The 112,856-nt window shown below is 56.1% G+C and carries 117 protein-coding genes, 1 tRNA gene, 2 pseudogenes and 1 riboswitch (2 of these 121 running past the window's edge); of the genes and pseudogenes, 54 read left to right on the plus strand and 66 right to left on the minus strand.

Annotated features, from left to right (window positions below):
* The 6 genes from gss to LJA86_RS13390 form a co-directional block, all read right to left on the minus strand.
* Positions 1-1,482 carry the 5' portion of a bifunctional glutathionylspermidine amidase/synthase gene (gene gss, locus LJA86_RS13365; RefSeq protein ID WP_223539560.1) on the minus strand. Its footprint begins 381 nt before the window's first position, so the window shows 1,482 of its 1,863 coding nt (coding positions 1-1,482); it begins with the start codon at positions 1,480-1,482; its stop codon lies off the left edge, out of view.
* A 182-nt stretch (positions 1,483-1,664) separates the two neighbouring features.
* Positions 1,665-2,642, minus strand: a complete 978-nt coding sequence (locus LJA86_RS13370; RefSeq protein ID WP_229226299.1) for an ABC transporter ATP-binding protein — start codon at positions 2,640-2,642, stop codon at positions 1,665-1,667.
* Entirely contained in the window at positions 2,639-3,616 is a 978-nt protein-coding gene (locus LJA86_RS13375; RefSeq protein WP_196365299.1) for an ABC transporter ATP-binding protein, read from the minus strand. Before LJA86_RS13375 ends, LJA86_RS13370 begins: the two co-directional genes overlap by 4 nt.
* Entirely contained in the window at positions 3,609-4,454 is an 846-nt protein-coding gene (locus tag LJA86_RS13380; RefSeq protein WP_021242100.1) for an ABC transporter permease, read from the minus strand. Before LJA86_RS13380 ends, LJA86_RS13375 begins: the two co-directional genes overlap by 8 nt.
* A gap of 5 nt (positions 4,455-4,459) precedes the next feature.
* Positions 4,460-5,413, minus strand: a complete 954-nt coding sequence (locus LJA86_RS13385) for an ABC transporter permease (RefSeq protein ID WP_080347320.1) — start codon at positions 5,411-5,413, stop codon at positions 4,460-4,462.
* 45 nt (positions 5,414-5,458) lie between these two features.
* The gene (locus LJA86_RS13390; protein WP_229226300.1) at positions 5,459-7,048 is read right to left on the minus strand and encodes an ABC transporter substrate-binding protein; all 1,590 of its coding nucleotides are present in this window, start codon (positions 7,046-7,048) and stop codon (positions 5,459-5,461) included.
* Positions 7,049-7,293: 245 nt separating this feature from the next.
* Here LJA86_RS13390 and yghU point away from each other — a divergent pair, with 245 nt between their 5' ends.
* The 4 genes from yghU (at position 7,294) to LJA86_RS13410 (ending at position 9,515) form a co-directional block, all read left to right on the plus strand.
* Entirely contained in the window at positions 7,294-8,160 is an 867-nt protein-coding gene (yghU, locus tag LJA86_RS13395; RefSeq protein ID WP_023615831.1) for a glutathione-dependent disulfide-bond oxidoreductase, read from the plus strand.
* 158 nt (positions 8,161-8,318) lie between these two features.
* Positions 8,319-8,651, plus strand: coding sequence for a glycine zipper domain-containing protein (locus LJA86_RS13400; RefSeq protein WP_045909953.1), 333 nt, complete (start codon positions 8,319-8,321; stop codon positions 8,649-8,651).
* 192 nt (positions 8,652-8,843) lie between these two features.
* A complete protein-coding gene (locus tag LJA86_RS13405) occupies positions 8,844-9,176 on the plus strand; it encodes a type II toxin-antitoxin system RelE/ParE family toxin (protein ID WP_229226301.1) in 333 nt (110 codons plus the stop codon).
* 12 nt (positions 9,177-9,188) lie between these two features.
* Positions 9,189-9,515, plus strand: a complete 327-nt coding sequence (locus LJA86_RS13410) for a DNA-binding protein (protein WP_196346562.1) — start codon at positions 9,189-9,191, stop codon at positions 9,513-9,515.
* Positions 9,516-9,559: 44 nt separating this feature from the next.
* Here LJA86_RS13410 and LJA86_RS13415 read toward each other — a convergent pair whose 3' ends face one another.
* From LJA86_RS13415 to LJA86_RS13425, 3 genes are all read right to left on the minus strand, one after another.
* Positions 9,560-9,832, minus strand: a complete 273-nt coding sequence (locus LJA86_RS13415; protein WP_048029031.1) for a hypothetical protein — start codon at positions 9,830-9,832, stop codon at positions 9,560-9,562.
* Positions 9,833-10,035: 203 nt separating this feature from the next.
* Complete coding sequence (locus LJA86_RS13420) at positions 10,036-10,290, minus strand: hypothetical protein (protein WP_048029030.1); 255 nt, start codon at positions 10,288-10,290, stop codon at positions 10,036-10,038.
* Positions 10,291-10,415: 125 nt separating this feature from the next.
* The gene (locus LJA86_RS13425) at positions 10,416-11,963 is read right to left on the minus strand and encodes a methyl-accepting chemotaxis protein (protein ID WP_229226302.1); all 1,548 of its coding nucleotides are present in this window, start codon (positions 11,961-11,963) and stop codon (positions 10,416-10,418) included.
* A gap of 550 nt (positions 11,964-12,513) precedes the next feature.
* Here LJA86_RS13425 and LJA86_RS13430 point away from each other — a divergent pair.
* Entirely contained in the window at positions 12,514-14,979 is a 2,466-nt protein-coding gene (locus LJA86_RS13430) for an autotransporter domain-containing protein (RefSeq protein WP_229226303.1), read from the plus strand.
* 181 nt (positions 14,980-15,160) lie between these two features.
* The gene (locus LJA86_RS13435) at positions 15,161-16,201 is read left to right on the plus strand and encodes an aldo/keto reductase (RefSeq protein ID WP_126534065.1); all 1,041 of its coding nucleotides are present in this window, start codon (positions 15,161-15,163) and stop codon (positions 16,199-16,201) included.
* Positions 16,202-16,253: 52 nt separating this feature from the next.
* On the opposite strand, the gene LJA86_RS13440 is transcribed toward LJA86_RS13435, so the two are convergent.
* Both LJA86_RS13440 and LJA86_RS13445 read right to left on the minus strand, forming a co-directional pair.
* On the minus strand, positions 16,254-16,742 hold the full coding sequence (locus LJA86_RS13440) for a TIGR00645 family protein (protein ID WP_008499805.1): 489 nt from the start codon (positions 16,740-16,742) through the stop codon (positions 16,254-16,256).
* Between the two features lie 82 nt (positions 16,743-16,824).
* A complete protein-coding gene (locus tag LJA86_RS13445) occupies positions 16,825-17,328 on the minus strand; it encodes an ESA_00282 family adhesion-associated protein (protein ID WP_045909961.1) in 504 nt (167 codons plus the stop codon).
* A 103-nt stretch (positions 17,329-17,431) separates the two neighbouring features.
* On the opposite strand from LJA86_RS13445, the gene LJA86_RS13450 reads away from it, so the two are divergent.
* Both LJA86_RS13450 and LJA86_RS13455 read left to right on the plus strand, forming a co-directional pair.
* Positions 17,432-17,836 (plus strand): hypothetical protein, encoded by a 405-nt coding sequence (locus LJA86_RS13450; protein WP_008499807.1) that lies wholly within the window; start codon positions 17,432-17,434, stop codon positions 17,834-17,836.
* A 1-nt stretch (position 17,837) separates the two neighbouring features.
* Entirely contained in the window at positions 17,838-18,284 is a 447-nt protein-coding gene (locus LJA86_RS13455; RefSeq protein ID WP_045909962.1) for a hypothetical protein, read from the plus strand.
* Here the strand turns inward: LJA86_RS13455 and LJA86_RS13460 are convergent.
* From LJA86_RS13460 to exbB, 3 genes are all read right to left on the minus strand, one after another.
* On the minus strand, positions 18,281-19,732 hold the full coding sequence (locus LJA86_RS13460) for a methyl-accepting chemotaxis protein (RefSeq protein ID WP_229226304.1): 1,452 nt from the start codon (positions 19,730-19,732) through the stop codon (positions 18,281-18,283). The two genes, LJA86_RS13455 and LJA86_RS13460, sit on opposite strands and share 4 nt — an antisense overlap.
* A 274-nt stretch (positions 19,733-20,006) precedes the next feature.
* The gene (gene exbD, locus LJA86_RS13465) at positions 20,007-20,432 is read right to left on the minus strand and encodes a TonB system transport protein ExbD (protein WP_045909964.1); all 426 of its coding nucleotides are present in this window, start codon (positions 20,430-20,432) and stop codon (positions 20,007-20,009) included.
* A 4-nt stretch (positions 20,433-20,436) separates the two neighbouring features.
* Complete coding sequence (exbB, locus tag LJA86_RS13470; RefSeq protein WP_021242115.1) at positions 20,437-21,168, minus strand: tol-pal system-associated acyl-CoA thioesterase; 732 nt, start codon at positions 21,166-21,168, stop codon at positions 20,437-20,439.
* A gap of 251 nt (positions 21,169-21,419) precedes the next feature.
* Here exbB and metC point away from each other — a divergent pair, with 251 nt between their 5' ends.
* Together metC and yghB are read left to right on the plus strand one after the other, a co-directional pair.
* Positions 21,420-22,607, plus strand: a complete 1,188-nt coding sequence (gene metC / locus LJA86_RS13475) for a cystathionine beta-lyase (RefSeq protein WP_045909965.1) — start codon at positions 21,420-21,422, stop codon at positions 22,605-22,607.
* A 143-nt stretch (positions 22,608-22,750) separates the two neighbouring features.
* Positions 22,751-23,410 (plus strand): DedA family general envelope maintenance protein YghB, encoded by a 660-nt coding sequence (yghB, locus tag LJA86_RS13480; protein WP_024906512.1) that lies wholly within the window; start codon positions 22,751-22,753, stop codon positions 23,408-23,410.
* A gap of 48 nt (positions 23,411-23,458) precedes the next feature.
* Here the strand turns inward: yghB and LJA86_RS13485 are convergent, their stop codons facing one another.
* Complete coding sequence (locus tag LJA86_RS13485; protein ID WP_045909966.1) at positions 23,459-24,358, minus strand: AraC family transcriptional regulator; 900 nt, start codon at positions 24,356-24,358, stop codon at positions 23,459-23,461.
* Between the two features lie 194 nt (positions 24,359-24,552).
* On the opposite strand from LJA86_RS13485, the gene yqhD reads away from it, so the two are divergent.
* Together yqhD and dkgA are read left to right on the plus strand one after the other, a co-directional pair.
* Complete coding sequence (yqhD, locus tag LJA86_RS13490) at positions 24,553-25,716, plus strand: alcohol dehydrogenase (RefSeq protein WP_024906510.1); 1,164 nt, start codon at positions 24,553-24,555, stop codon at positions 25,714-25,716.
* 105 nt (positions 25,717-25,821) lie between these two features.
* Entirely contained in the window at positions 25,822-26,649 is an 828-nt protein-coding gene (gene dkgA, locus LJA86_RS13495; RefSeq protein WP_045909968.1) for a 2,5-didehydrogluconate reductase DkgA, read from the plus strand.
* Between the two features lie 41 nt (positions 26,650-26,690).
* Here dkgA and LJA86_RS13500 read toward each other — a convergent pair whose 3' ends face one another.
* The 6 genes from LJA86_RS13500 to LJA86_RS13525 form a co-directional block, all read right to left on the minus strand.
* A complete protein-coding gene (locus LJA86_RS13500) occupies positions 26,691-27,092 on the minus strand; it encodes a carboxypeptidase-like regulatory domain-containing protein (RefSeq protein WP_045909969.1) in 402 nt (133 codons plus the stop codon).
* Positions 27,093-27,207: 115 nt separating this feature from the next.
* Positions 27,208-29,382, minus strand: coding sequence for a YgiQ family radical SAM protein (locus LJA86_RS13505; protein ID WP_045909970.1), 2,175 nt, complete (start codon positions 29,380-29,382; stop codon positions 27,208-27,210).
* Between the two features lie 151 nt (positions 29,383-29,533).
* Positions 29,534-30,946: a cell division protein FtsP gene (gene ftsP / locus LJA86_RS13510; RefSeq protein ID WP_045909971.1), complete on the minus strand. Its 1,413-nt coding sequence runs from the start codon at positions 30,944-30,946 to the stop codon at positions 29,534-29,536.
* 58 nt (positions 30,947-31,004) lie between these two features.
* Positions 31,005-31,742 carry a 1-acylglycerol-3-phosphate O-acyltransferase gene (plsC, locus tag LJA86_RS13515; protein WP_024906505.1) on the minus strand — a complete coding sequence of 246 codons (738 nt, stop codon included), beginning with the start codon at positions 31,740-31,742 and terminating at the stop codon, positions 31,005-31,007.
* A 163-nt stretch (positions 31,743-31,905) separates the two neighbouring features.
* A complete protein-coding gene (gene parC / locus LJA86_RS13520) occupies positions 31,906-34,164 on the minus strand; it encodes a DNA topoisomerase IV subunit A (protein WP_045909972.1) in 2,259 nt (752 codons plus the stop codon).
* Between the two features lie 118 nt (positions 34,165-34,282).
* A complete protein-coding gene (locus LJA86_RS13525) occupies positions 34,283-34,684 on the minus strand; it encodes a YgiW/YdeI family stress tolerance OB fold protein (protein WP_045334456.1) in 402 nt (133 codons plus the stop codon).
* A 138-nt stretch (positions 34,685-34,822) separates the two neighbouring features.
* On the opposite strand from LJA86_RS13525, the gene qseB reads away from it, so the two are divergent.
* The 4 genes from qseB (at position 34,823) to LJA86_RS13545 (ending at position 37,861) form a co-directional block, all read left to right on the plus strand.
* Entirely contained in the window at positions 34,823-35,482 is a 660-nt protein-coding gene (gene qseB / locus LJA86_RS13530) for a quorum sensing response regulator transcription factor QseB (RefSeq protein WP_023326078.1), read from the plus strand.
* Positions 35,479-36,828: a quorum sensing histidine kinase QseC gene (gene qseC, locus LJA86_RS13535; protein ID WP_229226305.1), complete on the plus strand. Its 1,350-nt coding sequence runs from the start codon at positions 35,479-35,481 to the stop codon at positions 36,826-36,828. Before qseB ends, qseC begins: the two co-directional genes overlap by 4 nt.
* A 105-nt stretch (positions 36,829-36,933) precedes the next feature.
* Positions 36,934-37,515: an NAD(P)H-dependent oxidoreductase gene (locus tag LJA86_RS13540; protein WP_024906501.1), complete on the plus strand. Its 582-nt coding sequence runs from the start codon at positions 36,934-36,936 to the stop codon at positions 37,513-37,515.
* Positions 37,516-37,546: 31 nt separating this feature from the next.
* The gene (locus tag LJA86_RS13545) at positions 37,547-37,861 is read left to right on the plus strand and encodes a putative quinol monooxygenase (RefSeq protein ID WP_008502984.1); all 315 of its coding nucleotides are present in this window, start codon (positions 37,547-37,549) and stop codon (positions 37,859-37,861) included.
* 96 nt (positions 37,862-37,957) lie between these two features.
* Here LJA86_RS13545 and LJA86_RS13550 read toward each other — a convergent pair whose 3' ends face one another.
* The 5 genes from LJA86_RS13550 to LJA86_RS13570 are packed head-to-tail and all read right to left on the minus strand — an operon-like array spanning position 37,958 to position 42,631.
* Positions 37,958-38,845: a MurR/RpiR family transcriptional regulator gene (locus LJA86_RS13550; RefSeq protein ID WP_039025548.1), complete on the minus strand. Its 888-nt coding sequence runs from the start codon at positions 38,843-38,845 to the stop codon at positions 37,958-37,960.
* Positions 38,842-39,792, minus strand: coding sequence for an iron-siderophore ABC transporter substrate-binding protein (locus LJA86_RS13555; protein ID WP_229226306.1), 951 nt, complete (start codon positions 39,790-39,792; stop codon positions 38,842-38,844). The genes LJA86_RS13550 and LJA86_RS13555 overlap by 4 nt, the downstream gene beginning before the upstream one ends.
* Positions 39,793-39,801: 9 nt before the next feature.
* Positions 39,802-40,842 carry a FecCD family ABC transporter permease gene (locus LJA86_RS13560; protein ID WP_196346554.1) on the minus strand — a complete coding sequence of 347 codons (1,041 nt, stop codon included), beginning with the start codon at positions 40,840-40,842 and terminating at the stop codon, positions 39,802-39,804.
* Entirely contained in the window at positions 40,839-41,822 is a 984-nt protein-coding gene (locus tag LJA86_RS13565; protein ID WP_229226307.1) for a FecCD family ABC transporter permease, read from the minus strand. The genes LJA86_RS13560 and LJA86_RS13565 overlap by 4 nt, the downstream gene beginning before the upstream one ends.
* Positions 41,819-42,631, minus strand: coding sequence for an ABC transporter ATP-binding protein (locus tag LJA86_RS13570; RefSeq protein ID WP_069720042.1), 813 nt, complete (start codon positions 42,629-42,631; stop codon positions 41,819-41,821). Before LJA86_RS13570 ends, LJA86_RS13565 begins: the two co-directional genes overlap by 4 nt.
* 382 nt (positions 42,632-43,013) lie before the next feature.
* On the opposite strand from LJA86_RS13570, the gene LJA86_RS13575 reads away from it, so the two are divergent.
* On the plus strand, positions 43,014-45,155 hold the full coding sequence (locus LJA86_RS13575) for a TonB-dependent siderophore receptor (RefSeq protein WP_229226308.1): 2,142 nt from the start codon (positions 43,014-43,016) through the stop codon (positions 45,153-45,155).
* A gap of 129 nt (positions 45,156-45,284) precedes the next feature.
* Here the strand turns inward: LJA86_RS13575 and parE are convergent, their stop codons facing one another.
* From parE to nudF, 5 genes are read right to left on the minus strand one after another with little or no spacing between them, the layout of a single operon-like run.
* Complete coding sequence (parE, locus tag LJA86_RS13580; protein ID WP_014833290.1) at positions 45,285-47,177, minus strand: DNA topoisomerase IV subunit B; 1,893 nt, start codon at positions 47,175-47,177, stop codon at positions 45,285-45,287.
* Positions 47,178-47,205: 28 nt separating this feature from the next.
* A complete protein-coding gene (gene yqiA / locus LJA86_RS13585; RefSeq protein WP_008502976.1) occupies positions 47,206-47,787 on the minus strand; it encodes an esterase YqiA in 582 nt (193 codons plus the stop codon).
* The gene (cpdA, locus tag LJA86_RS13590) at positions 47,787-48,614 is read right to left on the minus strand and encodes a 3',5'-cyclic-AMP phosphodiesterase (RefSeq protein ID WP_045909978.1); all 828 of its coding nucleotides are present in this window, start codon (positions 48,612-48,614) and stop codon (positions 47,787-47,789) included. The genes yqiA and cpdA overlap by 1 nt, the downstream gene beginning before the upstream one ends.
* A gap of 27 nt (positions 48,615-48,641) precedes the next feature.
* Positions 48,642-49,064 carry a DUF1249 family protein gene (locus LJA86_RS13595; RefSeq protein ID WP_003862516.1) on the minus strand — a complete coding sequence of 141 codons (423 nt, stop codon included), beginning with the start codon at positions 49,062-49,064 and terminating at the stop codon, positions 48,642-48,644.
* Complete coding sequence (gene nudF, locus LJA86_RS13600; RefSeq protein WP_024906492.1) at positions 49,061-49,693, minus strand: ADP-ribose diphosphatase; 633 nt, start codon at positions 49,691-49,693, stop codon at positions 49,061-49,063. Before nudF ends, LJA86_RS13595 begins: the two co-directional genes overlap by 4 nt.
* Positions 49,694-49,897: 204 nt before the next feature.
* On the opposite strand from nudF, the gene tolC reads away from it, so the two are divergent.
* From tolC to LJA86_RS13615, 3 genes are all read left to right on the plus strand, one after another.
* Positions 49,898-51,376 (plus strand): outer membrane channel protein TolC, encoded by a 1,479-nt coding sequence (tolC, locus tag LJA86_RS13605; RefSeq protein WP_045909979.1) that lies wholly within the window; start codon positions 49,898-49,900, stop codon positions 51,374-51,376.
* Between the two features lie 194 nt (positions 51,377-51,570).
* The gene (locus tag LJA86_RS13610; protein WP_229226309.1) at positions 51,571-52,245 is read left to right on the plus strand and encodes a DUF1190 family protein; all 675 of its coding nucleotides are present in this window, start codon (positions 51,571-51,573) and stop codon (positions 52,243-52,245) included.
* Between the two features lie 2 nt (positions 52,246-52,247).
* Complete coding sequence (locus LJA86_RS13615; protein WP_048224912.1) at positions 52,248-53,408, plus strand: glutathionylspermidine synthase family protein; 1,161 nt, start codon at positions 52,248-52,250, stop codon at positions 53,406-53,408.
* A gap of 82 nt (positions 53,409-53,490) precedes the next feature.
* On the opposite strand, the gene ygiD is transcribed toward LJA86_RS13615, so the two are convergent.
* Positions 53,491-54,279 carry a 4,5-DOPA dioxygenase extradiol gene (gene ygiD / locus LJA86_RS13620; RefSeq protein ID WP_126534073.1) on the minus strand — a complete coding sequence of 263 codons (789 nt, stop codon included), beginning with the start codon at positions 54,277-54,279 and terminating at the stop codon, positions 53,491-53,493.
* A 196-nt stretch (positions 54,280-54,475) separates the two neighbouring features.
* On the opposite strand from ygiD, the gene zupT reads away from it, so the two are divergent.
* The 5 genes from zupT (at position 54,476) to LJA86_RS13645 (ending at position 60,473) form a co-directional block, all read left to right on the plus strand.
* Positions 54,476-55,249: a zinc transporter ZupT gene (gene zupT / locus LJA86_RS13625; protein ID WP_045909982.1), complete on the plus strand. Its 774-nt coding sequence runs from the start codon at positions 54,476-54,478 to the stop codon at positions 55,247-55,249.
* 331 nt (positions 55,250-55,580) lie between these two features.
* Positions 55,581-56,141: a fimbrial protein gene (locus LJA86_RS13630; RefSeq protein ID WP_045909983.1), complete on the plus strand. Its 561-nt coding sequence runs from the start codon at positions 55,581-55,583 to the stop codon at positions 56,139-56,141.
* A 74-nt stretch (positions 56,142-56,215) separates the two neighbouring features.
* Entirely contained in the window at positions 56,216-58,660 is a 2,445-nt protein-coding gene (locus LJA86_RS13635; RefSeq protein ID WP_420707833.1) for a fimbria/pilus outer membrane usher protein, read from the plus strand.
* A 9-nt stretch (positions 58,661-58,669) separates the two neighbouring features.
* A complete protein-coding gene (locus LJA86_RS13640; RefSeq protein WP_069719954.1) occupies positions 58,670-59,428 on the plus strand; it encodes a molecular chaperone in 759 nt (252 codons plus the stop codon).
* Positions 59,412-60,473 carry a type 1 fimbrial protein gene (locus LJA86_RS13645; protein ID WP_048224920.1) on the plus strand — a complete coding sequence of 354 codons (1,062 nt, stop codon included), beginning with the start codon at positions 59,412-59,414 and terminating at the stop codon, positions 60,471-60,473. The genes LJA86_RS13640 and LJA86_RS13645 overlap by 17 nt, the downstream gene beginning before the upstream one ends.
* A 44-nt stretch (positions 60,474-60,517) precedes the next feature.
* On the opposite strand, the gene ribB is transcribed toward LJA86_RS13645, so the two are convergent.
* Complete coding sequence (gene ribB, locus LJA86_RS13650; protein ID WP_028017147.1) at positions 60,518-61,171, minus strand: 3,4-dihydroxy-2-butanone-4-phosphate synthase; 654 nt, start codon at positions 61,169-61,171, stop codon at positions 60,518-60,520.
* A 106-nt stretch (positions 61,172-61,277) separates the two neighbouring features.
* Positions 61,278-61,428, minus strand: a riboswitch (FMN riboswitch).
* 119 nt (positions 61,429-61,547) lie between these two features.
* Here ribB and ubiK point away from each other — a divergent pair.
* Positions 61,548-61,844: a ubiquinone biosynthesis accessory factor UbiK gene (ubiK, locus tag LJA86_RS13655; RefSeq protein ID WP_014071796.1), complete on the plus strand. Its 297-nt coding sequence runs from the start codon at positions 61,548-61,550 to the stop codon at positions 61,842-61,844.
* Between the two features lie 100 nt (positions 61,845-61,944).
* Here ubiK and hldE read toward each other — a convergent pair whose 3' ends face one another.
* The 3 genes from hldE to LJA86_RS13670 are packed head-to-tail and all read right to left on the minus strand — an operon-like array spanning position 61,945 to position 67,594.
* Positions 61,945-63,375 (minus strand): bifunctional D-glycero-beta-D-manno-heptose-7-phosphate kinase/D-glycero-beta-D-manno-heptose 1-phosphate adenylyltransferase HldE, encoded by a 1,431-nt coding sequence (hldE, locus tag LJA86_RS13660; protein ID WP_003862540.1) that lies wholly within the window; start codon positions 63,373-63,375, stop codon positions 61,945-61,947.
* 40 nt (positions 63,376-63,415) lie between these two features.
* Positions 63,416-66,271, minus strand: coding sequence for a bifunctional [glutamate--ammonia ligase]-adenylyl-L-tyrosine phosphorylase/[glutamate--ammonia-ligase] adenylyltransferase (gene glnE, locus LJA86_RS13665; RefSeq protein WP_229226310.1), 2,856 nt, complete (start codon positions 66,269-66,271; stop codon positions 63,416-63,418).
* A gap of 21 nt (positions 66,272-66,292) precedes the next feature.
* Positions 66,293-67,594, minus strand: coding sequence for an inorganic triphosphatase (locus LJA86_RS13670; RefSeq protein ID WP_229226311.1), 1,302 nt, complete (start codon positions 67,592-67,594; stop codon positions 66,293-66,295).
* A gap of 229 nt (positions 67,595-67,823) precedes the next feature.
* Here LJA86_RS13670 and LJA86_RS13675 point away from each other — a divergent pair, with 229 nt between their 5' ends.
* Positions 67,824-68,444 carry a TIGR04211 family SH3 domain-containing protein gene (locus tag LJA86_RS13675; protein WP_025912514.1) on the plus strand — a complete coding sequence of 207 codons (621 nt, stop codon included), beginning with the start codon at positions 67,824-67,826 and terminating at the stop codon, positions 68,442-68,444.
* A gap of 60 nt (positions 68,445-68,504) precedes the next feature.
* Positions 68,505-69,746: a multifunctional CCA addition/repair protein gene (locus tag LJA86_RS13680; protein WP_045910159.1), complete on the plus strand. Its 1,242-nt coding sequence runs from the start codon at positions 68,505-68,507 to the stop codon at positions 69,744-69,746.
* Between the two features lie 10 nt (positions 69,747-69,756).
* On the opposite strand, the gene bacA is transcribed toward LJA86_RS13680, so the two are convergent.
* A complete protein-coding gene (bacA, locus tag LJA86_RS13685; protein ID WP_023617357.1) occupies positions 69,757-70,578 on the minus strand; it encodes an undecaprenyl-diphosphate phosphatase in 822 nt (273 codons plus the stop codon).
* Between the two features lie 106 nt (positions 70,579-70,684).
* Positions 70,685-71,053 carry a bifunctional dihydroneopterin aldolase/7,8-dihydroneopterin epimerase gene (folB, locus tag LJA86_RS13690; protein ID WP_023309215.1) on the minus strand — a complete coding sequence of 123 codons (369 nt, stop codon included), beginning with the start codon at positions 71,051-71,053 and terminating at the stop codon, positions 70,685-70,687.
* A gap of 107 nt (positions 71,054-71,160) precedes the next feature.
* Between folB and plsY the strand changes: the two genes are divergently transcribed.
* Both plsY and LJA86_RS13700 read left to right on the plus strand, forming a co-directional pair.
* A complete protein-coding gene (plsY, locus tag LJA86_RS13695) occupies positions 71,161-71,775 on the plus strand; it encodes a glycerol-3-phosphate 1-O-acyltransferase PlsY (RefSeq protein WP_008502955.1) in 615 nt (204 codons plus the stop codon).
* Positions 71,776-71,865: 90 nt separating this feature from the next.
* Positions 71,866-73,332, plus strand: coding sequence for an MFS transporter (locus tag LJA86_RS13700; protein ID WP_045909990.1), 1,467 nt, complete (start codon positions 71,866-71,868; stop codon positions 73,330-73,332).
* A 38-nt stretch (positions 73,333-73,370) separates the two neighbouring features.
* On the opposite strand, the gene LJA86_RS13705 is transcribed toward LJA86_RS13700, so the two are convergent.
* Entirely contained in the window at positions 73,371-73,793 is a 423-nt protein-coding gene (locus tag LJA86_RS13705) for a MarR family winged helix-turn-helix transcriptional regulator (RefSeq protein WP_045909991.1), read from the minus strand.
* Positions 73,794-73,941: 148 nt separating this feature from the next.
* On the opposite strand from LJA86_RS13705, the gene LJA86_RS13710 reads away from it, so the two are divergent.
* From LJA86_RS13710 to ureG, 9 genes are all read left to right on the plus strand, one after another.
* A complete protein-coding gene (locus tag LJA86_RS13710; protein WP_229226312.1) occupies positions 73,942-74,955 on the plus strand; it encodes an alpha/beta hydrolase in 1,014 nt (337 codons plus the stop codon).
* A 147-nt stretch (positions 74,956-75,102) separates the two neighbouring features.
* Positions 75,103-75,930: an urease accessory protein UreD gene (locus LJA86_RS13715; protein WP_048028969.1), complete on the plus strand. Its 828-nt coding sequence runs from the start codon at positions 75,103-75,105 to the stop codon at positions 75,928-75,930.
* A gap of 10 nt (positions 75,931-75,940) precedes the next feature.
* Complete coding sequence (locus LJA86_RS13720; protein ID WP_003862556.1) at positions 75,941-76,243, plus strand: urease subunit gamma; 303 nt, start codon at positions 75,941-75,943, stop codon at positions 76,241-76,243.
* Positions 76,244-76,253: 10 nt separating this feature from the next.
* Complete coding sequence (locus tag LJA86_RS13725; RefSeq protein ID WP_024906478.1) at positions 76,254-76,568, plus strand: urease subunit beta; 315 nt, start codon at positions 76,254-76,256, stop codon at positions 76,566-76,568.
* Positions 76,561-78,264: an urease subunit alpha gene (gene ureC, locus LJA86_RS13730; protein ID WP_229226313.1), complete on the plus strand. Its 1,704-nt coding sequence runs from the start codon at positions 76,561-76,563 to the stop codon at positions 78,262-78,264. The genes LJA86_RS13725 and ureC overlap by 8 nt, the downstream gene beginning before the upstream one ends.
* A gap of 9 nt (positions 78,265-78,273) precedes the next feature.
* On the plus strand, positions 78,274-78,738 hold the full coding sequence (gene ureE, locus LJA86_RS13735; protein WP_045909994.1) for an urease accessory protein UreE: 465 nt from the start codon (positions 78,274-78,276) through the stop codon (positions 78,736-78,738).
* A 9-nt stretch (positions 78,739-78,747) separates the two neighbouring features.
* Positions 78,748-79,287: a HupE/UreJ family protein gene (locus tag LJA86_RS13740; RefSeq protein ID WP_023619349.1), complete on the plus strand. Its 540-nt coding sequence runs from the start codon at positions 78,748-78,750 to the stop codon at positions 79,285-79,287.
* Positions 79,287-79,961 (plus strand): urease accessory protein UreF, encoded by a 675-nt coding sequence (locus LJA86_RS13745; RefSeq protein ID WP_229226314.1) that lies wholly within the window; start codon positions 79,287-79,289, stop codon positions 79,959-79,961. The genes LJA86_RS13740 and LJA86_RS13745 overlap by 1 nt, the downstream gene beginning before the upstream one ends.
* Before the next feature lie 9 nt (positions 79,962-79,970).
* Positions 79,971-80,588 (plus strand): urease accessory protein UreG, encoded by a 618-nt coding sequence (ureG, locus tag LJA86_RS13750; protein ID WP_008503187.1) that lies wholly within the window; start codon positions 79,971-79,973, stop codon positions 80,586-80,588.
* A gap of 85 nt (positions 80,589-80,673) precedes the next feature.
* Here ureG and tsaD read toward each other — a convergent pair whose 3' ends face one another.
* The gene (gene tsaD, locus LJA86_RS13755; RefSeq protein WP_028014471.1) at positions 80,674-81,687 is read right to left on the minus strand and encodes a tRNA (adenosine(37)-N6)-threonylcarbamoyltransferase complex transferase subunit TsaD; all 1,014 of its coding nucleotides are present in this window, start codon (positions 81,685-81,687) and stop codon (positions 80,674-80,676) included.
* Between the two features lie 236 nt (positions 81,688-81,923).
* On the opposite strand from tsaD, the gene rpsU reads away from it, so the two are divergent.
* From rpsU to rpoD, 3 genes are all read left to right on the plus strand, one after another.
* Positions 81,924-82,139: a 30S ribosomal protein S21 gene (rpsU, locus tag LJA86_RS13760; RefSeq protein WP_001144069.1), complete on the plus strand. Its 216-nt coding sequence runs from the start codon at positions 81,924-81,926 to the stop codon at positions 82,137-82,139.
* 114 nt (positions 82,140-82,253) lie between these two features.
* Positions 82,254-83,999, plus strand: coding sequence for a DNA primase (dnaG, locus tag LJA86_RS13765; protein ID WP_048028960.1), 1,746 nt, complete (start codon positions 82,254-82,256; stop codon positions 83,997-83,999).
* A gap of 274 nt (positions 84,000-84,273) precedes the next feature.
* Positions 84,274-86,121 carry an RNA polymerase sigma factor RpoD gene (gene rpoD, locus LJA86_RS13770; protein ID WP_025758549.1) on the plus strand — a complete coding sequence of 616 codons (1,848 nt, stop codon included), beginning with the start codon at positions 84,274-84,276 and terminating at the stop codon, positions 86,119-86,121.
* A gap of 438 nt (positions 86,122-86,559) precedes the next feature.
* Here the strand turns inward: rpoD and mug are convergent, their stop codons facing one another.
* Positions 86,560-87,066: a G/U mismatch-specific DNA glycosylase gene (gene mug / locus LJA86_RS13775; protein WP_008503183.1), complete on the minus strand. Its 507-nt coding sequence runs from the start codon at positions 87,064-87,066 to the stop codon at positions 86,560-86,562.
* A 124-nt stretch (positions 87,067-87,190) separates the two neighbouring features.
* On the opposite strand from mug, the gene LJA86_RS13780 reads away from it, so the two are divergent.
* The 4 genes from LJA86_RS13780 (at position 87,191) to LJA86_RS13795 (ending at position 89,263) form a co-directional block, all read left to right on the plus strand.
* Positions 87,191-87,266, plus strand: a tRNA-Ile gene (locus LJA86_RS13780).
* Positions 87,267-87,946: 680 nt separating this feature from the next.
* Positions 87,947-88,438, plus strand: coding sequence for a type VI secretion system tube protein TssD (tssD, locus tag LJA86_RS13785; RefSeq protein ID WP_167213393.1), 492 nt, complete (start codon positions 87,947-87,949; stop codon positions 88,436-88,438).
* A gap of 10 nt (positions 88,439-88,448) precedes the next feature.
* The gene (locus tag LJA86_RS13790) at positions 88,449-88,817 is read left to right on the plus strand and encodes a tlde1 domain-containing protein (RefSeq protein ID WP_229226315.1); all 369 of its coding nucleotides are present in this window, start codon (positions 88,449-88,451) and stop codon (positions 88,815-88,817) included.
* Entirely contained in the window at positions 88,814-89,263 is a 450-nt protein-coding gene (locus LJA86_RS13795) for a Shiga toxin A subunit (protein WP_167213387.1), read from the plus strand. Before LJA86_RS13790 ends, LJA86_RS13795 begins: the two co-directional genes overlap by 4 nt.
* A 181-nt stretch (positions 89,264-89,444) precedes the next feature.
* Here LJA86_RS13795 and LJA86_RS13800 read toward each other — a convergent pair whose 3' ends face one another.
* From LJA86_RS13800 to LJA86_RS13920, 25 genes are all read right to left on the minus strand, one after another.
* On the minus strand, positions 89,445-89,645 hold the full coding sequence (locus tag LJA86_RS13800; RefSeq protein WP_229226316.1) for an ogr/Delta-like zinc finger family protein: 201 nt from the start codon (positions 89,643-89,645) through the stop codon (positions 89,445-89,447).
* Between the two features lie 67 nt (positions 89,646-89,712).
* Positions 89,713-90,867 carry a phage late control D family protein gene (locus LJA86_RS13805; protein WP_229226317.1) on the minus strand — a complete coding sequence of 385 codons (1,155 nt, stop codon included), beginning with the start codon at positions 90,865-90,867 and terminating at the stop codon, positions 89,713-89,715.
* Positions 90,864-91,328 carry a phage tail protein gene (locus LJA86_RS13810; RefSeq protein ID WP_111967458.1) on the minus strand — a complete coding sequence of 155 codons (465 nt, stop codon included), beginning with the start codon at positions 91,326-91,328 and terminating at the stop codon, positions 90,864-90,866. Before LJA86_RS13810 ends, LJA86_RS13805 begins: the two co-directional genes overlap by 4 nt.
* An 11-nt stretch (positions 91,329-91,339) precedes the next feature.
* Positions 91,340-93,601, minus strand: coding sequence for a phage tail tape measure protein (locus tag LJA86_RS13815; RefSeq protein WP_229226318.1), 2,262 nt, complete (start codon positions 93,599-93,601; stop codon positions 91,340-91,342).
* Positions 93,594-93,713, minus strand: coding sequence for a GpE family phage tail protein (locus LJA86_RS13820; RefSeq protein ID WP_023616176.1), 120 nt, complete (start codon positions 93,711-93,713; stop codon positions 93,594-93,596). The genes LJA86_RS13815 and LJA86_RS13820 overlap by 8 nt, the downstream gene beginning before the upstream one ends.
* A 32-nt stretch (positions 93,714-93,745) precedes the next feature.
* Positions 93,746-94,048 (minus strand): phage tail assembly protein, encoded by a 303-nt coding sequence (locus LJA86_RS13825; protein WP_023616177.1) that lies wholly within the window; start codon positions 94,046-94,048, stop codon positions 93,746-93,748.
* 56 nt (positions 94,049-94,104) lie between these two features.
* Positions 94,105-94,623 carry a phage major tail tube protein gene (locus LJA86_RS13830; RefSeq protein WP_045910027.1) on the minus strand — a complete coding sequence of 173 codons (519 nt, stop codon included), beginning with the start codon at positions 94,621-94,623 and terminating at the stop codon, positions 94,105-94,107.
* An 11-nt stretch (positions 94,624-94,634) separates the two neighbouring features.
* Positions 94,635-95,822, minus strand: coding sequence for a phage tail sheath protein (locus LJA86_RS13835; protein ID WP_229226319.1), 1,188 nt, complete (start codon positions 95,820-95,822; stop codon positions 94,635-94,637).
* A 125-nt stretch (positions 95,823-95,947) separates the two neighbouring features.
* Positions 95,948-96,370, minus strand: coding sequence for a tail fiber assembly protein (locus LJA86_RS13840; protein WP_045910028.1), 423 nt, complete (start codon positions 96,368-96,370; stop codon positions 95,948-95,950).
* A gap of 1 nt (position 96,371) precedes the next feature.
* Complete coding sequence (locus LJA86_RS13845; RefSeq protein WP_229226320.1) at positions 96,372-98,534, minus strand: phage tail protein; 2,163 nt, start codon at positions 98,532-98,534, stop codon at positions 96,372-96,374.
* A gap of 11 nt (positions 98,535-98,545) precedes the next feature.
* Entirely contained in the window at positions 98,546-99,076 is a 531-nt protein-coding gene (locus LJA86_RS13850) for a phage tail protein I (RefSeq protein ID WP_023616181.1), read from the minus strand.
* Positions 99,069-99,977: a baseplate assembly protein gene (locus LJA86_RS13855; protein ID WP_048224966.1), complete on the minus strand. Its 909-nt coding sequence runs from the start codon at positions 99,975-99,977 to the stop codon at positions 99,069-99,071. Before LJA86_RS13855 ends, LJA86_RS13850 begins: the two co-directional genes overlap by 8 nt.
* A gap of 5 nt (positions 99,978-99,982) precedes the next feature.
* On the minus strand, positions 99,983-100,333 hold the full coding sequence (locus tag LJA86_RS13860) for a GPW/gp25 family protein (RefSeq protein WP_023616182.1): 351 nt from the start codon (positions 100,331-100,333) through the stop codon (positions 99,983-99,985).
* Positions 100,330-100,971 carry a phage baseplate assembly protein V gene (locus LJA86_RS13865; protein WP_048028949.1) on the minus strand — a complete coding sequence of 214 codons (642 nt, stop codon included), beginning with the start codon at positions 100,969-100,971 and terminating at the stop codon, positions 100,330-100,332. Before LJA86_RS13865 ends, LJA86_RS13860 begins: the two co-directional genes overlap by 4 nt.
* 112 nt (positions 100,972-101,083) lie before the next feature.
* A complete protein-coding gene (locus tag LJA86_RS13870) occupies positions 101,084-101,551 on the minus strand; it encodes a phage tail protein (RefSeq protein WP_048028947.1) in 468 nt (155 codons plus the stop codon).
* A complete protein-coding gene (gene lysC / locus LJA86_RS13875) occupies positions 101,514-101,759 on the minus strand; it encodes an Rz1-like lysis system protein LysC (protein WP_229226321.1) in 246 nt (81 codons plus the stop codon). Before lysC ends, LJA86_RS13870 begins: the two co-directional genes overlap by 38 nt.
* A complete protein-coding gene (lysB, locus tag LJA86_RS13880; RefSeq protein ID WP_063622459.1) occupies positions 101,647-102,072 on the minus strand; it encodes an Rz-like lysis system protein LysB in 426 nt (141 codons plus the stop codon). The genes lysC and lysB overlap by 113 nt, the downstream gene beginning before the upstream one ends.
* Complete coding sequence (locus LJA86_RS13885; RefSeq protein ID WP_111967455.1) at positions 102,069-102,578, minus strand: lysozyme; 510 nt, start codon at positions 102,576-102,578, stop codon at positions 102,069-102,071. The genes lysB and LJA86_RS13885 overlap by 4 nt, the downstream gene beginning before the upstream one ends.
* Complete coding sequence (locus tag LJA86_RS13890; protein ID WP_023616187.1) at positions 102,562-102,783, minus strand: HP1 family phage holin; 222 nt, start codon at positions 102,781-102,783, stop codon at positions 102,562-102,564. Before LJA86_RS13890 ends, LJA86_RS13885 begins: the two co-directional genes overlap by 17 nt.
* Entirely contained in the window at positions 102,774-102,977 is a 204-nt protein-coding gene (locus tag LJA86_RS13895; protein WP_024906438.1) for a tail protein X, read from the minus strand. The genes LJA86_RS13890 and LJA86_RS13895 overlap by 10 nt, the downstream gene beginning before the upstream one ends.
* 178 nt (positions 102,978-103,155) lie before the next feature.
* A complete protein-coding gene (locus tag LJA86_RS13900) occupies positions 103,156-103,596 on the minus strand; it encodes a DinI-like family protein (protein WP_023616189.1) in 441 nt (146 codons plus the stop codon).
* Between the two features lie 109 nt (positions 103,597-103,705).
* Complete coding sequence (locus LJA86_RS13905) at positions 103,706-105,895, minus strand: replication endonuclease (protein ID WP_229226322.1); 2,190 nt, start codon at positions 105,893-105,895, stop codon at positions 103,706-103,708.
* Position 105,896: 1 nt separating this feature from the next.
* Complete coding sequence (locus LJA86_RS13910; protein ID WP_048028939.1) at positions 105,897-106,118, minus strand: TraR/DksA family transcriptional regulator; 222 nt, start codon at positions 106,116-106,118, stop codon at positions 105,897-105,899.
* Positions 106,118-106,345: a DUF2732 family protein gene (locus LJA86_RS13915; protein WP_023616297.1), complete on the minus strand. Its 228-nt coding sequence runs from the start codon at positions 106,343-106,345 to the stop codon at positions 106,118-106,120. Before LJA86_RS13915 ends, LJA86_RS13910 begins: the two co-directional genes overlap by 1 nt.
* Before the next feature lie 68 nt (positions 106,346-106,413).
* Positions 106,414-106,752 carry a DUF5347 domain-containing protein gene (locus LJA86_RS13920; protein ID WP_048028937.1) on the minus strand — a complete coding sequence of 113 codons (339 nt, stop codon included), beginning with the start codon at positions 106,750-106,752 and terminating at the stop codon, positions 106,414-106,416.
* 227 nt (positions 106,753-106,979) lie between these two features.
* Between LJA86_RS13920 and LJA86_RS13925 the strand changes: the two genes are divergently transcribed.
* From LJA86_RS13925 to LJA86_RS13960, 8 genes and pseudogenes are all read left to right on the plus strand, one after another.
* Positions 106,980-107,555 carry a phage repressor protein CI gene (locus LJA86_RS13925; RefSeq protein WP_045910040.1) on the plus strand — a complete coding sequence of 192 codons (576 nt, stop codon included), beginning with the start codon at positions 106,980-106,982 and terminating at the stop codon, positions 107,553-107,555.
* 32 nt (positions 107,556-107,587) lie between these two features.
* Positions 107,588-108,585, plus strand: a pseudogene (locus LJA86_RS13930) (phage integrase).
* The gene (locus LJA86_RS13935) at positions 108,572-110,020 is read left to right on the plus strand and encodes a hypothetical protein (protein ID WP_229226323.1); all 1,449 of its coding nucleotides are present in this window, start codon (positions 108,572-108,574) and stop codon (positions 110,018-110,020) included. Before LJA86_RS13930 ends, LJA86_RS13935 begins: the two are co-directional and overlap by 14 nt.
* Positions 110,021-110,285: 265 nt before the next feature.
* Positions 110,286-110,858, plus strand: coding sequence for a hypothetical protein (locus LJA86_RS13940; RefSeq protein ID WP_229226324.1), 573 nt, complete (start codon positions 110,286-110,288; stop codon positions 110,856-110,858).
* Positions 110,859-111,075: 217 nt separating this feature from the next.
* Positions 111,076-111,525, plus strand: a pseudogene (locus LJA86_RS13945) (SymE family type I addiction module toxin).
* 252 nt (positions 111,526-111,777) lie between these two features.
* A complete protein-coding gene (locus tag LJA86_RS13950; RefSeq protein ID WP_111967451.1) occupies positions 111,778-112,269 on the plus strand; it encodes an Hcp family type VI secretion system effector in 492 nt (163 codons plus the stop codon).
* Positions 112,270-112,280: 11 nt separating this feature from the next.
* A complete protein-coding gene (locus tag LJA86_RS13955; protein WP_229226325.1) occupies positions 112,281-112,751 on the plus strand; it encodes a L,D-transpeptidase family protein in 471 nt (156 codons plus the stop codon).
* Positions 112,748-112,856, plus strand: the 5' end (the start) of a protein-coding gene (locus tag LJA86_RS13960) for a hypothetical protein (protein ID WP_111967449.1). The gene runs 326 nt beyond the window's last position; the window shows 109 of its 435 coding nt (coding positions 1-109); it begins with the start codon at positions 112,748-112,750; its stop codon lies off the right edge, out of view. The genes LJA86_RS13955 and LJA86_RS13960 overlap by 4 nt, the downstream gene beginning before the upstream one ends.

Consider the following 112,856-nt stretch of genomic DNA (forward strand, 5'->3'; position numbering starts at 1 on the left):
AATGACGGTCCACAGCGGTTCAAAGACCAGCACCTCCGGGCGCAGCAGGACGTCAATCAGGCGCACTTCGCCTTCAGGATGTCCAGTGCGGATCGGCACGGCGGCATATTCGGTTTCGCTGACCTCACGGATCTGCTCAATCGCCGTCTCCCACGCCCAGGTTTTCCACACGCAGTTGACGTGGCGACCTTCGTCGTCAATCAGCTGTCCGGCGGCATCCCAGCTGAGCGCCCCCAGCCCGTGGAGGATTTTAGTCTCGAACCCGGCCTGCATCAGCGAACGCTGGATAAAGAGCGCGTGATAGTCCTCTTCAACATCGTTGTCCTGCATGATGTGCACGAATGGCCGGGCGTGGCTGTGCTTCCAGGCGCCGGTCAGCTCTTCCAGCAGGCCTTCTGCCGGGTTATGCCCGTTGCCGCGATAGCCGTTTTTCACCCACTCTTCGAGAATCAGCCCGCCCTCGGTATGGCAGGAGGCGGAGTCGGCGTTGTACTCGTAGACCTTGATGCCGCGCTCATCCATACAGAAATCCATACGACCGGTGATCATATGGTGACGACGCCACTGCCAGGAGAGGCGCAGGCGCGGCCAGAGGATTTTCGGGATGTCGAAAAGCGCCAGCAGGCTGTCGTCTTTCAGCACCTTGTCCGTGGCGTGCAGGTACATCAGGTGCAGTTCATTGGTGGCCTTGATCAGCTCCTGCTCGGCGCTTTCGGTAATGGTGAAGTACTGGCAGGGATCTTTGTTGATCACGTGACCGTTGGCGCGAATATACGCCTGCTGCAGCGCGTCATTTTCGTTGAGCCACTTGCCGTCGAACTGACGTTTGTTTTTCAGCCGCGCGCCGCTGATTTTCAGCAGTTCGCCGTCGATTTCCGGCTGGGGAATGCTGTGTTCCGTATCGTCGGTCTGGATCATCCAGCCGAGAATTTCCGTGTCGTTGAAGGTGTCATGGATTGTATAACACCCGTTTTCCACGCTCAGGCGCAGCTCGCGCGTCCACTGCTGCCCGAGCGGCAGCGGAGAGTGAATGACGTTCTGCTCCGCAATTCGCACCTTATCGTCCAGAAGCTGGGTGATCACCGCCACGTGGCCGGTCTCATGAAACTCGCCGCCCTTTTGCCAGATCAGCAGCGCCCCGGCGCACGGCGCACGTTTTGAGCCGTTGGCAAAAGCCTGAAGGGGCAGAATGTTATCGTTCACCACCTGACGCAAAAAGCGCAGAGAGAAAATTTCCCACGCCATGCCGACGTCGGTAAACACGAAGCCATAGTTGAGAAACAGGAAACGGCGAGCAAACTCAACGCACTGCCACTTGTGGCCCATGTATTCGTTGCCGATGTAGCTGCGAAAATCCGCGTCTTGCGGGTAGTTGCGCGGGTCCAGACTGCCGTAATTTGAAGAGTAAATCGCCACGCCACCGGGCGCATAGCCTAACAATGTCCCGAATGGCGCATCACTGCTTAACGTTCCTTTACGCATGTATCCAACCTAAAACAGGCAGGCGGCAATTTTTATAGGTTGTCGTCGTCTGCACGTTGTAATTAACCTGACAGAGGAACGTTTATCATACACCTGCGTGGTAAATAATTCGCCTTACCCGGCCGACAAAACATAAACCCTGTAGGTCGGGTAAGCGAAGCGCCACCCGACACGTTTAAGGCTCACATCTTAAACAACCAGCATGCCGCTAAATGTCCTGGCGCGATCTCCTGCATCGCTGGCTCCTGTGTCTGGCAAACCGGCATGCTATGCGGGCAGCGGCTGCAGAACTTACAGCCCGGCAGCGCGGACGTAGGGCCGGGCATTTCGCCGCGCAGGGTTGCGTCTTCGAGGTTGCGAATGCGCGGGTCGGGCTGGGGAACCGCCGCCAGCAGCGCGCGGGTATAAGGGTGCGCCGGACGCTGATACAGCTCATTCGCCGGCGCCACCTCCACCAGCTTACCAAGGTACATCACCCCAATGCGGCTGGAGATATGACGCACCATCGAGAGATCGTGGGCGATGAACAGATAGGTCAGCCCCAGCTCCTGCTGCAGATCCTGCAGAATATTCACCACCTGCGCCTGCACCGAGACGTCCAGCGCCGAGAGCGGCTCATCGCACAGCACAAATTCAGGGCGTACGGACAACGCGCGGGCAATACTGATGCGCTGGCGCTGCCCGCCGCTGAACTCATGCGGGAACCGCTCAAGGTGCTCCTGCTTCAGCCCCACTTTGTAGAGCAGCGTTTCCGTCCGTTCGCGCTGTTCTTCACGGCTGTAGCCGTGGATCTGCATCGGCTCGGCCACCAGCTGTCGTACCGTCATGCCGGGGTTAAGCGAGGAGTAAGGATCCTGAAAAATCGCCTGCATCCGTTTACGCAGCGGCTTGAGCTCTTTTTCGCGGGCGTGGGCGATCGCCTGTCCGGCAAAGTGGATTTCGCCCGCGGTGATATCGAAGAGGCGCAGGATGGCGCGCCCGAGGGTGGATTTCCCGCAGCCGGACTCCCCCACCAGGCCAAACGTCTCGCCGGGCTGGATATCAAAGCTCACGCCATCAACCGCCTTCACGGCCGTGCCTTTACGCAGCAAACCGCCGTTAAGCGGATAGTGTTTGCGCAGATCGCGCACGCTCACTAATGGCACCTGTTGTTCACTCATGCCTGAATCTCCTTATCGGCCCATAGCCAGCAGGCGGCGCGATGGCCCTCTCCCATGGCGTAAAAAGCGGGCTGCCGTTCACACTGGGGCATGCGTTTCGGGCAGCGTTCGGCGAAGGGACAGCCCGGCGGCGGGTTAAGCAGGCCAGGCGGTGCGCCTTCAATGGGCGATAAACGTTGATTAACCTCGTCCGGACGCGGCAGCGAGGCCAGCAGCCCCTGGGTGTAAGGATGCGCAGGGCGATAAAAAATGTCTTCCACGCTCCCCTCTTCCATTACCAGCCCGCCGTACATCACCACCACGCGGCTGCAGACCTGTGCCACCACGCCGAGATCGTGGGTGATCAGCAGAATCGCGGTTTGGGTCTGCTGTTGCAGGCTTTTCAGCAGACGCAGGATCTGCGCCTGAATGGTAACGTCCAGCGCCGTGGTCGGCTCATCGGCAATAAGCAGCTTAGGGTTGCAGGAGAGCGCAATGGCGATCATCACCCGCTGGCGCATCCCGCCGCTAAACTCGTGGGGATACTGGTCGTATCGGCGTTCCGCCTCGGCAATCCCCACCTGTTCCAGCATGGCGATCGCCGCCGCTTTGGCCGCTTTTTTGGTCAGTCCTTTATTGCGCATCAGGATCTCTGCCATCTGTTTGCCGATGGTCAGCACCGGGTTCAGGGCGGTCATCGGATCCTGGAAAATCATCGCGATCTCGTTGCCGCGAATAGCGCGCATCTGCGCAGAGGTTTTCTGCGCCAGATCGTCATTCTGGAAGCGAATGCTGCCGCCGGTTATCCGTCCATTGTTCCCCAGAAGCTGAATGATCGACTTACAGGTGACGCTTTTCCCGCAGCCCGACTCGCCAACAATGCCGACAAGTTCGCCCGGCTGCACCTGAAAGCTCACGCCGCGCACCGCGTGAACCTCGCCCTCGCGGGTGCGGAAGGTGGTTTGCAGGTTCTCAAGCGCTAATAAGTTACTCATCGCGATTCGCTCCTGGTTCAAAGGCGGTACGGAACACATCGCCCAGCACATTAAAGCTAAACACCGTCAGCAGGATCAGAATGCCGGGGAACATCGCCAGCCACGACGCTTCGCCAATATACGACTGGGCATTGTTGAGCATGCTTCCCCACGACGCCGCCGGTGCCTGCACGCCGAGCCCAAGGAAGCTAAGCGTCGACTCCATCAGAATGGCCGAGGCGATATTGAGCGTGGCGGCCACGATAATGGTCGGCAGCACGCCGGGAATAATGTGGCGCACGATAATGCGCAGCGGGTTTTCCCCCGACGCGCGGGCATAAAGCACATACTCGCGCTCTTTCACCGATAAGGTTTCTGCGCGCACCAGCCGCGACATGTTCATCCACGTCAGCAGGCTGATGATCAGAATGATGTTATCCACGCCCGGCTTGAGGTACGCATTAACCACCAGCAGCAGGAAGAAGGCCGGAATGGCCATCAGGATATCCACGGCGCGCATCATCAGGTTATCCAGCCAGCCGCCAAAGTAGCCGCTTACCGTTCCCACCACCGTACCGATAAGCGTGGAAAAGAGCATGGCGAGAAAACCGACCATCAGGGAGATCTGGCCGCCATATAGCGCGCGGGTGAAGTAGTCGCGTCCATACTCGTCGGTGCCGAACCAGTGTGCGGCATCCGGCGGTAGCGTGCGTGCGCCGAGCGCCATCCGATCCGGATCGTACGGACTTAACCCCGCACAGAGCGCGGCGACAACGAAAATAAAAAGCACAAACAGGGAGAACTGCGCCGGACGATTGCGGCGCAGCTGGTGACGAACCTGCTGCCAGCGTCTGCTCATCCGGGTTACCTCAGCGTACGAATGCGGGGATCGGCGAAGCGATAAAGCAGATCGGCGATCAGGTTACCGACGATCAGCATCATCGACGAGAGCATGATGATCGCCATGATCAGCGGATAGTCCAGCGAGGCGATCGACTGGATCCCAAGCAGCCCCATCCCCGGCCACGAGAAGACGCTTTCCGTCACATAGGCCCCCACAATCAGCTCACCAAACGACAGGCCGAACAGGGTGATCACCGGCAGCAGCACGTTTTTCAGCACGTGGCGGAACAGAATGCTGGAACGCGTGGCGCCGTAAGCCAGCTGGGTCTGCACGTAGTCGGCCGAGAGCTGCGAGATGGTGTTGGAGCGGATGTAGCGCACATAGCTGGAGAGGTTGTAGAACGTGAGGGCAATACACGGCAGCACGCCGTGACGCAGCACGTCCAGCGCATTATCTTCCATGCCGATGGTGCGCATCCCCATGCTGGGGAACCAGTTAAGCTGCACGGCAAAGACCGTAATCAGCAAGATGCCGAACCAGAAAATCGGCACCGAGATGCCGATATAGGCAAACAGATTAAGCACGTGATCCAGCCAGCGGTGCTTAAATGCCCCCGCCAGCAGGCCGAGCGGGATGGCCAGCACGATCGCCAGCAGCAGCGACGCGCCCATCAGCCCCAGCGTGGCCGGAATGCGTTCGCCGATCATCTCCAGCACCGGGCGGTGGTAGATCAGCGAATAGCCGAGATCGCCCTGCAGGACGTTTTTCAGCCACAGGACGTACTGCGTAACCAGGGGCTTATCCAGCCCCAGGCTCTGGCGAATACGTTCGATATCTTCCGGAGCCATACGCGGCGTAATGTACGCCGCCACCGGATCGCCGGGCGCGAGCTTGACCAGCAAGAACGCCACCAGTGAAATAAAGAACAGCATCGGCAGCAGCTGCAGCAGCCGACGCGTGAGAAGTGTGTTCACGACATGCCCTTACCAAGGCCCCGACCCGACGGTCGGGGCAATCGCTTATTTCTGATAGATTTTTGACAGATCCTGGAACAGATAGACCGGTTTCGGCTCCGCTTCCTCGGTACCGCCAAAACGCTTGTCCACCGCGACGGTCGCATTGGTATAGGCGATCGGGTAGTACGTCATGTCGTTTGCCACCGTTTGCTGAATTTGCTTGTAGATCTCAGCCCGTTTCGCGGCGTCAGTTTCCACGGCGCCTTTATCCCACAGGGCATCAAACTGCGGATTTTTGTAGTGCGCGTAGTTATAGGCTTCATTGCTCATGAACAGCGATTTGTAGCCGTCCGGCTCGGAGCCCATGATGTAGCCGCCCAGGTTGAGCTCCCACGCGGTGTTGTTCATATCGAGGCTGCGCTGGGACATGGCGTTGGAATCCAGCGGCATCAGCTCTACGTTCACCCCAATAGCCTTCAGCGCCTGCTGAATATAGAGCGCCATGCTCTCCTGGGTTTTGCTGGTGTTCACATACGCCAGGCGCAGCTTGAGGTTGTCCGGCGCGCCGGATGCTTTAAGCCGCTCTTTGGCCTTTTGCAGATCGAATGTGTACTGTTCAACGTCATCCGTTTTGTAAAGCGTATCGGGCGTCAGGAACGAGGTCGCTGGTTTGGCGTAGTCCAGCGAGGTAAACGCGGTCTGGGTCAGCTCGTCTTTGTTGATGGCGTAAGCAATGGCCTGACGCAGCTCTTTGCTCTTCATCACCGGCACGTTCTGGTTGAACGTCATATAGGCCAGGCGGCCTTCCGGATAGACCACGAAGTCAAACTTACCGGTATTTTTCAGACGGTTCACATCCTGCGGATCAACCATCTTGAGGTTGATTTCACCGTTTTGCAGCGCAAGGTTGGCGGCGTTACTGTCTTTGGCGAAACGGTAGGTGACCGAATCGAGCTTCGCTTTGCCGTTCCAGTAATCGTCAAAACGGGTCAGGGCGTAGTACTGCCCGGCGCGGTACTCTTTAAATTTGAACGGCCCGGAGCCGACCGGTGCATCGTTTTTGCTGCTCTTTTCCAGGTCGCCTTCGCTGGCGAACACGTGCTGCGGGATCGGGTAGATCTGTACCAGCGTGCCGGTAAAGGCCGCGCTGACCTGCGGTAAGGTGAACTTAACGGTGCGGTCGTCAACCTTGCTTACCTGTACCGGCTTATCGCCGTAGGTGAACATGCTGCGGAAGAAGCTGTGCTGTTTGGCATCCAGCAGCTTATTGAACGTAAAGACCACATCGTCCGCCGTCAGCGGCTGTCCGTCCTGCCATTTCAGGTTGGGTTTTAACGTCAGGGTGTAGCTCAGGTTGTCGGCGGAGGGCGTCAGGCTTTCCGCCAGGCCCCACTCGATCTTACCGTTGTTGAAGCTATAGAGCGGGGCATAGAGCGCCTGCATGATGGTTAACGTGGTACGGTCGCTGGCATAGAGCGGATTCACGGCTAACGGATCGCCGGAGGTAATCCCGATAATCAGCGAACCGCCCGCTTTTGGCGCGTCGCTTTTTGCCGCAGGGGGCGTATTGGTCTCTTTATTTTTCGCATCATCACAGCCCGCCAGGCCTAACGCGATCGAAACGACCACTGCCGATAACAGAAGCTTGCGCATCTCACTAACTCCTTGCCTTATAAAGTGTTTATGACTGCATCTTTTATTTATGTTGAAGCATCATATGCAGCTTTATCCATTAACGCATTAGTTATGAAAATGCGATTTTCGATTAAGCTTATGCCGGATTTGATATATATAAGCAGCAGAAGGAATAGCGGTTAATTGCTTGCGCTCACAACGTTAAACGGTTCACCAATCTCCTGCTACACTGCCTCAACACATCACAAAAAAGGCAGGCCAACATGTCAGACAACACCTATCAGCCACCCAAAGTGTGGGAATGGAAAAAGAACAACGGCGGCGCGTTCGCCAACATCAACCGCCCCATTTCCGGCGCGACCCATGAGAAAGATCTTCCTGTCGGTTCTCACCCGCTGCAGCTCTACTCGCTGGGCACACCGAACGGCCAGAAAGTGACGATCATGCTTGAAGAGCTGCTGGCGCTGGGCGTGACGGGCGCGGAGTACGACGCGTGGTTGATCCGCATCGGCGAGGGCGATCAGTTCTCCAGCGGCTTCGTTGAGGTGAACCCGAACTCGAAAATCCCGGCGCTGCGTGACCACTCCACGAACCCACCAACGCGCGTATTTGAATCCGGCAATATCCTGCTCTACCTGGCAGAGAAATTCGGCCACTTCCTGCCGAAAGATCCGGCGGGACGCACCGAGACGCTGAACTGGCTGTTCTGGCTGCAGGGCGCGGCGCCGTTCCTCGGCGGCGGTTTTGGCCACTTCTACAACTATGCCCCGGTGAAAATCGAGTACGCGATTGACCGCTTCACCATGGAAGCCAAACGCCTGTTCGACGTGCTGGATAAACAGCTGGCGCGCGGTCGCTACGTGGCGGGTGAGGAGTACACCATCGCGGATATCGCCATCTGGCCATGGTTCGGCTGCGTGGCGCTGGGCAGCGTGTACAACGCCGCCGAGTTCCTGGATGCAGAGAAGTACACCAACGTGCAGCGCTGGGCGAAAGACGTGGCGAATCGCCATGCCGTTAAGCGCGGACGCATCGTTAACCGCACCAGCGGCGAGCTGAACGAGCAGCTCCACGAACGCCACGCGTCGAGCGACTTCGAGACCAATACGGAAGATAAGCGTCAGGCGTGACGACTAGCCGGGCGGATCGCCGCCCGGCAACAGAGATCCTTGCTCAGGGCATGATTGGCCTAAAGGTTGAGTCGGTATTGCTGGCACTATCTGTGCGTTTTTCTCACCTCAGAGTGAGAAGCAACGTATCAACCGACAGCAGTCACAAAGGATCTGTTATGAAAGTTATTAAAACAACGCTGGTTATCAGCGCCCTCATTTTTTCCACCTCGGGAATGGCCATCGATAAAACCGCCGCTGGCGCGGTAGCAGGCGCTGCCATTGGCGCGGCCACGGGCAAAGATCTGAAATCCACCGTTGGCGGTGCCGTTGTTGGCGCAGGCACCGGTGCCATGTTCAAAAACGGCGACAAAGGTAAAGCCGCGCGTAAAGGCGGCGCCGTAGGGGCTGCCGTGGGCGCAGGTGCCGCGGCGGTTACCGGCAAGAGCGTGCTGAAAGGTGCAGCCGTTGGCGCAGGCACGGGCGCGCTGATTGGTGAAGCGACGCACTGATAAACTTCGCCGGGCGTCGCAGCGCGTGCCCGGCCTCATGGCTGTTCAGTAATAACCCCGCACCCAGTCTCGCATTTTTGCGAGCCGCTTTCCGAAATAGCATTTCCCCTCTGTCGCAGCGATGTTAACAATTGCCAGTCGTAGCCTGAAGATTACAATGTATTTGCTTATCGTAAACTACAGGCTACAATAATGGCTAAGGTTAAACACTACATCACAGCTGACGGGTATGACCCTTTTGATGCATATCTAAGAAGTGTGAAAGATCCCATAGCAAAAGCCATGATTGCCACGCGTGTCGCCAGAATATCAACGGGTAACTATGGTGATTGTAAACCATGCAGAGAGAGCGTTTCAGAGCTCAGAATTAACCAGGGGCCGGGTTACCGTGTCTATTTCAGCGAAGTCTCCGATCCGGCAGATGGCGCAGTGAGTCTGGTGCTACTGACTGGAACGAAAAAAAAGCAAAGTGCAGATATTGAAAGAGCCGTTGAGTACCTCAACGACTACAAGCGCAGGATATAAAAGGAAATCGCAATGGCTAAATCAGTACTCCATGATGACGCAATGGTACAGCTCCTGAAAGATTCTCCGGATTTCGCGCCCGTATATCTTCATCAGGCTTTCATTGAAATTGACGAGCCCGGAGGCTATGAGGCATTCATGCTGGCTTTACGGCATGTTATAGAAGCCTCCGGCGGGATGACTGTCATTGCAAAACGCGCAGGCATTTCTCGCGAATCACTCTACAAATCACTGTCACCAAAAGGTAATCCTTCATTTAAGCGTATCGCCGAAGTGGCATCTGCAACGGGATACCCAATATCCCGAATTGCAACAGCAGGATTAAACACAACAGCGTGAGAGCCACTCCAAAATAGGCCCGGATGTGCGACCCGGGCAATACATCAATGGTGATCGTCATACTGATGCTCAATCACCATCCCTTCCGCCACGCTCGCCACATGGCGTGCACGCGGATGATAGACCGGTGCAGGGGCGGCATACGTTGTTTGTGCAGGTGCAGGCGCAACGCTTACCGCCTCAGGAACCGTGGCTGACTGCGGAACAATCACGACCTTATACCCGGTAGGAACATCGACCGTGACGCTCTGGGCCATCGCTGTATTGACCACGGCAAAACCTGCCAGGGCAGCAAATAAAATAATACGGTTTTTCATAAATTGAATTATTTCCGGTATCAAGAAGATAATTCATTATGTCGACCGAATCTTAAGACAATATTAATTTTCATGTTCTGGAATGTGCAGAAAATGCCAAATATATTGTTACAAGCAAATAATTTAATATTTAAAAAATATTGACTTACGTTTTTTTAAAAAGGCGGCAAGAAATACGCTTGCATGCCGCCTCACCTGTTATGTTAATACTTAATATCCCGCGCTTTTTGCCGTCCGGCCTGTTTCATCTGACGCTTGTCCTGGCGGCAGTCGTGATTACTCTGGTTATTGTTCGCCACGCAGGTCTGCTTCACCTGCCGTGACGCATCGCGGGTTTCCTGCCTGACATCACGCGCTACGCGCCGTTCTTGCGCCTGCTGGGTCGCACTGGCGGAAACCGAGAAAAGCGTCAGAAAAATGAGAGAAAGGACAGGGATAAAAGATAACGATCTGTTCATAGCAACACCTCGTAGAAGAGAGCCCAGAACGTCAGGGGTTAGCAAAAGAATAGCAGTTTCAGCGCCGCTGAATGAGGAAGGCGTTAATAATATAAGGCCGCACAAGGCGGCCTTATCACGTTGCGTTATGCCGTCAGGCGGAACTTCTGCACCGAGCGCTGAAGATCTTCGGTCTGACGCTCCAGCGCCGCCGCCGCCGCGGAAACCTCCTCCACCAGCGAGGCGTTTTGCTGGGTAACACCGTCCATCTGGGTAATGGCAATTCCGACCTGCGAAATACCCTTACTCTGCTCCTCAGAGGCCGAGGCAATTTGCTTCATAATGGTCGTCACTTCCGTCACGTCCCGCAAAATCGCATCCATGGTGGTGCCGGTATCGCCCACCAGCTTCGCCCCCTGCTCGACGCGGGACACGGAGTCGGTAATCAGCCCTTCAATCTCTTTTGCCGCGTTGGCGCTGCGGCTTGCCAGGTTGCGAACTTCGCCTGCGACGACGGCAAAGCCTCGGCCCTGTTCACCCGCGCGTGCGGCTTCAACCGCCGCGTTGAGTGCCAGAATATTGGTCTGGAAGGCAATGCTGTTAATGACGTTGGTGATTTCAGCAATTTTCTTCGAGCTTTCCGAAATACCGCTCATGGTGGTCACCACCTCTTCCACCAGCGAGCCGCCGCGGCTGGCGGTGGTTGAGGCTACATCGGCCAGCTGGCTTGCCTGGCGCGCACTCTCCGCGTTCAGCTTCACCGTGGCGGTCAGCTGCTCCATGCTGGCAGCCGTCTCTTCCAGCGCCGCCGCCTGCTCTTCGGTACGGGAGGAGAGATCGTTGTTACCGCTGGAAATCTCCGTCGCGCCGCGCCAGATATTTTCACTGCCGGAGCGGATCGTGCTGACCGCTTCGCGTAGGCTGTCCTGCATGGCGCTCAGCAGCGGCACCAGTTGGCCCACGCAGTTGCGGCCGAACGGCTCGATGGGCTGGCTGAGATCGCCCTGGGCAATCTGGCGGAACTGCTGGCGAATGCGATCCAGCGGTTTTACCAGCATCGCCACCAGATAACGGTCGGTGAAGAGCAGGAGCAGCAGGCCGACGATCGTGGCGATGATAATCACCGTGCGGGTCATGCTGGTCAGGCCGTCCACCACCACGCGGGTACTGTCGAGCGACTTCGCGGCAGCATTGTTGAACTCTTCAGCCGCCGCACCGAACGCGCGGCTCAGCGGTGGGGTGACGTTGTTAGCCTGCTGACGATAGCCGTCCAGCGCGCCCAGTTTCGCCTGCTGCATTTGCGGCGTCACGCCCTGTTCGAGCAGCGCCTGCCAGGCACCGATCGCTCGTGAAGAGACCTGCTCATCCATTGGGCCTGGAGAAATGGCTTTCATCTCAGCCAGCTTCTTGCCCATGTTATCCAGCGCCTGCTGGGCAGAGGCCAGATCCGGCGTGCCGCCTGCGGCTTTGACTTCCATTGCGCGGCTCAGACGGGTCACAAAGCGGAAATACTGATCGTTGCCCTGACTGAGCACCGTCATCTGCTTGACCAGCTGGCGGTCCACCTCGTTGCCATCTGAAACGCGAGACAGGGACCAGGTGCTGTACAAGCCAACACCCGCCCACATTACACAAAAGATCCCGAGAATCGTCAGCATGACGAAACGGATCGTGAAATTACGGAGCATATTCATAAGTCTTCCTTGCCGTGAGGGTGAATTCGCCCAGAGGCGAGTCTTACCCTCGTTATCGGCAGAAACTGGCGAAGTTATACTATTTCGCGCGTAATTTTATAAAAATCTTCACTACCCTGCCGTTCGCCGGAGAAGGATAATCGCCGCGGGGTAAATCTAACTGCACAATACGTGTTTTCATATTTCAGCAGCCGTCAAAATGTAAAACAGGCAAACAGTTAATTAACCTCATGATCCGAAAGGGTTAATATCCCGGTGAATAAGAAGGTCAAAGAACCGCACGACCGGTCAAGAAACCCTTTAATTTGTATGCAAATCATTCAAAAATATTTAGCACATGAATTAATTCAAATTTATTAATTAGATTTAATTATTTAAACGTCAATTATTGCTCGATATATATCTTCAGATTTCATTACATCCTTAGACGCTAAGAAAGTTCTTATTTTAAATAAATTCAATTAAAAAGAGCCGGACAATTTTCGACTCATCCAGAGAACTTAAAATGCGCAAATTAATGAATCGTACGTTGCTTTCGCAATGTGTCTTAGTGGCTTTAACGTCATTTGGTGCCCAGGCTGCCGTCACTCCCGCTACGCCCTGCCAGCCTGGCGTGACGTCGCAGACCTGCGGCTTATCGAAATATAAAGATAATAGTTTCTATGAAGATCCCGGCGTGACTAATGCCATTATGGCCGACGCCAACGCAAATAATATCTTTATGGATGGAAGCCGTGAATCAGGGGATACTCAATCATTAACCGTTTCTGGTACCGACATGTCCGGCCATTATATTCAGGGCAGCAACGGGGGGACGGCTAATATTACGGTGAATAACGGCGCCACCGTCGATATGATCGAAGTGGGCAATACCGGTGCGACCACCAATACGACGGTAACCATCGATGACGCCACGCTGAATGGCGAAAATGACGCCGGAAGCTACGAGGGCAAGAAAGCCTATATGATGGGTTCCGCCATTTACCTCGACCCCATGGATAAAGGTTACCACACCGTCAACGTTGAGGACGGCAGCATGCTGCACGGCAGTATTCTCAGTGCTGGAGCCGGTGCACAAAATATTGCCATCAGCAACAGCACAATGGATAAAGGCGGTATTTACGCGGGTAGCGATAAATCTGATACCAATATTACGCTGACTAACGCTTCCGTGGATGCCTCGCAGAGCGAAATCGCGCAGAACATCGACACGCTGGCGGTAAAACTGAGCGAATACAAGCCCTTCAGCGACATCAACCTGGATGCTTTTGGCGATGTCGCCATCGCGATGTACGGAACGAAGGCTGATTCGCTGGCGCTGAATAACAGCACGGTCACCGGCGACATTGGGGCCTTTAACGAAAACGGCACCACGCTGATTTCACTGACCAATAACAGCGTGGTAAATGGCAATGTGACCGTCGATGGCAACTCCGCAAATTCCGTTCTGGTGGATAACAGCACCGTGAATGGCGAGATAAATACCAGCCAGAATACGGGCAATAGCACAATTACGCTGCAGAACAACGCAACCGTCAACGGTGATATTACAACGGGTGCAGGTGATGATACGGTCGTGCTGACCAATGATTCACATGTCAATGGCAATGTTAACGGTGGTGACGGCAGCGATACTCTGTCAATGGATGCGGGCAGCTCCATTTCCGGACAAATAAGCCAGTTTGAAACGGTAAATACCACCAGCGATAACAGCAATGCGCTGGTTACCATGAGCACCGACAGCTACGTGAATTTCGGTAATATTACCGGCGCAAATAACGCCGTGGTGGTGAACAGCATTACGCCGTCAGCGCAAAATCAGCAGGGGATAGTCCTGGGGACCTTCACCACGTCGGGCAGCAGTGCGCCGCAGAATTATGCAGCAGCCACATTTACCAACGGCGACCAGACCGTGGAGAACCGTAGCGGCGCGTATAACTACAACAACAGTCTGAATATTGTTGCAGCCGACAGCGTGCCTCAGGCTCAGCTGACTGCAGATAATAGCCAGAGCTGGAATATTGAATTTAATAGCCAGAAGGGCAACCTTGCGAGCGACGTTCAGGGGCTGGTAGCCGGCCTGGATGCAGCGGAACAGGCCGGGCATCAGGTAGCGGATGACATCAGCAACCACATGAACCAGGTGCATCTGGCAAACCTGCTGGGAGAACAGCAGGACGGTGCGCAGGTCTGGGGCGATTTCCTTTATCAGAACGGTAATTTCAGCAACGACGTCAACTATAAAAGCATCACTCAGGGTGCGCAGGGCGGCGTAGACTGGACGGCGCATCTGGACAACGGCGACAGCGTCACCGGCGGTATCGCGCTGGCATGGACGCGCAGCCGCGTGCAGGACACCAGCGACGGTGCGGATAGCTTCAAAGACAGCGTTTACGGTAACTACTACAGCCTGTATGGCGGCTGGCAGCAGGCGCTGAACGGCCGAACCTGGGGTCTGTTTGCTGACGGCAGCTTCAGCTACGGCGATATGCGTTACTCGTTGTCTGCCAACAACGTGACGGGCGATACCAGCGGCATGACGGAAGCGCTGCACGGCTCCACCGATGGCAGTCTGTATCTGGCGCAGGCCCGCACCGGGGTGAACGTGTTGCTGCCAGGCGAAACGCTGCTGCAACCCTACGCCACTCTTGGCTGGGATCAAACCAAAGCGAACGGCTTCTCTGACAGCGAAGTCACCTTTGCCGACAGCCAGGTCTCTTCCTGGAACGGCGGCGCGGGCGTGAGGCTCACCACCACCCTTCGCGATCCGAACAAAAACGTGAAGGTGATGCCGTGGATCGACGCGCGCTTCCAGAAAGAGTTCAGCGATAACACCGACATTCAGGCGGCGGATTATCACAATACCGCCGGTCACAACAACACCATGGGCATCTTTGGGGCAGGCATCAACGCCACCATCGCCCATAACTTCACCCTGACCACTGGCGTCTATGTCGGTACTGGCGATGTGGATAACGATGCCAGCGTACAGGCGGGGATGAGCTATAGCTTCTGATAGTCGTCTGATTGCCCGGTGACCTGCGTGTACCGGGCAGTGCAGGGCTCAATGTCTGACGCATCCCGGGGAAAATTGCTGGCAGGGAGTTCTGCCATCGCTTCTCCCCGGGATTTGTGTTTTGATAAGGACAGAATGAAAACGACGTTTCAAAAAATTATCGATAAGAAAAGGAGACATCATGTCCTGGTACCCTGCCCCTGACCGCTACGAAAACATGCAGTACCGCCACTGTGGCAAGAGCGGCCTGCGCTTGCCCGCGCTGTCGTTGGGACTGTGGCACAGCTTCGGTCACGTCCAGCCTCTTGAAACCCAGCGGGCGCTGCTGCGCAAAGCCTTCGACCTCGGCATCACCCATTTCGATCTGGCCAATAACTACGGACCTCCGGCGGGTAGCGCGGAAGAGAATTTCGGCCGCCTGCTGCGGGAGGACTTTGCCGCGTACCGCGACGAGCTGGTGATCTCCACCAAGGCCGGTTACGACATGTGGCCGGGGCCATATGGTTCGGGCGGGTCACGCAAATATCTGCTCGCCAGCCTCGATCAGAGCCTGAAGCGCCTGGGCGTCGAATACGTGGATATTTTCTATTCCCACCGCGTGGATGAAAACACGCCGATGGAAGAGACAGCCTCTGCGCTGGCACAGGCGGTGCAGAGTGGGAAAGCGCTGTATGTGGGCATTTCCTCCTACTCAACCGGGCGCACGCAAAAAATGGCCGAGCTGCTGCGCGAGTGGAAGATCCCCCTGCTGATCCACCAGCCGTCCTATAACCTGCTCAACCGCTGGGTCGATAAGACCGGTTTGCTGGATGCGCTTGCAGCAAACGGGACCGGGTGTATCGCCTTTACCCCGCTGGCGCAGGGGCTGCTGACCGGAAAATACCTGAACGGTATTCCTGAAGATTCACGCATGCAGCGTGAAGGCAAGAAAGTCCGCGGTCTGAACGAAAAAATGCTGACCGAAGCCAACCTGAACAGCCTGCGTTTGCTGAGTGAGATGGCGCAGGCGCGGGGTCAGACCATGGCGCAGATGGCGTTGAGCTGGTTGCTGAAAGACGCGCGCGTGACGTCAGTGCTGATTGGCGCAAGCCGTCCGGAACAGATTGAGGAGAACGTTCGGGCGCTGGATAACCTGCACTTTACTGAGGACGAACTCAAGCGGATTGACCAGCATGTCGCGGATGGAGAGTTGAATCTGTGGCAGGCGTCGTCGGATAAATAAGGCCGCACAGAGCAGTCCCCTCTCCCTTTTGGGGAGAGGGTTAGGGTGTACTTTACTTCTTACTAATCTTATCCAGATACCCCATCACAAACGCAGACAGCACAAACGTCAGATGGATAATGACATACCACATCAGTTTGTTATCCGGCACGTTCTTCGCGTCCATAAACACGCGTAACAGGTGGATAGAAGAGATCGCCACAATCGACGCGGCCACTTTATTCTTCAGCGACGAGGCATCCATTTTGCCCAACCAACTGAGCTTCTCTTTACGCTCGTCGATATCCAGCTGGGAGACAAAATTCTCGTAGCCGGAAAACATCACCATCACCAGCAGTCCGCCCACCAGGGTCATATCCACCAGCGACAGCAGAACCAGAATCAAATCCGCCTCGGCAATAGAAAAAATGTTCGGCAGAACGTGCAGGATTTCCTGAAAGAACTTAATCGTCAGCGCGATAAGCGCCAGCGAAAGGCCAAAATAGACGGGGGCCAGTATCCAGCGAGAGGCGTACATGGCGTTTTCAAAAAAGCGTTCCATAAAGTCCTGTTTGCAAAAGAAACCAGCGCCCAGTATATCCCAATGGCGCTGACTGTTTGCAATAACTCACCAGTCTGGTGACTCAGACGTTGTCGGGGTTAACTTCCGGACGGGCGTACTCCGGCCAGACCAGCACCACCAGCTCCGGGTAGGCTTCCAGGCTGAACTCACGAAAACACTGACGCAAATTTAATACGTCCAGATCGGAATAAGAGACCTTCTCGCCGTTAAGGCAGCGTTTTTTGATATTGTCATAATATTTATACACGGCTGAATTCAGGTCGCTACAGCGACGCTGTGCCTCAAACAGTCCTGGCGTGTCATTAATTTCCGACATTTTCATGCGTTTAATTGTCGCGTGTAAAAAGTCGATATATTCATGGTTCACCCGCCAGTACCAGACAGGTGTAACGGAGTTCATCAATACAGAGAAATGGTCTTCTCCTTCCTCTTTTGTCATGAGTTCCGGTTGCGGCGGTTCACTGGCGTCTTTCGACACTTTCGTTTTATTGAACTCCTGCATCAATAAAAGCACACCAGCGGTCAGTAATAGTAATGTGATGACCGTAAAAAAGATGCTGTTCATGGGTAGGCTCCATTTTTTTTGATTTTAAATTTGCCTCATGATATTGTCAACGAATCTCACGCCTTTACCAACCCCACCCTGTTGAAATTAAAGGAAATTAAAAATGCTGCCCGACTATCTCGTCCCGGCTAAGTACCACATTACGCCTGTGGAACAGCAACCGACGGAAGCAGAAAAAGAGGTCAGTTTCACTCAGGGGAAAAGAAAGCTCTCTGATTTCGAGCCTGATATATTAATTGGTGTTTCCCGCACCGGCAAATCCCGTAATATGTTGCTGGAAGAGCACGATCGCCATATTAAAGACCGCTTATTTCGCGCCATAAAAATTGAAGCCTTCGTCCACCTGCTGAACGATCTGCAGGCCGAAGGAGAAATAGATGCTCAGAAACTAAGTCAAATATTGGCCGAAAAAACCAAAGAAATTAACGAAGCGGGCAATGAAATTTGGCTTAACTTAATTACGCGTGAAAAAAACAACCCAATTTTTTATAGCCTGGGGGAGGATTAACGTGAAGGAAGTTAAAAACAACGACGTTTATTTGACTTTAGATGATAAGAAAAGTGATGAATTTATCTTAAAGCAAAATCTCGATGCGCTGCGAAACACAAAAAATGACGAGATGACGCGTATTACCCAGGACCTGGTATCGATCCCGGCAACGCTGGTGCGGCTGAAATGGCAGAATCGCCGTGAAATTTATCCGCTACAGGTCAAAGAAGAAATTTACGGTGCCGTGATGAACGCCATCATGGAACAGCGGCCAGAGCTGAAAGAGAAGCTTCTGGGTCGCCTCGAGGCCAATTACCAGTATCTGCTTGCCAGAGAAATCGCCACTCTGCGCCTGACGCGCAAATTGTCAGACGGTGAGTACCGCACCTCAAACGTCACCTGCGTTGCGCTTGATGAGGACGCGCTGGCGTCTGGCGCCAGCGCCCCTTCCGAACCGCAACGCTAATTAAATCTGAATACGGCAATCGCCTCTTTTAACTGCCCCGTCTGCTGCCGCTGCGCTTCAGCCACCTGCAGCGTTTGCGCTACGTGACGCACGTTCTCCTGCACGCTGGCATCGATGCTGGCAATACTGTCGTTCATCTGCGCAATGCTCGCCCGCTGCTGCTCGCTCATCTGCGACAGCTGCTCCAGAAGCGAGCGGAGCCCTTCAATGCTCTCAATGATCGACTTCATTGTCATACCGGCCTGCTCAACCTGCTCGACGCCCTGCAGCGTGGTTGCCTGCGATGCGGTCAGCAGCTGGCGAATGTCTTTTGCAGCCCCCTCGCTGCGCTGGGCCAGCACGCGCACTTCCGAGGCAACTACCGCGAAGCCTTTGCCATGTTCCCCCGCTCTGGCAGCCTCGACCGAGGCGTTGAGCGACAGGATATTGGTCTGGAACGCAATCCCGTCGATCAGCTCCAGAATGGCGTAAATGCGCTGCGACTCCTCGCGAATGTGCTCCATCGCCGCAATCGCCTGCCGTACGTTATGGCCTCCCTGCTCCGCCACATTACTGGTACTGAATGCCACCTCCCGAACCTGGCGGGCTTTTTCACTGGTCAGGGTGGCGACAGCCCTCAGTTGTTCCATCGCACTGGCCGCCGTCGCCAGCGAACTTGCCTGGTGATCGGTACGTTCCGACAGCGCGCTGTTGCGTTGTCCTAACGCGCGGGATGCCTCCAGCAGTTGCCCAATATTGGCGCTGACCTGCTCAAGCGTGGCGCGCATGGTGCCCAGCGTCAGGCTGAACGTACGGGCAAAGGGAGACTCTGCGGGTGCCGCATCGACGGCCAGCGTGAGATACCCCGGTTCGCGATTGATCACCCCCGCCAGCCTTGCCACCTCGCTCGCCGAGCGGGCGTCCTGCTCCATACGAATCGCCAGCAGAACCAGGATCGCGGTCTGGACCACCACAAACAGCCCGTGGAAAACCACCATATGAAAGCCGGTGTGCATGAACACCACGACGCCGTACAGGTCGTTTTCCTGCAGATAGTTGAACACCAGGTGATGTAATGCGATGACCGCCGCCCCCATCACCAGCGGGCGCCAGTCTCGCCAGGCAAGGAGCGCGGAAAGCAGGACGAAAACCGAGAAATGGTATTCGGTTTCACCTTCGCCCAGATGAATCAGCAGCGCGGAAAATGCCATTAGCACACACGCAGAGCTCAGGCGGAGCAACAGCGCGCCGGGGAACACCATCGTCAGCAGCGTCGATAAACAGGCCAGTGAAGTGCCGACAATCGCCCCCTGCATGATGTTTTCGTTGATATAGCCCACGCCCAGCGAGATGGCCCACAGCGACCAGATGAGCACCAGTATTAGCCTGTCGGCGCGTCGTCGAATGGCAGAAAGCGAAAACAGATCGTTTTGAGGCGCGTGCGGATACAGCCATGTCATCGTAGCCATAGGGAGTCTCTTGCTGTGCAGGTGAAAAGATCCTTCGAAGAAGGACTGTTTTTATTATCTTTTTTTAAGCGTAGTGGGGATATTCCACGACGCCATTTCAGCAAAAGATATATTTTAATGGCGCAGCCGAATACTGATATTTACTTAACTATCAATACATTATTAACGTTGGCTTTATTGATAAAGAAATATGAAGAATAGGGATATACAGCAGAAAATAATAACGATGTTGCGTGGCAGAAAACAAAAAAGCTGGCTTTCGCCAGCTTTCGTTCTATTTTTTGGCCGCTTTCTCTTCGCCGACCAGCCCAATCTTCAGGTAACCCGCCTGATGCAGCGTGTCCATTACCTTCATCATGGTTTCATAATCCACGGTTTTATCCGCACGGAAGAAGACCGTAGTGTCTTTCTTACCGCCGGTAAGCTGATCCAGCGCCGGGATGACAGAGTCGGCCGTTACCGGGTCATTGCCAAGGAACATGGATTTATCGGCCTTCACGGACAGATAGACAGGCTTTTCCGGACGCGGCTGCGGCTGGCTGGACGAGGCCGGCAGATTCACCTTCACGTCGACCGTGGCCAGCGGCGCGGCCACCATGAAGATAATCAGCAGAACCAGCATGACGTCGATAAACGGCGTCACGTTGATCTCATGCATTTCGCCGTTATCGTCCAGATTTTCGTTTAGACGCATCGCCATAATATCAACCCACGCGCAGTTTGGACGCCGCGTGCACCGGCTTAACGGCGCTGGCATTCAGGTCGAGATCGCGACTCTGCAGCAGCAGTACCTGCGCGGCAACGTCACCGAGCGTCGCTTTGTAGCTGCCAATCATACGCGCGAAGATGTTGTAGATAACCACCGCCGGAATCGCCGCGACCAGACCAATCGCCGTCGCCAGCAGCGCTTCTGCGATACCCGGGGCCACAACCGCCAGGTTGGTGGTTTGAGTCTGCGCGATACCGATAAAGCTGTTCATGATGCCCCAGACCGTACCGAACAGACCGATAAACGGTGAGATCGCGCCGATGGTCGCCAGATAACCATTACCACGCCCCATGTGTCGGCCAACGGCCGCCACGCGACGCTCCAGACGGAAACCGGTACGTTCTTTGATGCCTTCGTTATCTTCACTGCCCGCGGAGAGTTCCAGCTCGTTCTGTGCTTCATTCACCAGCAGGGTAGTCAGGCTTTTCGCGTGGAAGGATGAGGTCATATCTGAAGCCTGATCCAGAGAGCGAGCTTCTGCCAGCTGTTGCTGTTCCCGCTTGAGGCGACGCTTCTGCGACAGCAGCTCGGCGCTCTTGCTGAAGAAGATAGCCCAGGTGACAACGGACGCCAGAATCAGGCCGATCATCACAATCTTAACCACGATGTCAGCATGCTGATACATGCCCCAAACGGAGAGATCCGCCTGCATCAAATTATTACCCACTCTGTATCTCCAGGACGCAAATCACAAAATCTGAACGTAATAATATCAAAACGTCGTCGAATTGATAGTAGTTCTCATTAGTATTTGCATAGTGCCGCAATTTTCGTTCACTTTCCTTGCGCTTACGCAGTAAAAATTTCTTATGCGGTTTTTTGCTAATATTTTCTGCTTATTCGATAAGCCTGCGGGTGCAGTTTTTTCCAATCGTGGTAGTCTGGACGTCCAGACGTATAAAAACAGGGTTAGCGAACATGACAACGAAGCATCTTGATACCACGCTGGTACAGGCAGGACGCAGCAAAAAATATACCCAGGGATCGGTTAACAGCGTGATTCAACGCGCCTCCTCGCTGGTGTTTGACACCGTTGAGGAGAAAAAAATCGCCACGCGCAACCGCGCAAAAGGCGGGCTGTTTTATGGCCGTCGCGGCACGCTAACCCATTTTTCTCTGCAGGAAGCGATGTGCGAGCTGGAAGGCGGTGCAGGCTGCGCGCTGTTCCCGTGCGGGGCGGCGGCGGTCGCCAATACCATTCTGGCGTTTGTGGAACAGGGCGATCACATCCTGATGACCAACACCGCCTACGAGCCCAGCCAGGACTTCTGTACCAAAATCCTCAGCAAGCTCGGCGTGACGACCGGCTGGTTCGACCCGCTGATTGGTGAAGGTATTGCCGAACTTATTCAGCCAAACACGCGCATTGTGTTCCTGGAATCGCCGGGGTCACTCACCATGGAAGTCCACGACGTGCCGGCTATCGTGAAGGCCGTGCGCAGTAAAGCGCCAGAGGCGATCGTTATGATTGACAACACCTGGGCGGCAGGCGTGCTGTTCAAAGCGCTGGACTTCGACATTGATATTTCGATTCAGGCAGCGACGAAGTACCTGATTGGCCACTCTGACGGGATGATTGGCACGGCGGTCTCCAACGCGCGCTGCTGGGATCAGCTGCGTGAAAATGCCTACCTGATGGGCCAGATGGTGGATGCCGACACGGCCTACATGACCAGCCGCGGACTTCGCACGCTGGGCGTTCGCCTGCGTCAGCACCATGAAAGCAGTCTGACGGTGGCCGAATGGCTGGCGCAGCATCCACAGGTTGAGCGCGTGAATCACCCCGCGCTACCCGGCAGTAAAGGCCATGAGTTCTGGCAGCGTGACTTTACAGGCAGCAGCGGGTTGTTCTCGTTCGTGCTGAAAAAACGGCTGAATAATGACGAGCTGGCCAGCTATCTGGATAATTTTACCCTCTTCAGCATGGCCTACTCGTGGGGCGGTTTTGAATCCCTGATCCTGGCTAACCAGCCGGAACAGATTGCGGCCCTGCGCCCCGGTGGCGACGTGGACTTCAGCGGTACCCTGATTCGACTGCATATCGGTTTAGAAAATGTTGACGATCTGATTGCGGATTTAGCAGCAGGGTTCGAGCGTATCGTGTAGAGTGCTGGCTGAAAATGTACTCCCTGGACGCTTTTGTGAACACCGCAAGCGGAAAAGTCTGCATGAGTTGCGCCCGGGATCAAACCCGACGGGCGAATAAGGGAGTACAATAGCGCTATATCTGCTGTTCCACAGGAAAGTCCATGGCTGTTATTCAAGATATTATCGCGGCGCTCTGGCACCACGATTTTGCCGCGCTGGCGGATCCTCACGTCGTCGGTATCGTCTATTTCGTGATGTTCGCAACTCTGTTTCTGGAAAATGGATTACTGCCAGCCTCGTTTTTACCCGGTGACAGCCTGCTTTTACTTGCCGGGGCGTTAATCGGTAAAGGCGTCATGGACTTCACACCAACGATGGTTATCCTGACCTCCGCTGCCAGCCTGGGCTGCTGGCTGAGCTATCTGCAGGGCCGCTGGCTGGGGAACACGCGCGTCGTCAAAAGCTGGCTGGCGCAGCTGCCGCATAAATATCATCAGCGCGCGACCTGCATGTTTGACCGGCACGGCCTGCTGGCGCTGCTGGCCGGACGTTTCCTCGCGTTCGTTCGCACCCTTCTGCCGACGATGGCGGGCATTTCCGGTCTGTCGAACCGCCGCTTCCAGTTCTTCAACTGGCTGAGCGCCCTGCTGTGGGTTGGCGTGGTCACAACGCTCGGCTACGCGCTGAATATGATCCCCTTCGTGAAACACCACGAAGATCAGGTGATGACCTTCCTGATGGTGCTGCCGATGTTCCTGCTGGTGGCGGGTCTGGTGGGAACCATCGCGGTGGTGATTAAGAAGAAGTACTGTAGCGCATAATTCAACAAAGCCGGGTGGCGCTATCGCTTACCCGGCCTACGTTTTTCGTCAGACTCCCTGCATCGTTCTTATACGTGACGCATCCTCTCCCGGCGTGACGCCGAAATAGCGCTTAAACTCCCGACTGAACTGCGAGGCACTTTCATAGCCCACCCGCATCGCCGCCGCGCTGGCCTTCATGCCATCGTGGATCATCAGCATCCGCGCCTTATGCAGCCGGTAGGTTTTGAGGTACTGCAGCGGCGAAGTGCTGGTCACCGATTTAAAGTTATGGTGAAACGCCGAGACGCTCATGTTCGCTTCCGCCGCCAGCTGGTCGACGCTGAGGTTTTCCGTGTACTGGCTTTCGATACGCTTGAGCACGCGGCTTATCAGGCTGAAGTGGGTCTGTCGGCTCACCAGAGCGAGTAACGCGCCACCGCCCGGGCCCAGCAGCACGTGGTAGAGAATCTCGCGGACGATCTGCTTGCCCAGAATGCGCGCGTCCAGCGGCCTCTCCATCACATCCAGCAGACGCTCAATGGCGCAGAGGATCTCTTCCGACAGCGTCGCCGAGTTAATCCCGCTTGAGGCCATCGAAGGCTGGAAGAGTTCATCTTCGCCAATCTCCATCAGCAGCTCCTGCAGCTGAAGGATGTCGACGTTAACGCGAATACCCGCCAGCGGAACCGCCTCTGTCGCGAAGGTTTCACATTCAAAGGGTAAAGGTACCGTCAGAAGCAGATATTCATTGGTGTCGTAGCGGAACACGCGCTCGTTGATATAGCCAATTTTATGGCCCGAGAAGAGAAAAACGATGCCCGGCTGGTACATGACCGGCGTGCGTGTCCCCGGCTGCGTACCATAGAGCAGGCGAATGTCCGGCAGCAGCTCGCTGGCACGATTTTCATTATCTATCAATCTCTTAATCTGCACAGTGAGCTGCTGGCAGATAGCCTCACGGTTCATCTTGCGTTACTCCGGGTGCGGTTTTCGACGTTGACAGTGTGCGTTGTTTTCCGCGCTTTCTCCAGCGCTCTGTAGAAATGGGCAAGACATCGGCAGGAATGTGCATTGAGGGCGTAGCCCCGGATCGCCACAATGAGCAGCATCAGGTCGCCCTCTGCGCACCACGGTTTTTCACCCACTAAAGGGAACGAGCAATGAACAACTTTAATCTCCACACCCCAACCCGCATTCTGTTTGGTAAAGACGCTATCGCTGACCTGCGCGCACAGATCCCTGCTGACGCCCGCGTGCTGATCACCTACGGTGGCGGCAGCGTGAAAAAAACCGGCGTGCTGGATCAGGTTTACAGCGCGCTGGACGGTCTGGACGTGCGTGAGTTCGGCGGCATTGAGCCAAACCCGTCCTACGAAACGCTGATGAATGCGGTAAAAATCGCCCGCGAAGAAAACATCACCTTCCTGCTGGCGGTCGGCGGCGGCTCCGTGCTGGACGGTACTAAATTCATCGCCGCTGCGGCGCACTACGCTGACGGCATCGATCCGTGGCACATCCTGGAAACCCGCGGCAGCGATATCAAAAGCGCCATCCCGATGGGATCCGTGCTGACCCTGCCAGCGACGGGTTCCGAATCCAACAAGGGCGCGGTGATCTCCCGTAAAACCACCGGTGACAAGCAGGCCTTCATGAACGAACACGTTCAGCCAGTGTTCGCCATTCTGGATCCGGTTTACACCTACACCCTGCCAGCGCGTCAGGTGGCGAACGGCGTGGTCGATGCCTTTGTACATACCGTTGAGCAGTACGTCACGTATCCGGTGAATGCCAAAATTCAGGATCGCTTCGCGGAAGGCATTCTGCTGACGCTCGTCGAAGAGGGTCCGAAAGCGCTGAAAGAGCCGGAAAACTACGACGTTCGCGCCAACGTGATGTGGGCGGCTACACAGGCGCTGAATGGCCTGATCGGCGCTGGCGTGCCGCAGGACTGGGCGACCCACATGCTGGGCCACGAGCTGACGGCGATGCACGGTCTGGATCATGCGCAAACGCTGGCCGTTGTGCTGCCTGCACTGTGGAACGAAAAACGCGACACCAAACGCGCCAAGCTGCTGCAGTACGCCGAGCGCGTGTGGAACATTACCGAGGGTTCTGACGACGCGCGCATTGATGCTGCCATCGAAGCGACCCGCAGCTTCTTTGAAGGTCTGGGCGTGCCAACGCGTCTGTCTGGCTACGGCCTGGACGGCAGCTCCATCCCTGCCCTGCTGGCGAAACTTGAAGAGCACGGCATGACCCATCTGGGCGAGCACGGCGACATCACGCTGGACGTCAGCCGTCGTATTTACGAGGCGGCACGCTAAGCGTTTTTGTCCCCCCGACTTTCGTTTTTTGACATTTCGTCCAGACTTAATGCACACCCCATCGCCGGAGTCTCCCTCCGGCGATGCGCACCTGAAGGAGGAAAAATGGCAAACCAAACCGTAATCAAGCTGCAGGACGGCAACGTGATGCCCCAGTTGGGGCTAGGTGTATGGAAAGCCGGTAACGACGAGGTCGTCTCCGCCATTCATAAAGCCCTGGAAGTCGGCTACCGGTCGATTGACACCGCCGCCGCGTACAAAAACGAGGACGGCGTAGGTACCGCACTGGCCAGCGCCGGTGTCCCTCGCGATGAGTTGTTCATCACCACGAAACTGTGGAATGACGATCAAAAGCGTCCCCGCGAAGCCCTGCAGGAGAGCCTGGAGAAACTCCAGCTCGATTTCGTCGACCTGTATCTGATGCACTGGCCGGTTCCGGCCATCGACCATTACGTTGATGCCTGGAAAGGGATGATTGAACTGCAGAAAGAGGGGCTGGTGAAAAGTATCGGCGTCTGTAACTTCCAGGTTCATCACCTGCAGCGGCTGATTGACGAGACGGGCGTCGCGCCCGTCATTAACCAGATCGAACTGCACCCGCTGCTGCAGCAGCGGCAGCTTCATGCCTGGAACGCCACGCATAAAATCCAGACCGAGTCCTGGAGTCCGCTGGCGCAGGGTGGCCAGGGCGTGTTCGATCAAAAAATTATCCGTGAACTGGCGGATAAATACGGCAAAAGCCCGGCGCAAATCGTCATTCGCTGGCATCTGGACAACGGCCTGGTGGTGATCCCGAAATCGGTCACGCCATCGCGCATCGCCGAGAACTTCGACGTCTGGGATTTCCGGCTGGACAAAGATGAGCTGGGCGAGATTGCGAAGCTGGATAAGGGCAAGCGTTTAGGGCCGGATCCGGATCAGTTTGGCGGATAATACTTAAAACGAGCCCGGTCTTCCGCCGGGCTCGTTTTAATTTATAAACCGGACTGACATCTCGCTTCTCCGGGAAGATCAGGTAATGTGCAAATAACGTTGTACGCTTTCCCTTCCAGTTTATGTGGCCCACCGAGACCGCCGCCTACTTCTGCACGATATTCCTTTCCGTTGACGCTTATCTGGAGCGGGGTGTGATAAATCCAGTCCATCGGACCTATTGGCAGAAAAAAGATCCACTCATGCTGGCTCTGAAAAGCAAAACGACCGTTGTCGTCAGAAAGCGTTTGCTCCCTCTCTAATGTTATTTTAGCGCCCGGGACTGGCTTACCTGCGCTGTCGATTAGACGTCCTTCCACTTCTGGCTGTGTCTGGCGGTGCATTACACAACCGCATAACGTAAGGCCAATCAGCATCGCTCCTGTTAACTTCCTAATTTTCATTTTGGGCCTCCTACCCTTATGCAGAAAAAAGCCGGGTGGCGGCTGCGCCTTACCCGGCCTACGCGCTGACCTGTAGGCCCGGTAAGCGCTAGCGCCACCGGGCTTTGTTACAGGTTTAACCGATCTTACGTTTTACGTTCTTCTTCATTCCCGCTCCACCGTTCGAACGCTGATGCACAATCGGCGTGTGCTTGGTCAGCGCCGGGCGCGTATTGCGGTTCTGGCGACGCGCTTCGCGCATCTCCTCCAGCGTCGGGGCCGGTACCAGACAGTCGCGGCGCGAGCCGATCAGGTGTTTTTTACCCATCTCTTCCAGCGCCTGGCGGATCAGCGGCCAGTTTTTCGGATCGTGGTAACGCAGCAGCGCCTTGTGCAGACGACGCTGTTTATCCCCTTTCGGCACCACCACCTCTTCACTCTTGTAGCCAATCTTACTCAGCGGGTTCTTGCCGGTGTAATACATGGTCGTCGAGTTGGCGAGCGGTGACGGATAGAAGTTCTGCACCTGATCCAGGCGGAAGCGGCGCTGCTTCAGCCACAGCGCCAGATTGACCATGTCCTCATCACGCGTGCCGGGGTGCGCTGAGATGAAGTACGGGATCAGATACTGCTCTTTGCCCGCCTGCTTCGAGTAGGTGTCGAACAGCTCTTTAAAGCGGTCGTAGCTGCCCATGCCCGGCTTCATCATCTTCGACAGCGGGCCTTCTTCGGTATGCTCCGGCGCAATCTTCAGATAGCCGCCGACGTGGTGCGTCGCCAGCTCTTTGATGTAGCGCGGATCTTCCACGGCAATGTCATAACGTACCCCGGACGCGATGAGGATCTTCTTGATGCCTTTCAGATCGCGCGCGCGTCGGTAGAGGTTAATCGTTGGCTCGTGGTTGGTATCCATGTGCTCGCAAATGCTCGGATAGACGCAGGAGAGACGGCGGCAGGTTTGCTCCGCGCGCGGCGACTTGCAGCGCAGCATATACATGTTCGCGGTTGGACCGCCAAGATCGGAAATCACGCCGGTAAAGCCCGGTACGGTGTCGCGAATGGCTTCGATCTCGTTGATGATCGACTCTTCCGAACGGCTCTGAATGATACGCCCCTCGTGCTCGGTAATGGAGCAGAAGGAGCACCCGCCGAAGCAGCCGCGCATGATGTTGATCGAGAAGCGGATCATCTCATACGCCGGGATACGGGCGTTGCCGTACGCCGGGTGCGGCACGCGCTTGTACGGCAGCGCAAAGACGCTGTCCATCTCTTCGGTGGAGAGCGGGATGGCCGGCGGGTTGATCCAGATAAAGCGCTCGCCGTGCTTCTGCATCAGCGCGCGGGCGCAGCCCGGGTTGGTTTCATGGTGCAGAATACGGGACGCATGGGCGTAGAGCACCTTGTCGGCTTTCACCTTCTCATAGGACGGCAGCAGCACGTAGGTCTTTTCCCACGGCTTCGGGCGCGGCGGCTGCACGACGATAGCCTTCGCTTCCGCTTTCTTTGGCTCTACCGGTTTGTTATCGGCACACGGCAGATCGTCGCCATACGGGTGTGGGATCGGGTCGATTTTGCCCGGCATATCGATGATGCGGGAATCCACGCCGCGCCAGCCCGGCAGCGCCTCTTTTACCATGATCGCGGTATTGCGCACGTCGCGGATGCTGCTCACCGGCTCGCCCTGCGACAGACGGTGCGCCACTTCCACCAGCGGACGCTCGCCGTTTCCGTAAATCAGCATGTCGGCTTTGGAATCCACCAGCACCGAGCGGCGCACGGTATCAGACCAGTAATCATAGTGCGCGGTACGGCGCAGGCTCGCCTCGATGCCGCCCAGGATCACCGGCACGTCTTTCCAGGCTTCTTTGCAGCGCTGGGTATAGACCAGGGTCGCGCGGTCCGGACGTTTGCCCGCCACGTTATCCGGCGTGTAGGCGTCGTCATGGCGCAGCTTACGGTCGGCGGTATAGCGGTTGATCATCGAGTCCATGTTACCTGCGGTCACGCCGAAGAACAGGTTGGGTTTACCCAGACGCATAAAGTCGTCTTTGCTGTTCCAGTCAGGCTGGGAGATGATCCCCACACGGAAGCCCTGCGCTTCAAGCATACGGCCACAGATGGCCATGCCGAAGCTCGGGTGGTCAACATAGGCATCGCCCGTGACCAGAATGATGTCGCAGCTGTCCCAGCCCAGTTGGTCCATCTCTTCCCGGGACATCGGCAGGAACGGCGCCGGTCCAAAGCAGGCCGCCCAGTACTGGGGCCAGGAGAAGAGGTCACGATCCGGCTGGATCAGGGAAATTGCGCTCATAATGCTTCCGAAGAAAAAATAGACAAAAGGGCGGGGATTATACGCTGGATCATTGTGGGAAATGAAGGGGTATTTATTGCCCGGTGGCGCTACGCTTACCGGGCCTGGGGGGCTGTAGGTCGGGTAAGGCGAAGCCGCCACCCGACTCGTTTTACGGCGCCGGGTTGACCAGCATTTGCCCCACCGACCCCCTGTCCATCATCTCCAGCGTCTGGCTGTGGAACAGGAACGGGAAGTGCGGCCACGAAGGCTGGCCGTAGTAGACGAGCAGTTCCACCTGACCGTCCACCCAGACGGTATCTTTCCAGCCGCGATCTTCCGGGAACGGCATCGCGCCGTTGACGTTGCGGATCAGGAACGACACCCCTTCAATATGGAACGACTGCGGCATATCTGAACGCACCGTCCAGCGCTCCCAGGTGCCCTGCTGCGCGGTAATGTCAATGCGGTTGACGTCCCAGAGCGCGCCGTTGATGCCCGGATCATCGCCCAGGCTGATATCACGGCTGCGCACCGGCGAGCCGCTCATGATCTCCTGCGGCAGCAGACGCATGGGCAGGCTATCGGTCACCAGCGGCAGCAGACCGGTTGGACGCAGGGTCAGCACCAGGGTCGAGACCAGTATGCTCGACGGTTCAAAGAAGCCGCGAATGCGGTCGACAATGCTGGCCGCTTCACCGCAGGTGACAGACACTTCATCCCCATTGGTCATATCAATGAGAATTTCGCGACGCTCACCCGGCGCGAGCGCCAGCTGTTTGACGGACACCGGCGCCGGTAAAAAGCCCTGATCGCCGGATATGACGTGCAGCGGACGGCCATCGCTCATCTGCAGCTGATAGCGGCGCGAGTTAGACGCGTTGAGCAGGCGCAGGCGCACCCAGCCACGGGACACTTCGACATACGGGCTCTGCGCGCCGTTAACCAGCAGCGTATCGCCGACGAAACCACCGCTGCCCGGCTCGCTATATTCCGGCGTGCCGAAATTATCCAGACGTTTGTCCTGGATGATAATCGGGAAGTCATCCACACCGTAGTGGTTCGGGATCGGCAGGGATTTGCTGACTTCATCTTCCACCAGCCACATGCCGGCCAGGCCGTTATAGACCTGCTGCGCCGTGCGGTTAGGCGTGTTGGCGTGATACCACAGGGTCGCCGCACTCTGGCGAATCGGCAGAACGGGCGCCCAGTCGGCGCTGGGTGACATCATGCGCGCCGCGCCGCCAATCAGCGGGCCAGGCACCTGCAGGCCGCTGATGGTCATGGCGACATTTTCAGGGGTACGGTTACTGTAGATGAGCTTAACGTCATCGCCATTCCACACGCGTATGGTCGGCCCAAGATAACGTCCGTTAATGCCCCAGACCGGCGCACGCGTCCCCTGGGTAAAGGACCAGTGGCTGCGCTGCAGCGTCAGGAAAAGCGGCTGACCGCGACGGGATTCAATGAGTGGCGGAATAGGCAGCGGCTGTTGCTGCCCGGCGGCGCTGGCTGTCAGCGGCATCGCACCCGCACAAAGGGCGATCCCCGAAGCCTGAATAAACTGACGCCGACTGAGTGACATATAAGCTCCATCTGAAACGACTAACAACGCGGGAATTCGTTTCCCCTTCAACGCCGGATTAAATCTTACCGGCGGCTTCTCTCTCTGCGACTTCTTTGTCGAGCAGCGCAATATGCTCAGCCATCAGATCACGGCAGTGCGCGGCCAGCTCGCGTACCTGGTCTTTACCGTATTTGCTGGTATCGACGGGTGGCAGCATTTCGACAATCACCAGCCCGTTATTCAGGCGGTTAAGATTAATCTTATTCGAAGTATTGGAAACGCACACAGGAATAATTGGAACACCTGCCGCAATTGCGGCATGAAACGCACCGGTTTTAAACGGCAGCAGGCCGCGGCCGCGGCTACGCGTCCCTTCCGGGAACATCCAGATTGAAATTTTGCGCTTTTTAAAATGATTCACCACTTCCGCAATGGTGCTGTGCGCTTTTGCACGGTTATTACGGTCGATCAGCAGGTTACCGGTAAGCCAGTACAGCTGACCAAAAAACGGGATCCACAGCAGGCTTTTTTTGCCCACCGTCACGGTCGGTGGAAGCACGATATTAGAGGCCGTCACCATATCGTAGTTGTTCTGATGGTTGGCGATATAGATGGCGTTACCGAAATTCTCCGCCCCTTCCGGCAGACGTTTTTCAACTTTCAGACCAAACAGCGGCGCAAGGCGGCCGAACATATGGCCAAAAGTGGCGACATGCTTCGGATTACGCGGGCTGAACAGGCAATAAATAGAGCCGAAAATACAGACCAGAATGCAGTAGATAACGGTAAGAATAAGACGAACAATATATAGCATAGCGACCTCTGAAGCCCTAACAGCTGACAATTATACTTCACCTGTGGCCAGGTAAGGACTTTATTACGAGCGCGTATTGTTAATCGCAACGCACGAATTAACAACGATTTTACGGGAAATTTTATTGAAATTCCCCCTCCGGACAGAGGGGGATATCACGACATTACTCTTCGCTGTCACCCGCAGCGCTGCGTGCAGGAGAGTCTATCTCCACGCGATCGATACGCTGCAGACCGCGCATCAGCGAGCCGCGGCGACCGCGCTCACCCACCACCTTCTGCAGCTCTTCCGGACGAAGCTTGATTTTGCGCTTGCCGACGTGAATGGTCAGGGTGCTCTGCGGCGGCAGCAGGAAGAGGTGCGCCAGGCCATCTTCGCCTTTCGCGGCCTCCGCCGACGGGATGTTGATGATCTTGTTGCCCTTGCCTTTTGACAGCTCAGGCAGATCGCTGACCGGGAACATAAGCATGCGTCCGGCGGTGGTGATCGCCAGCAGCATGTCGCTTTCGTTCTCGATCACCAGCGGTGCCATCACGTGAGCGTTGTCCGGCAGGCTAATCAGCGCCTTACCGGCACGGTTGCGGGAAACCAGATCGTTGAAGGTACAGATAAAGCCGTAGCCCGCATCAGACGCCAGCAGCAACTTCTGGTCATCGGCTTCCATCAGCATATGGTCAACCGTCGCGCCCGGCGGCAGCGTCAGCTTGCCTGTAAGCGGCTCGCCCTGCCCACGCGCGGAAGGCAGCGTGATCGGGTCAATGGCGTAACTGCGCCCGGTGGAGTCGATAAACGCCACCGGCTGGTTGCTCTTGCCTTTCACCGCCGCTTTGAAGCTGTCGCCCGCTTTGTAGCTGAGCCCCGGCGCGTCGATATCGTGGCCTTTCGCGCTGCGCACCCAGCCGCTCTGCGACAGGACAATGGTCACCGGCTCGGACGGCTGCATGTCGTGCTCGTTCATCGCCTTCGCTTCTTCGCGCTCGTGCAGCGGAGAACGACGGTCGTCGCCAAACGCGTCGGCATCGGCCTGCAGCTCTTTCTTCAGCAGGGTGTTCATCTTGCGTTCGGACGCGAGGATCGCCTGCAGCTGATCGCGCTCTTTTTCCAGCTCGTTCTGCTCGCCGCGGATCTTCATCTCTTCCAGTTTGGCGAGATGGCGCAGCTTCAGCTCAAGGATCGCTTCGGCCTGGGTTTCGCTGATGCCAAAGCGCGACATCAGCGCGGGCTTCGGCTCGTCCTCGGTACGGATGATCTCAATCACCTCGTCGATATTGAGGAACGCCACCAGCAAACCTTCAAGGATATGCAGGCGCTTAAGCACTTTCTCGAGACGATGGTTCAGACGACGGCGTACCGTATCGCGGCGGAACGTCAGCCATTCGGTGAGGATCTCCAGCAGGTTTTTCACCGCCGGGCGCCCGTCGAGGCCGATCATGTTCAGGTTGATGCGATAGCTTTTTTCCAGATCGGTGGTGGCAAACAGGTGGTTCATCACCTGCTCCATGTCCACGCGGTTGGAGCGCGGCACGATCACCAGACGGGTCGGGTTCTCATGGTCAGATTCGTCGCGCAGGTCGTCGACCATCGGCAGCTTTTTATTGCGCATCTGGGAGGCGATCTGCTCCAGCACTTTGGCACCGGAAACCTGATGCGGCAGCGCGGTGATGACCACGGCGCCGTCTTCTTTATTCCACACCGCGCGCATGCGCACGGAGCCGCGACCGTTCTGGTAGATTTTGCGGATTTCCGCGCGCGAGGTGATGATTTCGGCTTCGGTCGGGAAATCCGGACCCTGCACGATATCCAGCAGATCGTCGAGCGAGGCTTTCGGCTGCTCAATCAGGGTGATGGCGGCTTTCGCCACTTCACGCAGGTTGTGCGGCGGAATGTCCGTCGCCATACCGACCGCAATGCCGGTGGTGCCATTCAGCAGGATGTTCGGCAGACGCGCAGGCAGCATCTTCGGCTCCTGCAGCGTACCGTCGAAGTTCGGTACCCAGTCAACGGTCCCCTGCCCCAGCTCGCCCAGCAGCACTTCGGCATATTTAGAGAGGCGGGATTCGGTATAACGCATCGCCGCGAAGGATTTCGGATCGTCCGGCGCCCCCCAGTTCCCCTGACCATCCACCAGCGGGTAGCGGTAAGAGAACGGCTGGGCCATCAGCACCATCGCTTCATAACAGGCGCTGTCGCCGTGCGGATGGTATTTACCCAGTACGTCACCGACGGTACGGGCGGATTTCTTGAACTTGGCGGTGGCGTTCAGCCCCAGCTCGGACATCGCATACACGATGCGGCGCTGAACGGGCTTCAGGCCATCCCCGATAAACGGCAACGCCCTGTCCATGATGACGTACATGGAGTAGTTCAGGTAGGCGTTTTCCGTGAATTCATGTAGCGCGAGGCGCTCTGCCATATCGCTCATTACGTGTGATTCCTCAACTCAGAAACCGAAGGGTTTCAGGCAATATTGCCGCAGATACTACCCTATCTGACGAGTTGAGTCACAAAGAAAAAGGGCCGCTTATGCGGCCCTTTCCGGGTTATTTGTTCAGCTTAATGACCTGCTTCACGTCGATTTCAAAATCGTTCCACTCTTTATCGACCTTGCCCTGGATTTCCACTTTATCCTGAGGGCTGACGGTCACGCCGTTCCAGCGCTTGTGGTCAATTTCCACGTTCACCGTGCCGGTCTCATCGCGGAAGGTGTAGCGGTCATCGGACAGGCGCTGGGTGATGTTCCCGCGCAGCTTCACCCAGCTGTCGTCCTTCATCTCTTTGACCTTCACCGCGGTGGTGAGGTTGGCGTCATTATCGACAAAACCGCCTGCCTGCGTTTGGGTCTGGGTCTGTGCGGCAGACGGGCCGTTAAATCCGCCCTGCGCGGCAAAAACGGGGGCAGTGGTCATCATCATGATGGCGGCAATAGCAGCGAATTTTTTCATATTAACTCTCCCTTTAATCTGGTTTCGCAGTCCATTAAACAGGGTAATCCTTAACAACTTCTTAAGGGAGAAATTTATTTATTATCGCTGTACAGCAGGTGCTTACAGAGGGTTTACTGACGGCATCAAGGAGGGAATATGCGCATTTTACTGGTAGAAGACGACACGTTAATCGGCGACGGTATCAGGGCGGGTTTAAGCAAAATGGGCTTTAGCGTGGACTGGTTTACCGACGGTAAAACCGGTCAGGCCGCGCTCGCGTCTGCGCCCTACGATGCCGTGGTGCTGGATCTGACGCTGCCGGAAATCGACGGTCTGGACATCCTGCGCGCGTGGCGCGAAAGCGGGCGCAGCGAGCCGGTATTGATCCTGACCGCGCGGGATGCGCTTAACCAGCGCGTGGAAGGACTGCGTCTTGGCGCGGATGATTATCTCTGCAAGCCGTTCGCGCTGATTGAAGTCGGCGCCCGCCTTGAGGCGCTGGTCCGCCGCAGCCACGGCCAGACGCATAGCGAGCTACGCCACGGCAAGGTCACGCTCGATCCAACCCGACTCGTCGCCACGCTGGACGGTGAACCACTGACGTTGAAGCCGAAAGAGTTCGCGCTGCTGGAACTGCTGATGCGCAATGCAGGCCGCGTGCTCCCTCGCAAGACGATTGAGGAAAAACTGTATACCTGGGATGACGACGTCTCCAGCAACGCAGTTGAAGTCCACGTTCATCACCTGCGCCGCAAGCTTGGCAGCGAGTTTATCCGCACCGTGCACGGCATCGGCTATACCCTGGGTGACGCATGAAGCTGACGCAACGCCTGAGCCTGAAGCTGCGCCTGACGCTCCTCTTTTTAGCGCTCTCCCTGACGGCATGGTTTGCCGCCAGCCTGGTGGCCTGGCAGCAGACCACCCACAAGCTGGATAAGCTCTTCGATACGCAGCAGATGCTGTTTGCCAAACGGCTGCTGACGATGGATCTTGACGAGATCCGCGCCCCCGAACGGATGCGCGAGATCCCGAAAAAAGTGAAGCATGGCCGTCTCGATGACGACGCGCTGGCTTTCGCCATTTACGCTGTCGACGGCAAAATGCTGCTGAACGACGGCGAGAACGGGCGCGATATTCCGTACCACTATCGCCGCGACGGGTTTGCTAACGGGCAGCTCCAGGACGATAACGATGAATGGCGTTTCCTGTGGCTGACCTCACCCGACGGGAAATACCGCGTGGTGGTCGGTCAGGAGTGGGAGTACCGCCAGGATATGGCGCTGGACGTAGTCAGCTCGCAGCTCACGCCCTGGCTGGTGGCGCTGCCCGTGATGCTGCTCTTGCTGATTCTCCTCCTGAGCCGGGAGCTGAGGCCGCTGAAAAAGCTGGCGCAGACCCTGCGCTCCCGCTCGCCGGATGCGACCGAGTCGCTTGTGCTTCAGGGCGTCCCCACGGAAGTGCGCCCCCTGCTCGACTCGCTGAATCACCTCTTCGCGCGTACCCAGGAGATGATGACGCGCGAGCGCCGATTTACGTCCGACGCGGCCCACGAGCTGCGAAGCCCACTGGCGGCCCTGAAGGTGCAAACTGACGTGGCGCAGCTCTCGCAGGACGATCCGCAGGCGCGGGAAAGAGCGCTGGCGCAGCTGCATGCGGGAATCGACCGCGCTTCCCGGCTGGTGGACCAACTCCTCACGCTGTCGCGTCTGGACTCGCTGGACAACCTGGACGATGTCGAACCGATAACGCTTGCCGATTTACTGCAGTCGGCGGTGCTGGATATCTGGCATCCGGCGCAGCAGGCAGGGATTGATATTCGCCTCAACAACCATGCCCCGCAGGTCAAGCGTCAGGGACAGCCCCTGCTGCTCAGCCTGCTGGTGCGCAACCTGCTGGACAATGCCATCCGCTACAGTCCGCGCGGCAGCGTGGTGGACGTTACGCTGGACGCGCGTAGCTTTAGCGTGCGCGACAACGGTCCTGGCGTTGACCCCGAGGTGCTGGCGCGCATCGGCGAGCGTTTTTATCGTCCACCGGGCCAGAACGCCACGGGCAGCGGGCTGGGACTCTCTATCGTCAGGCGCATTGCCGCGCTGCACGGAATGCGCGTCTCGCTGAGCAATGCGGCGGAAGGCGGCTTTGAGGTGAAGGTCAGCTGGTAACGGATTATTGCATCTCCAGCAAAAGACTTTGCACATTTTGCTCATTTTTCCGCTCCGTCCTCGCGCGTAGAATACCCGGCATACTCTCATCGTCGAGGACAAAAAATGAGCAACATTCTGATTATTAACGGTGCAAAAGAATTTGCGCACTCTAAAGGCCAGCTGAATGACACCCTGACCGAGGTCGCGGACGGTTTCCTGCGCGACGCCGGGCATGATGTTAAGGTCGTGCGCGCAGACAGCAACTACGACGTGAAAGCCGAAGTGCAGAACTTCCTGTGGGCTGACGTGGTGATCTGGCAGATGCCAGGCTGGTGGATGGGCGCGCCGTGGACCGTGAAAAAATACATGGACGACGTGTTCACGGAAGGTCATGGCTCTCTGTATGCCAGCGATGGCCGCACCCGCTCTGACGCGTCTAAAAAATACGGTTCAGGCGGTCTGATTCAGGGCAAAAAATATATGCTGTCACTGACCTGGAACGCCCCGCTGGAAGCCTTCACCGAGAAAGATCAGTTCTTCGAAGGCGTGGGCGTGGACGGCGCGTACCTGCCGTTCCACAAAGCGAATCAGTTCCTGGGCATGGATCCGCTGCCGACCTTTATCGTCAACGACGTGATTAAAATGCCTGATGTCCCGAGCTATATCGCAGAATATCGCAAGCATCTCGCGAAAATTTTTGCTTAACTGGTAGCCTGGAATTAAAGGAGTAGTAAACATGCTTACCGTTATCGCAGAAATCCGTACTCGTCCAGGTCAACATCACCGCCAGGCGGTGCTGGATCAGTTCGCGAAAATTATCCCGACCGTACTGAAAGAAGAAGGCTGCCACGGCTACGCGCCGATGGTGGATGCCGCCACTGACGCCAGCTTCCAGGCAACCGCGCCAGACTCAATCATCATGGTTGAGCAGTGGGAAACCGTCGCGCACCTTGAAGCGCATCTGCAGACCGCGCACATGAAAGCGTGGAGCGACGCGGTGAAGGGCGACGTGCTGGAAACCCACATCCGCATCCTGGAGCAAGGGGTTTAAGTTCTTGGAATTTGCCGGGTGGCACTGCGTTTACCCGGCCTACAAAACCTGAACCGTAGGCCCGGTAAGCGCTAGCGCCACCGGGCTTTGTTGTTTTTAGCTGCTTTTCTTCCCCGGTTTTAACCCGCGATGGAGCTCGTTGATGCGCTTCATGGACTTGATGGTGCGCTGCGGCTCGGTAGAAGCGACGGACAAAATGATCATCTCCAGACAGAGCAGCACCGTGCCGTGGAGCGGGATTTTGCCCTTTTCGCCACCGCGCGGAACGTGGATCACCACGCTGGCCTCCTTACTGAAACGCGAATCAAGGGCGTTGGTCAGCAGGATGGTGGGAATGCCCAGACGCTTTGCTTCACGCAGGGTGGTTTGCCCCTCCCGGTGCGCGGATTTCTGCGCCATCATCACCAGCACGTCACCGCGCTGAAGCGCAATCAACTGCTCGGCAAGCCCTATCCCGGTACGGTTGAGCGGCGTGGCGGGTAACCCCATACGGCTGAACAGCCTGGCGGTGTACTCGGCCAGAATGCCGGAGGCGCCAATGCCAAATATGGCGACCTGTCTTGCCTGTGCCAGCAGTGAGACCGCCTGCGCCATCGCGTAGCGGTTGTGGGGCTCAGATAACACCTCGCAGGTGTGCTGATGTCCCTCCAGCACGAAATCAATGCTCGCGTTGACGTCGCTGGCGAGCGTGTTCACCGTGGTGGACATCTTTTCGCTGGAGGTGACCACCGGGCCAAACCACTGCTCCAGCGTCTGCTTGAGATCGCGCAGCCCGGCGAAACCCAGCGCCTGTATGGCGCGGACCACCGTGGCGTCCGAGGTTTTCACTACGGCAGCAATCTCCATGGCGGTCTGCTCCATCACCGCCTCGCGGTTGTCATGGATATAGCGTGCGACCTGCAGCAGACGCGGCGTCAGCTGATGCGCCCGCGCGCGAAAGCGGTCGCCATAGACATCCACGCGCCCTTTCTCTTTGCGGATCACCGTGACGCCTCCGGCAGCGGACGCCCGGCAATCTGCGACTGCACCTGCGCGGCCATCAGCCCTAATGACGCGAACGAATTCGAGATCGCCTCTTCACGCGAGATCAGCACGTAGTGCCCTGTTCGGCAGGCAGTCAGGAACTGACACCAGCCCGGCATGACCGCCTCCATTGCCGCCAGCTCGTCCTGCGGTTTACCGCCCGTATCCCCGCGCCAGGTAGCGAAGACGAAATCGGCATCCAGCTCCGGCAGGCGCTCGGCGCTGACGTCGATCCGCCCCCCTTCCGGGATGGCCTCAATCAGCGGCGGGAAGGTGAAACCGGCGTCACGCAGCACGCGGCCCAGCGAGTGGTAACTGTGCATAGCGTTGATTTTCCCCTGATTAGCCTGAATCACCGACACGGTGATTTTGCGCGTGTCGATGGTCGCCTTCAGCGCCTTGATTTGTTCCTGATAGCGGCGTTCCAGAATGTTTAGCCTTGCCTGCGTGCCCGTGAGCTGCGCCAGCTTGCGGTAGATTTCCGGCGCGCCGCCGTCGAGATGATCGATGCTCACCGTCGGGGCAATTTTCGCCAGCTGTTCCACCGGGGTGTTGCGGGTCGGCTCGGTAACGATCAGGTCAGGTTTTGCGGCGGCGATGGCTTCGATGTCGATATCGCCCGTGCCGATAAATTTGATATCGGAATTATCGAAGTCGACGCCGGTTAACATGCCGCTGGAGCGCAGAAAGTGGCTGCCGTCCGGCCGCGTGCGGCCATGGCTCGCCACCGGCGGCACACCAAGCTCAATCAGCGGAATGGTGATATCCAGGTCGTGTAAGGAAACAATCCGCTTCGGATGAACCGGCACAACAACCTTACGTCCCAAATCGTCGGTAAATACCTGCGTCGGCTCCGCCGCGCTCACCGCGAACCCCACCAGCAACAGCATCGAAAACAGTACGCGCATCATAGTCCCCTAAAATCTGTCCCGACGCTGCCAGAGCAGCAGCAGGAAAAACGGTCCGCCAATCAATGAAATCACAATTCCCGCCGGCAGCTGCAGCGGGAGGAATGCCAGACGTCCGACGTTATCCGCCAGCAGCACCAGCAGCGCCCCCAGCACGGCGCTTCCCGTCAGGAGCGCGGTTTGCCCACCGCGCAGCAGCAGGCGCGCCATGTGCGGGGCAATCAGCCCCACGAAGCCAATGCTGCCCACGCAGGAGACGCAGGCCGCCGTCAGCACCACCGGAGCGAGAACCCGCAGCAGCGCCAGCCGGGTTGTGCGCACGCCAAGGCCCGTAGCGGCCTGATTGCCGAGCAACGCCACGTCCGCGGCCCGGGCGGTAAACAGCAGCAGCGCAAACGCGGGGGCGGCCCAGAGTGCGGCCAGGCCCACCAGCGTCCAGTTTGCCGCATGCAGGCTTCCCGCCAGCCACAGCATCGCCGTCTGCACGTCACGCACGTCGGCGGTGGTCATAAAGACGCCCATCGCCGCGGCAAACGCCCACGACACGCCGATGCCGATCAGGATGAACCGCGGGCGCGAGATATCGCGCGCCAGGACGATCACCAGCAGCGCGGTGAGCAGCCCACCGGCCATGCCGACCAGCGGACGCCAGGCCAGGCTCAGCGCCGGGAACTGAAAAATCAGCAGCAGTACCGCCGCGCTACAGCCCTCCTTCACGCCGATAAGCCCCGGGTCAGCCAGACCGTTGCGGGTGATGGACTGCATCGCCGCCCCCGCCATGCCGAGCATCGCGCCGCACAACACCGCCATCAGCAGGCGCGGCAGGCGGATATCCATCACGACGTAACGCGTCTCCGCCGTCAGACTTTCAGGCGAAAACAGCGCACGCCCGATGACGGAGGTTGGAATGGGCAGAGAACCGTGCGTCAGGCCAAAGCCCAGCAGGCTTAGCGCCGCCAGCGCGATAAGCGACAGATACGCCAGCGCTTTCGGGCGAATCAGCGCCGACAGGTGGCCAACGCGGATCGCGCGGAGTCCGGCCCGGTTCATTTGAACATCCTCGACGCCATAAAGATGAACACGGGCGCGCCGACCAGGGCCGTCATGATGCCGGTTGCCAGCTCCCAGGGGGTAAACAGCGTGCGGGCAGCGATATCCGCCAGCAGCAATACCAGCGCGCCGCACAGGGCCGACAGCGGCACCATCACGCGCAAATCGACCGACACCAGACGGCGGATGAACTGCGGCACCACAAGGCCGATAAAGCCAATCGGTCCGGCGAGGGAGACGGCCGCGCCGCAGAGCAGCGCGATGGCCAGCAGGGCAAGGAGGCGGGTTTTCAGCAGCGACACGCCAAGCCCCTGCGCCATTCTGTCGCCCAGCGCCAGCATGTTGAGCGAGGGCGACAGCCCGATAGCAAGAACAAAACCGGCTGCTGCAGCCCACAGGGCACTCTGGAGCATCTGCGCGTTGACCCCGGCGATATCACCTGCCAGCCAGGTGCGCAGAGAGAGCAGCGTCTGTTCATCCAGGATTAACACCGCGGCGGTAATCGACGAGGCAAACGCCGACATCGCCACGCCGCACAGGGTGACCTTCATCGGCGTGAGCCCGGTGCGACCGGACGAGGAGAACATCAGCACCAGCAGAAACAGCGCGGCGGCACCGACGGCGGCAATCAGCGGGCGACCAAACGGCAGCGAAAGCCCAAGCGCGCTGGCGATCACCACCGCCAGCGCTGCCCCGGCGTTGAGCCCCAGAATATGCGGCTCGCCGAGCGGGTTGCGGATCACGGACTGCAGCAGCACGCCCGCCACGCCGAGCGCGGCGCCTGTCACCATTGCGGCGCAGAGGCGCAGCAACCGTAGTCTGATGATGATGTTATGGTCGAAATTGCGCGGATCGAAGTGAAAGAATGCCTCGACTACCGTCCGGGGAGGGATAAACCGCGCCCCGATGCCAAGATGCACAATCGCGCCCAGCGCCAGCAGCAAAGTAAAAATCAGGAAGGCGAGAGAAGCGCGCATCATGGGTGTTCAAGGCTCTGGCGAAACGGCATAAAGAACGGTTTGCCGGTCAGGGGATTGATGGACATATGCACGTCCACATCAAACACCGCTTTGATCAGCTCCGGCGTGCAGGCGTCGCCTTCATGTAATACCCCCTCGACTTTCCCCTGGCGTAAAAAGACCAGTGAATCACCGTAGTTCACGGCAAAGTTGAGATCGTGCAGCACCACCACGACGGTACGCCCGTGCTCACGCGTCAGCGTATGCAGAAGCTCGAGGATCTCCACCTGATAGCGAAGATCGAGATACGTCGTCGGCTCGTCAAGCAGGATATACGGCGTTTGCTGCGCCAGCGCCATGGCGATCCAGCAGCGCTGACGCTGGCCGCCGGATAAGCTTTCCACCGGCATATGGGCAAACTCTGCCGTGCCGGTCAGCCGCAGGGCCTCTTCCACCGCCCGCTCGTCCTCGTCGCTCCACTGGCGCATAACGTTTTGCCAGGGAAAGCGCCCGCGCGAGACCAGCTCAAAAACGGTTAACCCTTCCGGCAGCAGCGGCGACTGCGGGAGAATGCCAAGCTGACGGGCGACCGCTTTGGTAGGCTGCTCATGAATGGCTTTACCGTCCAGCAGCGCCGTTCCCCCAATCGGCTGCAGCAGCCGCGCGATAGTGCTCAACAGCGTGGATTTTCCACAGCCGTTCGCCCCGACCAGCACCGTCATTTTCTGCTGAGGGATCGCAAGGGAGATATCATCAACGATGATTTTTTTCTGATAGCCCGCAGAGAGGTTCTCCAGAACCAGACCCGGTTTGTGTGTGTTGTGAGCCACGTGAACGCCAACGTAATGAAAAACCAACAAATAAAAATAAAACTCATTCTCTTTTGAGAGTTTGACGCCGCGGCATGTAGTAGTCAAGCGAAGAAACACCCTGAAAAAACCAGGGGTAAACCAGAGAAAAAATGAGTCCATCAAGGCTTTTAAAAACATTTATTTCAATGAGTTAAATATCAACCCGCTGCGCTTACGTACGCGGTTAACTGCTGTAGTCGATTTTTTCTTTTTTTCATTTACTACTACATTCCCGCATGATTGAATGATTCTCAATTACATGTCCGATGCCACTTCCGGCTAACGGACAGACCGTAAAGGGCAATGACTCACACAGTTTGCCGCGAACGCATTCGCGGGATATTTCGGGATAACAGATGTAATGGCTACGTTCACACCTTCACTCTCAGGGATAAAAGGGCGCGCGCTCTTTTCACTGCTGTTTATGGCGCCGCTGGCGCAGGCAACAGACACCACCGCAGCTAAAGACGGCGAAACGCTTACCGTCACCGCCGATCCAAATACTTCGGCGGAAGCCACCAACGGCTACCAGCCGCTGAACACCTCCACCGCAACGCTGACCAACATGCCGATGCTGGATATCCCGCAGGTGGTCAATACCGTCAGCGATAACGTGCTGGAGGATCAGCACGCCACCACGCTGGATGAAGCGCTCTATAACGTCAGCAACGTGGTGCAGACCAATACCCTGGGCGGTACGCAGGATGCCTTTGTGCGCCGCGGGTTTGGCGCGAACCGCGACGGGTCAATCATGACCAACGGCCTGCGCACCGTCCTGCCGCGCAGCTTTAACGCCGCCACCGAGCGCGTGGAGGTGCTGAAAGGCCCGGCCTCCACGCTGTATGGCATTCTCGATCCGGGCGGCCTGATTAACGTCGTCACCAAACGCCCGGAGAAGACCTTCGGTGGTTCAATTTCTGCCACCTCTTCCAGCTTTGGCGGCGGCACCGGACAGGTCGATGTGACCGGCCCGATCGACGGCACGCGCCTGGCGTATCGCCTCACGGGGGAGTATCAGGACGAGGATTACTGGCGTAATTTTGGCAACGAACGCAGCACCTTTATCGCCCCATCCCTCACCTGGTTCGGCGATGATGCCACCGTGACCGTGCTCTATTCGCATCGTGACTATAAGACGCCGTTCGATCGCGGTACGATCTTCGATCTCAACACTAAAAAAGCCGTTGATGTCGATCGCAAAACCCGCTTTGACGAACCGTTTAACATCACTGACGGGCAGTCCGACCTCGCTCAGCTCAACGCGGAATATCGCCTCAACAGCCAGTGGACCGCGAAGTTCGACTACAGCTACAGCCAGGACAAATACAGCGATAACCAGGCCCGCGTCATGGCCTACGATGCAAAAACCGGCAACCTGACCCGCCGCGTGGATGCGACCCAGGGCTCGACCCAGCGCATGCACAGCACCCGCGCGGATCTGCAGGGGAATGTGGATATTGCGGGCTTTTACAATGAGATCCTGACCGGCGTGTCGTATGAGAATTACGACCTGCTGCGCACGGACATGATGCGCTGTAAAAACGTCAAGGATTTCAATATCTATCACCCGACGTATGGCAATCTCGGCAAATGCACCACCGTGTCGGCGTCCGACAGCGACCAGACGCTCAAGCAGGAAAGCTACTCTGCGTACGCGCAGGATGCCCTGTACCTGACCGATAAGTGGATCGCCGTCGCCGGGATGCGCTATCAGTATTACACCCAGTACGCGGGCAAAGGCCGCCCGTTCAACGTCAACACCGACAGCCGCGACGAACAGTGGACGCCGAAGCTGGGGCTGGTCTATAAGCTCACGCCAGCGGTCTCGCTGTTTGCCAACTACTCGCAGACGTTTATGCCGCAGTCGTCCATTGCGAGCTACATCGGCGACCTGCCGCCGGAAACGTCGAATGCTTACGAAGTGGGTGCAAAGTTCGACCTGTTCGACGGTGTTACCGCCAATATCGCGCTGTTTGATATTCACAAACGCAACGTGCTGTACAACGAAAGCGTGGGGGGTGAAACCATCGCCAAAACGGCGGGCCGCGTGCGCTCCCAGGGCGTGGAGGTGGATCTTGCCGGATCGCTGACCGAGAACACCAATATCATCGCCAGCTACGGGTATACCGACGCGAAGGTGCTGGAAGACCCGGACTACGCGGGCAAACCGCTGCCGAACGTGCCGCGCCATACCGGCTCACTGTTCCTGACCTACGACATTCATAATGCGTTTGCCGGGAATACCCTGACGCTGGGCGGCGGGGGGCACGGCGTGAGCCGTCGTTCAGCGACCAACGGCGCGGATTATTATCTGCCGGGCTATTTTGTGGCGGATGCGTTTGCGGCGTATAAGATGAAGCTGCAGTATCCGGTGACGCTGCAGGTGAACGTGAAGAACCTGTTTGATAAGACCTACTACACCTCATCTATCGCCACCAACAATCTGGGTAATCAGATTGGCGACCCGCGCGAAGTGCAGTTTACGGTGAAAATGGAGTTTTGATGTCAGTGCGGGGTGTTGTTCCCCTCACCCTAACCCTCTCCCCAAAGGGGCGAGGGGATCGATCGTAGGCCCGGTAAGCGCAGCGCCACCGGGCAAAAAAAAGCCCTGCATCGCAGGGCTTTTTCAGCATCAGGCCTCAATATCCGCCATATCGCCTTTCTCCTGCAGCCAGTTACGACGGTCTTCCGAACGTTTCTTGGCAAGGAGCATATCCATCATAGCGTTGGTCTGCTGTTCGTCTTCGTCGCTGATCGTCAGCTGCACCAGACGGCGCGTGTTCGGATCCAGCGTCGTTTCGCGCAGCTGCATCGGGTTCATCTCGCCCAGCCCTTTAAAGCGCTGCACGTTAGGCTTACCCTTCTTACGCTTCAGCTGTTCCAGCACGCCCGCTTTCTCTTCTTCCGTCAGTGCGTAGTAAACCTCTTTGCCGAGGTCGATACGGTACAGCGGCGGCAGCGCCACGTAGACGTGACCGTTTTTCACCAGCGTGCGGAAGTGCTTCACAAACAGCGCGCACAGCAGCGTGGCGATGTGCAGACCATCGGAGTCCGCATCCGCGAGGATACAGATCTTGCCGTAGCGCAGCTGGCTCAGATCGTCGCTGTCCGGATCGATGCCAATCGCGACCGAGATATCGTGGACTTCCTGCGAGGCCAGCACTTCATCAGACGAGACCTCCCAGGTGTTCAGGATCTTACCCTTGAGCGGCATGATCGCCTGATATTCACGATCGCGCGCCTGCTTGGCCGACCCGCCCGCCGAGTCCCCTTCCACGAGGAACAGTTCGGTACGGTTGAGATCCTGCGCGGTACAGTCTGCCAGCTTGCCCGGCAGCGCAGGGCCGCTGGTCAGCTTTTTACGCACCACTTTCTTCGCGGCGCGCAGACGACGCTGGGCGCTGGAAATCGCCATTTCAGCCAGCATTTCTGCCGCCTGAACGTTCTGGTTCAGCCACAGGGTAAACGCATCTTTCACCACGCCGGAAACGAACGCCGCGCACTGGCGTGACGACAGGCGTTCTTTGGTCTGACCGGCAAACTGCGGATCCTGCATCTTCACGGAGAGCACATAAGCGCAGCGGTCCCAGATATCTTCCGCCGACAGCTTCACGCCGCGCGGCAGGATATTGCGGTATTCGCAGAATTCGCGCATCGCATCCAGCAGCCCCTGACGCAGGCCGTTGACGTGGGTCCCGCCGAGCATGGTGGGGATCAGGTTAACGTAGCTTTCGGTCAGCAGCTCACCGCCTTCCGGCAGCCACAGCAGCGCCCAGTCCACCGCTTCGGTGTCGCCGGTGAAATTGCCGACGAACGGTTTTTCCGGCAGCGTCGGCAGGCCGTTTACCGCTTCGCACAGATAGTCATTAAGGCCATCTTCGTAGCGCCAGGTCTGCTCGGTGTTGTTGACGTTATCCTTAAAGGTAATTTCCACGCCCGGGCACAGCACCGCTTTGGCTTTCAGCAGGTGCGTCAGGCGGGAAACGGAAAAGCGCGGGCTGTCGAAGAAACTCTCGTCAGGCCAGAAGTGAACGCTGGTGCCGGTGTTGCGTTTGCCGCACGTCCCGACAACCTGCAGATCCTGCACCTTCTCGCCGTTTTCAAACGCAATGTTGTACACCTGACCGTCGCGACGGACGTTCACTTCCACGCGTTTGGACAGGGCGTTGACGACGGAAATCCCCACGCCGTGCAGGCCGCCGGAGAACTGGTAGTTTTTGTTGGAGAACTTACCGCCCGCATGCAGACGACAGAGGATCAGCTCAACGGCCGGGACGCCCTCTTCCGGGTGGATATCCACCGGCATGCCGCGCCCGTCGTCAATGACTTCCAGCGACTGATCGGCGTGCAGGATGACGTCAACGCGTTTGGCATGGCCCGCCAGCGCTTCGTCCACACTGTTATCAATAACTTCCTGGCCCAGATGGTTTGGGCGCGTCGTATCGGTGTACATCCCCGGGCGGCGGCGAACCGGCTCAAGCCCGGTGAGGACCTCAATGGCATCAGCGTTATAGGTTTGCGTCATGATTTAAACTAGCAATTCGCATTGATTGTCAGTGGCTGTGCAGTCCAAGAAAATCGACAATCTGGGTGAAATGATTCTCAAAGCCCGTGAAAGCATGGTTTCCGCCCTCTTCTATAGTCTGGCGGCAGGAGGCGTAATACGCCACTGCCTGGCGGTAATCCAGCACTTCATCTCCCGTCTGTTGCAGCAGCCAGATGAGATCCGGCGCCTCGAGCGGGTCGACCTGCATAACTTTGAGATCGTAAATATGGCGTGACTCTAGCACATATTGCTGGCCGGTGTAGGGGTTCTCGTTTTCGCCAAGAAAGTCCCGCAGCAGCTCAAATGGCCGTACCGCCGGATTAACCACCACGGCGGGCAGCATAAAGCATTGCGAGAGCCAGGTGGCGTAATACCCGCCCAGCGATGAACCGACCACACCGAAGGTTTCGCCGCCGTGCGCAAGCACAATGGATTCCAGCATCTCCGCGGCTTCTGCCGGGTAAGGCGGCAGCTGAGGGATAATCATCTCAACGTCGGGGTGATGCTCGCTCAGCCACTGGCGAAACTGTGTCGCTTTTGCGGAGCGCGGCGAGCTGTTGAATCCGTGCAGATAAAGGAGCGTAGACATCAATAGCCTTCTGAAGCGGTGTCCGGGCGGAATTGTGCGCCGGTCAAACGGCAGACTTCCGTGGTCAGCGTGCCGTCGGCATGCAGTTCCAGCCAGCGCCAGCCTGGCGCAATCGTATCCAGCGTAAAGTTGGCGCAGTGCGGCTTAAACTGAACGCAGGTCGATGGTGTCGCCAGCATGCGGCGCCCGTTCCAGTCGAGATCCTGCTCCTGGTGAATATGACCGCACAGCAGATTTTTCACCCGCGGGAACTTCGCCAGCACGCGATCCAGCGCCGCGGAGTTGCGCAGACTGTGCTGATCAAGCCAGCTACAGCCCGCCGGCAGAGGATGATGATGAAGCAACAGCAGCGTGTGACGTTCAGGTTCAGCAGCCAGTTTGGTCTCCAGCCAGTCGAGCTGAAACTCGCTTAACTCACCGTGCGGGACGCCAAACACCTGGCTGTCCAACAGTAGGATCTGCCACTGGTCACCCGCAAAAACACATTTCGCCGGAGAAATCCCCGCATCCTGAAGAGAACTGTACATGGCGGGCTGGAAATCGTGGTTGCCTGGCAGCCAGACGCAGGGCACGCTAAAGCTCGCGATGCCTTCAGCAAAATGCTGGTAGGCCGCGGAAGATTGGTCCTGCGCCAGATCGCCCGTTGCGACAATCAGATCGCATGCACGGTTTTCAGCGTGAATGGCGCTCAGTACCGCCTGATAACTCTCCCAGGTGTTCACCCCCAGCAGCGTTTCATGCTTTTCGGCAAAAAGGTGGGTATCGGTGATTTGTAATATCCTGACTGGCGCCCCACCAGCAACAGTCAGGTTCAACAGGCTTTCCAAATGGTGTCCTTAGGTAGGTTTATGACGCTAACAAACCGGAATCGCCATTGCTCCATGTGCTAAACAATATCTTAGCCAGTCGGCTAAAAACTGGTTAATTTGATGCTTTTCGTCGCGTTGATGCAACTTTTTATTCGGGTAATCATACCGCGCCTTGAAGCGAAAGATCTGCTGGCTTGAACACACTTCAGCGACCATCGCGTCGTGATAGAGGCGTACCGTCATCGACGGCAGGCTCCAGTAGCTAATGCTGGGAGCCGTTTGCTCAATCTCCACCAGCGTAGTGTAGCGCGTTGATTCTGTTATCGTTAATCGATACTGCGCGTTGCTCACCTGATAGCTTACCGTTTCGCCGGGTGCGTCGTTTCTCGGCAACAGGCGGCGCAATTGTGCGAAATTGGTTTCGCACAGGCGCATCATTTCTGGGAAGTCAGGCGTATAGCGCTTCATTTTTTCCACTCGTTTCGTAATGTCTGATAATGCAGCTGCAGCCATTGCAGGGCGATGACAGACGCTGCGTTGTCGATTTTCCCCTCTTCTACCCACTGGTAAGCCTGTTCCCGGCTTACCACATGAACCCGAATATCTTCGTTTTCATCAGCCAGACCGTGAATGCCTTCTGCGGTCGTGGCGTCCACTTCGCCCACCATTATGGATAAGCGTTCGCTGGTGCCTCCCGGGCTTGCCAGATAGCTCAGCACCGGTTTTGTGCGGCCGACCACCAGCCCCGCCTCTTCCAGCGCCTCGCGCCGGGCGACGTCCTCAACCGACTCGCCTTCTTCGATCATCCCGGCCACCATCTCCAGCAGCCACGGGCTCTCACTGACGTCATAAGCGGCGATGCGGATCTGCTCCACCAGCACAACTTCGTCGCGCACTGGGTCAAAGGGTAGCAAGACTGCCGCATGCCCGCGCTCAAAAATTTCGCGTCTGATTTCGCCGCTCATTTCCCCGTTAAACAGGCGATGCCTGAAACGGTAAAGATCCATTGAAAAAAAACCGCTATAAAGCGTTTCTCGTGCAATAATTTCTACATCGTTTTTGGCGAAAGTCACGGGCAACTTATCTGGTTTTTGCATGAGTCGAGTCCTGGTAGCAATGGTGATGAAATTGTGAATTTCAAGGCTGTTTGGCTGCCGTTTGTAAGGCTATATGGTAGATTGGTGCAAATTACCGCCAGATGGCACGTAACGCCAACCTTTTGGTGTGGATGATTCTGTTAGAATCGGCAATTATTTTTTAATTAGATCAGCGCTAATACTGCTTCACAACAAGGAATGCAAATGAAGAAATTGCTCCCCATCCTTATCGGCCTGAGCCTGACGGGCTTCAGTGCAATGAGCCAGGCGGAAAACCTGTTACAGGTCTACCAGCAGGCACGTCTGGGCAACCCTGATTTACGTAAATCAGCGGCCGATCGTGATGCTGCGTTTGAAAAGATTAACGAAGCGCGTAGCCCCTTGCTGCCACAGTTAGGGTTAGGTGCAGATTATACCTACAGCAACGGTTTCCGCGACGCTAACGGCGTAAACTCCAATGCTACCAGCGCCTCACTGCAATTAACACAGACGCTGTTTGATATGTCCAAATGGCGTGCCCTGACCCTGCAGGAAAAAAGCGCAGGCATCCAGGATGTGACCTATCAGACCGACCAGCAGACGCTGATCCTGAACACGGCCACGGCGTACTTCAACGTGCTGAGCGCCATTGACGCGCTCTCCTACACCGAAGCGCAGAAACAGGCCATTTACCGCCAGTTAGATCAAACCACCCAGCGCTTCAACGTGGGTCTGGTGGCGATCACCGATGTGCAGAACGCCCGTTCACAGTACGACACCGTGCTGGCCAACGAAGTGACCGCGCGTAACAACCTCGACAACGCGCTGGAATCCCTGCGTCAGGTTACCGGGAATTACTATCCTGAGCTGGCCTCCCTGAACGTCGACAGCTTCAAAACGGATAAGCCGCAGGCCGTTAACGCCCTGCTGAAAGAGGCGGAAAACCGCAACCTGACGTTGCTGCAGGCGCGTCTGAGCCAGGACCTGGCCCGCGAGCAAATTCGTCAGGCGCAGGACGGCCATCTGCCAACCCTGAGCCTGAGCGCCTCTACCGGCATCTCTGACACCACCTACAGCGGCTCTAAAACCAACTCTGCCCAGTATGACGACAGCAATATGGGTCAGAATAAGGTGGGCCTGAGCTTCTCCCTGCCGCTGTATCAGGGCGGTCAGGTCAACTCCCAGGTGAAACAGGCGCAGTACAACTTTGTTGGCGCGAGCGAGCAGCTGGAAAGCGCCCACCGCAACGTGGTGCAGACCGTACGTTCATCCTTCAACAACGTGAACGCCTCAATCAGCAGCATCAACGCCTATAAACAGGCCGTTGTGTCTGCACAAAGCTCCCTGGACGCGATGGAAGCCGGTTACTCGGTCGGTACACGTACTATCGTTGACGTGCTCGACGCGACCACCACGCTGTACAACGCGAAACAGCAGCTCTCCAGCGCGCGTTATCAGTACCTGATTAACCAGCTGAACATTAAGCAGGCTCTGGGCACGCTGAACGAGCAAGACCTGCAGATGCTGAACAGCGCATTGGGCAAACCGGTCTCTACCTCTCCTGACAGCGTTGCGCCGGAGAACCCGGAGCAGGTTGCCGCGGTTGATAACTTCAACGCTAACGGCACGACCCCTGCTGCACAGCCTGCTGCCGCGCGCACTACCGCGCCTGCCAGCAAGAGCAATAATCCGTTCCGTAACTAAGCATTGCCCGATGGCGCTTCGCTTATCGGGCCTACTGAATCGTAGGCCGGGTAAGCGCAGCGCCACCCGGCGCAAAATCACATCCGAACGTAAGCCAACGTAAAGATCCCCCTGATTCCGCCCCTCTTCGCTTCATTTTCAACCACTCATCCTCTATCCTGAGCGTTATTACCACTGGGTCCTGGAAGACAAATATGAAACGGACAAAAACGATCAATCACGCGTCGTTCCGCAAGAGCTGGAACGCACGTCACCTCACTCCTGTTGCGCTGGCGGTTACCGCTGTTTTTATGCTGGCAGGCTGTGAAAAAAACGATGAAACGGTTTCGCTGTATCAAAACGCGGACGACTGCTCCGCCGCCACCGGTAAAGCGGCCGAATGTAAAACGGCCTACACCAGCGCGCTGAAAGAAGCGGAACGCACCGCGCCGAAATATGCCTCACGCGAAGACTGCGTAGCGGAGTTTGGCGAAGGTCAATGCCAGCAGGCACCGGCTCAGGCCGGCACTGCGCCAGAAAATCAGGCGCAGGCGCAGGCGCAGTCCAGCGGCAGCTTCTGGATGCCGCTGATGGCCGGTTACATGATGGGTCGTCTGATGGGCGGCGGTGCAGGCTACCAGCAGCAGCCGCTGTTTAGCTCGAAAAACCCGGCCAGCCCGGCTTACGGTCAATATACCGATGCCAGCGGCAAAGGCTACGGCGCAGCCACCCCTGGCCGCACCGTGACGGTACCGAAAACGGCGATGGCGCCGAAGCCTGCGACCACCAGCACCATCACCCGCGGCGGGTTCGGTGAGTCTGTGGCGAAACAGACCAGCATGCAGCGCAGCGCGACAGGCACCTCTTCTACTCGCTCAATGGGCGGCTGATCATGGAACGAGTCAGTATTACCGAGCGTCCGGACTGGCGCGAAAAAGCCACCGAGTACGGCTTTAACTTCCACACCATGTACGGCGAGCCGTACTGGTGTGAAGACGCTTACTACAAGCTCACGCTGGCCCAGGTTGAGAAGCTGGAAGAGGTAACGGCCGAGCTGCACCAGATGTGCCTAAAGGTCGTGGAAAAGGTCATCGACAGCGACGAGCTGATGGCCAAGTTCCGCATTCCAAAGCACACCTGGAGCTTTGTCCGCCAGTCGTGGAAAACGAATCAACCTTCGCTTTACTCTCGCCTGGATCTGGCGTGGGACGGCAAAGGCGAGCCTAAGCTGCTGGAAAACAACGCCGATACCCCAACGTCCCTGTACGAGGCGGCGTTCTTCCAGTGGATCTGGCTGGAAGACCAGGCCAATGCTGGCAACCTGCCGGAAGGCAGCGACCAGTTCAACAGCCTGCAGGAGAAGCTGATCGAGCGCTTCGCCGAGCTGCGCGAGCAGTTTGGCTTTAACCTGCTGCATCTCGCCTGCTGCCGCGACACGGAAGAAGACCGTGGCACGGTTCAGTATCTGCAGGATTGCGCCGCCGAAGCGGAGGTCGCGACCGAGTTCCTCTATATCGAGGATATCGGCCTGGGTGAAAAAGGTCAGTTCACGGACATGCAGGATCAGGTGATCAGCAACCTGTTCAAGCTCTACCCGTGGGAGTACATGCTGCGCGAGATGTTTTCCACCAAGCTGGAAGACGCGGGCGTGCGCTGGCTGGAACCGGCCTGGAAGAGCATTATCTCCAACAAGGCCCTGCTGCCGATGCTATGGGAGATGTTCCCGAATCACCCGAACCTGCTGCCTGCGTACTTTGCGGAAGATAATTACCCGCAGATGGAGAAATACGTCGTTAAGCCGATCTTCTCCCGCGAAGGCGCGAACGTGTCGATTATCGAAAACGGTAAAACGCTGGAAGCGGTTGAAGGGCCGTACGGCGAAGAAGGGATGATCGTCCAGGCGTTCTATCCACTGCCGAAGTTTGGCGACAGCTATACGCTGATTGGCAGCTGGCTGATCAACGATCTGCCTGCCGGAATTGGCATTCGCGAAGATCGCGCGCTGATCACGCAGGATCTGTCACGGTTCTATCCGCATATTTTTGTGGAGTAAGATCTGCCGGGTGGCGCTGCGCTTACCGGGCCTACGCTCGACCTGTAGGCCGGGTAAGGCGAAGCCGCCACCCGGCATATTTTCACCCCACCTGCACCGACAGCATACTCAGGCTTCCCATCTCAATCCCGTCGACCGGGATCGTCACCGGCTCCTGACCATCCCACGCGCCAAGCACGTACAGCAGCGGCAGGAAATGCTCCGGCGTCGGGTTAGAGAGCGAACCGCCCTCATGATCCAGATAGTTAACCAGCGGATGTGCCTCAGCCGGACCCTGCCAGGTCAGGTTCGCTTTAACGTAGTCGTTAAAAGCGGTCGCCCACGGGTAAGGCGTATTCTCACCGTGCCAGCGCGCCGTACGCAGGTTGTGCACCACGTTGCCGCTTGCCACCAGCATGATGCCTTCATCACGAAGCGTTGCCAGCTTACGGCCCATCTCCAGATGCCAGGCGGCCGGTTTGGTGCTGTCGATGCTCAGCTGCACCATCGGGATATCCGCATCAGGATACATTTTAATCAACACGCCCCACGAGCCGTGGTCAAAACCCCAGGCTTCTTTATCCAGCGTAACCGGAACAGGCGCCAGCAGTTCCACCAGTCTTTGTGCCAGCTCAGGCGAGCCGGGGGCCGGATAGTGCGTGTCATACAGCGCCTGCGGGAAACCGCCAAAATCATGAATGGTCTTTGGCGCCTCCATGGCGGTCACGCCCGTGCCGCGGGTGAACCAGTGCGCGGATACCACCACAATCGCTTTTGGACGCGGCAGCGTCTCGCCCAGGCTACGCCATGCGCGGGTATAGACGTTGTCTTCCAGAACGTTCATTGGGCTGCCGTGGCCTAAAAACAGGGCTGGCATACGGGAAGAAGTCATGATGATATCCTTACAGAAGGTGTCAATTTAATGGTGCTACATTACGCGCAATCCGGCAAAGATGAACGCAGATAAGCGTGAAGATCATCATCAGGAAATTTGAATGTAAGGAATGTGTAAAGCCGGGGTTGGCCCCTCGCTTTGCCAGAAATGAATCATTTATATTAATGAGAATCATTATCATAAGGAGCAATGCATGTCAGTCCCTCTGATCCTGACCATACTGGCGGGCGCCGCGACGTTCATCGGCGCGATCCTCGGCGTGCTTGGTCAAAAGCCATCAAACCGCGTGCTGGCCTTCTCGCTGGGCTTTGCTGCCGGGATCATGCTGCTCATCTCCCTGATGGAGATGCTCCCTGCGGCGCTGGGCACGGAAGGCATGTCTCCGCTGCTGGGCTACGGCATGTTTGTCGTTGGCCTGCTGGGATACTTCGCGCTCGACCGCATGTTGCCCCACGCGCACCCTCAGGACTTAATGCAAAAAAACGTAGCGCCCGCGCCGCGCAACATTAAGCGCACCGCCATTTTGCTGACGCTCGGCATAAGCCTGCACAACTTCCCGGAAGGCGTGGCGACGTATGTCACCGCCAGCAGCAACCTGGAAATGGGCCTCGGCATCGCCCTGGCGGTGGCGTTGCACAATATTCCTGAAGGACTCGCGGTGGCCGGTCCGGTCTATGCCGCTACGGGCTCAAAGCGCACGGCAATCTTCTGGGCCGGGATCTCCGGCATGGCGGAAATTCTTGGCGGCGTGCTGGCCTGGCTCATCCTCGGTAGCCTGGTTTCGCCGGTCGTCATGGCTGCCATTATGGCCGCGGTTGCGGGGATTATGGTTGCGCTGTCGGTAGACGAGCTGATGCCGCTGGCGAAAGAGATCGATCCAAACAACAACCCAAGCTATGGCGTCCTGTGCGGGATGTCGGTGATGGGGCTAAGTCTGGTCTTACTTCAGGCCGCAGGCATTGGCTGACGTGACGGGCGCCTCCTGAAACGGAGGCGCCTATTATTTGTAAAAGGAATAACTTTTTACGCAATATACGCCCCGCCTCCTTCCTTATAAAAAAATCAAGTTTTTTATTGAACATTACTGTGCGTAATAACACTAAACAATGCATCCGGCATTATAATTTACACTTCTTGAAATTCATCCACTTACAATAAGCCGTATTTATATTTTAATTATATCTACAATGATTTTTAAGCGTGATTAATCGCATTGCCCCGCCGAAGATCGATATACTTTCCTGGCAATATTCTGATTAATATTCAGGATATGAATTCAACTGAAAAAGGATATTTTCATGTTTACAGGAAAAAAAGCGCTTTTAGCCGTGGCAATGGCCACGCTTATTTCTGGATCGGCATTGGCTGCAGAACAAGGCTCAGGCAAGATCAAATTCAAAGGGGTGGTGATTGATGCGCCGTGCAGCATTGCTCCTGATAGCGTTGATAAAGAAGTCGATCTGGGTGAAATTACGACTGCCGTAATTAATGCCAATAAAAAATCGTCACCCGTTGCGGTAGATATCAACCTGGAAAACTGCCAGCTGGACGATCCAGGCGATGAAACCGATACCCCAATCACCAAAGTTGACGTCACGTTCACCAGCTCCGCCACAGATACAACGGATACCAGCCTGATGACCAACACGTATGCCAGCGGTGCGCAGAACGTGGGCGTCCGTCTGCTGGATAATGCGGAAGCGAACATCACCCTGGGTAGCGCCAGTGAAGTTACCCTGCTGGCAGGCTCCGCCACCCAGACGCTGCACTTTAAGGCGCAGATGGAAGTGCTGAGCGGCAAAACGGCAACGCCGGGTCAGGTTGAAGCCACCGCAAACTATGTGCTGGCATATAAATAATTCGAATTTACCTCGTTATCTACCGACTGGCTCGTTATGCCAGTCGGCATTTTATATTTACCTTGAGCAACAGGATGATGAAACATAAATCAAAATGCATAATCATCATTACCGCCCTGTTAATGACGAAAGTCGCCTCTGGTACCGAATTTAATATTAATGCCATCGATAAAGATCAGCGCAACAGCGTCGATTTAACACAGTTTAAAGATCGCGCCTCCGTCGTCCCCGGTCGTTATTTTGTTACGGTTTCAATTAATGACACCCCCTTAGCAAACGGCTGGCAGTTAACGTGGAAAAAAGTGAATGATGCAGTTCTGGTCTGTATCCCCGCCGAACTGGCCGACACGTTCGGCCTGCAGGATAAAATACGGGAATCGCTCACTGAAAAAGAGGGCTGTATAGACTTCGCCCCGCTGCCGGACATTCATTTTACCTTTGAACAAGCAAGCCAGACGCTAAACGTGTCCATTCCCCAGGCGTGGCTGCAGTACCGCTCTGCCGACTGGATGCCCCCGTCAACCTGGGATAACGGCGTGGCGGGCGTCCTGCTGGACTACAATCTTTTTGCCAGCCACTACCAGCCCAACAGCGGCAGCAGTTCAGATAATGCCAACACTTACGGCACGGCGGGCGCGAACGTCGGCGCCTGGCGGCTGCGCAGCGATTATCAATACAACCAGACGCACGCGGACGGCGGTTCAGAGCATAACGGGCGCTTCTCGCGCGTTTATATGTTCCGCCCCCTCCCCACCATGGGCGCAAAGCTGACGCTCGGCGAGACGGATTTCCAGTCGTCGATTTTCGACGCCTTCACCTACACCGGCGCGTCGCTTATCAGCGATGAGCGCATGCTGCCGTGGTCACTGCGCGGCTATGCGCCACAAATCTCCGGTATTGCCCAAACCAACGCGACGGTCACCGTAAGCCTCGCCGACAGGGTCATCTATCAAACAAAAGTACCGCCGGGCCCGTTCATCATTCAGGATCTCAACCAGTCGGTGCAGGGCACGCTCGACGTGAAGGTGACGGAAGAAGATGGCCGGGTGAGTACGTTCCAGGTCTCCGCCGAATCCGTTCCCTTCCTGACGCGTCAGGGCCAGGTTCGCTACAAGCTGGCGGCAGGCAAGCCGCGAAAGGACGCATCGCATGACGTTGAGGACAGCACCTTCATGAGCGGCGAGTTTTCCTGGGGCATGCTGTCGCAAACCTCGCTCTATGGCGGAACGCTGGCCGATGGTGACCACTACCGCGCCCTGGCCGCCGGGCTGGGACAAAACATGGCGTATCTGGGCGCGCTCTCGTTTGATATCACCCGGGCCACCAGCCAGCTGCCGGGCGCGGATCCACAGACGGGCTACAGCTACCGTTTTAACTACAGTAAACGATTCGACACTACCGGTAGCCAGCTTACGCTGGCGAGCTACCGCTACTCGGACCGTCAGTTCCTGAGCTATGCGCGCTATCTGGATAACGACAACAGCGACAGCCAGACGGAAAAACAGACCCTCAGCGTCACCGCCAGTCAGTACATATCGGCCCTCTCGCTAAACCTTTATCTGAGCATGCTGCGCCAAACCTGGTGGGACGACTCGCCTTCCACGACCGGCAGCGTCACCGCAGGCTATAACTTCGACCTTGGCCGCTGGAAAAACCTTGGTCTGACCCTGTCGCTGAGCAGAACCCATTACGAAGATGATGAAGAGGACGATAACCAGTTTTATCTCTCGCTGAGCGTGCCGCTCGATCCTGACCATCGCCTGAACTACGACCTGCGCAACGGCGACAGCCTGAGCCAGAGCGTCTCCTGGTACGATACCTCTGACCGGAACAATACCTGGGGCGTCTCTGCTGGCACCGAGAGCGAAAAAGCCGATGCGGGCGCACAGGTTAGCGGAAACTATCAGCACTATTCTTCGCTGGGAGATCTCAACGTCTCGGGCAGCTATAAGGCGAATGAGTACAACTCAATGAGCGCCAGCTGGAACGGATCGTTTACCGGGACGGCGAAAGGGTTTGCCCTGCACCGTCGCAGCTACGGCAATGAGCCACGCGTCATGGTCAGCACTGACGGCGTGGGCCATATCCCGCTGAACGTATCGCATGACGAAACCAACGCGTCGGGTATCGGCGTTCTGCCGTCGTTTTCCAGCTATACCCCGGCCAGCGTGCGGGTCAACATGAACAATTTGCCTGACGGCGTTGACGTCGATACGCGGGTGGTCACTTCCACCTGGACAGAAGGCGCCATCGGCTATCGACAAATCGCGACCCGAGCCGGTAACGATATTGCCGGCATTTTGCGAACGCCTTCCGGGACACCGCCGCTCGGCGCCCTGGTCCGCCTGCAGGATAACGGCCTGCAGGTCGGCATGGTCGCCGAGGAGGGCCGCGTCTGGCTGGGCGCCGTCCAGCCTGAGCAACAGTTCCTGGTCACGTGGGGAGACAACCATCAGTGTCGCTTCTCGTTACCTTCTCACCTTGAAAACAGTATGCAGCTCATGCTGCCTTGCCAGTAAGAAACCATGATGAAACTCACCCCACTCAAGGCCCTGAGCCTGATGTTGCTCGGCACCGCATTGAACGCGCATGCCGCCATTAACCTGGACCGCACGCGGATCGTTTTTCCCGAAGGGGACAAGGCAAGCAGCCTGAAAGTCGATAACCAGAGCAAAACCTTACCCTACCTGGCGCTTTCCTGGATTGAAGACGAAAACGGGCGCAAAGAGGACAGCCACTTCATGGCGCTGCCGCCCATTCAGCGTATTGAAGCGGGCGCGTCATCGCAGGTCAGGATTGTGAAGCAGGCGGCGGTTGGGCAGTTGCCGAAGGACAGAGAGTCGCTGTTTTACTTCAACCTGCGCGAAGTTCCGCCCAAAAGCGGCGCCAGCGAGGCGCGCAGCGTTATGCAGGTGGCCATGCAGAGCCGCATTAAGCTGTTCTGGCGGCCAAAAGCCATCACCAAAAAGCCGGGTGATCAAAGCGAAATGCGCATGGAAATTACCGCCACCGCAACGGGGCTCAGCGTGCATAACCCCACGCCCTATTACATCACCCTCGCGTGGCTGAGTAAAAATGCGAAAACCCAGCTGCCGGGCTTCGACAGCCTGATGATTGCTCCGTTTGCCACAGCGTCCACCTCTACCGGCGACTACCACGGCAGCTACTACAGCGTGGGTTACATTGATGATTACGGCGCGCTGAAAAAAGTGGACGTTACCTGTGCGGGTAAGGCGCCATGTCAGCTCAGCGAGCGGAAGGGTCAAAACAATGCGCAAGCTCGTTAATTGTCTGTTTTTGCTGCTGTTCGCCCTTCTGCCCGTCAGAGAGGCGCTGGCGCTTGACTGCTATCTCGGCGTTTCCGGCGGGCCCGTCGAGGAGACAAAAACGATCTCCCCTTTTGCCATTCCCAGCAACGCGCAGGTGGGGGAAAAGATATGGGAATCTGACGATATCAAAGTCCCTGTGACCTGCGACCACAACACCACCAGTAATTTTGAAAAAGAGGACATCTACGCCTGGGTTAACCCCTACCCGTCGGCGTCCGATCCCTACTACGAGCTCGGCGTAACCTATGAAGGGATTGACTACGATGCGACGGGGCAACCCAACGGGGTTGATACCTCCCAGTGCCTTGATAACAAACAGATCACTATCTATACCCCCGCCCAAATCCAGCAAATGGGCTGGGAGAACCGCATCTGTTCCGGCAATGCGAACGACATTCACACCTCACGCACGTTCATCGTGCGCTTTCGTCTGTACGTCAGAATCAAGGTCATGCCGCCGCACGGCTACGTCAGCACGCTCGGGGACTATATCGTGGTGCAGTTCGACGGCAAGGGCGGCGTCAACCAGATGTCCGACGCGAAAAACCTGAAGTATCATATTAATGGCCTGAACAATATCACCGTGCTGGACTGCGGGGCGACCTTCAGCATCTATCCGGAAAATCAGGAGATTGATTTTGGTACGTTCAGCGCTCGCGACATAATGAATCAGGGAAAGCGAACGCGCACGTTCTCGGTCAGAACGACCAAGATACAGGACGCCGAGTGTTCCGATGGGTTTAAAATGGATTCGTCGTTCTATACGAACGAGACGCTGAGCGAAGAAGATACCGCCCTGCTCATCGGTAACGGCCTGAAGTTACGCATCCTGAACGGAACACAGCCCTACACCTTTAACCGATACGAAGAGTATGCCGATTTTACCGGCAGTACGTTGCAGTACGAACAGACCTATACCGCTGAGCTGACGCCGGTGCCGGGAAAGGCGATCCAGTCCGGACCGTTTGAAACCGTGGTGCTGTTCAAAATTAACTACCACTAAACGTAAAAAAGCCGGGTTTCCCCGGCTTTTTCACATCAGCAGTTTCAGCTGGCTTTGCGCTCGTGCGCCTGGCGGTACTCGACCAGATCTTCAATCGTGACCACCGGCATGTTGTGCAGACGCGCAAAGGTGATGCACTCCGGCGCGCGCGCCATGGTGCCGTCATCGTTGGTCAGTTCACACAGCACGCCCGCAGGTTTGAAGCCCGCCAGCGTCACCAGATCGATGGTCGCTTCGGTGTGGCCGCCGCGGGTCAGGACGCCGCCAGCCTGCGCGCGCAGTGGGAAGACGTGGCCTGGACGATGCAGATCGGAGGGCTTCGCATCATCAGCAATGGCGGCACGTACGGTGGTCAGACGGTCAGCCGCAGACACACCAGTGGTCACGCCATGCGCCGCTTCAATGGTCACGGTAAATCCGGTACCAAAGGCGCTGGTGTTGTTTTCGACCATCATCGGCAGCTCGAGCTGCTTACGACGATCTTCAGTAATACACAGGCATACGATGCCGCTGCCGTGACGGATGGTCAGCGCCATCTGTTCAACGGTCATGTTTTCGGCGGCGAAAATCATGTCGCCTTCGTTTTCACGGTTTTCATCGTCAAGCACCATCACACCGCGGCCTTCGCGCAGTGCATCCAGTGCATGTTCAACACGTTGAGTTGAAGTGCCAAAAGAGGAAAGTAGCGTCTGATTCATGGTAAAAAAACCTCATTAACATTATGGTTACCAGAATCAGGGCAGTCTTAGGAGCGCCGTATAAGCGGCAAAAAGATAACGTGAGCGGGCCCATGCCCGACTGGATCGTTACTCTCTCCCATCCGGACTCTAACCGTCGGCCCCGGAATTACACCGGATCTGCTGACCTTTGAGAATTCACCCAAAGCGCTCGCGGGCTTTCAACATTAAGCTGATTTACCGCCGGTGGGGAATTTCGCCCCGCCCTGAGAATAAGCGAGATAACTATAACGCTATTGATTATCCTGGGCAATGCATAAGCATCAAACAATTTTGTTTACCCCGGGCATGACGCGCTACAATGGACACTGACACCTTTCCATCAAGGGAAACGACAATGATTGACCCGAAGAAAATTGAGCAAATTGCGCGTCAGGTTCATGAATCCATGCCGAAAGGCATTCGTGAATTTGGTGATGACGTTGAGAAGAAAATCCGCCAGACGCTGCAGGCGCAGTTGGTTCGCCTTGATCTAGTCAGCCGCGAAGAGTTTGACGTGCAGACCCAGGTTCTGCTGCGCACCCGCGAGAAGCTGGCACTGCTGGAACAGCGTCTGACCGAGCTGGAAAACCGCAATGCGCCGGAAGAAGTGAAGCCGGCACCGGCTATTCCACCGGTGGACGACCAGGAGTAAGTGCGGCCTGTTGTGCCCGGTGGCGGCTACATGAACGCGTAGGTCGGGTAAGGCGCAGCCGCCACCCGACATAAAAAACGGGCCGACTGGCCCGTTTTTTTTACTGACTGTCTTTCTGGATCTTCTTGATGATGTTGGTGGTGGAACACCCGTCCTCAAAGTTGAGCACCATCACCTCACCGCCGTTGGCCCAGACCTCTTCGCTGCCCGCGATTTGCTCCGGCTTGTAATCCCCGCCTTTCACCAGCAGGTCCGGCAGAATACCGGCAATCAGGCGCTGCGGCGTGTCTTCTTCAAACGACACCACCCAGTCTACGGCTTCCAGCGCGCCGAGCACGATCATACGCTGCTCCAGCGGGTTCACCGGACGCGTTTCCCCCTTCAGACGTTTGGTCGACGCATCGCTATTCACTGCCACAATCAGACGATCGCCCAGCTTGCGCGCATTCGCCAGATAGGAGACATGGCCCGCGTGCAGAATGTCGAACACACCGTTGGTCATTACCACTTTCTCACCGCGCTTGCGCGCGGCGGCGACAGCCACTTTAAGCTCGTCTTCGGTCATCACACCGAAACCGGTGTCAGCACGGCCGCGCACCGCGTTTTCCAGCTCGATTGGGGACACGGTTGAGGTACCGAGTTTACCGACGACCACACCCGCCGCGGCGTTAGCGAAGTAGCACGCCTCTTCCAGGGAGTTACCCGCGGCCAGCGTCGCCGCCAGCACGCCGATCACCGTATCACCGGCACCGGTCACGTCGTACACTTCCTGCGCCTGGGTTGGCATATGCAGCGGCGCCTTGCCCGGCTGCAGCAGCGTCATCCCCTGCTCGGAGCGGGTCACCAGCAGCGCAGAGAGCTCGAAGTCAGCAATGATCTTCATGCCGCGCTCAACCAGCTCTTCCTCGGTTTTGCATTTGCCCGCCACCGCTTCAAACTCGGAGAGGTTTGGCGTCAGCAAGGTTGCGCCGCGATAGCGCTCAAAGTCGGTGCCTTTCGGGTCGATCAGCACCGGTACGCTGGCCTTACGCGCCAGCTGGATCATCGTCTGCACGCTGGCCAGCGCGCCTTTCGCGTAGTCGGACAGCACCAGCGCGCCGATATTGCCCAGCGCCTGGTTAATACGCTCGTGCAGCGGCTCGGGATCAACGCCTTCGAACCCTTCTTCAAAGTCGAGGCGGATCAGCTGCTGGTTGCGTGACAGCACGCGCAGCTTGGTGATGGTTGGGTGGGTCGGAACCGAAACGAAGTCGCACTTCACGTTCACGTCCGCCAGCGACTTGCTCAGCGCGCGCGCCGCATCGTCGATACCGGTCAGGCCAACCAGACGCGAGTGCGCGCCCAGAGAGGCTATGTTCATCGCCACGTTTGCCGCGCCGCCGGGACGCTCTTCAATGGTGTCTACCTTAACCACCGGTACCGGTGCTTCCGGAGAGATGCGGCTGGTCGGTCCATACCAGTAGCGATCCAGCATCACATCCCCAACAACCATTACTCCAGCACGTTCAAACTCTGGCAGTGTTACTTTCATTCCTGACTCCAGAAAGATTCACAATTTGCGCGCGATAATATCACACTTGATTTGTTACGCACGGTTCCACCAGCCACTTCTGCCAGCTGGCCGTTACCTGAGCGCGTTCTGCGACAAAACAGTCCAGCGCCACGTGGCCCGGCTGCTCCTGCAGCGCCAGGTGGTGAAGCTCGTCGCGCAGCGTCGTGTAGGCGCGGGTTAAGGCCTGCGCCTCCTGCTCGTCCATGATGTCGTTTTGCGCCAGCAGTTCCAGAATGCGCACGTTATCGGACCAGCGGGTCAGCTTCGGCTTGTCGTGCGCGTGGAGCAGCACCAGATACTGGGTAATGAACTCAATATCGGTAATCCCGCCCTCGTCGGCTTTGATATCAAAGCGATCGCGGTGTTTATTACCCAGGTGTGCGCGCATTTTCTCGCGCATCTCGCGCACTTCGGTCTGCAGCGTACTGCCCTCGCGCGGGGTGGTCATGACATCCTTACGAATGGCATCGAACTGCGTTTTGAGCTGCGGATCGCCATACACCACGCGGGCGCGCACCAGCGCCTGATGCTCCCACGTCCAGGCTTCATTCTTCTGGTAATCGGCGAAGGATTCCGTTGAGGTGACCAGCATGCCCGCCGCGCCGGACGGACGCAGGCGCGCATCGACTTCATACAAAATGCCCGACGAGGTGCGGGTGCTGAACAGGTGCATAATGCGCTGGGCCAGGCGCAGATAGAACTGACGCCCGTCAATCTCACGCTCGCCGTCGGTCATCACGTCAACCGGGCAGTCGTGCAGGAAGATTAAATCCAGATCGGAGCTGTATCCCAGCTCCCAGCCGCCGAGCTTGCCGTAACCGACCACGGCAAAGCCTCGCCCCTCACGATCAGCAAGGTGCTTCGGCTGGCCGTAGCGGGCCACCATCTGCACCCACGCCTGCTGCACGACCGCGTCGATGATCGCCTCCGCGAGCCAGGTTAAGTGATCGCTCACTTTCATTACCGGCAGCGTTCCGGCGATGTCCGCCGCCGCCACGCGCAGCATCTGGGCCTGCTTAAACTGGCGCAGCGCCTCCAGCTGCTGCTCTTCGTCCTCTTCCGGCACGCGCAGCAGATACTGACGCAGCTCGTCCCGGTAGGCATCCGTCGCCGTGGGTTGATACAGGGTATTCGGGTCGAGCAGTTCATCCAGCAGCAGCGGATAGCGCGCCAGCTTGTTGGCCACCATCGGGGAGGCGGCGCAGAGCGTAATCAGGTGCTTGAGTGCCCCCGGAAACTCGCTCAAAAGTTCAAGGTACGTGGTACGCGTGATGATCCCGCTCAGCAGCGGCATCATGCGCGACAGCGGCACCGGCGCATCCGCCCGCGAGCAGACCTCGCTCAGCAGGTGCGGCATCAGGTGATCCAGCACCTGTCGACCGCGCGGGCCGATGGCGCGCTTGTTCAGCTCAAGACGGAAATCGGCAATCAGCGCCACCACGCGATGGCGCGCGTCGTCGGTTAAATGCGTCAGCACCGGCGTGGTGTCATCTTCCTGGAGCGCGTCCTGCCACAGCTCGCGCCAGTGCTCGGAAAGCGCATCGTCCTGCGATTCACTTTCATCATCACCTATCAGTTCGTTAAAGATGCGGCGCACGCCTGCCATGTGGGCATCGAGCCGTTCGGTCAGCGTTGACCAGTCATCCACGCGCATCCCCCAGGCCAGACGCGCCCGGTTAAGGTCATCCCCCGGCAGGGTCTGGGTTTGTTCGTCGTTGATGCTTTGCAGCAGGTTTTCCAGACGACGCAGGAACAGATAGGCCTCGTGCAGGGTTTGCGCGTCGCCGTTCGGCAGCAGGTGAAGCTGCTCAATGGCGCTCAGCGTCGGGAGCAGCGAGCGGGATTGTAGCGACGGCTCGCGCCCGCCGCGAATCAGCTGGAAGACCTGGACGATAAATTCGATTTCGCGAATACCGCCCGCGCCAAGCTTGATGTTGTCCTTCAGCCCGCGACGGCGAACCTCACGGGCAATCATCCCTTTCATATTGCGCAGGGACTGGATGACGCTGAAGTCGATATAGCGACGGAACACGAACGGGCGCAGCATGGCACGCAGCTCGTTGGCGTAGGCGTCATCGCTGTCGCCCATGATCCGCGCTTTGACCATCGCATAACGCTCCCAGTCGCGCCCCTGCTCCTGGTAGTAGTCCTCCAGCGCGGCAAAGCTCAACACCAGCGGCCCGCTATCGCCGAACGGACGCAGGCGCATGTCCACGCGGTAGACAAAACCATCCTGCGTCGGCTGATCCAGCGCCTTAATCAGACGCTGACCGAGACGGGTAAAGAACTGGGCGTTGTCCAGCTCGCGACGGCCGCCGCGCGTGGAGCCGTTCTCAGGCCAGGCGAAAATCAGGTCGATATCGGAGGAAAAGTTCAGCTCGCAACCGCCCAGCTTGCCCATCCCCAGAATCAACAGCGGCTGAGGAACCCCTTCCTCGCTGCACGGCGTGCCCCACTCTTTACAGCAGGCGGCGTAGAGCCAGTCGCGCGCGGCGACAATCAACGTCTGCGCCAGCTCGCTTAACTGCTGCAGCGTACTCTCTTCACTCACCCGCTCCAGCGCCTGCGCCCAGGCAATGCGCACCATCACACGACGGCGGAATTGACGCAGGACGCGCATCAGCGTCGCCTCATCCGCGACGTCTTCAAGCGCGGCCTGCAGCCAGCCGGCATAGTGCCGCCACTCGTCCGCCTGCGGCGGTGCGTTCTCAAGCTCCGCCAGCCAGTCCGGGTAGACGGCGATGCTTTCCTGCACAAAATCACTGAAGGCGAGTACGCTTTTCGCCTGCTCGCTTAACGATGACGCCGGTAATGACTCAGGCAGACGTTCGCAAACGGTCTGCCACTGCTGCTGTAACGGTGAAGAAAGCGGCATTCTAGGGGTTCCTTGCCAGAGTTAACGTTTTCCGCTGTGCAGCCAGTAAGGCTCCTGCGAAATGGCCTCATTACGGAAATGCTCAATTTCAATATGCTGACGGGTTTCGATGGCATGCTTCAGCCCCTGCCAGTTTTCCAGCCACGCCTGCGCCTGTGGCCCGTCGTAGGCACCGGAAAGGAGCAGCATGCTGTCGATGTTGCGCGAAAGACGGGGAAGCTGATCGCCATACTTATCGCCGAGCGGATACGCAAAGGTGCTCTTCAGTTCAGCGGCATGGCGGGAAAGATGAATGTCCGCGAAACGCTTAAAGTTTTCCGCGATTTTGGCCTCGGCTTTCGCATCCAGGAACGCGCGCCAGCCGCGCGTGACCAGAAACTCGGTCAGCGCCAGTTTTGCCGAAGCGGCTTGCGGGCTGTAAATCGCCGTTTGCGCCGAGACGTCCGAGAGCATCAGCGTTTCGGTTTGCGTCATCAGATCACGTAAGTGAGCGCTCGCTTTGCGAGGGACGATCCCGCCGAACAGCGCCAGGGTATGGCGCACCAGGGCTATCGCCGCGAGCACGTGGGATTTGGCGTTTTTCACATTTCGCACCCACAGCTCTTCGTGGTACTGCCACTGCGAAAGCGCCAGCTCCAGCGCGGCTTCCAGCCCCTGCTCAACGCTGGCTTTCGGCGCAACGCGCAAAATGGTCGTCTCTTTCAGGACGCGCGGCGCATTTCCGGCCGCCAGATGGTAACCCCGTGCGGCTTTACTCAGGCTTCCCTGACGCAGTCCGGACTGGCTCACCAGCCTGCGCGCCAGCTTCAGCACGTCATTCGCGTCCCCTTCCAGCAGTTCAAGCTCCAGTTCACAAATGGGTTCCTGGAACTCCCCCGCCTTCACCTCACCGAGATCGAGAGCGATTTCGATGCGGCTTTTACCTTCCGTCACCAGCCATTTCTCGCGCCAGAAATCGGTGCTGAACAGCGGCTGCACCTGCTCTGCCAGCGTGGCAGGCAGCTCGCCTTCCGGCCAGACGTCCGTCGGGAAGCGTTCAAGCTCAAGTTCTGGCTGACTGATGTCGATATTGTATTCCGGACGCTGATGTAACCCGCCGACCACGCGGCCGGCAATTTTCATCGTCATCTCGTAGCGCCCGCTCGCGCCACGGATGCGCAGCCCCATATCGTGACGGCGCAGCCAGTTGTCCGGCGTTTCGTAATAGATATTAAGCAGTTGTACCGGTGCATGGTGTTCGCCGGAGAGCGTATGCAGATGCTGGCGGAGTGCGTCAACGCTGTCTTTTTCGACGATAAATTTTAATTCGATTTCCTGAGCCATAGCCTTGTACTTTTGCGGGCGTCACAGACGCGTCAATGAGGGCGAACTTCCTCGCCATTTGTTTGTCAGTACATAGTATTTTGCGCCAAATTGCCATGCAATGAGCAATTTGTCGGGCGTAAATGTCCAGAGTCGTGACACAGATGATTCTGATTGCTGACGAATGCTTTGCGTAGAGACACTGTTGCCACTACTATCGTTCCACTATTTATGAAAATAACGACTAATGATGCTTAAATTACGCCTGATTGGACTTACTTTACTCGCTTTTAGCGCCGCAACAGCCGTGCACGCTGAAGAGAAGCGTTACGTTTCTGACGAACTGAACACCTGGGTACGCAGTGGCCCCGGAGATAATTATCGCCTCGTGGGCACGGTCAATGCCGGCGAGGAAGTCACCCTGTTACAGACCAACGCGGACACCAACTACGGTCAGGTTCGCGACAGCTCTGGCCGTACGTCCTGGATCCCGCTGAAAGAGCTGAGCACCGTGCCAAGCCTGCGCACCCGCGTGCCGGATCTGGAAAATCAGGTGAAAACCCTGACCGACAAGCTGAACAACATCGACGGAACCTGGAACCAGCGTACCGCCGAAATGCAGCAGAAAGTGGCGCAGAGCGACGGTGTGATTAACGGGCTGAAAGAAGAGAACCAGAAGCTGAAAAACGAGCTGATTGTCGCGCAGAAGAAAGTGAATGCCGCCAACCTGCAGCTCGATGACAAACAGCGCACCATCATCATGCAGTGGTTTATGTATGGCGGCGGCGTGCTGGGCGTCGGTCTGGTGCTGGGTCTGGTTCTGCCGCACCTGATCCCAAGCCGTAAGCGTAAAGATCGCTGGATGAACTAATTCGTCTTCTCTGCCAGACTTACGTATCATTCTGGAAAAGAGAAAACGGGAGTGTCAGGCGTGAAGAGTTATTTGGTCGGTGGTGCGGTTCGCGATGCGTTGTTAGGTCTGCCGGTCAAAGATAAAGACTGGGTGGTGGTGGGCGCCACCCCGGAAGAGATGCTCGACGCGGGCTACCAGCAGGTAGGCCGCGATTTTCCCGTGTTCCTGCACCCGAAAAGCCGCGAAGAGTATGCCCTGGCGCGTACCGAGCGGAAATCAGGTTCGGGCTATACGGGCTTCACCTGCTATGCCGCGCCTGACGTCACGCTGGAGGAAGATCTCCTGCGTCGCGATCTGACCATTAACGCGCTGGCGCAGGACGAGCACGGCCAGATTGTTGACGCTTATGGCGGCCAAGACGATCTGCGCAACCGTCTTTTACGCCACGTCTCCCCGGCGTTTTCTGAAGATCCGCTCCGCGTGCTGCGCGTGGCGCGTTTTGCCGCGCGTTACGCCCATCTCAGCTTCCGTATTGCCGATGAGACAATGGCGCTGATGACCGCCATGACCGAGGCGGGCGAGCTTGAACACCTGACGCCAGAGCGCGTCTGGAAAGAGACGGAGAATGCCCTCACCACGCGTAACCCGCAGGTCTTTTTCCAGGTCCTGCGCGACTGTGGCGCGCTGAAGGTGCTGTTCCCGGAAATAGACGCGCTGTTTGGCGTCCCGGCTCCGGCGAAATGGCACCCGGAAATTGATACCGGCGTGCACACGCTGATGACCCTGAGCATGGCGGCCATGCTCAGCCCTGACGTGGACGTGCGTTTTTCCACCCTGTGCCACGATCTGGGCAAAGGCTTAACGCCAAAAGAGCTCTGGCCACGGCACCACGGGCACGGTCCGGCCGGGGTGAAGCTGGTCGAGGGGCTGTGCCAGCGTCTGCGCGTGCCGAACGAAATCCGCGATCTGGCGAAACTGGTGGCCGAATTCCACGATCTGATCCACACCTTCCCCATCCTGAAACCGGCCACCATCGTTAAGCTTTTCGATAACATCGACGCCTGGCGCAAACCCCAGCGCGTGGAGCAAATCGCGCTGACCAGCGAAGCTGACGTGCGCGGGCGTACCGGGTTTGAAGCGTGCGACTACCCGCAGGGACGTTTACTGCGTAAAGCCTGGGAGGTAGCGAAAGCGGTGCCGACGAAGGACGTCGTCGAGGCGGGATTCAAAGGACCGGAAATTCGCGAAGAACTCACGAAACGGCGAATTCAGGCGGTCTCTGACTGGAAGGAAAAGCATTGCCCTCAGCCAAAAGACTGAGGGCCATCGGTCAGAAGAAGACCACGTATACCGCAGCGGCAACGATGAAGCGATAGATCGCGAACGGAATGAACGAGATACGCTTAATCAGCTGCAGGAAGGTTTTGATGGCAATCAGCGCCACGATAAACGCGGTGATGAAGCCAACGGCGAACATGGGAATGTCGCCCGTGGTGAGGAAACCGATGCTTTTATAGAGGTCAAGCGCGGTGGCACCCATCATCATCGGCACCGCCAGCAGGAAAGAGAACTCTGACGCGGCGTAACGGCTTACGCCCATCAGCATCCCGCCGGAGATGGTTGCGCCTGAACGCGAGAAGCCCGGCCACAGCGCCAGACACTGGAAGCAGCCAATGATAAACGCCTGACGATACGTCATATCGTCCAGCCCTTCCGCGCGCGGCGTTTTTGGCTTCAGCACTTCCGCGGCGATCAGCAGGAAGCCGCCCACCACCAGCGCGTACATCACGTTAATCGGGTTAAACAGCGATTTGATGGCGTCGTGGAAAACCAGACCCAGCACCACTGCCGGGACCATCCCAAGCAGAATATGGATCAGCGACAGGCGGCCTTTACTCATCCCTTCGTGCTGCGGCGGACGGCCAAAATGGATACCGATCAGGCCAAACAGACGGCGCCAGAACATCACCACCACCGCCAGAATCGAACCCAGCTGGATAACCACTTCGAACGTTTTGGCGGTATCGCCTTCAAAACCCAGCAGATGGCCAACGATAATCATATGGCCGGTACTGGAAACCGGTAAAAACTCCGTCAATCCTTCGACCACACCCAGTATTGCCGCCACCAGCAGCGAGTGCATATCGCTCATCTATAAACCCCTAAAAAAATATAAAAAAAACGGTCGCCCCAACGGCTACCGTGAAAGATACAGCTATAAGACAGATATAACCTAAAAGGGTTTAGCTATTATGACGTTAAATCTTGCCTTTCAGATTTGTGCCACGCTCGATGATGACGCCAACGTTGGCGGCGCGCGCCACCGCGCCCGGCTTGCTCAGCTTGATGCGCACCCACGGTGAGTTGAATTTTTTCAGCAGCAGTTCTGCGACTTCTTCCGCCACCCGTTCGACCAGCGCAAAACGTTGCCCTTCAACGTGGGCGATGACCGTTTCACTGATATCGGCGTAGCTCAGACAGTCATTCACGTCATCACTTTTTGCCGACTTGCGGTTATCCCAGCCCATTTCGATATCGAACACCAGCTTCTGCTCGATGGTCTGTTCCCAGTCGTAAACACCAATAGTGGTGATTACCGAAAGTTGCTCTATAAATACAATATCCATCACGACCTGCCTGCTTTTTGGCTAAACCGGATACCACTTCCGGCGAATTATGCGTATTATCCACAGATGCTGAGAATACAGATACATTTTCAAAACGGAACAGCGTTATGAGTGCAATCGCGCCTGGAATGATCCTCCTCGCCTATCTTTGCGGCTCAATCTCCAGCGCCATTCTGGTCTGCCGCATCGCCGGGTTACCTGACCCGCGTGAAAGTGGTTCCGGGAATCCGGGAGCGACCAACGTACTACGAATTGGCGGCAAGGGAGCAGCCGTAGCGGTTTTGATTTTTGATGTTCTGAAAGGGATGTTGCCCGTCTGGGGCGCGTATGCGCTGGGCGTCACGCCGTTCTGGCTGGGGCTTATTGCGATTGCTGCCTGTGTCGGCCACATCTGGCCCGTATTCTTCGGTTTTAAAGGCGGCAAAGGTGTGGCGACCGCCTTTGGTGCCATTGCGCCTATCGGCTGGGACCTAACCGGCGTGATGGCCGGGACCTGGCTACTGACCATTCTGCTGAGCGGCTATTCGTCGTTGGGCGCCATCGTCAGCGCGCTGATCGCGCCGTTCTACGTCTGGTGGTTCAAGCCCCAGTTTACCTTCCCGGTGTCGATGCTCTCCTGCCTTATCCTGCTGCGTCATCACGATAATATTCAGCGGCTGTGGCGTCGTCAGGAGACAAAAATCTGGACGAAGCTCAAGAGGAAGAAAAAAGACGCCCCGTAAGGTTAGTTATGCCTTATAGCCAAATGTGATTTTGGTCACCTTCTGCCTGTGGTAACTGTTAATGACACAACACAACCACATCAGAAGAAAATGGCAGAAATCACAGAAACCACTCCCCTTTCAACGGCAGGAAAACACCCCGATGGCGACATCCAGTGGGTGCGCAGCGCCTCGGATGTCTCACGCCTCGTTAATGACGGTTCTCAGGGTCGGGCCAACGCCCGTATCGTGGTCGGTATCGCGCTGGGCGGGATTTTCCTCGATGCCTACGATCTGGGCGCGCTGGCCTTCGGCATTAAAGACATCACCCGCGAATTTAACCTGACGCCCGCCGGTACCGGCATGGTGGCCTCGGCCATTACCTTTGGCGCCATTGTCGGGGCGCTGCTCGGCGGTTATCTCACGGATAAAATCGGGCGCTATCGCGTCTTTATGGCTGATATGGTGTTCTTCGTCGTAGCGGCTATTGCCTGTGCGCTGGCTCCGAACGAATATGTGCTGGCGGGTGCCCGCTTTGTCATGGGGCTTGGCGTTGGGATCGACCTGCCCGTGGCGATGGCGTTTCTAAGCGAGTTCGCCAGGCTGAAAGGCCCCGGCAATAAGGCCTCCAGCGTCGCCATGTGGTGCCCCACCTGGTATGCCGCCATCAGTATCTCCTACCTGCTGGTGCTTTTCTTCTACGCCGTGCTGCCGGAAAGCCACAGCGACTGGCTGTGGCGTTTGATTCTCGGCTTTGGTGCCGTGCCGGCGCTGGTGATTATTGCCATCCGCAGCCGCTATATGAGCGAATCGCCGGTCTGGGCGGCAAATCAGGGCAACCTGAAGGAGGCAGCGTCCATTTTACGCCACTCATACAACATCAATGCCCACGTGCCGCAGGATGCGCTGAGCCAGCCAGCCCCCGTCGTGAATAAAGCGAAATGGTCAAACTACCTGAACCTGTTCCGCGGGATCTACTTGCGGCGCACCACGCTCGCCACGCTGCTGTCCGTCGTCTCCTCGTTCGCCTATAACGCGGTGGCGTTTGGTCTGCCAGTGATCATCTCCAGCTTCTTTGTCCAGTCGATGCTGACCACCATCCTGATATCTCTGGCGCTTAACCTGCTGTTTGCCTTCGTTGGCGGACTGCTGGCGGTACGATACGTGCCACGCTTCGGCGCATGGCGAATGTCGCTGGCGGGTTACGCCTGCCAGTTGGTCGCGCTGCTGGGCCTGGGGCTGATTGGTCGTCCGGAAGGCGCCACCGAAGGCGTGCTTGCCGTGGCGATGCTGGCGCTCTTCCTGTTCGGCCAGGGCTTCGGCCCGGGCGCACATACCATGACGTTTGCCTCGCTGAGCTACCCGACCTCGCTGCGCGGCGTTGGCGTGGGCCTTAACCAGACGCTGATGCGCAGCAGCTCGACGCTGTCGCTGTTCCTGTTCCCGCTGCTGGTCGCCTCGCTGGATACCGCCGTGTTCTGGGTAATTGCGCTGGCGCCGTTTATCGGCCTGGCCTCGCTGCTGGCGATCCGCTGGGAGCCGTCGGGGTATGATGTGGATGCGGAGGATTACCGATAATGACCTCGCTTCGGTGGGTTAACCCCACCGAAGGATTCTTACAAATCATCCAGCAGCGTTCGGGAAAGTTTTTTCAGCATCTCAAGCTCTTCATCATTCATCCGCATGCTGCAGCGTATCTGGTCCGGCAGCGCCATCACCTGCTTTTTCAGTGCGTTAGCCTTCTCCGTCAGAACGACATTTTTCATTCTTTCGTCACCCACAACCGCGATACGGTTGAGAAACCCTTTTACCTCAAGCTTTTGCACCAGCGGGGTCAATGTGCCCGAATCAAAAAACGTCTTATCGCTGAGGTCGCGAAGTGGAATGTTGTCTTTCTCATAAAGCGCCATCAAAACAACAAATTGCGGATAGGTAAGATCCATTTCCTGCAATAAGGGACGATATTGCCGAACGAACGCGTTGGTGACCGAGTACAGTGAGAAGCAAAGTAAATCATCTAACGTCTTGTTTTCTTTCATTTCTCTTTCAACCCTTAGTCAGTTTTATAAAAAAATTATAAATAAAGTTTGACTAAAAGTATCTTGCGCGCAAGTATTACAACAACAACTTAATAGCGCACTACTTAAATAACATCACTGTCTAACACTCGCTTAAAGAGGTACTACCATGAAAACATTAGCCGCCATCCTGGTTTCTTCCGTGTTCGCGTCTGCTGCAGCGTCCGCTCACACCACCAATACCCCTACCCCGACCGCAGGCGTACAGGCATTTCTTAATGTTCTGAATTCGGGCAAGGGTAAGCCAATGGAACAGATGACCCCGCAGGAGGCCCGCCAGGTACTGATCGGTGCGCAGCAAGGCGCAAAACTGCCACCCGCTCAGGTTTCAGAAAAAACGATCCAGGTAAATGGTCAGGCGATCAAACTGAAAATAGTGAAACCTGAAACCGCGACCGGCACGCTCCCGGCATTTATGTTCTTCCACGGCGGCGGCTGGGTGCTGGGTGATTTCCCAACCCACGAACGCTTAATCCGAGATCTGGTTCGCGCGTCAGGTGCCGCAGCGGTTTACGTTGATTACACGCCGTCACCTGAGGCCCATTTCCCGGTGGCCATTCATCAGGCCTTTGAAGCGACAAAATGGGTAGCCGAGCACGGTCAGGAAATTGGCGTGGACGGTAGCCGTCTGGGTCTGGTCGGTAACAGCGTGGGCGGCAATATGGTGGCTTCCGTGGCGCTGCAGGCAAAACAATTTAATGGGCCAAAAATTCGCTACAACGTCATGCTCTGGCCTGTGACCGATGCGAATTTTGATACTGCCTCGTATAACCAGTTCGAGAACGGCTATTTCCTGTCGAAAAACATGATGAAATGGTTCTGGGATAATTACACCACCAACGCGGCCGATCGCAAGAATATCCTTGCCTCTCCGCTTCGCGCCAGCGCCGCGCAGTTGAAAGGCTTCCCGGAGACGCTGATTCAGACAGCAGAGCTGGACGTTCTGCGGGATGAAGGTGAAGCATTCGGGCGTAAGCTGGATGCGGCTGGCGTCCCGGTGACCGTCACGCGCTATAACGGCATGATCCACGATTATGGCCTGCTCAATCCACTGAGCGAAGAGCCTACGGTCAAGGTTGCCCTGGAGCAGGCTGGCGCAGCGCTGCATGAGCACCTGAAATAACGGCATCGCGATGTTTGTCAGACAGCACGCCCTCCGGGCGTGCTTTTTTGTTTCGTCTTAACCGCTATCCATAAGCGACTCATATGACAGCCTTCATTTCTGCCAGGGCATACTGAAACGACCCGATGATGAGCAGATGGATGCAGCATGTTAGCAGCTCAGGTCACTGATAATTCATACAAAGGCTGGCAGGCGTCGCTTGCCCTGCAGTTTTGTCACACCCCTGAGAAAACCCTCCTGCACTCCGCTCATCACGTCGGGCCGCTTACCGTTCAGCGTCCATTTTATCCCGAAGGCGAGACCTGCCACCTCTATCTTCTGCACCCGCCGGGCGGGGTTGTGGGCGGCGATACGCTGGATATCACCGTGCGTCTGGACGCCAAAAGCCATGCGCTTATCACCATGCCCGGCGCCAGCAAGTTCTATCGTAGCAGCGGCCCGCAGGCTCGCCTGCATCAGCACTTTTATCTCGATGAGGGATCCACGCTGGAGTGGCTGCCGCAGGACACCATTATCTTCCCCGGTGCGAATGCCGCGCTGCGCTCCGTCTTCCACCTGAAGGCCTCCAGCACGCTGCTGGCGTGGGAACTGTACTGCCTGGGACGACCGGTAATCAATGAGACCTTCAGCCACGGCACGCTGGAAAGCCGCCTTGAAGTCTGGGTTGAGGACGAGCCACGCCTGATTGAACGTCAGCACCTTGCCGACGGCGATCTCACGCCCGTCGCCGGGCATCCGTGGATTGGCACGCTGCTGTTCTACCCGGCCAGAGAAGAACATCTCGACGCGGCGCGTGCGCTGCTCGCCCCGCTGGATACGTTTGCGGGCGCCACGCTCGCGGACGATCTCATGTCGGTGCGCTTTCTCTCTCACGATAACCTGATTTGTCAGCGGGTGATGCGCGACGTCTGGCAGTCGCTTCGCCCGCTTCTCACCACCAAAACCGCCTGTTCGCCGCGTATCTGGCAGACATAAGAGAAACGTTATGGAACTGACCCCCAGAGAAAAAGACAAGCTGTTGCTGTTCACCGCCGCGCTGGTTGCCGAACGCCGCCTTGCGCGCGGGGTAAAGCTCAATTACCCGGAATCGGTCGCGCTGATCAGCGCCTTCATCATGGAAGGCGCGCGCGATGGTGAAACCGTCGCCTCGCTGATGGAGGCAGGCCGCCACGTCCTGACCCGCGACCAGGTGATGGAGGGCGTACCGGAGATGATCCCGGACATTCAGGTGGAAGCCACCTTCCCGGACGGGTCCAAGCTCGTGACCGTCCACAACCCGATCGTCTAAGGAGCGCGTGATGATCCCAGGCGAATACCAGATCCAGCCCGGCGCGATTGCGATCAACGTCGGGCGCGAAACCCAAACCGTGATTGTCGAAAATCACGGCGACAGGCCGATCCAGGTCGGATCGCACTATCACTTTTACGAGGTCAACCCGGCGCTGAAGTTTGACCGTGAGGTGACCCGGGGCTACCGGCTGAACATCCCGGCAGGCACCGCCGTGCGCTTTGAGCCCGGCCAGAAGCGCGAAGTAACGCTGGTTCAGGTCACGGGTGCGCAGCGCATTGTCGGCTTTCGCGGCGAGGTAATGGGCGAGGTGAAACATGGCTGAGATTTCGCGCCAGGCCTATGCCGATATGTTTGGCCCCACCACCGGCGATAAAGTGCGGCTGGCCGACAGCGAGCTGTGGATTGAAGTGGAAGACGATCTCACGATCTACGGCGAAGAGGTCAAGTTCGGCGGCGGGAAGGTGATCCGCGACGGCATGGGCCAGGGGCAGATGACCGCAGACGACTGCGTGGATCTGGTGCTGACCAACGCGCTGATCGTCGACCACTGGGGGATCGTGAAAGCCGATATCGGCGTCAAGAACGGGCGGATCTTTGCCGTCGGTAAAGCCGGCAACCCGGACATTCAGCCCGGCGTAACGATCCCGATTGGTGCCGCAACCGAAGTCATCGCCGCCGAAGGGAAGATCGTCACCGCAGGCGGGATCGACACCCACATCCACTGGATCTGCCCGCAGCAGGCGGAGGAGGCGCTGGTCTCCGGCGTCACCACCATGATCGGCGGCGGCACCGGACCCGCAGCGGGCACCAACGCCACCACCTGCACGCCAGGGCCGTGGTATATCGCCCGCATGCTGCAGGCCGCCGATACGCTGCCGGTGAATATCGGCCTGCTCGGCAAAGGTAACGGATCCAATCCGGACGCCCTGCGCGAGCAGATTACCGCGGGCGCCATCGGGCTTAAGATCCACGAAGACTGGGGCGCGACGCCTGCGGCGATCAACTGCTCGCTGGAGGTGGCCGAAGAGATGGACATTCAGGTGGCGCTGCACAGCGACACGCTGAACGAGTCCGGGTTTGTCGAAGATACGCTGGCCGCCATTGGCGGGCGCACCATCCACACCTTCCACACTGAAGGGGCGGGCGGTGGCCACGCGCCGGATATCATCACCGCCTGCGCACACCCGAATATTCTGCCCTCCTCCACCAACCCGACGCTGCCCTACACGGTGAATACCATCGACGAGCATCTCGACATGCTGATGGTTTGTCATCACCTCGACCCGGATATCGCCGAGGACGTGGCGTTTGCCGAATCCCGCATTCGTCGGGAGACCATCGCCGCCGAAGACGTGCTGCACGACATCGGCGCGTTCTCGCTCACGTCGTCAGACTCGCAGGCCATGGGCCGCGTCGGGGAAGTGATTATCCGTACCTGGCAGGTGGCGCACCGTATGAAGGTCCAGCGCGGCGCGCTGCCGGAAGAGATCGGCGAGAACGACAATTTCCGCGTGAAGCGCTACGTCGCCAAATACACCATTAACCCGGCGCTGACCCACGGTATCGCCCATGAAGTGGGCTCGATTGAGGCGGGCAAGCTGGCAGATCTGGTGGTCTGGTCCCCGGCGTTCTTCGGCGTAAAACCCGCCACCATCGTCAAAGGCGGGATGATCGCCTGCGCGCCGATGGGTGACATCAACGCTTCAATCCCCACGCCGCAGCCGGTCCATTACCGCCCGATGTTTGGCGCGCTGGGCGCCGCGCGCCACGCCACGCGGCTGACGTTTGTCTCGCAGGCGGCTCACGCGAACGGCATCCCCCAGCAGCTCAACCTGCAGAGCGCCACGGCGGTGGTGAAAGGCTGCCGGACGGTGAAAAAGGCCGACATGATCCACAACGCTCTGCAGCCGAACATCACCGTCGATTCGCAAACCTACGAGGTGCGCGTCGACGGCGAACTGATTACCAGCGAACCGGCTGACGTTCTGCCGATGGCGCAACGCTATTTCCTGTTTTGAGGAGTGATGATGATTTATCTGACCCAACGCCTGGACCATGCGCATCAGACTACCGCCAGCGTCACGCTGCCGATTGACGTGCGGGTGAAAAGCCGCGCCCGCGTGGCGCTTAACGACGGCCGCGAAGCCGGGCTGATGCTGCCGCGCGGCCTGCTGCTGCGCGGGGGCGACCTGCTGACCACCGACGACGGCAGCGAAGTGATCGAAGTGATCGCCGCCCCGGAGTCGGTCTCCGTGGTGCGCTGCGCCGATCCGTTCCTGCTCGCCCGCGCCTGCTACCACCTGGGCAACCGCCACGTGCCGCTGCAGGTCATGCCCGGCGAGCTGCGCTATCACCACGATCACGTTCTCGACGACATGCTGCGCCAGTTTGGGCTGGAGGTAACCTACGCCAGCCTGCCGTTTGAACCGGAAGCGGGCGCGTACGCCAGCGATGCCCACAGCCATAGCCACGCTCATACCCATTCACATTAAGGATCCATCATGCGCAAGTTACTCCCCCTGTTACTGCTGGCCTTTTCCGTTCCCGCGCTCGCGCATCCCGGCCACGGCGCCGACAGCTTTCAGGCCGGTTTTTTCCATCCGCTGACCGGGCTCGATCATCTCCTGATGCTGACCGGTGCAGGCGTGCTTTCAGCGCTGAGCGGCCGCAAGCTCCTGCTGCCGTTTGCCACCCTCGGGATGATGCTTGTCGGTGCCGTTGCTGGCAGCCTGCTCGGCGGCTTTAGCGGCATGGAGATGCTGATTATCGCCTCGCTGGCGGTCAGTGGCGTGATGATGTTTAAAACCGAAAATCGCCTGCTGCTGGCGGTGCCTGCCCTGGCGATGTTCCACGGCTGGGCGCACGGCGTGGAGATGTCCGGCCATAACTTCTGGCTCTTCACCAGCGGGTTTATGTTCGCCAGCGCCACGGTGCTGTGCGCCAGTTTCGCCGCAGGATTGCTGCTGCGCCGTCACGACGGGCTGCGTAAAACCTTTGGCGGCGGGCTGATTGTGTCCGCCCTGCTGGCGCTGATGAGCTAATGGAGCACGCCCGTCAGAGGCTGCGCCTGATGCAGCTCTCCAGCAGCAGCCTGCCGGTCGGGTCGTTTACCTGGTCGCAGGGGCTGGAGTGGGCCGTTGAGGCGGGCTGGGTCACGGACGCCGACGCCTTTAAACGCTGGCAGATCCAGCAGATGGAGCAGAGTTTTTTCTGCGTCGATCTGCCGCTGTTTCACCGTCTCTGTCAGGCCTGCGATCGGCACGATCTGGCAACGGCCAAACGCTGGACGGCATACCTGCTCGCCTGCCGGGAAACGCGAGAGCTGCGTGAAGAAGAACGCAACCGCGGGGCGGCCTTTACGCGCCTGATTAAAAGCTGGGAGCCGGACTGCCCGGCAGAATGGCTGGCGCTGTGCAGGCAAAGCCAGCTCTGCGGCATGGCGTGGCTCGGCGTGCGATGGGGCATTGACGTGCGCGAGCTGGCGCTGAGCCTGGGATACAGCTGGATTGAGAGCGCGGTCATGGCGGGCGTCAAGCTGGTGCCGTTTGGGCAGCAGGCCGCGCAGCAGCTGATTATCGAACTGAGCGACCATTTTGCCGCCGGGCTTGAACAGGCCTTTTTACGTCGCGACGACGCGCTGGGGGCAGCAACGCCGCTGTCCGCCATCGCCTCTGCGCGCCACGAAACCCAATATTCACGACTATTCCGTTCCTGAGGAGTCAACATGGCTGATTACAAACATCCCCTGCGCGTGGGCGTGGGTGGCCCGGTAGGGTCGGGTAAAACCGCGCTGCTGGAAGCGCTCTGCAAGGCGATGCGCGATACCTACCATCTTGCGGTGGTAACCAACGATATCTACACCAAAGAGGATCAGCGCATCCTGACCGAAGCGGGCGCGCTGGCGCCGGAGCGCATTGTAGGCGTGGAGACCGGCGGCTGCCCGCATACCGCCATCCGCGAAGATGCCTCAATGAACCTGGCGGCGGTGGAAGCGCTCAGCGAGAAATTCGGTAATCTGGACCTGATCTTCGTGGAAAGCGGCGGGGACAACCTGAGCGCGACGTTCAGCCCGGAGCTGGCGGATCTGACCATCTACGTGATCGACGTGGCCGAAGGGGAAAAAATTCCGCGCAAGGGCGGACCGGGGATCACCAAATCCGATTTTCTGGTGATCAACAAAACCGATCTCGCGCCGTACGTCGGCGCCTCGCTGGAGGTGATGGAGCGCGATACCAACCGCATGCGCGGCGAGCGTCCATGGACCTTTACCAACCTGAAGGCGGGGGACGGCCTGGGGACGATTATTGCGTTTCTGGAAGAGAAAGGGATGCTGCGGGTGTAGTGCGGTTTGTTGCCCGGTGGCGCTGCGCTTACCGGGCCTACAAAACCGTAGGCCGGACAAACGACGTGCCGCCCGGCAAAAAAACTCACGCCTCAGGCAGTTCCGCCAGCGGCCAGCGCGGACGCACGGACACGCTCAGGTCAGACGTTGCGCCAGCGTTCAGGCGCACCATCCCGGCGTAGGCGATCATCGCCCCGTTATCGGTGCAGAATTCCGGACGCGCGTAGAACACTTCTCCGCGACGCTTTTGCATCATCTCGGCGAGCTTCGCGCGCAGCGTGCGGTTGGCGCTGACGCCGCCCGCCATCACCAGACGCTTGAAGCCGGTCTGATCCAGCGCGCGCTTGCACTTGATCATCAGCGTATCCACCACTGCATCTTCAAACGCGCGGGCGATATCGGCGCGGGTCTGATCGCTGTCGTCGTTATTGCGGATCGTGTTGGCTGCGAAGGTTTTCAACCCGGAGAAGCTGAAGTCCAGCCCCGGACGGTCGGTCATCGGACGCGGGAAGACAAAGCGCCCTTCCGTTCCCTGCGACGCCATTTTGGACAGCATCGGGCCGCCTGGGTAATCGAGTCCCAGCAGCTTGGCGGTTTTGTCGAACGCTTCACCGGCGGCGTCGTCGATCGACTCGCCCAGCAGCTCGTACTTGCCAATGCCCGTGACGCTAATCAACTGCGTATGGCCGCCGGAGACCAGCAGCGCCACAAACGGGAATTCAGGCGGATTCTCTTCCAGCATCGGCGCCAGAAGGTGCCCTTCCATATGGTGAACCGGGATGGCCGGCACGTCCCACGCGAAGGCCAGCGAACGGCCAACCGTCGCGCCGACCAGCAGCGCGCCGACCAGGCCCGGACCGGCGGTATAGGCCACGGCATCAATATCGGTTGAGCTCAACCCGGCCTCTTTCAGCGCCGCCTGGATCAGGGGAACCGTTTTACGCACGTGGTCACGAGAGGCCAGTTCAGGCACGACGCCGCCGTAGTCAGCGTGCAATTTCACCTGACTATACAGTTGGTTGGCCAGAAGCCCTTTTTCGTCGTCGTAAATGGCGATGCCGGTTTCATCGCAGGATGTTTCAATACCCAGTACACGCATGACTTGTTTTACCTCGTTTCAATACCGCGCAGTGTAGAGCCTGGGCGGGTTGATGTAAAACTTTGTTCGCCCCAGGAAGAAGGCTCGTGTATACTCCTCACCCTTATTAAAGTCCCTTTCAAAATCGCATCGGTGCTTTACAAAGCAGCAGCATTTGCAGTAAAATTCCGCACCATTTTGAAATAAGCTGGCGTTGATGCCAGCGGCAAACCGAATTTATTAAAGGTGAGAGTTACATGCCGGTAATTAAAGTACGTGAAAACGAGCCGTTCGACGTAGCACTGCGTCGCTTCAAACGTTCATGCGAGAAAGCAGGTGTTCTGGCTGAAGTTCGTCGTCGTGAGTTTTATGAAAAACCAACGACCGAACGTAAGCGCGCTAAAGCTTCCGCTGTGAAACGTCACGCGAAGAAACTGGCTCGCGAAAACGCACGCCGTACTCGTCTGTACTAATTGGTTGAGGGCCTCAGCCCTCAATTGTCAGACAGAGTAATAGTCGTAAGGCCGTGCTTCCGGAAGGAATGCGCGGCTTGTTTTCGTTTATAAGTCGCTTAAATTTTGGGGCATATGGCCGGAAGAATCCCACGCGTTTTCATCAATGACCTGCTCGCCAGAACCGACATCGTCGATCTCATCGACGCGCGGGTAAAGCTGAAAAAGCAGGGCAAGAATTACCATGCGTGCTGTCCGTTCCATAACGAAAAAACCCCCTCCTTCACCGTAAACGGTGAAAAGCAGTTTTACCATTGCTTCGGCTGTGGTGCTCACGGTAATGCCGTTGATTTTTTAATGAACTACGACAAGCTCGAGTTCGTTGAAACCGTCGAAGAGCTGGCGGCAATGCATAACCTTGAAGTGCCGTATGAAGCAGGCAGTGGGCCAAGTCAGATCGAGCGCCATCAACGGCAAACGCTGTATCAACTGATGGATGGCCTGAATTCGTTTTACCAACAGTCTCTTAAGCACTCTGCGGCTGAGCCTGCGCGTCAGTATCTGAACAAGCGTGGACTGAGCGACGATGTCATTGCGCGTTTCGCTATTGGCTACGCCCCGCCCGGCTGGGACAACGTGTTAAAGCGTTTTGGCGGCAATAGCGAAGATCGTAAATCTCTCATCGATGCAGGCATGCTGGTCACCAACGACCAGGGACGAAGCTACGACCGCTTCCGCGAACGGGTGATGTTCCCAATCCGCGACAAGCGAGGCCGGGTAATTGGTTTTGGTGGTCGCGTGCTGGGTGATGCCCTGCCGAAGTACCTCAACTCCCCGGAAACCGATATTTTCCATAAGGGCCGCCAGCTTTACGGTCTTTATGAGGCGCAGCAGGATAACGCGGAACCTCCGCGTCTTCTGGTCGTCGAAGGCTATATGGACGTCGTTGCGCTGGCGCAGTACGACATCAACTACGCGGTGGCGTCGTTAGGAACGTCCACGACAGCGGATCACATCCAGTTGCTGTTCCGCGTGACCAACAACGTGATTTGTTGTTACGACGGAGACCGCGCCGGACGCGACGCCGCCTGGCGCGCGCTGGAAACCGCGCTACCCTATATGACCGACGGGCGTCAGTTGCGCTTTATGTTCCTGCCCGACGGTGAAGACCCGGATACGCTGGTGCGTAAAGAGGGTAAAGCGGCGTTTGAAGCGCGGATGGAGCAGGCTCAGCCGCTCTCCACGTTTTTGTTTAACAGCCTGATGCCTCAGGTCGATTTGAGTACCCCTGACGGGCGCGCGCAGCTCAGCACGCTGGCGCTGCCGTTAATCAGTCAGGTGCCCGGCGAAACGCTGCGCATCTACCTGCGTCAGGAGCTAGGCAACAAGCTCGGCATTCTGGATGACAGCCAGCTTGAACGTTTAATGCCTAAACAGGCTGAAAACGGCACGGTTCGCCCCGCGCCTCAGCTAAAACGCACAACCATGCGTATACTGATAGGGTTACTGGTCCAAAACCCCGAGCTGGCGCCACAGGTGCCGTCGCTGGCGGGTTTGAACCACGAAAAATTGCCCGGACTTGGCTTATTTTCAGAACTGGTCAACACGTGTTTGTCTCAGCCAGGTCTGACCACCGGACAACTTTTAGAGCATTATCGCGGCACAAAAGAGGCCGCTACCCTTGAAAAATTGTCGATGTGGGACGATATAGCAGATAAGGACATTGCAGAAAAAACGTTCACCGACTCACTCAACCATATGTTTGATTCGATGCTTGAGCTGCGCCAGGAAGAGTTGATAGCTCGCGAGCGCACACACGGTTTAAGCAGCGAAGAACGCCGGGAGCTCTGGATGATTAACCAGGAACTGGCAAGAAAATAAGTGAAAGACAAAATCATTCGCGTTGTATCAAGGCAGCAAGCGAACGAAGCCCTGGGAGTGTACATAAGTACATGACCAGGATGAGAGAACGCAGCTAACGCAGAGACAACGTGAAGGATGAAGTATTTAACGGCTTAAGTGCCGAATATCGATCGGGAAGCCCCCGGCAGCCGCACTGAGAGGCAGCGGCAAAAATATAAGTACGCCCTCGCTTTAAAGGTTGGCAGCCCCATCGCCGACACCAATCAAACGAATTAAGTGTGGATACCGTCTTATGGAGCAAAACCCGCAGTCACAGCTGAAACTTCTTGTCCAACGTGGTAAGGAGCAAGGCTATCTGACCTATGCCGAGGTCAATGACCATCTGCCGGAAGATATCGTCGATTCAGATCAAATCGAAGACATCATCCAAATGATCAATGACATGGGCATTCAGGTGATGGAAGAAGCACCGGATGCCGATGATCTGTTGCTGGCTGAAACCTCCAACAACACTGACGAAGATGCGGAAGAAGCTGCTGCACAGGTACTGTCCAGCGTGGAATCTGAAATCGGGCGTACCACTGACCCGGTCCGCATGTACATGCGCGAAATGGGTACCGTTGAACTGTTGACCCGCGAGGGCGAAATTGACATCGCAAAACGCATCGAAGACGGGATCAACCAGGTTCAGTGCTCTGTTGCCGAGTACCCGGAGGCGATCACCTATCTGCTGGAGCAGTACGATCGCGTTGAAGCGGAAGAAGCGCGCCTGTCTGACCTGATCACCGGTTTTGTCGACCCGAACGCTGAAGAAGATATGGCGCCTACCGCCACTCACGTCGGTTCTGAGCTGTCTCAGGAAGAGATGGATGACGACGAAGACGAAGATGAGGAAGAGAGCGACGACGACACCGCGGACGATGACAACAGCATCGACCCGGAACTGGCGCGCGAGAAGTTTGCCGAGCTGCGTACCCAGTACGAAGTGACGCGTGACACCATCAAAGCGAAAGGCCGCAGCCACGCTGCCGCTCAGGAAGAGATCCTGAAGCTGTCTGAAGTGTTTAAACAGTTCCGCCTGGTGCCAAAACAGTTCGACTACCTGGTGAACAGCATGCGCGTGATGATGGATCGCGTACGCACCCAGGAACGTATCATCATGAAGCTGTGCGTTGAGCAGTGCAAAATGCCGAAGAAGAACTTCATCACCCTCTTCACCGGCAACGAAACCAGCGAAACCTGGTTCAACGCGGCTATTGCGATGAACAAGCCGTGGTCTGAAAAACTGCACGACGTGAAAGAAGACGTGTATCGCGGCCTGCAGAAGCTGCAGCAGATTGAAGAAGAGACCGGCCTGACCATCGAGCAGGTTAAAGATATCAACCGTCGCATGTCCATCGGGGAAGCGAAAGCCCGCCGTGCGAAGAAAGAGATGGTTGAAGCGAACTTACGTCTGGTTATCTCTATCGCCAAGAAATACACCAACCGTGGTCTGCAGTTCCTGGATCTGATTCAGGAAGGCAACATCGGTCTGATGAAAGCGGTAGATAAGTTTGAATACCGTCGTGGTTACAAGTTCTCCACCTACGCAACCTGGTGGATCCGTCAGGCTATCACCCGCTCTATCGCGGATCAGGCGCGCACCATCCGTATTCCGGTGCATATGATTGAGACCATCAACAAGCTCAACCGTATTTCCCGCCAGATGCTGCAGGAGATGGGTCGCGAGCCGACGCCGGAAGAGCTGGCCGAGCGCATGCTGATGCCGGAAGACAAGATCCGTAAAGTGCTGAAGATCGCCAAAGAGCCAATCTCCATGGAAACACCAATCGGTGATGATGAAGATTCGCATCTGGGTGATTTCATCGAGGATACCACCCTCGAGCTGCCGCTGGACTCTGCCACCACCGAGAGCCTGCGTGCCGCAACGCACGACGTCCTGGCTGGCCTGACCGCCCGTGAAGCGAAAGTCCTGCGTATGCGTTTCGGTATCGATATGAACACCGACCACACGCTGGAAGAAGTGGGTAAACAGTTCGACGTGACCCGCGAACGTATCCGTCAGATCGAAGCGAAGGCGCTGCGTAAGCTGCGTCACCCAAGCCGCTCTGAAGTGCTGCGTAGCTTCCTGGACGACTAACCTGTCCTGACCGTGAAAAAGCTCCCAATCGGGAGCTTTTTTTTTGTTTATTCCCTCTCCCTTTGGACTGTGGGCTCCCCAGTAATTTATAAGCAGAAGCAATAACCTTGTTTCAGAACGAGTGAAGACTTTCAGCGATGCTCTGGTCCGGCTGTAAATCGCTGAGGCGTTTCCTGCAGGCCGGGGCGAGGCGCATGGATGCGCCGAGAGGGCGGGTCGCCAGGGTGGTGGCGACTGAGCCATCCTGGCACGTTCACAGGTCATGTCGTGACAGAGTAGCAAGGAACATAAAGTGAACGGAATGACCACCACGGCCGTATATTCCCCTCACCCTAACCCTCTCCCCGGAGGGGCGAGGGGACTGTTCCGTGCTGCCATAACGTTGTGGGGATCCCTCAGTCATGTGGGGAGAGGGTGAGGGCATCAGGCCGCAGAGGATTAAAGCCCCCGCACCATCAGCGCCTCATCCAGCTCCCGATACGCCTCTACCAGCTTATCCAGCGTCGCCCTGTTGAGCCCGCTCGGGTTCGGCAACACCCACACCTGCGTCACGCCAATCATGATGCTCTGCTTACCCCACTTAGCCCCGCGCTGGCTAAATGCTTGCTCGTAGGCCTGCTTGCCGAGGATCGCCAGCGCGGCAGGCTGGTAGTCTTCAATCTTCTTCACCAGCTCCCGCCCGCCGCTGCGCAGTTCATGCAGGTTGACCTCGCTTGCCTGCACCGTCGGCCGCTCGACCAGCATGGTTATGCCGCAGCGCGTGTCCAGCAGGTGCTGCTCCTCTTCAGGCTTGAGTAACCTGTCGGTAAACCCGGCCTGATAGATCACCTTCCAGAAGCGATTGCCCGGATGGGCAAAGTGAAAACCGGTGTGCGCCGAGGACTTGCCCGGGTTAATTCCGCAGAACACCACCCGCAGGCCAGGGGCCAGAATATCGTTGATCATCTTTACTCCCGCTGATACATCGTTATGGAAGTATAAAGGATTGATTATGCGTTGTTTATAAAAACAGCAGGCAGGTGTGAATGGCTGGATTGCTGCGGGGAGTTACTTTATAATTCACCGCCACGGCCCCTTAGCTCAGTGGTTAGAGCAGGCGACTCATAATCGCTTGGTCGCTGGTTCAAGTCCAGCAGGGGCCACCAGATACAGCAAGGGCTGGCGCTAAATGCGCTGGCCCTTTGTTTTTTCCGGGGATATACCGGGGATATTTCAGAAAAGTAGCCATAGTGATTTATGGTTAATTTATGACCACCCACACCATCTCCCCCCTACCTCCAGCGCTGTGGTTCCCAATTAACTTGCCAGTCCATACACAATGAAAACGCATATATAGACACAGAAAAATGTCGGTTCAGTTGGTTCACAGTTCTGTAAGCCACGCTAGCAATGAATTTATTCGAACCAACATACGGCAAGATGAGGTTAGTTCAGCCCCGCAAAAAGTTACTGGTGGCACAGATAGATTGAGCCAAAAAGTCATTAAATCACGCCGAATTCACAATTATCTACCAGGTGCTGTCCTCTAATTCTCGGAGGGAAAATCCCTGAGGGAAATTTTCGCCTGTTATTTTTGGTTTTTTCATGGATGTAATCATGCGTGCTTCTGGTAGTGGCCGTAAGCTCACCAGACTTTACGTAATGCGGTTAATCAACTAATAACTCAAATCAAGAATGAATTAAACCGATTCACTGAAATTATTATTTATATTCATTTATTAAAAAAACAAATATAGGTAACAATGGTGATATAAAAACTTACAACCAGAAAAATAATGAAGGAGTATTGTTTGGTTAATTTGTCAACTAAATGGAGTTAATTAGCATGGCTATACCCATTTATCTCCTGCTTTGCAACGATGAAGGGAAGCAGATAAAAGGTGGCTCTGATGTTCGTGGCCGGGAAGGCAGCATTGAAGTAGTAGGTATGCAGCACGATTTGTTTATTCCTGCCGATAACATGAGTGGAGCATTAACCGGAACGCGACAGCATGAGGCGTTTACATTTGAAAAAGAGATAGACCCATCAACCCCACTTCTTTACCGGGCCTTAACTACAGGTCGGACCCTGGCAAAAGCCGAATTCAAACTTTACCGCATCAATAATAACGGCATGGAAGAAGAATATTTCAATGTCGTGCTGGAGAACGTGAAGGTGTGCCACGTTGTGCCAATTATGTTTGATACCAAAGATCCCGATTTCGAAAAACACGGGCATATAGAGCATGTAGGCCTGCGTTACGAAAAAATCACGTGGAGCTATGTCGATGGCAACATCCAGCACGCCGATAGCTGGAAAGACCGTAAAACAGCATAAGGAGATCACCATGGCTAAATGGCTTTATAAGCAAAGCACCGGCGAACTGTTTAAAGATGGAAAACTGATTGAAACAGGTTACTCCGGCGCCCTCACCAATAAAAATAATCCAGACCGTGAGCATGTTCGCGGTATGGGGCCAATTCCACGCGGTATATGGAAAATCGGTAGTTCCGGCACCAGCAAAGGACCGCTGACAATTAAACTGAAACATATTAGCGGCAATTCATACGCGCGTGACATGCATTCTTTCCGTATGCACGGTGATAAGCGCGTCGGTATACCCGGATACGCATCTGAAGGCTGTATTATTATGAGTCCTTCAACCCGTCTACTTGTGAGCAATGATATAGGCGCATTGCTGGAGGTTGTACGATGATCCGCATAATTGCAATTTCCATCGTATTGTTGCCTGTGTGTGCAATGGCAGCTTCTACGGGTGGTGAATGTGCAGCACCCGGTCATTATATCGAAGGTATGCTGCTAACCAGCATTAAGAACGAGCTCGGCATTGATCTGACGTCTATCCAGTACAGCAAAACAACAGTGGAAGTGCTTGATGTGCTGCCAGTGTCAGATGTATTCGCCAGAAAAATGGCGATTGCAGATAGCCAGGCAGATTTAGAGAAATCAGCTGATATCAGGCTTTCTGAGAATGATTATTACAATATGTATCACGACAGGCATGTACTGACCGTGACGGCAAAATATACTTTTACGGACAAAAAAGGCAAACGTAGTGAATTCATTTCTTCAGCGTTCGTCAACGATGATGAATGCTCAGTACGGTACAATGGTTTTTTGACTTTATCGCGCGAATTTTGAATAGCAAAATCCAGGCATAAAAATGAGCATTACGCAAAACCCGACGAAAGGCAGTTTTTTCCGCCTTCAAAAAGTGATGTTGCCTTTTGGTGTCTGGTCGTAATCCTCCGGTGGGTGCTGCTGGCTTCATATAATTAAGCCACTCAATTGAGTGGCTTTTTTATTGTTTTTTTTAAACCCGCTAACCCTGGCTCAGCGAAGCCGCCTGGACACGTCCAGTGGCACCAGGGGTCGCAATCAGACGCTCTACGGACTCCATCGTCACGAACGTACAGCTGCAGTCCACATTGGTGCACTGGTGATAGCGCTCTTTGGTATTTTCACTTAGATAGCGACTGGTACGCGCATGCGCAGAGTGCTTGCACTTAGGACAATGAAACATGTACCCCCCCACTTAATTCACATTTTGTGAATCAATAATACCCAAAATAAAACCAATAGCAACTACATTACTCACTATCAACAGTAAATTTTTCGTCGCTGACGTTCAGCTCAAGCTTAAGCTGCGTGGTAAATCCGCTATCGTTGAGGGTATGCACCACTTCGCTGATGATCCACGCCTGCTCGTCGATGACGCGTTTAAAACCGTTTACCAGCACCGGCGTTTCTGGGAACAGATCGGCGCGTCCCAGGGCAAGCTGGATGGAAAACTCTACGGTTCCCCGCTGAAGCGCGCGCCACTTAGCCTCTGCGGCCCTGAGCGCCTGCTCTTCAGAGGCATAAACCGTGGTGAGCTCAAATACGTTTTCCGCCGTTCCCACCAGCCTCTCTTGCGGCTTCTGCTCCTTGCCTCCTGTTTCCGCTACTGGTGCGACGGCATCCGGGTGCTGCAGTGCTTCTGTCGGCTGCCCCCCTGATTGACGTGAAATACTCAATTGAGGATTTTGTTGCTTTGGGTCGCGCGTTTGCAGCCATTTGGCTGTCACGCCGGAATAATTTTCACGGTCAGCGACGGAAAAAAGATGCTTATCGCCATCCCCACGCTCAATCATCATTAAGGGAATCGGCGTGCCGCTGGCCGTCACGGCCTGGCCCGCTTTCATAAAGATAATCTTCCCGGCTTTGATTGAAACAAATGCTCCATTACGTTCAGCAAGGCGGGAGAGGAACGCCGCGTCTGTCTCCTGAGACTGGTCAATATGAGAGATGGCGATGGATGCAAGCCCCGACGCGACGCTGGCGGTCAACTGGTTACGCTGAGCGATGGTATCGACTATCGCGCCGATCGTCGTGTCATGCCATGACTGTTCGCGCCGCACGTTTAGCTTTCCACGAAAATCCGCGCTGCATCCCCGAATCGTCAGCGTGTCCGGCGCGCCCCGGAATTGAATCGCATCAATCGTAAAGTCCCCTTTCTCCTCGAGCGGGGTTCCCTCCCATCCCAGCCATAAGGAGAGCCTTGCCCCCCGGGCCGGCAAGTCTAGTAGCCCGTCGGAATCATCCAGTTGAATATCCAGCTGATCGGCTTCCAGCCCACGTTTGTCGATCATGCTCAGACTGATAAGACGGTGGCTGAAATTCTGTGTGACATCGCGATCGTCAAGCTTAAGCATAAAATCAGGGGCGATTTTCCCACCCGCCCGGATATTCATTTCGGTGATCATCCCACCAGCCCTCCAATGCTATTACGTGCGCTCGTCACCAGCTCTTCGGCCTGGGTTCTCAGATCGCCAAACATCGTCATCAGCGATTCGTCCACGCGTTTCAGTTCCAGCGTAAAATTAATTTTTCGGGCGGTACCGTCACTGTAAAAATCCGAATGCGTATGCGTGACTTTTTCAATGATAAACATGCCGTGAATGATGCCGGTACCGTCTATCAACGGCCATGCCCGCCCCTCATTCGCCATCAGCTCAACCGCCTTGAGGGAAAGCCGCCCTCCCGTGAGCTCAGGATAAAGCAGTCCGGAGAGGGTAAAAGATGTCTCGCCTTCGCCAAGGTACTGCCAGGCTTTAGGTTTCCCGATCCGATCGTTGGACGCCCAGCGGTAATCCTTTGTAAACTGCATTGTCTGATAGGGTAAGGTTCGTCGTTCAAAGACAAACAGACCCAGCACCATTAACATTTTATCTCTCCTCAACCATACATTAAGCTGGATTGCTGCCGTCTCGCTTTATCCTGTTCAATGCTATCTATTGTCTCCCGGATTTGACGCGTCAGATCCGTTGCGGAGGCCGTGCCCCCCTGCAGCGTGATGTGATATTCGCTTTTACTCTGATCGACGTAAGAGCGTCCTCCCGGCACGAGGGTTGGCTGATACCCCTGGCCGCCGCCAGAGATCCCCGCAACCGGAATGGACGCACTGCCCGCAGGAGAGGATGTCGCGTCTGCTTTTGCCGCCGCGGCATCGAGATTACCCGACTCGTTTTTGATAAGACCGAGTTTCTCCAGCAGCCAGCTGGCCTTGCCGCTCAGGCTGTTAAAGAGATTAAGCGGTGCCATTAACGCATCACCCAGCGCCTGTCCAAAAATCACGCCAGCGTTTTTACAGCCATCCAGCGTTTCCTGCGTCGCCTTGATCGGCGTAATCAAGTCGGTGAACCATTGCCAGATACCGCCCAGCTTCTCCGAGATAGCGTCAAATACCGCCATCACCGGTGAGAACAGCGCACCCAGCGGTGCGAAAGCCGTTGAAAGCCCTTCCATCACCCCGCCAAAGAAGGCGCTGATGGGCTCCCAGTATTTGAAAATCAGCAAAGCACCGGCGGCAATCGCCGCGCCAAGGGCTATCAACGGCCAGCTAAGGGCGCCCAGCACCGTCATGACGGCACCGCCCACCACGCTGAATACCGTTCCTAACATCCCGGCCGCGGTAATAACCATATTGATGCCCGTCAAAACCGGACCAATAACCGTGCCTACGCCACCCAGTACCCCAACAAACGCCTGCGCGCCGACAACAATGCTGGCAAGGGTCTGCGTCAGCTCAGGGTTGGCATTCACCCACAGGGAGGCCGTGCCAAGCCAGCCGGTTGCGGTTGTTATCAGGTTGCGCAAAGCGCCATCTGCTTTATCAAATACGTCAATCTTCAGCCCGCTCCACGCGGCCTGGAATTTGCTGATATCGCCGTCAAGATTGTCGGTCTGCACGGAAGCCACGAGCGCGGCACTGCCTGTTGCCCCCTGCAACTGCTGGCGTTTTTTATCAAGCGCGCCGTTACCCGCGGCTGAACGCAGTGCATCCGGAGCCTGTGGCTGTCGCAGCATCGCGCTGAGCGCGTCCCCGGCGGCGGCACCGTTCATTCCCTTTTCCGTCAGAACGCCAAGCTGCGCGATTGTCTCTTCAAGACCCATACCGGTCGCATCCGCAGCGGGCGCAGCGGAGGTGACGGCCGCCGCCATCTCAACGAGACTGGTGTTCGAAGAGGTAAACCCGCGGGTAAGTAAATCTGCGATGCGTCCCGCATCCGTATCGGTCAGGTTATAGGCGGCCTGCGTGCTGGCGATCATATCGGCCGCTTTAGCCGCGTCGACATTCCCCGCCAGGCTGAGGTTAACCGTGGGTACAGTGGCAGCAATAACCCCATCGGCGTCGTAGCCTGAACGAGCCAGTTCGGTTTGTGCTCGGACGACCGTATCTGCGGGTACTCCGGTCCTGGCACTGACCTCCCGCGCCTGCTGGCGAATGGCCTCAAGCCGGGCGTCGCCCTTCTCCAGACCAAGGCTTGCCTGAATAGTCGACATCTGTTTTTCAAAACTGATGCCAGGCGCCATAAACCGGGACGTCTGATCAAAGCCCGCTTTGGCCATGCCCACGCCCGCATTAGCCAGTTGATGCACCCGCGCGGCAACGCGTTTGCCTGACTCGTAGCGATTCTGAACGGTACTCAGCTGCGCCTGCTGCTGATTGACGCGGGCCAGCGCATCCCGCTGTCGGTTAAGCTGCTGCGTTTTTTCGCCGATCTGACTTTTTAAACGACGCTCATCCGACGAAAGCGTTCGCGTGTTGATTCCCGCCTGAGCGAGTTCAGTCCGCTGACGCTGTACCGAGTAACGTAAGCTGTTGTACTCAAGCTTGAGGTTGGCTGCCGATTTTCGGGCTGCGGACAGCGCATCAGCCTGTGCCTGAGTAGGGTTTTGTGTGTTTTTAAACTGCAACGCCAGCGCCGCCGCCTGCTGTTTCGCCTGAGCAAGCGACTGCTCCGTCGTGGCGAGCTGGGCATTTGCTTTTCTGAAGCCGTTAATACGCCCCGCCTGCTCGTCGAGCGCCCCCAGCGCCGTCTGCGAATCATGGATATCGCTCGCGAGAGTCAGGCTGGCGTTCTGGAGAGCGTTAAGCGGTCGGCTTGCACGATCAACTGCCTTAAGCAGCTCCTGAAGACTGACATTATTACTCATGGTGGTTTCCGCTTCGCTGCAGCGCTTTTTCGCGCCATAAGAGGAGTTCGGTCACGCTAAGGGAGTACAGTTCTGACGGCGGCCAGTGAAAAATCACCGCGATATCCGCCATCAGATCGTCGACCGACAGGTTTTCAGGAAATCTCAGCGAGCCGAAGCCGGTGACAAAAAACCGATCACCTTACCGGCAAAAGAGAGCAGATCGCAGGCATCCAGACGCGCAACTTCATGCTCGGTCAGAGCCGGCGAGGTCATTCGCGGCAGCACCTTGATCAGGGCATCAACGTCGGATTGCGCCAGCGAGGCCAGCGAGATCCCACGCAGAGTCCCGGCATTCGGTTTGGAGACCGTCACCTGTTCAATTTTTTGCTCGCCGCGCAGAACGGGACTATCAAGCGTGACGATGTATGAGCTGTTGTTCATGGCGTTCTCGTTGCTATTTTCCATTTCATTACTCTTCTGAAAGTTAGCTTACCGGCCGGCTATCCCGGCCGGTTAAAGGGTTACAGGCCGATGGCCTTACGGTGTTCAGCCAGACGATCGACGCCGTCGACTTTCAGCACCATGTTGATGATGTCGATCTCGATGATCTCTTTGCCATCAATGGTCAGCTGGTAGTACGCGCACTCGGTGGACATCTTGGTGGTGCCGCTTTCGCCCTGCTTGTTCTCGCCGCCATCAAACTCTTTATGACGGCCGCGCATGACGATTTCGACGGCGGAGATTTCGCCGGTATCATCACGCTGGAAAGAGCCGGTAAAGCGCAGCGGCACGCTGTCCGCGCCTGGAGAGGCGTACTGCGCCCACAGCGCGGCGTCCGGCAGACCGCCAACGGTCCACTCCAGCGCCAGGGCATCATCGTCCAGACCGAGATCGACAGAGACCGAGCCCGGCATACCGCCGCCACGATACTTCTCCAGCTTGCGGGTAAGCTTCGGTAGAGTTACAGACTCAACAACGCCCATATAGCTCAGGCCATCGTTGAACATATTCAGGTACTTAAGTTTGCGTGGTAACGCCATGCTTCAGCTCCTTAGCTATTAACCGAATCTGACAGGTCTGCCAGATAGGTATCGGTGATGCGCTGGCGCAGGGTCAGATTTTCCAGCGGCGGGACAGGGGTGTAGTCGTAATCGATATACAGTTTCCCCGCTTTCAGGGTGGTTGCGTCGTTAGACTCAGGGTCATACCAGCAGGAGCCGTCGACGATATAGCCGTTGGTTTTCAGCTCGCGGAACTTGGCATTAATACCGGAAACGATGTCGCGGATAAGCGTTGGCGTGATGGGTTTATCCATCGCCCACGCGTGCGCTTCCGCCATGGTATCGGCCAGCACCTGCGCGGTACGGGTGTAGTTTTCAAAGACGAATAACGGGTCGTCAGAGCAGGTACGGTTACCCCAGAATTTGAAGCCGTCGTTGCGAATCAGCGTGGTGACGCCCGCCTGGTTAAGCAGGTTCGCATCGGTAGCCTGTTCCTGCAGATCCCAGGAGACAGAAGCGCTTACGCCAGTGACGCCGTTGACGCCAACGTTTGACAGGGTTTTATGCCAGCCGATGGTCTGGTCGATTTTGGCGCGCAGGCCAAGCGCGCGAGCGGTTGCCCAGGCCGTCGTCGTTGCGTTCGTGGTGGTATCCCATGCCAGAAAATCAGGGTGGATAACCATCAGCTCGCGCTGGCTGAAGTTTTTGCGGTAGTCGATCGCCTCAGAAATGGTTTTACATTCCCATGCGCTGACATAGCCGAACGCGCGCAGGCTCTGGCACATCGCGGCCAGCGCGGTTGCCACTTCCTGAGAATCCAGCCCCGGCACGCCGAGAATACGTGGCTTAACGCCGGTTACCGTTTTCGCCGTGAGAAGCGCCTTCAGGCCGGTATATTTACCGTTTTCATCGGTGGTACCGATGATGTTGGAAACGGTCTGTTTGCGCGCCTCTTCCGGGGTTTCAGCGGTGCTTTCAGCCACGCGAACAACAACGACAACCGGTTTACACTGGTCAGCAATCGCCTGCAGAGAAGCGGACAGCGTCCCCGCCTTGCCAGCTTTCGCAATCGCAGTTTGCACGTTGGTAATGAGCACGGGCTCGTTTAAAGGAAATGTCTTGTCGTCAGCATCGCTGGCCGTACAGACCATACCGATGATTGCCGTCGAGACGGTGGAAATGGTGCGGGTGCCATCGTTGATTTCGATAACTTCCACGCCGTGGTGATAGTCGCCCATCCGGTTAACTCCTTCGTTTAGTGGTGAGGCTATTGTCTGTGGAGTGCGTGATTGATGCGACGTATTGGGGTTGGGGAAAGGATTACACAACAAACGAAAAACCCTCCGGATGGAGGGTTTGGGAGTCAGGCGGGGCGTTCGGGCCATTGAATGTCCGGGGCGGCGCTTACATCTACCCGGTTAAGCATGACCCGGTATCGCTTCCAGCCTAAAAGCACGGCGGCTTCTTCGTCGGTAGCAATACCGAGTTCGGCTGCATCTTCAAGCGGAGTGATAATGTCACTTGCCGTTTTCATTAAGGCGTTTTTTTGCATCGTTGCCTGGCTCACGCGCTCTTCATAGGTTGGTGCGGGAGGTTCCGCTAATATGGGATAGCCATTTTTATCTGGAATAATTATTTTCCCGTCTGCTTGTCCCTCCATCAGCGACACATAGTCTTCATCAAGCACGCTGACATAATTATCCGGCCACGTTTCGGCGGAACGATAATCAGCCTCCAGCTCATCATTATAAAAAGCCCCGTTCTCAGGAGAGTATATATAACTCATATTAATAGCCTCGCGCTTCAAAATAAGCTTTAACTTCGCCACTGCCCGCTATGTAGGTGAAACCTGATCTGTCAGGGTTTTGCACGTAAATATTTTGGTCGTGGAACCCATTGGTGAATAGCAAGGTTAACTGCACGCTGAGACAGGCGTTAGGAAACGCCGTTGGGAAGGTAATACGCGTCGAATCAGCACTACGCGTTGCCACACCCCACTGCTTCATCATGCCCGTAGAGTTATCTTTCTCCCAACCGCTCGCTGCCTTACTGGCTGCATTTTTGAGATTATAACGCGCATCGCTTTCGGCTTTTGTATATGCGCTAGTTTTAGCCATATAGCCTGCATCAGATTGTGCTTTAGTGTAATAGCGGCCATCAAAATTAGCGAAGCTGCCCGGTATAATTTGTCCTGGCGCGGAAAAATTACCGCTGGTATCCCATTTATAGTTAACGTCCTGGCCACCACTGCCTTTCATGTGCAGATGCCATGAAAGAGCGGTATCAGCGACAAGAGACCCCATGGAAAAAGCCCATGAATTGATCCCGGTAATACTTGCCTGCTGTTTTAACGCGGGGTGGTATTCACTCGCTCCAGTTGTTGAATAGGTATTATAAAATGGTGCCTTTGTTTTGTACTGCTCAGCCCATGCAAAAGAATTGCTATAACCCGCTGTAATTTCCTTTGTGGCGTAGATGGTGTTGCCCACAGTAAAAGGTGTTTCGGATTGCAACGCCCCGGTTTCAAAACTCACCCGTAAAGGACGCAGCGCATTGTAATTTCCATAAGCATCGCCCTTATTGGTCAGCATAAGATAAAGATTATTACCATCATTACGCCAGAAGCAGCCGTAGTCCCCATATGCAATCCGATAACTATTGGATGAAATAGATTGCACTTCCCCGTTTGAACGTAAATAACCGCTGAATTGTCCCGCACCGTTTGTCTGAAACAACAGCGAGCCGTCTTTATTTCGCTGTGAGTAAAAATGGTAGCCGGTGTCATCCCCCAGTTCGACTACAGATGGCCGGTCTACATTACCCCAAAGGCGCAAAGCTGCATTCCTGTCAGAGGTATTAGAAGAATAAAAAGAGAGTTTTTTAGTATCCCCCGAATAAAATCCGCCAAGTTGCGAGGTGAAATTACCCCTTACTCTCAGGCCGGTACTTGTGCTAATCGCCAGTTCCTCCTGCGAATCTGTACTGCCTGTCGCCAGGCGATATTCGCCACCCTGAACGGTTTCGTGCCAGATAGTATCCATCGCTCCGCCGCGCATTTTACGCAGATAATTTTTATTACCTGTCGTAGCGTTAGAGAGTGCCGTTAAGTTATAGGTTGATTGCGTTATAGCGTCCTGATTCAACGTTCCGGTCATACTGTCGCCGAATTTGCTGACTCGCTCACTGGCATTTTTATTGGCCACAGCTGCGTTGTCGTTAGCGACTTTCACTGCCTTCGGCGTCGCTGCCAGCACTTCAGACACACTATCGGTAGCACTACTGAGCTGAACAATACCCTTTCGCGCCGTCGTTGCGTCCGCTGCCGTGTATTTCCCGTTAGCCAGATCGTACGCTGCCTTTACCGCTTTAGGCGTTGCTGCGAGCACCTCGGAAGCACTGTCAATGGCGCTGCTGAGCTGCGTAAAGCCCTTCGCAGCAAGGGTCGCATCCGGATGGCGCCGCGAAAGCTCGTGCTCCGCGAGCTTACCGTCGACGTAATCCTGCGTCGCCATCACCGTTGAGGTGTCAATCGTCAGCTCGATGGATGCGATATCGCTTACCATGATGACCATTCGCAATGTCTGCGCGCGACCCGAGCCCTCCACCAGCGTGGGTTTATAGCTTTCAGCCATATTTCCGACCGCAATCAGCGTCCCAGTATCGTCAATCAGCCCCATCTCGCGCATCCAGAAACCGCCAACCTCAGGAGGAATTAGCAGCTCCGCCACGACGTAGTTTTTATTCTTTTTGTCCTGGCTGATTTTATTTAGCCCATGGCGCCAGACTTCATTAACCAGCTTCGTCTGCCCGGCATCAGGAACCGGCAATGTGCCGCCACCGTCACCCACGGCCATCGCCGTAAAATTGACTTTCTTGCCGTTCGGGACGGTCGCGGCAGCCAGTTTTTCGGCACCGGCTTTGGTGATAACCGTTTTATATTTCACTGTCATTGTGCTCTCACTTATCCGGGATAAACCGTGATGATGTCGCCGTCATAGCTCAGGGCGCCGGTATAGAGATAACCCGGTATGTCCTGGATGATATTCAGGCCAATAAGGTGGCGGCTGGCAGGCTTTGCATCAGCAATAAGCCTCTCCATTTCGTAATACATTTCCTCGGTGATGCCCGTGTCCAGTACGCCGATATCAAGGCGGAAGGTGCCGGGCGGATCGTTGGTTTGCCACCACTCGGTAACATTAATCAGATAGCCAAGCGGCTCCACCACGCGACGTACAGCGCCTATCGTTCCCTTGTGGGCATGAATAAACCACGCGGCGCGGATCACCTCCCGTTTGGTGGCCTCCGGCCAGTTCTCATCCCAGCGGTCAACCGAAAACGCCCACGCCAGCCAGGGCAGCAAATTCGCCGGACAGGTGTCCGCATTCCAGAGATGGCGCAGCGGAACCGGCGTATTTTCGATGTCCGCACAGGCGCGCGCCGCGGCGACCTCAAGCGCCGATGAGCCGACCGGTAAAAGGCGGGCATTACTCATCGTTTCCCCCCACGGTTACGCTGTAGTGGCTGCACCAGGAGGCCTGAGTTTCATCAAGCACGATGTCAGCCGCGGGTGCGGTCAGTTCCACCCGCTGCACCCCTTCCACGTGAAGGGCAGCGTAAATGGCTGACTTGCGGATATCGCGTCCCAGCCGATGCTGAGCCGTGATGTAGGTCTGTAATCGGGCTCTTGCCGCATTGAGTACTGGTTCACTTTCGGGGCCGGGAAAAAGGAAAAGCGATGCTTCAATGCTGTAGTCGACAATGTTGGCCGACTGGACGGTCACGCGGTCGGCGACGGGCCTGACGTCCTCATCGTTCAGCGCATTGCGAACAACGGCGAGCAGTTCCTCAGACGCTACGCCGTTATTCTCCCGGGAGAGCACGGAAACCGTGACGTTTGCGGGCTGTGGGCTAATGACGGAAATGTCAGCCACCCGACCATCTGCACTGCGGCCATGGAACTGATACGCGCCCGTCGAACCGGCCACGCTCAGCCCTTCCGGCGCTTGCTGGATGCGCAGACGAAAGTCGGTATCGGACTCCATCACAGCCGGAGTGGGCGGTAACGTGGTGTCGTCGGCAGGGGTAATCGTAAGACGCGCAAGGTTCGCGTTTGCCCCGATCTGGTCCAGGTCGTGGCCTGCCGCATAGGCCAACATGACCGCCCGTGCAGCCTCGTTTACGCGCTGGCGCCAGATGACTTCCCGGTAGGCATTCTCCTGCAGCAGCTTCACAATCGGCTCGGATTCCAGCGTCAGCGTCCGTGCAATCGCCTCTCGCTCCTCTTCCGGATAGAGGGAGACAAAGGTGGCCTTTCGTTCTGCCAACAGCGTTTCATAATCCACCTCCTCCACGACATCAGGCGCGGCGAGCTGGCTCAGATCAACAATAGCCATAGCGTTTAACTCAGTGAAATGGTGATAGAAAAGGATTGTCCGGAGGTCGGGCGCGTACCGGTGATATCGACATACAACGTCCCGTCGTTCTCCGAACGTTCGAAAGTGATGGCCGTCAGGCTTATCCGCGGCTCCCATTTCTGGATGGCGGAATAACAGGCGGCCATGATCTGCAGGCGCAGCGCCGGGCTCTGCGGCCTGTCTATCATCGCCGCCAGAAGCGAGCCGTAATCCCGGCGCATGACCCGCGAGCCAATCGGCGTAACCAGAATGTCGCGCACGCTCTGCCGGATGTGGTCAGCCTCTGAAAGGCTTAGCCCGGTCTGCCTGTTCATTCCCCTGTAACGCACCGTCATTGTGTCCCCTTAGTCCAGCTTCCGCCGCTTTGCACACTGCCGTGCGCGTGGTTGTCCACCTGCACTCCGTTGGAGGTCAATTTACCGCCGGAGTGCTCAATATTTCCGGTCATCACCCCGCCCTTCTGCACTTCCAGCGAGGCGGTAATTAACTTGTTGGTACACACCACTTCAGGCGTATCCAGCGTGATGCGGGACGTTGAGATCACCCGCACTTCCGGCACGGTGGCGGTCAGCGATTCAGAAGCGGAAATGTCGGCCATTTTAATACCTGAAACCGTCAGCGCCCCGCGTCCGGGTTCATACTCGATCACCGCGCCGTCAGGGAACGCGACGTGGAACGCGTCAGGCGACCCGGACGGCGCCGGATGGTCATCAGAGAAAATGCCGGGCAGCACAAAGGCGGTATCCAGCTCACCGCCGATGGCCAGCAGCAGCACCTGCTCTCCCTCGGAAGGGGCCCACCACACGCGCGAACGTCCCGCACGGCAGGTTAGCCAGTTCAGCCAGGTGGTTTTCATCCCGCCGGTCTGGACACGACAAAGCCCTCTGTTGAGGTCAACGTCGGTCACAACACCGATACGAATCAGATTGCGGATCGCGCGAGCGATACCGTGCATGGAAGTTAATGTATTCATGAGAAGAGAATGCCGTTCAGGAGGAACGGCAGCAACGAGACGGGGTTTTCTGCGGGATGATACAACAAGCGGTCCAGACAGCTGGCGGCTGGCGGCCTTCAGCGTGGGGAGCTTAGTCCTCCCACTGGCTGACCAGCTCACCGTTGATGTACAACGCCTTCGGACGCGTGACGGGCTCCGGCAGCGGCGGCTCCGGGGAATAGGTCGTGTGCAGAACGCCCTGTTCCTCGGAAACAAGAATGCGCTCAGTTAATTGCATGCTGATGCTGATATCCATCGTAGCGTCATCGTTTAAAACGATCGCGAAGGTATATCCGTTTTTGCGACCGTCATCGAGGGTAAAAATGTCCGGCTGGTTTTCCCGCAGCCAGGCCAGTACCGGAACAAAAAATCCCTCGCTGTCGCCCGTGAAACCGCTAACCTTCGCGTTCAGCACATACCGTTTTTCAAAGGAGAGCGAGGAGGCAAGACGGGCGTCTATATTGCCGCTGCCGACCGACATCTGCAGGCGCTCCGGGTTGGTATTCAGTTGGGGGATCGCGTCAATTAATGCCTGACGCAGGCTCTTGAGTTTGTGCATCGAGTTTATCCTGACAGTCTTTAATGGTTTCAACCTGCAGCGCGCAGGCGATAAGGGCGTACTCAAGCCTGCGTATATCGGCGCTGAGATCGCCGTTAGTGGCGGGTTCGCTTCCCGGCATCGGGCAGCGGCTCACCTTCGGGCAGGCGTTGTAAACAATGGGCTGCGGAGGCGCAGGCGGTGCGGGTGTGCAACCTGCGGACAGCATCAGGCAGCTGAGCGGTATACCAGCGGCGTAACGCTTCATTTTCATTGAGTAATCTCCCGATAGTCGCTTCCCGTCTTGCCCTCTCCTCGCCCGCAGCGACAAGCTCTTCACGGAGCCTGACCTGGGCGTTTTCGTTTGCTCTGGCCATCCGTTGCGACTGGGACAGCTGATGGTTAAGCGTAGCGAGGGCATTTTTTTGTTCGCTGGCGACACGGTTGGCCGTGGCTAAGGAACGGGACAGGGTCTGGTTGTCATGACGAAGCCACAGCGCGATCGCCAGCAGCCCGGCCAGCATCAGCATGAGGACTCTCATGGCAGCCCCTTCATGCACCAGGCCTTCTCGCGGACACGGCGGTTTTCCAGACCGGTATTTTTGACGCCGTTGACGTACACCCAGCGGGTAAGCTCGCCGCATGCCTGCGACCACTGTTTACGCTTAATAAAAGACACCAGAGTCGAACGGCAGGCGGCGCCTGCGCCAACATTAAAGGTAAAACTCACCAGCGCGTCGTAGACCCGCGGCGGCATCTCCACCGGCGCGCACGTCGCCAGCCGTCGCTCAACGTTGAGTACATCAGCAACCAGATTTACAGCGGCCTCACGCTCGGTAATGTCCCGCGTCGGCACAACGTTTGCCGTGTGGCCAATGCCTGACGTCCATACCCCAGCGCTGCACCGATAGGGCGAGAGGCGACAACCTTCGAGATCGGCAATCAGCGCCAGCCCCTCAGGGGACGTTTTCAGTAAACGAAAGTCGGGCATCAGCACCGCCAGGGCCAGCACGCCGGCGACGCTGCAACGCTTAATGATTGAGTTCACGAATGCTCTTCTTATCGAGGCCCAGCGACTGAAGATAGCGCCAGGTTTTTCGCTTAAACCAGTAGTTCGTCAGCGCGGTAAAAATGGCGCAAACACTCCCCACGTACAGCGCGACCTTTTCAGGAGACATCGCCCCGAACCAGGCCAGCGCCACGGCCAGCCAGTAGGCGATAAACGTGGTGATTTTCTCCAGGCTCAGTCCCATAGATTTACGGATTCTTTGGTGGGGGCGCTATTTACCTCCGGCATCTCTACCGGCGTGCCGTGAGGCAAGATAACGCCTGACTCCGCGAGGCCAGGATTGGCCTTCAGAACGGCTTCTACGACGCCAGCCGTGCGCCCATAATAGCGGGCGCAAACGGCATCAAGCGTGTCCCCCTGCATTGCATAGATCTTCATCAGACGCTCCCAACATCCGGTTACCTGGTACTGTAGAGTTTCCCGGGCTGGCGGCCTTTTCGCTATCGCTGACGGATGGACAATCGCGGACACAACAGACCGTCCACAAGCAGCGAAGCGTGTGTCAACGAAAGCGCAAAATCAGAATGAGGGCGTGCATTCGGGTAATGATGCTGGGCTAGCGCCAGCTCTCGTCTTCCCAGACTTCCCGGAGAATATTATCCAGCATCTCGCGATCGGCTTCTCCTTCGAGCCCCTGGAGCTCTACTCCCGTCATCGATCCTATTTTCACGGTCACCCGCGATGACGGGAACAGGGATCTTATTCGGCGGGTCAGTTCGTTCTGGAAGGCTTCGACGACGCCATGGCCAATCTGCTGGTCTTTATCGAGCGTAATGTTCACCCGAACGTTACCCTCTTTTTTGATGCGTTCCGGAACAGGCGATGCTGAGAAAACAACGGTAAACGCGTTGTTTTTGATTAAATTTCCCCGCGCAATCTCAGCAATCAAATTCAGGGCAATCTCACGATCTCTTTCCTGACATGTTCCTTCTGTCGTCAGTCGAGCAATCATCTCGACGCGTTCAATCATGACCTGCTCGTTCAACTCTCTGTCCACACAACCTCCACCACGAGATACTGTATAAACATACAGTAGCACGTATTCATAAAAAGAGTGAAGCGAAAAATCAGAACTCTTCACGGTATGTACATGATATCGATGGAGATTAGCGTGCTCTCATAGCGAACAGATCCGATAAATGCCCAATACGTTCAAGGATTTTCCGCGCCTTGTGCTGATAAGAACACGCTGCCGGAAAGAGCGTTCCGTCAGCTGCGCCTCTGCACCATTTGTCGTTAAAGCGGCTTACGCCGCCCGCCATAAGATGCAGGGCCTCTGCGCGGCTGATGGCGATTCCGGTGGCGAGCCGAACTTCATCAATCACCTTCTCCGGGACCCCGTTCTGCGGATCCCGCTCGTAGACAAAGGGCGCCGCTGCGCCGGGCCGGATGTGCCTGATACGCTCGGTTAATGCCCGTCTCGCACGCCGGTTAAGGGGTTGAGAGAGATCGCTCAGCGTACAGTTATTGACAGAACTCCGAGAAGGCGCAGTTACATTCTCAGGCTCCTGGGTCCGCTTCGGCACAATTTTCCACTGCGTGAGCCGGGTTAAAACCGGGCTGCCCGCGCCGACGGCGGAATCGTACACGCCGCGGATGCGGACCGTTTCTTCGCCGTACTGGTTAAACCCGGTACCCGGCTCATACAGCGTGCGCACCTGTAAATCATCGCGACGCACAAACGGGCCGCCCTGTGCAGTGACGTAACCCGCCCAGTCACCGGCGTCGGCAGCTTCATGGACGGCAGCAAACTCGACGCTCAGACCACGCGCGGTCTCTGCGTCTGCCAGTCGGCGCAGCTCGCGGTAGACCGTTACCGGCGCGCCGCCGATGAACTGAAACTGGCGAATGTGCCAGCGCCCTGCCCAGGCCGATACGGCGGACGCCGTCTCCTTCAGCAGGCCGCCGCTTTCGTTATCGGTCTCGCCATCGAGCGCATAGCCGTCGATATTCTTTGAGATGTATTTGGCGATATAGCCGGTAGCGCTGCCTTTCTGCGGATCGATCGCGTCCGCGTGAAAGCGAGCCTGTCTGGCGCTTTCGCTCTGCAGCTCAGCGGCATCCTCCTCCCGGGCGTAGTCCCCTATAATCCGGCGAACGCATTCGACGTCTTCCGGCCGCATAAACATCAGCATGTGCCAGTGGGGCGTACCGTCGTGATGGGGTTCCGCAACGCGGATACCAAAGATACGGCGACCTTCCCGGTGCAGCTTTGCGCGGATGCGCGCCCACACCCGGGTGAAGAAGCTTTGCGTCTCCGCCGGGCTGGCCCCGTTCCACTTCGCGTTGGGGTAGCCCGATTTCACGGTCGCGTGATACTGCGCGGGGGCGGTTAAGGTATAGAATTCGCCCACATAGCCCAGCGCCTGACAGATATTTTCAAACCCGCGAATGCGGGTCATGAGTTCACAGCGACGTATCGCTGGGTTGGCCACCGAGCTATCGTATTTTTCAATCAGGCTAATGCGGTTGCCCTCTTCATCTTCCAGCTCCATGCCCTTGAGAAATTCACGGGTGCGGCGCTTCTGCTCGCGCCACTCGGTCACGCAGCGTTTGCTCGCATACGCCATTCTCTTTTTGCTGACGTTGCCGAGGGCAATCTGCAAATGCTCGCGCCAGGCAGCCGCGATCCGACGTAAACGCCCGCGCCACCACGCCTCGGAAAACATCCGCATCACCGCAGCGGCAACATCGTCTTTGTTGAAAAATGTCTTCGACACCCGCTCCCAGTGCGGAGGCGACACGTTGAACTGTCGGGCGATCAGTCCGGCGCGCTGATACCAGACGTACAGCGTCTGGTATTCACCCATCTCAGCATCGTTAATATTCGCCAGCTCGCCGCGAATAAAGCTGGCGATATCGGCGGCCAGCAGGTCGATATCCGCGCGGGACATATCCGGCAGACGGTTATAGCGGGCAACCAGTTCAACCATTCGCGAGGCAAGGTACTGCAGAAGCTGGGTATCGAAATGGCCTTTAAACACGGCTCGGGAGACTGCGTCATGCAAACCTGCGCAGGCATAGCGTTCAGAGACCCGCCGCAGGCGGGGCAATATCCTGTTGCAGAAGCGGATAAAAAAGGCATTGGCCTGGGGATTGCCCCGATGCAGTTCGAGGGCGTCAACGGCGCGCCAGACCTCAAAACGCACGCAGTCAGGCTGCTGTGAGAGGGCCATTCTTGCCTGCAGCAGCGTCGCGAAGAAGCGATCGCGACGCTGCTGCTGGGCATGGGTAAGATAAGGGCTGGCAATGGCCGACCGCGGTGCATTCCACGGATAAGCGAATGACGTAGCCAACTCACCCTCCCCGGACGTGTTTATTTTTCATCTCCGCGATCTCCTGACAGGTGACGCACAGGGCCACGCCGGGCACCGCCATACGGCGCGCCTGCGGTATTGGAGCCTCACACTCCTCGCAGAAGAAACGCGAAGGCGATGCGGGTCGTCTGCGGGCGCTATTAATGTGGCGCTCTCTGTCTTCCTGCTCGCGCGCCTGGGCAAGATCGATAAAATCGGCCATCAGTGCAGCTCCTGGGATTCACGCTCGTAGCGGGCCGCCTCGTGGCACAGCAGTTCGGCAACGTCTTCTCCGCTCATGCCGGTTTTGTAGATCTGGCTTGCCAGCGCCTCCAGACGCAGGGAGACCGCAAGGGCGCGCGCGCATCGTTCCTCTGTTTTTGCCTCCATCAGCAGGCGTTGCAGTTCTTCACTTCCGATCGGATAAGGGCGGTTTTCACTGTGTCGCATTACGCGTTCTCCTTAAATTCAGGCAACAGGGTGCCCGGCGGGTTTACGCCATTCGTTTTTGGGTTGGGTTACAACGGCATGGTCAGCCGTTCAGGAAATAAACTCACAACAGCACGAAAATGATTCATCGCGGTAATTAGCGCTCTTTTCTCCTCTGTGGTCAGCTCGCTGATATCGCACTCATGACGGGCGACGGGTAATCTCGCCAGGAAAAAGAGAGCGGCCAGCGCCCTGCTGTTCTCCTCAAAAAAGGGATCGCGCTTATCGCGCATGTCAGCCATAAACCGTGCCAGCTCTTTCCCGCTATCGCTCCCGTAGCGGGCGCGCAGTTCAGCGATGTGGTTAAGCCCGCTAAGACGCGCCCCCACGCTTAGTGGAACCCTTGCACAGGCAGCTTCTATCGCCATATCTCCCCTCGCATAAATGTATGCACGCTAATGCGTTCAAAACGGGCAGAGCACGGCTTTTTCCGCCGTTTGAGGATTGCGATTTCGGAAGCCATGCTGCATGATTCCCATTTTGATAATGCCTGCAATCATTAGCCTCAGTTTGCCAACGTCTGCCGCTGATTGCCCGAATTTGTAATGATACTAATACCCAAATGAGTATTAGTAAACACCCAAAGGAATATATTTTGATACTAGATTCTCAAGTGAATAATGAAGAATTGCTCGATAGAATCTGTCAGGTATATGGTTTCACGCAGAAAATCCAGCTGGCCCGACACTTTAATATCGCCGCCAGCTCGCTTCAGAACCGCTACGCGCGCGGTACCATCTCTTACGACTTTGCGGTTCAGTGTGCGCTGGACACTGGCGCCAGCCTCCGCTGGCTGATGACCGGCCAGGGTGCGCAGTTTGCAGGAAACCCCGCCCCGGGCGATCCCGTTTCGGTTGCGACATTCACACTCAGTGACGGAAGGCTGGAAGAAAATTCCATTTTGAGTATCGACGCTGCTTTCTTTAGCAAACCGCTGACGCGCGGCATCGCCGTCCGCGCGGAGGGGAAACTGCACTTTATCGAAAAAGAGGCGTCGTTAACCGACGGCCTGTGGCTGGTTGAGATTGAAGGCACCGCCAGCATCCGCGATCTGACGCTGCTGCCGGGGAAAAAACTTCACGTGGCGGGCGGCAAGGTTCCCTTTGAATGCGGTATCGACGAGATAAAAACGGTAGGACGCGTGGTGGGGATCTATAGCGAAGTAAGCTGAGGGTAGGTCGTGAGAATCCTGCTGCCTTTTAGATTTATGAGCTTTATCCAAACGGGGCAAAATGTAGATGTATCAGAAAGAAATTCGCCACCAAAGGAGAGGCACTAGCGTTTGAACAGCACACCGTCCAAATTCCGTGGCAGGAAGAAAAAGAAGACAGGCGCACTTTAAAAGAGCTGGTTGACTCATTGTATAGCGCTCATGGTATTACACTGAAAGACGGCTTGAAACGCCGGTTAGCCAGCACCATGCTTTTAAGTGTATGGGTGAACCTCTTGCACGCGATTTCGATGCGCAGATGTTATCCCGCTACCGGGAAAAGAGGCTAAAGGGTGAATATACCCTTTCAAATAGGGTTAAACAGGTTTCTGCTCGGGCACTTAATCTTGAACTGGTCTACTTTAGCGCGATGTTCAATGAGCTGAACCGCCCCAGAGAATGGAATGGTGCAAATCCACTGGGAAATATGCGCCCATTCCGCACCGAAGAAATGGAAATTGCCAGGCTAACTAACGACCAGATTTCGTTACTTCTCGGGGAGTGCAAACGATATGGCGACCCTGATTTAGAAACCGTGATAAGAATCTGCTTCACCAGTGGTGCATGATGGTCTGTAGCCGAAAGCCTGAAAAAAAGCCAGCTTGCGAAACACAAATTCACCTAAACAAATATGAAAGGCAGAAAAAATCGCACCGTCCCAGTCAGCACAGAACTCTACGACACCCTACCTGATGACAGAAAACGTTAGTTGTTTGGTGATTGTTATGGAGCGTTCCGGTCTGCGCTGGAAAGAACAGGCATTGAATTACCGGCAGAACAGTTTACCCACGTTTTACACCACACCTTTGCCAGCCATTTTACGATGAATGGCGGTAATATTCTGGTCGTACAACGCGTGCTAGGTCACACTGGCATAAAAATGACGATGCACTATGCTCATTTTGCCCCAGCTCACTTAGAAGATGCAGTCAAACTCAACCCACTAAATAAACAATTACCTTTTAAAGAGAATTACCATGTACCTCGATGAATCTGGATTAAACCCTAAACTTAAAGGTCTTTGGTTAATGCTAAAAAATCAAGATCTAATGTCTCACGTCAGCCTGGATGATATAAGAGAAAGAGCGCAAAGAATGGGTATATCAATTTTAGAATTAAAAGAGGTTGATTTTGGTTATCAACATATGATGAAAGGTGTACTACTTAATAGCGACATTGGAAAAATCATACTACCAAGAACTAAAATAGAAGACGTAAAAAATTACCAATCAAATATAGAGCCAACAAAAAACATACGAGAATTTTGGAAATCAGTTGATTGGTTTATTCCTGTATATATAAATAATCTAAAACTTCATGATACTTTTAAATTCACAGGGGCAACACCAAAGACCCGTAAACACTATGATAAACGGAAGTTTCAGGAAATGTTCGATTATGCATTCCCTCGAATTTACGATCTATCTACAATTATTCCGATCACAATGCAAGTGCTACCTAAATCACCCTCTTTTAACAAACATCTTCCAATTATAAGGGAGGCGATTCTTGCATTCTACAGCGGCATGCAGGTATCAGCAACAGCTTCGCTGATACCAATTATTGAAGACATTATAAGAAGCATTCTTGGTGTAGCAAGTAGACGTTCTGATACCATTAGTAATGTGAACAAGTGCATTGATAATGCCTGCTTAAATGCACTCCTGATGGATATACATAATGCAGGCTGGATTCCAAGAGAATATCGTGAAGAAACATTTTTAATCACGACGAATGAACGAATTTTAATCTTAGAAACGATAAGAGATTGGCTTGTTGAGAGTTTCTATGCAGACACCAATAATTATACTAATTATTCCGGATTCAATAGACATCACTTTGCACATTCATTGTCAAATATCTGGCATCATAAAACTATTTTTTTTAGAGCTATTGGTCTTATTCAAGCATTAGCTTTTGTAGAGTGTTTTGCGGTTAAAGGAAGTAAATTGAGTATATTCACACCCTCCTATAATAAAAATTCTGAATCACTTCATTTGGAAATATTAGCATGTTTAGAGCTACAGGCTCATAAAAAAATGGCTATTGCCACAATTCAAGCCAGAGAGGGGCTTCCTCATACATCCACAGCATCAGATGATGGATGGCTCTTACGAGCAGGAATATTGAGTGAAAGGATGGATAAAGAGGTAATTGCAAACCTTAAAAATAAAGGATGGCAATGTTACAACTTTGAAGACCCTATAAAAGAAGGCGAGTATATTACCGTTGAAGCAAAAAAGGGCCAGAGAAACATAAAAGTCGCGCTTCTCTATAGTTGTGCAACTTCAAGAGAAATTTATTTGGCGTTAGAATCCACATGTGATTATATTCTTTTTCAAAGCGCCTCTTATAAAATTAAAGAATTTACTCAAGGAATAACAAAAGTAGTACAACCATTAAGTGCTTGGCTCGTTCCTGATTAACTCTAACAAAATGCCTTCATACCAAACAGATTCCGCAAAAGGATATGGCGAATGATAGGTAATCACTGGCAAAGAATGGCAATCTATGCCAATGATAAATAACGCAAACTATTGATTTTCTGTTGTCCCGGCAGGAGCTCATAATCGCTTGGTCGCTGGTTCAGTCCAGCAGGAGCCACCATATTTTAGCTACCTTCTGAGATGGCTTTTTTATTGGCCGTAAGCTGCTAATATCCTTGCCCTGATGTACCATCAGGAGCCCGGGATGCTGACGTCTTTATACCCTTATACACTTAATGATCTGCTATGCCTTAAAAAGTCCGGCGAACCGCTATACCCGTTAGTTAGAGAAGACTATGACAAAAAAGTTCTCGAATGGGCAGAGGTGCAGGTCATGGCAGGCGACGAGTCGGAGGCGCGATTAATCTTTGCCTCGTTAAACCAGGATAAAATCCAGGACGACCGAGCATTGAAAAGAGATCTCGATGCTGACCGGCATGAAGCAGGCCTGAACTATCCTGATAAACGGACCAGTGCGTTAACCTGCCTGAAAATTCAGCTCTGGAATCTGGTTCATTGCGAAGATGCAAGGATAGCAGAGACTCTTTTATACGGTTTTGCGGCAGCTTTTCTGAACTCTCCTCCTGGGTTCTTTGCCAGAGCCTGTCGTTATCTGAGTTGGTTGTACAATCATCTTTATGATGATCTAGGTGGGGAATATCAAACATTAGCCTCTGAAACGAGTGCTGATGAGACGTTGTCTTATATAAAAAAATATATCACTCCAGTTTATCGAAAACTAAAAAATGATGACTGGCTGAATTTAATCCTCTCCTGATCCCTATATTTCCGAATCCAGCTCGCACATTTCAACATTATCGTATCATTCAATACTGTATTTTTATTCAGTTGGATGTAATGTACTCAGCGTAAACGCCATCCCCGTTAAGGAAGCGATGAAAAGTAGGATAGATTAATAAGACAATAGGTCGCGATATGAAGGTGGTGGAACACCTCCATACCGCTAACCACAAACAACTTAGAAGGAGTTGAATATGGCTGCGATGGTTTTTAAGCCAGAGTTTACTGTTTTCAAAAAAGAATCAGACGCTTTTACCACTATAATTGAAAACCGCGATCTGATACGCAAGAACGATACTCGCCGACTTCACGGCAATCGAACCGATGCCGCGCCCGTTCATCCTCGGGCAGAAACACCCGAAGACTGTACAGCCTGCTGAGAGCTTTATTCTCGCGTGGATTGCCACTCCCTTCCCCTAAGTGGTAAGCGGCTATCTAATGCAGGTTTTATTAATGGAATGCCTGTCAAAATTCGGGTTATGAAGGATTGTATTATCATTACGCCACAACATACACGCGAATTATGGGGATGCCTTGAAGGCATGAGTGTGGTGAATATTAACAAACAGAAAGTAGAAAAATGGTTGAAGACATTTCCGGGTGCATTGAATGACTTAGGAGATGACCCCATTATAAAGCGATAAAAATAATGTTTTCAATGATATCCCGGCCTAATGGCCGGGTTAACACATCTGCTGTTTACGATGAAAACATTAGCGAGCCAGGCTTTCGTTAAACATTAACAGCGAGCGCCATACATTCACCTTGCTAATAAGAATATCATTCTACATGCCATAAATTAATTACTGTATCCTAAAAAAAGAAAAAAGTTACAAATTGAAAAAAGATAATAATGTAACGTATAAATAATTTATCAGCCATTTGGAAACCTACTTATGCCAATTCCAGCTCATTTATTTCTTAAAGACGACGGCGGCGCCCCCATCAAAGGGTCATCTGACGTACAAAATCGTGAAGGCAGTATTGAAGTGATCTCCTTTTCACATGGCCTGCATATCCCTGTAGACGGTAATACGGGAAAACAAACAGGAACACGTGTACACGGTGCTTTTACTATCGGGAAAGAGTTTGATAGCGCCTCGACCTATCTGTACAAAGCCGTATCTACCGGGCAGCTTCTGAAATCAGCGGAGATGAAATGGTATCGGATAAACGATGCAGGTCTGGAAGAGGAATATTTCAATATGTTTTTGGAAAACGTCAAAGTCGTTTCGGTTACACCGGTAATGGCGAACTGTAAAGATCCGCACACCCAGCATCTTAACCATATGGAAATCGTTGAACTACGCTACGAGAAAATCACCTGGAAATTTGTCGATGGCAATCTCATTCACTCTGATTCATGGAATGAAAGAACTACAGCCTAGCGGAGGCATTTATGGCCAGACTTACTTTTGATGGTTGTGCCCATACGCTTTCATTGCTAGATAGTTATGGCTCTATTGTTGACACGTGGACCGCTTATAATAACGTCGATCGCAGAGCCACATTCAAACACATTAGTAACGGCACATATCAGATACAGGATAAATCAAAGCCACATTTACACCCAGGCGATAGTGAAGATGGTTCGTATGGGACTTATGGAATCATTCGATTTAGCTATCCTGGACACCCGGGAGTAGGTGTACATTCAGGTCAGGCGCATAGCCGTTATAAACCGGGGCCAGAACATCCGACGATGGGATGCATTCGAACTACTGATGAGGCGATGAAGAAAATAAAAGAGCACATGGCCAAATCCTCCCTTTCAACCATCACCGTATTAAATAACAGCGCCTGCTCGGCCATGAGTGCGACGCAGAAATTTGAAAATATCTATATCCCACCGGGAATGAACTTGATATGAAAACGATGCAGCTGTTTTTGATTATGTTAGTGATATCGCGCGTGGCTTATGCAAACGACTGTACTTCTGTTGATGAAATGGACAAGGCAGATAACGCAGCCTCTG

The organism is Enterobacter sp. TCD1-1 (assembly GCF_020567405.1).
Taxonomy (GTDB): domain Bacteria; phylum Pseudomonadota; class Gammaproteobacteria; order Enterobacterales; family Enterobacteriaceae; genus Enterobacter; species Enterobacter quasiroggenkampii.

Coding starts and splice junctions, on each gene's coding strand:
- LJA86_RS13370 (WP_229226299.1), bottom strand. CDS start 2,642: ATGAGTGAACAACAGGTGCCATTAGTGAGCGTGCGCGATCTGCGCAAA.
- LJA86_RS13375 (WP_196365299.1), bottom strand. CDS start 3,616: ATGAGTAACTTATTAGCGCTTGAGAACCTGCAAACCACCTTCCGCACC.
- LJA86_RS13380 (WP_021242100.1), bottom strand. CDS start 4,454: ATGAGCAGACGCTGGCAGCAGGTTCGTCACCAGCTGCGCCGCAATCGT.
- LJA86_RS13390 (WP_229226300.1), bottom strand. CDS start 7,048: ATGCGCAAGCTTCTGTTATCGGCAGTGGTCGTTTCGATCGCGTTAGGC.
- yghU (WP_023615831.1), top strand. CDS start 7,294: ATGTCAGACAACACCTATCAGCCACCCAAAGTGTGGGAATGGAAAAAG.
- LJA86_RS13400 (WP_045909953.1), top strand. CDS start 8,319: ATGAAAGTTATTAAAACAACGCTGGTTATCAGCGCCCTCATTTTTTCC.
- LJA86_RS13405 (WP_229226301.1), top strand. CDS start 8,844: ATGGCTAAGGTTAAACACTACATCACAGCTGACGGGTATGACCCTTTT.
- LJA86_RS13410 (WP_196346562.1), top strand. CDS start 9,189: ATGGCTAAATCAGTACTCCATGATGACGCAATGGTACAGCTCCTGAAA.
- LJA86_RS13415 (WP_048029031.1), bottom strand. CDS start 9,832: ATGAAAAACCGTATTATTTTATTTGCTGCCCTGGCAGGTTTTGCCGTG.
- LJA86_RS13420 (WP_048029030.1), bottom strand. CDS start 10,290: ATGAACAGATCGTTATCTTTTATCCCTGTCCTTTCTCTCATTTTTCTG.
- LJA86_RS13425 (WP_229226302.1), bottom strand. CDS start 11,963: ATGAATATGCTCCGTAATTTCACGATCCGTTTCGTCATGCTGACGATT.
- LJA86_RS13435 (WP_126534065.1), top strand. CDS start 15,161: ATGTCCTGGTACCCTGCCCCTGACCGCTACGAAAACATGCAGTACCGC.
- LJA86_RS13440 (WP_008499805.1), bottom strand. CDS start 16,742: ATGGAACGCTTTTTTGAAAACGCCATGTACGCCTCTCGCTGGATACTG.
- LJA86_RS13445 (WP_045909961.1), bottom strand. CDS start 17,328: ATGAACAGCATCTTTTTTACGGTCATCACATTACTATTACTGACCGCT.
- LJA86_RS13450 (WP_008499807.1), top strand. CDS start 17,432: ATGCTGCCCGACTATCTCGTCCCGGCTAAGTACCACATTACGCCTGTG.
- LJA86_RS13460 (WP_229226304.1), bottom strand. CDS start 19,732: ATGGCTACGATGACATGGCTGTATCCGCACGCGCCTCAAAACGATCTG.
- exbD (WP_045909964.1), bottom strand. CDS start 20,432: ATGGCGATGCGTCTAAACGAAAATCTGGACGATAACGGCGAAATGCAT.
- metC (WP_045909965.1), top strand. CDS start 21,420: ATGACAACGAAGCATCTTGATACCACGCTGGTACAGGCAGGACGCAGC.
- yghB (WP_024906512.1), top strand. CDS start 22,751: ATGGCTGTTATTCAAGATATTATCGCGGCGCTCTGGCACCACGATTTT.
- LJA86_RS13485 (WP_045909966.1), bottom strand. CDS start 24,358: ATGAACCGTGAGGCTATCTGCCAGCAGCTCACTGTGCAGATTAAGAGA.
- yqhD (WP_024906510.1), top strand. CDS start 24,553: ATGAACAACTTTAATCTCCACACCCCAACCCGCATTCTGTTTGGTAAA.
- dkgA (WP_045909968.1), top strand. CDS start 25,822: ATGGCAAACCAAACCGTAATCAAGCTGCAGGACGGCAACGTGATGCCC.
- LJA86_RS13500 (WP_045909969.1), bottom strand. CDS start 27,092: ATGAAAATTAGGAAGTTAACAGGAGCGATGCTGATTGGCCTTACGTTA.
- LJA86_RS13505 (WP_045909970.1), bottom strand. CDS start 29,382: ATGAGCGCAATTTCCCTGATCCAGCCGGATCGTGACCTCTTCTCCTGG.
- ftsP (WP_045909971.1), bottom strand. CDS start 30,946: ATGTCACTCAGTCGGCGTCAGTTTATTCAGGCTTCGGGGATCGCCCTT.
- plsC (WP_024906505.1), bottom strand. CDS start 31,742: ATGCTATATATTGTTCGTCTTATTCTTACCGTTATCTACTGCATTCTG.
- parC (WP_045909972.1), bottom strand. CDS start 34,164: ATGAGCGATATGGCAGAGCGCCTCGCGCTACATGAATTCACGGAAAAC.
- LJA86_RS13525 (WP_045334456.1), bottom strand. CDS start 34,684: ATGAAAAAATTCGCTGCTATTGCCGCCATCATGATGATGACCACTGCC.
- qseB (WP_023326078.1), top strand. CDS start 34,823: ATGCGCATTTTACTGGTAGAAGACGACACGTTAATCGGCGACGGTATC.
- qseC (WP_229226305.1), top strand. CDS start 35,479: ATGAAGCTGACGCAACGCCTGAGCCTGAAGCTGCGCCTGACGCTCCTC.
- LJA86_RS13540 (WP_024906501.1), top strand. CDS start 36,934: ATGAGCAACATTCTGATTATTAACGGTGCAAAAGAATTTGCGCACTCT.
- LJA86_RS13545 (WP_008502984.1), top strand. CDS start 37,547: ATGCTTACCGTTATCGCAGAAATCCGTACTCGTCCAGGTCAACATCAC.
- LJA86_RS13555 (WP_229226306.1), bottom strand. CDS start 39,792: ATGCGCGTACTGTTTTCGATGCTGTTGCTGGTGGGGTTCGCGGTGAGC.
- LJA86_RS13560 (WP_196346554.1), bottom strand. CDS start 40,842: ATGAACCGGGCCGGACTCCGCGCGATCCGCGTTGGCCACCTGTCGGCG.
- LJA86_RS13565 (WP_229226307.1), bottom strand. CDS start 41,822: ATGATGCGCGCTTCTCTCGCCTTCCTGATTTTTACTTTGCTGCTGGCG.
- LJA86_RS13575 (WP_229226308.1), top strand. CDS start 43,014: ATGGCTACGTTCACACCTTCACTCTCAGGGATAAAAGGGCGCGCGCTC.
- parE (WP_014833290.1), bottom strand. CDS start 47,177: ATGACGCAAACCTATAACGCTGATGCCATTGAGGTCCTCACCGGGCTT.
- yqiA (WP_008502976.1), bottom strand. CDS start 47,787: ATGTCTACGCTCCTTTATCTGCACGGATTCAACAGCTCGCCGCGCTCC.
- LJA86_RS13595 (WP_003862516.1), bottom strand. CDS start 49,064: ATGAAGCGCTATACGCCTGACTTCCCAGAAATGATGCGCCTGTGCGAA.
- nudF (WP_024906492.1), bottom strand. CDS start 49,693: ATGCAAAAACCAGATAAGTTGCCCGTGACTTTCGCCAAAAACGATGTA.
- tolC (WP_045909979.1), top strand. CDS start 49,898: ATGAAGAAATTGCTCCCCATCCTTATCGGCCTGAGCCTGACGGGCTTC.
- LJA86_RS13610 (WP_229226309.1), top strand. CDS start 51,571: ATGAAACGGACAAAAACGATCAATCACGCGTCGTTCCGCAAGAGCTGG.
- LJA86_RS13615 (WP_048224912.1), top strand. CDS start 52,248: ATGGAACGAGTCAGTATTACCGAGCGTCCGGACTGGCGCGAAAAAGCC.
- ygiD (WP_126534073.1), bottom strand. CDS start 54,279: ATGACTTCTTCCCGTATGCCAGCCCTGTTTTTAGGCCACGGCAGCCCA.
- zupT (WP_045909982.1), top strand. CDS start 54,476: ATGTCAGTCCCTCTGATCCTGACCATACTGGCGGGCGCCGCGACGTTC.
- LJA86_RS13630 (WP_045909983.1), top strand. CDS start 55,581: ATGTTTACAGGAAAAAAAGCGCTTTTAGCCGTGGCAATGGCCACGCTT.
- LJA86_RS13635 (WP_420707833.1), top strand. CDS start 56,216: ATGATGAAACATAAATCAAAATGCATAATCATCATTACCGCCCTGTTA.
- LJA86_RS13640 (WP_069719954.1), top strand. CDS start 58,670: ATGAAACTCACCCCACTCAAGGCCCTGAGCCTGATGTTGCTCGGCACC.
- LJA86_RS13645 (WP_048224920.1), top strand. CDS start 59,412: ATGCGCAAGCTCGTTAATTGTCTGTTTTTGCTGCTGTTCGCCCTTCTG.
- ribB (WP_028017147.1), bottom strand. CDS start 61,171: ATGAATCAGACGCTACTTTCCTCTTTTGGCACTTCAACTCAACGTGTT.
- ubiK (WP_014071796.1), top strand. CDS start 61,548: ATGATTGACCCGAAGAAAATTGAGCAAATTGCGCGTCAGGTTCATGAA.
- hldE (WP_003862540.1), bottom strand. CDS start 63,375: ATGAAAGTAACACTGCCAGAGTTTGAACGTGCTGGAGTAATGGTTGTT.
- glnE (WP_229226310.1), bottom strand. CDS start 66,271: ATGCCGCTTTCTTCACCGTTACAGCAGCAGTGGCAGACCGTTTGCGAA.
- LJA86_RS13670 (WP_229226311.1), bottom strand. CDS start 67,594: ATGGCTCAGGAAATCGAATTAAAATTTATCGTCGAAAAAGACAGCGTT.
- LJA86_RS13675 (WP_025912514.1), top strand. CDS start 67,824: ATGCTTAAATTACGCCTGATTGGACTTACTTTACTCGCTTTTAGCGCC.
- bacA (WP_023617357.1), bottom strand. CDS start 70,578: ATGAGCGATATGCACTCGCTGCTGGTGGCGGCAATACTGGGTGTGGTC.
- folB (WP_023309215.1), bottom strand. CDS start 71,053: ATGGATATTGTATTTATAGAGCAACTTTCGGTAATCACCACTATTGGT.
- plsY (WP_008502955.1), top strand. CDS start 71,161: ATGAGTGCAATCGCGCCTGGAATGATCCTCCTCGCCTATCTTTGCGGC.
- LJA86_RS13700 (WP_045909990.1), top strand. CDS start 71,866: ATGGCAGAAATCACAGAAACCACTCCCCTTTCAACGGCAGGAAAACAC.
- LJA86_RS13705 (WP_045909991.1), bottom strand. CDS start 73,793: ATGAAAGAAAACAAGACGTTAGATGATTTACTTTGCTTCTCACTGTAC.
- LJA86_RS13710 (WP_229226312.1), top strand. CDS start 73,942: ATGAAAACATTAGCCGCCATCCTGGTTTCTTCCGTGTTCGCGTCTGCT.
- LJA86_RS13715 (WP_048028969.1), top strand. CDS start 75,103: ATGTTAGCAGCTCAGGTCACTGATAATTCATACAAAGGCTGGCAGGCG.
- LJA86_RS13720 (WP_003862556.1), top strand. CDS start 75,941: ATGGAACTGACCCCCAGAGAAAAAGACAAGCTGTTGCTGTTCACCGCC.
- LJA86_RS13725 (WP_024906478.1), top strand. CDS start 76,254: ATGATCCCAGGCGAATACCAGATCCAGCCCGGCGCGATTGCGATCAAC.
- ureC (WP_229226313.1), top strand. CDS start 76,561: ATGGCTGAGATTTCGCGCCAGGCCTATGCCGATATGTTTGGCCCCACC.
- ureE (WP_045909994.1), top strand. CDS start 78,274: ATGATTTATCTGACCCAACGCCTGGACCATGCGCATCAGACTACCGCC.
- LJA86_RS13740 (WP_023619349.1), top strand. CDS start 78,748: ATGCGCAAGTTACTCCCCCTGTTACTGCTGGCCTTTTCCGTTCCCGCG.
- LJA86_RS13745 (WP_229226314.1), top strand. CDS start 79,287: ATGGAGCACGCCCGTCAGAGGCTGCGCCTGATGCAGCTCTCCAGCAGC.
- ureG (WP_008503187.1), top strand. CDS start 79,971: ATGGCTGATTACAAACATCCCCTGCGCGTGGGCGTGGGTGGCCCGGTA.
- tsaD (WP_028014471.1), bottom strand. CDS start 81,687: ATGCGTGTACTGGGTATTGAAACATCCTGCGATGAAACCGGCATCGCC.
- rpsU (WP_001144069.1), top strand. CDS start 81,924: ATGCCGGTAATTAAAGTACGTGAAAACGAGCCGTTCGACGTAGCACTG.
- dnaG (WP_048028960.1), top strand. CDS start 82,254: ATGGCCGGAAGAATCCCACGCGTTTTCATCAATGACCTGCTCGCCAGA.
- rpoD (WP_025758549.1), top strand. CDS start 84,274: ATGGAGCAAAACCCGCAGTCACAGCTGAAACTTCTTGTCCAACGTGGT.
- mug (WP_008503183.1), bottom strand. CDS start 87,066: ATGATCAACGATATTCTGGCCCCTGGCCTGCGGGTGGTGTTCTGCGGA.
- tssD (WP_167213393.1), top strand. CDS start 87,947: ATGGCTATACCCATTTATCTCCTGCTTTGCAACGATGAAGGGAAGCAG.
- LJA86_RS13790 (WP_229226315.1), top strand. CDS start 88,449: ATGGCTAAATGGCTTTATAAGCAAAGCACCGGCGAACTGTTTAAAGAT.
- LJA86_RS13795 (WP_167213387.1), top strand. CDS start 88,814: ATGATCCGCATAATTGCAATTTCCATCGTATTGTTGCCTGTGTGTGCA.
- LJA86_RS13800 (WP_229226316.1), bottom strand. CDS start 89,645: ATGTTTCATTGTCCTAAGTGCAAGCACTCTGCGCATGCGCGTACCAGT.
- LJA86_RS13805 (WP_229226317.1), bottom strand. CDS start 90,867: ATGATCACCGAAATGAATATCCGGGCGGGTGGGAAAATCGCCCCTGAT.
- LJA86_RS13810 (WP_111967458.1), bottom strand. CDS start 91,328: ATGTTAATGGTGCTGGGTCTGTTTGTCTTTGAACGACGAACCTTACCC.
- LJA86_RS13815 (WP_229226318.1), bottom strand. CDS start 93,601: ATGAGTAATAATGTCAGTCTTCAGGAGCTGCTTAAGGCAGTTGATCGT.
- LJA86_RS13820 (WP_023616176.1), bottom strand. CDS start 93,713: ATGGCGGATATCGCGGTGATTTTTCACTGGCCGCCGTCAGAACTGTAC.
- LJA86_RS13825 (WP_023616177.1), bottom strand. CDS start 94,048: ATGGAAAATAGCAACGAGAACGCCATGAACAACAGCTCATACATCGTC.
- LJA86_RS13830 (WP_045910027.1), bottom strand. CDS start 94,623: ATGGCGTTACCACGCAAACTTAAGTACCTGAATATGTTCAACGATGGC.
- LJA86_RS13835 (WP_229226319.1), bottom strand. CDS start 95,822: ATGGGCGACTATCACCACGGCGTGGAAGTTATCGAAATCAACGATGGC.
- LJA86_RS13840 (WP_045910028.1), bottom strand. CDS start 96,370: ATGAGTTATATATACTCTCCTGAGAACGGGGCTTTTTATAATGATGAG.
- LJA86_RS13845 (WP_229226320.1), bottom strand. CDS start 98,534: ATGACAGTGAAATATAAAACGGTTATCACCAAAGCCGGTGCCGAAAAA.
- LJA86_RS13850 (WP_023616181.1), bottom strand. CDS start 99,076: ATGAGTAATGCCCGCCTTTTACCGGTCGGCTCATCGGCGCTTGAGGTC.
- LJA86_RS13855 (WP_048224966.1), bottom strand. CDS start 99,977: ATGGCTATTGTTGATCTGAGCCAGCTCGCCGCGCCTGATGTCGTGGAG.
- LJA86_RS13860 (WP_023616182.1), bottom strand. CDS start 100,333: ATGACGGTGCGTTACAGGGGAATGAACAGGCAGACCGGGCTAAGCCTT.
- LJA86_RS13865 (WP_048028949.1), bottom strand. CDS start 100,971: ATGAATACATTAACTTCCATGCACGGTATCGCTCGCGCGATCCGCAAT.
- LJA86_RS13870 (WP_048028947.1), bottom strand. CDS start 101,551: ATGCACAAACTCAAGAGCCTGCGTCAGGCATTAATTGACGCGATCCCC.
- lysC (WP_229226321.1), bottom strand. CDS start 101,759: ATGCTGTCCGCAGGTTGCACACCCGCACCGCCTGCGCCTCCGCAGCCC.
- lysB (WP_063622459.1), bottom strand. CDS start 102,072: ATGAGAGTCCTCATGCTGATGCTGGCCGGGCTGCTGGCGATCGCGCTG.
- LJA86_RS13890 (WP_023616187.1), bottom strand. CDS start 102,783: ATGGGACTGAGCCTGGAGAAAATCACCACGTTTATCGCCTACTGGCTG.
- LJA86_RS13895 (WP_024906438.1), bottom strand. CDS start 102,977: ATGAAGATCTATGCAATGCAGGGGGACACGCTTGATGCCGTTTGCGCC.
- LJA86_RS13910 (WP_048028939.1), bottom strand. CDS start 106,118: ATGGCCGATTTTATCGATCTTGCCCAGGCGCGCGAGCAGGAAGACAGA.
- LJA86_RS13915 (WP_023616297.1), bottom strand. CDS start 106,345: ATGCGACACAGTGAAAACCGCCCTTATCCGATCGGAAGTGAAGAACTG.
- LJA86_RS13920 (WP_048028937.1), bottom strand. CDS start 106,752: ATGGCGATAGAAGCTGCCTGTGCAAGGGTTCCACTAAGCGTGGGGGCG.
- LJA86_RS13935 (WP_229226323.1), top strand. CDS start 108,572: ATGTACCTCGATGAATCTGGATTAAACCCTAAACTTAAAGGTCTTTGG.
- LJA86_RS13940 (WP_229226324.1), top strand. CDS start 110,286: ATGCTGACGTCTTTATACCCTTATACACTTAATGATCTGCTATGCCTT.
- LJA86_RS13950 (WP_111967451.1), top strand. CDS start 111,778: ATGCCAATTCCAGCTCATTTATTTCTTAAAGACGACGGCGGCGCCCCC.
- LJA86_RS13955 (WP_229226325.1), top strand. CDS start 112,281: ATGGCCAGACTTACTTTTGATGGTTGTGCCCATACGCTTTCATTGCTA.